Origin of the sequence: Kitasatospora sp. NPDC085464, assembly GCF_044541955.1 — a bacterium.
In the GTDB taxonomy this organism is placed as follows: Bacteria; Actinomycetota; Actinomycetes; order Streptomycetales; family Streptomycetaceae; genus Kitasatospora.
The window spans coordinates 57672-139398 of sequence record NZ_JBITTM010000027.1 but is presented as its reverse complement, the minus strand read 5'-3'; the positions used below and the strand labels follow the sequence as shown (position 1 = coordinate 139398).

At 72.8% G+C, this 81727-nt stretch carries 83 protein-coding genes, 2 tRNA genes, 1 pseudogene and 1 riboswitch (1 of these 87 running past the window's edge); of the genes and pseudogenes, 30 read left to right on the top strand and 56 right to left on the bottom strand.

Translation table 11 applies throughout. The features are described 5' to 3' along the window. The first annotated feature begins 98 nt into the window (after positions 1-98). From ACIGG8_RS24235 to ACIGG8_RS24225, 3 genes are all read left to right on the top strand, one after another. Positions 99-641, top strand: a complete 543-nt coding sequence (locus ACIGG8_RS24235; RefSeq protein WP_396550619.1) for a hypothetical protein — start codon at positions 99-101, stop codon at positions 639-641. A 92-nt stretch (positions 642-733) separates the two neighbouring features. Continuing rightward, positions 734-1027: a DUF6412 domain-containing protein gene (locus tag ACIGG8_RS24230; RefSeq protein ID WP_350521860.1), complete on the top strand. Its 294-nt coding sequence runs from the start codon at positions 734-736 to the stop codon at positions 1025-1027. Between the two features lie 80 nt (positions 1028-1107). Beyond that, on the top strand, positions 1108-1809 hold the full coding sequence (locus ACIGG8_RS24225) for a YidC/Oxa1 family membrane protein insertase (RefSeq protein ID WP_396550618.1): 702 nt from the start codon (positions 1108-1110) through the stop codon (positions 1807-1809). Between the two features lie 73 nt (positions 1810-1882). Here the strand turns inward: ACIGG8_RS24225 and ACIGG8_RS24220 are convergent, their stop codons facing one another. Together ACIGG8_RS24220 and ACIGG8_RS24215 are read right to left on the bottom strand one after the other, a co-directional pair. Continuing rightward, positions 1883-2566 (bottom strand): HAD family hydrolase, encoded by a 684-nt coding sequence (locus tag ACIGG8_RS24220; protein ID WP_396550617.1) that lies wholly within the window; start codon positions 2564-2566, stop codon positions 1883-1885. Positions 2567-2671: 105 nt separating this feature from the next. Next, positions 2672-3247 (bottom strand): NUDIX hydrolase, encoded by a 576-nt coding sequence (locus ACIGG8_RS24215; RefSeq protein WP_396550616.1) that lies wholly within the window; start codon positions 3245-3247, stop codon positions 2672-2674. 428 nt (positions 3248-3675) lie between these two features. Between ACIGG8_RS24215 and ACIGG8_RS24210 the strand changes: the two genes are divergently transcribed. Together ACIGG8_RS24210 and ACIGG8_RS24205 are read left to right on the top strand one after the other, a co-directional pair. Continuing rightward, positions 3676-4443, top strand: a complete 768-nt coding sequence (locus ACIGG8_RS24210) for a CDP-alcohol phosphatidyltransferase family protein (RefSeq protein ID WP_396550615.1) — start codon at positions 3676-3678, stop codon at positions 4441-4443. Positions 4444-4606: 163 nt separating this feature from the next. Further along, on the top strand, positions 4607-5176 hold the full coding sequence (locus ACIGG8_RS24205) for a hypothetical protein (protein WP_396550614.1): 570 nt from the start codon (positions 4607-4609) through the stop codon (positions 5174-5176). A gap of 50 nt (positions 5177-5226) precedes the next feature. On the opposite strand, the gene ACIGG8_RS24200 is transcribed toward ACIGG8_RS24205, so the two are convergent. After that, a complete protein-coding gene (locus tag ACIGG8_RS24200) occupies positions 5227-5604 on the bottom strand; it encodes an ArsR/SmtB family transcription factor (protein WP_396550612.1) in 378 nt (125 codons plus the stop codon). Positions 5605-5713: 109 nt separating this feature from the next. Between ACIGG8_RS24200 and ACIGG8_RS24195 the strand changes: the two genes are divergently transcribed. Both ACIGG8_RS24195 and ACIGG8_RS24190 read left to right on the top strand, forming a co-directional pair. Continuing rightward, the gene (locus ACIGG8_RS24195; protein ID WP_396550611.1) at positions 5714-6700 is read left to right on the top strand and encodes a zinc-binding alcohol dehydrogenase family protein; all 987 of its coding nucleotides are present in this window, start codon (positions 5714-5716) and stop codon (positions 6698-6700) included. A gap of 209 nt (positions 6701-6909) precedes the next feature. Next, positions 6910-7746: an NmrA family NAD(P)-binding protein gene (locus ACIGG8_RS24190; protein WP_396550610.1), complete on the top strand. Its 837-nt coding sequence runs from the start codon at positions 6910-6912 to the stop codon at positions 7744-7746. A 64-nt stretch (positions 7747-7810) separates the two neighbouring features. Here the strand turns inward: ACIGG8_RS24190 and ACIGG8_RS24185 are convergent, their stop codons facing one another. Then, positions 7811-8431: a TetR/AcrR family transcriptional regulator gene (locus ACIGG8_RS24185; RefSeq protein ID WP_396550608.1), complete on the bottom strand. Its 621-nt coding sequence runs from the start codon at positions 8429-8431 to the stop codon at positions 7811-7813. A gap of 84 nt (positions 8432-8515) precedes the next feature. On the opposite strand from ACIGG8_RS24185, the gene ACIGG8_RS24180 reads away from it, so the two are divergent. Beyond that, on the top strand, positions 8516-9361 hold the full coding sequence (locus ACIGG8_RS24180) for an SDR family oxidoreductase (RefSeq protein WP_396550607.1): 846 nt from the start codon (positions 8516-8518) through the stop codon (positions 9359-9361). A gap of 5 nt (positions 9362-9366) precedes the next feature. On the opposite strand, the gene ACIGG8_RS24175 is transcribed toward ACIGG8_RS24180, so the two are convergent. Both ACIGG8_RS24175 and ACIGG8_RS24170 read right to left on the bottom strand, forming a co-directional pair. Next, a complete protein-coding gene (locus ACIGG8_RS24175) occupies positions 9367-9621 on the bottom strand; it encodes a hypothetical protein (protein WP_396550606.1) in 255 nt (84 codons plus the stop codon). Next, a complete protein-coding gene (locus ACIGG8_RS24170) occupies positions 9618-9986 on the bottom strand; it encodes an ATP-binding protein (protein ID WP_396550604.1) in 369 nt (122 codons plus the stop codon). Before ACIGG8_RS24170 ends, ACIGG8_RS24175 begins: the two co-directional genes overlap by 4 nt. A gap of 186 nt (positions 9987-10172) precedes the next feature. On the opposite strand from ACIGG8_RS24170, the gene ACIGG8_RS24165 reads away from it, so the two are divergent. Together ACIGG8_RS24165 and ACIGG8_RS24160 are read left to right on the top strand one after the other, a co-directional pair. Continuing rightward, positions 10173-11069 carry a helix-turn-helix domain-containing protein gene (locus ACIGG8_RS24165; RefSeq protein WP_396550603.1) on the top strand — a complete coding sequence of 299 codons (897 nt, stop codon included), beginning with the start codon at positions 10173-10175 and terminating at the stop codon, positions 11067-11069. After that, complete coding sequence (locus tag ACIGG8_RS24160) at positions 11035-11259, top strand: DUF397 domain-containing protein (RefSeq protein WP_396550602.1); 225 nt, start codon at positions 11035-11037, stop codon at positions 11257-11259. Before ACIGG8_RS24165 ends, ACIGG8_RS24160 begins: the two co-directional genes overlap by 35 nt. Positions 11260-11393: 134 nt before the next feature. On the opposite strand, the gene ACIGG8_RS24155 is transcribed toward ACIGG8_RS24160, so the two are convergent. The 11 genes from ACIGG8_RS24155 to ACIGG8_RS24105 all read right to left on the bottom strand — a co-directional run bounded on the left by ACIGG8_RS24155 (position 11394) and on the right by ACIGG8_RS24105 (position 21185). After that, positions 11394-11675 (bottom strand): hypothetical protein, encoded by a 282-nt coding sequence (locus tag ACIGG8_RS24155; RefSeq protein WP_396550601.1) that lies wholly within the window; start codon positions 11673-11675, stop codon positions 11394-11396. Positions 11676-11820: 145 nt separating this feature from the next. Continuing rightward, on the bottom strand, positions 11821-12408 hold the full coding sequence (locus tag ACIGG8_RS24150) for a hypothetical protein (protein WP_396550600.1): 588 nt from the start codon (positions 12406-12408) through the stop codon (positions 11821-11823). Between the two features lie 106 nt (positions 12409-12514). Further along, positions 12515-13285 carry an ABC transporter permease gene (locus ACIGG8_RS24145; protein ID WP_396550599.1) on the bottom strand — a complete coding sequence of 257 codons (771 nt, stop codon included), beginning with the start codon at positions 13283-13285 and terminating at the stop codon, positions 12515-12517. Continuing rightward, positions 13282-14208: an ATP-binding cassette domain-containing protein gene (locus tag ACIGG8_RS24140; RefSeq protein ID WP_396550598.1), complete on the bottom strand. Its 927-nt coding sequence runs from the start codon at positions 14206-14208 to the stop codon at positions 13282-13284. Before ACIGG8_RS24140 ends, ACIGG8_RS24145 begins: the two co-directional genes overlap by 4 nt. Continuing rightward, entirely contained in the window at positions 14208-15047 is an 840-nt protein-coding gene (locus ACIGG8_RS24135; protein WP_396550597.1) for a DUF4097 family beta strand repeat-containing protein, read from the bottom strand. The genes ACIGG8_RS24140 and ACIGG8_RS24135 overlap by 1 nt, the downstream gene beginning before the upstream one ends. Before the next feature lie 92 nt (positions 15048-15139). Continuing rightward, a complete protein-coding gene (locus ACIGG8_RS24130) occupies positions 15140-15706 on the bottom strand; it encodes a YlcI/YnfO family protein (RefSeq protein ID WP_396550596.1) in 567 nt (188 codons plus the stop codon). 173 nt (positions 15707-15879) lie between these two features. Continuing rightward, positions 15880-17019: an adenosine deaminase gene (locus ACIGG8_RS24125; RefSeq protein WP_396550595.1), complete on the bottom strand. Its 1140-nt coding sequence runs from the start codon at positions 17017-17019 to the stop codon at positions 15880-15882. 15 nt (positions 17020-17034) lie between these two features. Then, a complete protein-coding gene (locus ACIGG8_RS24120) occupies positions 17035-18330 on the bottom strand; it encodes a DUF445 domain-containing protein (protein WP_396550594.1) in 1296 nt (431 codons plus the stop codon). A gap of 121 nt (positions 18331-18451) precedes the next feature. Further along, positions 18452-19411, bottom strand: a complete 960-nt coding sequence (locus ACIGG8_RS24115; RefSeq protein ID WP_396550593.1) for an ATP-binding cassette domain-containing protein — start codon at positions 19409-19411, stop codon at positions 18452-18454. 27 nt (positions 19412-19438) lie between these two features. Next, positions 19439-20329: an ABC transporter permease gene (locus tag ACIGG8_RS24110; protein WP_396550592.1), complete on the bottom strand. Its 891-nt coding sequence runs from the start codon at positions 20327-20329 to the stop codon at positions 19439-19441. Next, positions 20322-21185 carry an ABC transporter permease gene (locus tag ACIGG8_RS24105; RefSeq protein ID WP_396550591.1) on the bottom strand — a complete coding sequence of 288 codons (864 nt, stop codon included), beginning with the start codon at positions 21183-21185 and terminating at the stop codon, positions 20322-20324. Before ACIGG8_RS24105 ends, ACIGG8_RS24110 begins: the two co-directional genes overlap by 8 nt. Before the next feature lie 336 nt (positions 21186-21521). Here ACIGG8_RS24105 and ACIGG8_RS24100 point away from each other — a divergent pair, with 336 nt between their 5' ends. Then, on the top strand, positions 21522-23861 hold the full coding sequence (locus ACIGG8_RS24100) for a transglycosylase domain-containing protein (RefSeq protein WP_396550589.1): 2340 nt from the start codon (positions 21522-21524) through the stop codon (positions 23859-23861). A 10-nt stretch (positions 23862-23871) separates the two neighbouring features. On the opposite strand, the gene ACIGG8_RS24095 is transcribed toward ACIGG8_RS24100, so the two are convergent. The 3 genes from ACIGG8_RS24095 to ACIGG8_RS24085 all read right to left on the bottom strand — a co-directional run bounded on the left by ACIGG8_RS24095 (position 23872) and on the right by ACIGG8_RS24085 (position 26141). Next, a complete protein-coding gene (locus tag ACIGG8_RS24095; RefSeq protein WP_396550588.1) occupies positions 23872-25053 on the bottom strand; it encodes a winged helix DNA-binding domain-containing protein in 1182 nt (393 codons plus the stop codon). Positions 25054-25307: 254 nt separating this feature from the next. Beyond that, a complete protein-coding gene (locus tag ACIGG8_RS24090; protein ID WP_396550623.1) occupies positions 25308-25610 on the bottom strand; it encodes a GroES family chaperonin in 303 nt (100 codons plus the stop codon). A 189-nt stretch (positions 25611-25799) separates the two neighbouring features. Further along, positions 25800-26141, bottom strand: coding sequence for a DUF3618 domain-containing protein (locus ACIGG8_RS24085; protein WP_350521820.1), 342 nt, complete (start codon positions 26139-26141; stop codon positions 25800-25802). Between the two features lie 173 nt (positions 26142-26314). On the opposite strand from ACIGG8_RS24085, the gene bcp reads away from it, so the two are divergent. Beyond that, positions 26315-26788: a thioredoxin-dependent thiol peroxidase gene (gene bcp, locus ACIGG8_RS24080; RefSeq protein ID WP_350521819.1), complete on the top strand. Its 474-nt coding sequence runs from the start codon at positions 26315-26317 to the stop codon at positions 26786-26788. Positions 26789-26898: 110 nt separating this feature from the next. Here the strand turns inward: bcp and ACIGG8_RS24075 are convergent, their stop codons facing one another. Further along, positions 26899-29367, bottom strand: a complete 2469-nt coding sequence (locus tag ACIGG8_RS24075) for a chitinase C-terminal domain-containing protein (RefSeq protein ID WP_396550586.1) — start codon at positions 29365-29367, stop codon at positions 26899-26901. A 264-nt stretch (positions 29368-29631) separates the two neighbouring features. Between ACIGG8_RS24075 and ACIGG8_RS24070 the strand changes: the two genes are divergently transcribed. After that, positions 29632-30279 carry a hypothetical protein gene (locus tag ACIGG8_RS24070; RefSeq protein ID WP_396550584.1) on the top strand — a complete coding sequence of 216 codons (648 nt, stop codon included), beginning with the start codon at positions 29632-29634 and terminating at the stop codon, positions 30277-30279. 12 nt (positions 30280-30291) lie between these two features. Further along, positions 30292-30375: transfer RNA gene (locus tag ACIGG8_RS24065), tRNA-Leu, on the top strand. Positions 30376-30455: 80 nt separating this feature from the next. Here the strand turns inward: ACIGG8_RS24065 and rdgB are convergent. The 4 genes from rdgB to ACIGG8_RS24045 all read right to left on the bottom strand — a co-directional run bounded on the left by rdgB (position 30456) and on the right by ACIGG8_RS24045 (position 32866). Further along, positions 30456-31061 (bottom strand): RdgB/HAM1 family non-canonical purine NTP pyrophosphatase, encoded by a 606-nt coding sequence (gene rdgB, locus ACIGG8_RS24060; protein ID WP_350521817.1) that lies wholly within the window; start codon positions 31059-31061, stop codon positions 30456-30458. Positions 31062-31092: 31 nt separating this feature from the next. Then, the gene (locus ACIGG8_RS24055; protein WP_350521816.1) at positions 31093-31482 is read right to left on the bottom strand and encodes a hypothetical protein; all 390 of its coding nucleotides are present in this window, start codon (positions 31480-31482) and stop codon (positions 31093-31095) included. Positions 31483-31739: 257 nt separating this feature from the next. Continuing rightward, the gene (gene rph / locus ACIGG8_RS24050; RefSeq protein ID WP_350521815.1) at positions 31740-32465 is read right to left on the bottom strand and encodes a ribonuclease PH; all 726 of its coding nucleotides are present in this window, start codon (positions 32463-32465) and stop codon (positions 31740-31742) included. 167 nt (positions 32466-32632) lie between these two features. Next, on the bottom strand, positions 32633-32866 hold the full coding sequence (locus tag ACIGG8_RS24045) for a glucose PTS transporter subunit EIIB (protein WP_030060521.1): 234 nt from the start codon (positions 32864-32866) through the stop codon (positions 32633-32635). Between the two features lie 405 nt (positions 32867-33271). On the opposite strand from ACIGG8_RS24045, the gene ACIGG8_RS24040 reads away from it, so the two are divergent. From ACIGG8_RS24040 to ACIGG8_RS24030, 3 genes and pseudogenes are all read left to right on the top strand, one after another. Continuing rightward, complete coding sequence (locus ACIGG8_RS24040) at positions 33272-34561, top strand: PTS transporter subunit EIIC (RefSeq protein WP_396550582.1); 1290 nt, start codon at positions 33272-33274, stop codon at positions 34559-34561. Positions 34562-35095: 534 nt separating this feature from the next. Further along, positions 35096-36373 (top strand): PTS transporter subunit EIIC, encoded by a 1278-nt coding sequence (locus ACIGG8_RS24035; RefSeq protein WP_350521813.1) that lies wholly within the window; start codon positions 35096-35098, stop codon positions 36371-36373. Between the two features lie 386 nt (positions 36374-36759). After that, positions 36760-37877, top strand: a pseudogene (locus tag ACIGG8_RS24030) (LLM class flavin-dependent oxidoreductase); the annotation flags it as partial. A 28-nt stretch (positions 37878-37905) separates the two neighbouring features. Here the strand turns inward: ACIGG8_RS24030 and ACIGG8_RS24025 are convergent. Together ACIGG8_RS24025 and ACIGG8_RS24020 are read right to left on the bottom strand one after the other, a co-directional pair. After that, positions 37906-38652 (bottom strand): MBL fold metallo-hydrolase, encoded by a 747-nt coding sequence (locus ACIGG8_RS24025; RefSeq protein ID WP_396550581.1) that lies wholly within the window; start codon positions 38650-38652, stop codon positions 37906-37908. Between the two features lie 208 nt (positions 38653-38860). Further along, on the bottom strand, positions 38861-39052 hold the full coding sequence (locus ACIGG8_RS24020; protein WP_350521811.1) for a MerR family transcriptional regulator: 192 nt from the start codon (positions 39050-39052) through the stop codon (positions 38861-38863). Positions 39053-39312: 260 nt separating this feature from the next. On the opposite strand from ACIGG8_RS24020, the gene ACIGG8_RS24015 reads away from it, so the two are divergent. Beyond that, complete coding sequence (locus tag ACIGG8_RS24015) at positions 39313-39774, top strand: type II toxin-antitoxin system PemK/MazF family toxin (RefSeq protein ID WP_396550580.1); 462 nt, start codon at positions 39313-39315, stop codon at positions 39772-39774. 25 nt (positions 39775-39799) lie between these two features. Here the strand turns inward: ACIGG8_RS24015 and ACIGG8_RS24010 are convergent, their stop codons facing one another. The 7 genes from ACIGG8_RS24010 to clpS all read right to left on the bottom strand — a co-directional run bounded on the left by ACIGG8_RS24010 (position 39800) and on the right by clpS (position 44816). Continuing rightward, the gene (locus tag ACIGG8_RS24010; protein WP_189919141.1) at positions 39800-40768 is read right to left on the bottom strand and encodes a PLP-dependent cysteine synthase family protein; all 969 of its coding nucleotides are present in this window, start codon (positions 40766-40768) and stop codon (positions 39800-39802) included. Between the two features lie 88 nt (positions 40769-40856). Continuing rightward, a complete protein-coding gene (locus ACIGG8_RS24005) occupies positions 40857-41135 on the bottom strand; it encodes a MoaD/ThiS family protein (RefSeq protein ID WP_030242903.1) in 279 nt (92 codons plus the stop codon). A 120-nt stretch (positions 41136-41255) separates the two neighbouring features. Next, positions 41256-41375 carry a putative leader peptide gene (locus ACIGG8_RS24000; RefSeq protein ID WP_317621128.1) on the bottom strand — a complete coding sequence of 40 codons (120 nt, stop codon included), beginning with the start codon at positions 41373-41375 and terminating at the stop codon, positions 41256-41258. Positions 41376-41513: 138 nt separating this feature from the next. Next, the gene (locus ACIGG8_RS23995; RefSeq protein WP_396550578.1) at positions 41514-41945 is read right to left on the bottom strand and encodes a Mov34/MPN/PAD-1 family protein; all 432 of its coding nucleotides are present in this window, start codon (positions 41943-41945) and stop codon (positions 41514-41516) included. 159 nt (positions 41946-42104) lie between these two features. Then, entirely contained in the window at positions 42105-43559 is a 1455-nt protein-coding gene (locus ACIGG8_RS23990) for an amino acid permease (RefSeq protein WP_396550577.1), read from the bottom strand. A gap of 299 nt (positions 43560-43858) precedes the next feature. Next, on the bottom strand, positions 43859-44431 hold the full coding sequence (locus tag ACIGG8_RS23985) for a DUF2017 domain-containing protein (protein ID WP_396550575.1): 573 nt from the start codon (positions 44429-44431) through the stop codon (positions 43859-43861). A 91-nt stretch (positions 44432-44522) separates the two neighbouring features. Further along, entirely contained in the window at positions 44523-44816 is a 294-nt protein-coding gene (gene clpS, locus ACIGG8_RS23980) for an ATP-dependent Clp protease adapter ClpS (protein WP_350521807.1), read from the bottom strand. Positions 44817-44956: 140 nt separating this feature from the next. On the opposite strand from clpS, the gene ACIGG8_RS23975 reads away from it, so the two are divergent. Both ACIGG8_RS23975 and ACIGG8_RS23970 read left to right on the top strand, forming a co-directional pair. Next, on the top strand, positions 44957-46291 hold the full coding sequence (locus ACIGG8_RS23975) for a nicotinate phosphoribosyltransferase (protein WP_350521806.1): 1335 nt from the start codon (positions 44957-44959) through the stop codon (positions 46289-46291). 430 nt (positions 46292-46721) lie between these two features. Beyond that, entirely contained in the window at positions 46722-47312 is a 591-nt protein-coding gene (locus tag ACIGG8_RS23970) for an isochorismatase family protein (RefSeq protein WP_350521805.1), read from the top strand. Positions 47313-47340: 28 nt separating this feature from the next. Here ACIGG8_RS23970 and ACIGG8_RS23965 read toward each other — a convergent pair whose 3' ends face one another. Continuing rightward, on the bottom strand, positions 47341-48345 hold the full coding sequence (locus tag ACIGG8_RS23965) for a hypothetical protein (protein ID WP_396550572.1): 1005 nt from the start codon (positions 48343-48345) through the stop codon (positions 47341-47343). Between the two features lie 256 nt (positions 48346-48601). On the opposite strand from ACIGG8_RS23965, the gene ACIGG8_RS23960 reads away from it, so the two are divergent. Both ACIGG8_RS23960 and ACIGG8_RS23955 read left to right on the top strand, forming a co-directional pair. Further along, on the top strand, positions 48602-49270 hold the full coding sequence (locus ACIGG8_RS23960) for a hypothetical protein (RefSeq protein WP_396550571.1): 669 nt from the start codon (positions 48602-48604) through the stop codon (positions 49268-49270). A gap of 695 nt (positions 49271-49965) precedes the next feature. After that, complete coding sequence (locus tag ACIGG8_RS23955; RefSeq protein WP_396550569.1) at positions 49966-50406, top strand: RNA polymerase sigma factor; 441 nt, start codon at positions 49966-49968, stop codon at positions 50404-50406. Positions 50407-50474: 68 nt separating this feature from the next. Here the strand turns inward: ACIGG8_RS23955 and ACIGG8_RS23950 are convergent, their stop codons facing one another. Then, positions 50475-51089, bottom strand: coding sequence for a DinB family protein (locus ACIGG8_RS23950; RefSeq protein WP_396550567.1), 615 nt, complete (start codon positions 51087-51089; stop codon positions 50475-50477). Positions 51090-51295: 206 nt separating this feature from the next. Between ACIGG8_RS23950 and ACIGG8_RS23945 the strand changes: the two genes are divergently transcribed. After that, the gene (locus tag ACIGG8_RS23945; RefSeq protein ID WP_396550565.1) at positions 51296-51868 is read left to right on the top strand and encodes a GNAT family N-acetyltransferase; all 573 of its coding nucleotides are present in this window, start codon (positions 51296-51298) and stop codon (positions 51866-51868) included. Here the strand turns inward: ACIGG8_RS23945 and ACIGG8_RS23940 are convergent. From ACIGG8_RS23940 to ACIGG8_RS23925, 4 genes are all read right to left on the bottom strand, one after another. Next, a complete protein-coding gene (locus tag ACIGG8_RS23940) occupies positions 51862-53076 on the bottom strand; it encodes a S8 family serine peptidase (protein WP_396550563.1) in 1215 nt (404 codons plus the stop codon). The genes ACIGG8_RS23945 and ACIGG8_RS23940 overlap by 7 nt on opposite strands. Positions 53077-53210: 134 nt before the next feature. Further along, the gene (locus ACIGG8_RS23935) at positions 53211-54629 is read right to left on the bottom strand and encodes a hypothetical protein (protein ID WP_396550561.1); all 1419 of its coding nucleotides are present in this window, start codon (positions 54627-54629) and stop codon (positions 53211-53213) included. Between the two features lie 38 nt (positions 54630-54667). Next, positions 54668-55120 (bottom strand): hypothetical protein, encoded by a 453-nt coding sequence (locus tag ACIGG8_RS23930; protein WP_396550559.1) that lies wholly within the window; start codon positions 55118-55120, stop codon positions 54668-54670. Between the two features lie 97 nt (positions 55121-55217). After that, entirely contained in the window at positions 55218-55919 is a 702-nt protein-coding gene (locus ACIGG8_RS23925) for an endonuclease V (RefSeq protein WP_350521796.1), read from the bottom strand. Positions 55920-56165: 246 nt separating this feature from the next. Here ACIGG8_RS23925 and ACIGG8_RS23920 point away from each other — a divergent pair, with 246 nt between their 5' ends. After that, positions 56166-56459 carry a hypothetical protein gene (locus ACIGG8_RS23920; protein WP_396550558.1) on the top strand — a complete coding sequence of 98 codons (294 nt, stop codon included), beginning with the start codon at positions 56166-56168 and terminating at the stop codon, positions 56457-56459. Positions 56460-56495: 36 nt separating this feature from the next. On the opposite strand, the gene ACIGG8_RS23915 is transcribed toward ACIGG8_RS23920, so the two are convergent. After that, entirely contained in the window at positions 56496-57248 is a 753-nt protein-coding gene (locus ACIGG8_RS23915; RefSeq protein ID WP_396550556.1) for an RDD family protein, read from the bottom strand. A gap of 91 nt (positions 57249-57339) precedes the next feature. Beyond that, the gene (locus ACIGG8_RS23910) at positions 57340-58992 is read right to left on the bottom strand and encodes an RDD family protein (RefSeq protein WP_396550554.1); all 1653 of its coding nucleotides are present in this window, start codon (positions 58990-58992) and stop codon (positions 57340-57342) included. Between the two features lie 513 nt (positions 58993-59505). Between ACIGG8_RS23910 and ACIGG8_RS23905 the strand changes: the two genes are divergently transcribed. Beyond that, positions 59506-59922: an SsgA family sporulation/cell division regulator gene (locus ACIGG8_RS23905; protein WP_350521792.1), complete on the top strand. Its 417-nt coding sequence runs from the start codon at positions 59506-59508 to the stop codon at positions 59920-59922. A 74-nt stretch (positions 59923-59996) separates the two neighbouring features. On the opposite strand, the gene ACIGG8_RS23900 is transcribed toward ACIGG8_RS23905, so the two are convergent. From ACIGG8_RS23900 to ACIGG8_RS23885, 4 genes are all read right to left on the bottom strand, one after another. After that, positions 59997-61388, bottom strand: coding sequence for a glycosyltransferase 87 family protein (locus ACIGG8_RS23900; protein WP_396550552.1), 1392 nt, complete (start codon positions 61386-61388; stop codon positions 59997-59999). Positions 61389-61604: 216 nt separating this feature from the next. Then, on the bottom strand, positions 61605-63191 hold the full coding sequence (locus tag ACIGG8_RS23895; protein ID WP_396550551.1) for a cellulose binding domain-containing protein: 1587 nt from the start codon (positions 63189-63191) through the stop codon (positions 61605-61607). Between the two features lie 305 nt (positions 63192-63496). Continuing rightward, positions 63497-64942: a HAMP domain-containing sensor histidine kinase gene (locus ACIGG8_RS23890; protein ID WP_350521789.1), complete on the bottom strand. Its 1446-nt coding sequence runs from the start codon at positions 64940-64942 to the stop codon at positions 63497-63499. Then, positions 64939-65643, bottom strand: coding sequence for a response regulator transcription factor (locus tag ACIGG8_RS23885; protein WP_396550550.1), 705 nt, complete (start codon positions 65641-65643; stop codon positions 64939-64941). Before ACIGG8_RS23885 ends, ACIGG8_RS23890 begins: the two co-directional genes overlap by 4 nt. Before the next feature lie 134 nt (positions 65644-65777). Here ACIGG8_RS23885 and ACIGG8_RS23880 point away from each other — a divergent pair, with 134 nt between their 5' ends. Beyond that, on the top strand, positions 65778-66320 hold the full coding sequence (locus ACIGG8_RS23880; protein WP_396550549.1) for a hypothetical protein: 543 nt from the start codon (positions 65778-65780) through the stop codon (positions 66318-66320). Between the two features lie 49 nt (positions 66321-66369). On the opposite strand, the gene ACIGG8_RS23875 is transcribed toward ACIGG8_RS23880, so the two are convergent. Next, a complete protein-coding gene (locus tag ACIGG8_RS23875) occupies positions 66370-66912 on the bottom strand; it encodes a VOC family protein (protein WP_350521786.1) in 543 nt (180 codons plus the stop codon). A gap of 270 nt (positions 66913-67182) precedes the next feature. On the opposite strand from ACIGG8_RS23875, the gene ACIGG8_RS23870 reads away from it, so the two are divergent. Next, entirely contained in the window at positions 67183-67665 is a 483-nt protein-coding gene (locus tag ACIGG8_RS23870; protein ID WP_350521785.1) for an Lrp/AsnC family transcriptional regulator, read from the top strand. 89 nt (positions 67666-67754) lie between these two features. On the opposite strand, the gene ACIGG8_RS23865 is transcribed toward ACIGG8_RS23870, so the two are convergent. The 3 genes from ACIGG8_RS23865 to ACIGG8_RS23855 all read right to left on the bottom strand — a co-directional run bounded on the left by ACIGG8_RS23865 (position 67755) and on the right by ACIGG8_RS23855 (position 71474). Further along, positions 67755-68561, bottom strand: a complete 807-nt coding sequence (locus tag ACIGG8_RS23865; RefSeq protein WP_396550547.1) for a S16 family serine protease — start codon at positions 68559-68561, stop codon at positions 67755-67757. A 37-nt stretch (positions 68562-68598) separates the two neighbouring features. Continuing rightward, entirely contained in the window at positions 68599-69249 is a 651-nt protein-coding gene (locus tag ACIGG8_RS23860; protein WP_350521783.1) for a helix-turn-helix domain-containing protein, read from the bottom strand. A gap of 392 nt (positions 69250-69641) precedes the next feature. Beyond that, positions 69642-71474, bottom strand: a complete 1833-nt coding sequence (locus ACIGG8_RS23855) for a DEAD/DEAH box helicase (RefSeq protein WP_396550622.1) — start codon at positions 71472-71474, stop codon at positions 69642-69644. 309 nt (positions 71475-71783) lie between these two features. Between ACIGG8_RS23855 and ACIGG8_RS23850 the strand changes: the two genes are divergently transcribed. Continuing rightward, a complete protein-coding gene (locus ACIGG8_RS23850) occupies positions 71784-72209 on the top strand; it encodes an SsgA family sporulation/cell division regulator (protein ID WP_396550544.1) in 426 nt (141 codons plus the stop codon). A gap of 197 nt (positions 72210-72406) precedes the next feature. Here ACIGG8_RS23850 and ACIGG8_RS23845 read toward each other — a convergent pair whose 3' ends face one another. From ACIGG8_RS23845 to ACIGG8_RS23835, 3 genes are read right to left on the bottom strand one after another with little or no spacing between them, the layout of a single operon-like run. Beyond that, entirely contained in the window at positions 72407-74986 is a 2580-nt protein-coding gene (locus tag ACIGG8_RS23845) for a bifunctional lysylphosphatidylglycerol flippase/synthetase MprF (protein WP_396550543.1), read from the bottom strand. After that, complete coding sequence (locus ACIGG8_RS23840) at positions 74983-76305, bottom strand: alpha/beta hydrolase (RefSeq protein WP_396550541.1); 1323 nt, start codon at positions 76303-76305, stop codon at positions 74983-74985. The genes ACIGG8_RS23845 and ACIGG8_RS23840 overlap by 4 nt, the downstream gene beginning before the upstream one ends. Continuing rightward, positions 76302-76946 (bottom strand): class F sortase, encoded by a 645-nt coding sequence (locus ACIGG8_RS23835; RefSeq protein ID WP_350521779.1) that lies wholly within the window; start codon positions 76944-76946, stop codon positions 76302-76304. Before ACIGG8_RS23835 ends, ACIGG8_RS23840 begins: the two co-directional genes overlap by 4 nt. A gap of 403 nt (positions 76947-77349) precedes the next feature. On the opposite strand from ACIGG8_RS23835, the gene ACIGG8_RS23830 reads away from it, so the two are divergent. Beyond that, positions 77350-78699: a hypothetical protein gene (locus ACIGG8_RS23830; RefSeq protein WP_396550539.1), complete on the top strand. Its 1350-nt coding sequence runs from the start codon at positions 77350-77352 to the stop codon at positions 78697-78699. Between the two features lie 3 nt (positions 78700-78702). Here ACIGG8_RS23830 and ACIGG8_RS23825 read toward each other — a convergent pair whose 3' ends face one another. Then, positions 78703-80142: an MFS transporter gene (locus tag ACIGG8_RS23825; protein ID WP_350521777.1), complete on the bottom strand. Its 1440-nt coding sequence runs from the start codon at positions 80140-80142 to the stop codon at positions 78703-78705. Between the two features lie 91 nt (positions 80143-80233). Further along, on the bottom strand, positions 80234-80548 hold the full coding sequence (locus tag ACIGG8_RS23820) for an SMR family transporter (protein ID WP_350521776.1): 315 nt from the start codon (positions 80546-80548) through the stop codon (positions 80234-80236). Between the two features lie 44 nt (positions 80549-80592). After that, a riboswitch (guanidine-III (ykkC-III) riboswitch) is annotated at positions 80593-80658 on the bottom strand. Between the two features lie 84 nt (positions 80659-80742). Here ACIGG8_RS23820 and ACIGG8_RS23815 point away from each other — a divergent pair. Next, positions 80743-80817 (top strand) — tRNA-Cys (locus tag ACIGG8_RS23815). Between the two features lie 62 nt (positions 80818-80879). Here the strand turns inward: ACIGG8_RS23815 and ACIGG8_RS23810 are convergent. Next, positions 80880-81727: the end of a xanthine dehydrogenase family protein molybdopterin-binding subunit gene (locus tag ACIGG8_RS23810; protein ID WP_350521775.1), read on the bottom strand. It continues 1480 nt past the right edge of the window; only the last 848 of its 2328 coding nucleotides appear in the window; the start codon falls outside the window, past its right edge — the gene reads right to left on this strand; it ends in the stop codon at positions 80880-80882.

Genomic DNA, 81727 nt, shown 5'->3' with positions numbered 1-81727 from the left:
CCGACCCGTCAGGAACCGACCCGATCTGGTGATCCGTCAGCGAGCTCATCAGCGTCTCCCTTGATCAGGGTGTCCACCTGATTCATGACACTCCCGCCATGACACGGAAGCGGCGATGGGTACTGCTGCTGGCCCTGGCCCTGGTGCTGCCGCTGGCGCTGGTGGGGGCTGCCGTGGGCGGGCTCTTCTGGGTGCGGGACCGGGTGGAGCACCCGGCGGACAACAGCGGGCGGCCCGGGTCGTGGATGACGGTCCCGTCGGAGTACGTCGTGGAGTTCTCGCGGGTACGGCCGCCCGCGTCGGCCACCGACGTGCGGTGGTCGTACCTGAAGGGCTTCCAGGACGACTTGGCGTTCATCGCGTTCCGGCTGCCACCGGGTGAGGAGCAGGGTTTCCTCAACGGACTGGGGGTCGTCGCGGAGCCGGATTCCGGCGCGTCCCTCGGTGGGTGGTCGGTGGAGGGGTTCCAGAGGGCGGGGGCGGGGGATCCGAGGACTGCCGGGCCGCTGCGGGAGGGGAAGTTCCTCGCCGAACCGCTGCCCGGGCACAGCAAGCGGCTCGCGGCCACCGTCTGGCTGGCGGCGGAGGCGGAGGCGGGCGGGGGCACGCGTGTGTTTGTGGACGCCCGGGATGTGCCGTGACGGGATTCCGTACGCCGCGGGAACCCGGTGGGTCGTAGGATCGTCGTGCTGTACGTCCGGGAGCCGGCGAGACACTGAGGAGGGCACGGGCCGTGGCTGTTGTCGCGATGTTGCTCGGGCTGCTCCGGGTGCTGACCGGGAACCTGGTGAGCGAGAGCGGGTCGCTGGCGTCCGTTGCCGCCGTTGCTGCCGTGGCGCTGGTGGCCGGGGCGGTTGCCGGGGCGTTGGCCGGGGCCCGGCTCCTGGGGCCGCGGGCGCCGGCGGCGGTGCGCAGCGGGGTGCTGCGGCGCCGGGCGTTCCGTACGGCTTTCCTTCCGCAGCGTGATCCGGACGCCCGGGGCAGGCGACGCCCCAGGGCGCCGGGTGCGGCCCTGGCGGCCGCGTAAGCCCCGGTAGTTCCGTTCGTCTTCGCGGCCGTCCTCCGCCGACCACTCGTGTTCCGAGACCCCGGAGGGCTCGCTCCACCATGTCCGTACTCGCTGTTCTCGACCCGGCCGTCGCCGCCGCGCACGCCGTCGTCGCCGCCATCGCCCACGTCATGCCGACCGCGCTGGCGATCGTGCTGTTCACCGTTGCCGTCCGGCTCGCGCTGCACCCGTTGGCCCGGGCGGCGTCGCGCGGGGAGAAGGCCAGGACGCGGCTGGCGCCGCAGGTCGCCGCGCTGAGGAAGAAGCACGAGAAGCGCCCGGAGAAGTTGCAGGAGGCGCTGGCCGAGATGTACCGCAAGGAGCAGGTGTCGCCGTTCGCGGGGTGCCTGCCGATGCTGGTGCAGATCCCGTTCTTCTCGGTGATGTACCGGCTGTTCACCACTCCGAACGACCTGCTCGACCACACCCTGTTCGGCGTGCCGCTGGGCCTGCACGTCGGCGGTGCGCACGGCGCCGGGCAGCTGGCGGTGTTCGGGCTGCTGTACGCGGGGCTGGCGGCGGTCGGGGTCGTCAACTTCCGCCGGGCCCGGCGTGCGACGGCCGCAGCCGCGGCGCAGCCCACCCCCCAGCCGGGGGCGGGGCTGCTGCCGTACCTGTCGTTCGGGTCGGTGCTGTTCGCGACGCTGGTGCCGGTGGCCGCCGCGCTCTACCTGCTGACGACGAGCGTGTGGTCGGCCGCCGAGCGGGCGTGGCTGTACCGGGACGGGGCGCAGGCCCCGGTGACGGCGCTCACCATCTAGCTCGGCCCGGCTCGGCTCGGCCCGGCTCGGCTCGGCTCGGCTCGGCCCGGTCCGGCTCGGCCCGCTGTCCGGATCAGAAGTGGCGCAGCAGCTCGGGGAAGGCCCCGAGCCGGAGCGTCGCCGCGTCCGGGCCGAGCTCCTCGTGCTCCAGCACCCAGGTGTGCTCGTGCGGGATGTAGACGGTGCGCAGGCCGGCCCGGCGGGCGGGGGCGATGTCGGACTTGGGCGAGTTTCCGATCATCCAGGTGCGGTCCGGGTCGAGGTCGAGGTCCGCGGTGAGCTGCCGGTAGGTGTCGACCGACTTCTCCGCCACGATGTGGATGCCCCGGAAGTGGTGGTCGATGGTGGACGCCGTCACCTTGCCCTGCTGCTCGTCCTGGTCGCCCTTGGTGAGCAGCAGCAGGTGGTGGCGGTCGGCGAGGGCGGTGAGGGTGTCGGCGACGCCGGGGATCAGCTCGACCTTCCGGCTGTTCAGCGGGGTGAGGAGTTCGTCGATGCGGGCGAGCTCCTCCGCGGAGGGGGTGCGGCCGCTCAGTTGCTGCAGGCAGTCGGCGAGGCTCTGCCGGAAGACGGTGGCGCCGTAGCCGAGGGTGGCCGAGTTGGCGGCTTCGATGCCGTCCAGGAGGGAGCGGGTGCGGTCCCGGTCGGCCGGGGTGGCGACCCAGTCCAGGAAGCCGTCGATGACCCGCTCGAAGAGGACGTTGTTCTCCCAGAGGGTGTCGTCGGCGTCGAAGATGAGGATCTGGTCGGTGTGCATCCGGTGGTCTCCAGGGCGAGGGTCGTCAGGTGGACGGGAGCGGGCGAGAGCGGGCGGCGGGCGGCCGTCGGACGCACGAGGGGCGTCAGACGGGCGCGGGGGCCGTCAGGCGGGCGGGAGCAGGCGGGCGACGCGGGCGAGGGTCTCGCGGAGGTTGTCCTCGGTGGTCCGCTGCACGGCCTCCTCGACGGTGAGCCATTCCAGCGGAGAGGCCGGGTTCTCCGGCCGGGCCCGGTCCGGGGTCCCGGTCGCCAGGAGGAACCGCAGGTCGGCGTGCTCGTGGGCGGGCTCGACGGGTGAGGCCGGGACGGGGACCACGACGAGGTGGGCCAGGGCGGCGTCGGGCCACGGGGTGAGGTCGGCGAGGCCGGTCTCCTCCCGGCCCTCGCGCAGGGCGATGTCCAGCGGTCGGGTCTCCCCCGGGTCGCCGTGGCCGCCGACCTGCAGCCAGGCCTGCTGGCGGACGTGCCAGCGCAGCAGCACGCGGCGGGTCGGCGGGTGGACGATCAGCGCGGAGGCGGTGAAGTGGAGGGGGAAGGTGCTGCGGTTCCAGGGGTCGGCGGCGCCGAGGAGGCTGCGGGCGCGCTCGTGGTCGGCCGTCTCCTTCGGGCCCTGCGGTCGGTGGTCGTCCAGCAGTCGGGCCAGGTCGGGGCCGTGCGACGGGCTGCCCGTGGTCACCATGGATCTGTACTCCTCGTTCTGCTGCGGGCCCGGTCCTGGCTGTCGCCGCCGCCGTCCCGGATCCGGCCGGACGGCTCCGAGGCGGGTCGGAACGGCCCTGGCCTGGTGACGTCGACGGGCCTGATGGCGTCGACGGGCCCGGTGACGTCGTCGGGCTTGATGACGTCAACGGGCTTGCGGGGAACGGGTGGTCGGGCCCGGGGCTTCCGGTTCCGGCGAACCCGCGAAGCCTAGCCCGGGGCTCGTCGGGGGCCCACCGGTTTTCGCCCGACCGCACCGGCCATGCCGGCCGGTCCAGGGAGGTCGCGCCGACCCGATCCACGGGCGTCCTGCCGGCCGGCCCGCAGGTGCCGTACCGGCTGGTCGGGGCGTTACCGGGAGGCCGTAGCCTGTGCTGATCGTCACGGGACAGGTGGAGGGATGTCGTCATGGTGGCTGCTCCGGCACTCGCCGAGCTGCGCGAGGTGTGCCAGCCGCAGGCCAAGCTGCAGAGCCGCAACGGTGAGCACTGGGCGGGTCGGCTGTACATGCGGGCGATCTCGCTGCGGACCACCCGGCAGCTGGTCCGCACCTCGGTCTCGCCGAACACCCTGACCTGGGTGATGGTGGTGTGCGGGGTCGGCGGCGGCGCGGCCCTGCTGATCCCGGGCCTGACCGGCGCGGCGCTGGCGGCCGTGCTGTTCCAGCTGTTCCTGCTCTTCGACTGCGTGGACGGCGAAGTGGCGCGCTGGAAGCGCCAGTTCAGCATGGCCGGGGTGTACGTGGACCGGCTCGGCGCCTATCTGGCGGACGCCGCGCTGATGATCGGCGCGGGTGTCCGGGCGGCACGCGGCGGCTCGGAGCTGTGGGTGTCGGCGGGTCTGGCGGCCGCGCTGGGCGTGGTGCTGCTCAAGGCCTCGACGGACCTGGTGGACGTGGCCCGCGCCCGCAGCGGTCAGCCGCCGGCGGACGAGGAGTCGACGCAGCCGCGTTCGCAGGGCATGGCGACGGCCCGTCGGCTCGCTTCGGTGTTCAAGATCCACCGGGTGACCAACGGCATCGAGGCCTCGCTGGTGCTGCTGGCGGCGGCCGTGGTGGATTCCGGGCTCGGCAACCTGGACGCGACGCGGGCGACGCTCGCGGGGATCACGGTGATCACCTGGGGCATGGTGGTCGCGCACCTGGCATCGATCCTGTCGTCCTCGCGGCTGCGCTGAGCACACCGCCCCGCGGCGGCACGGCCGGGCACCCTCCCGGCACCACAGGTGAGGCACCCCGGTAGTCGGGGCGAGGCGCCCTCCCCCGCCCGGGGGAGGAGCGCCGGCGAAGCCCGTCGCCGGGTGGACGCGGCGTGCCGGGGCCCGGCGGGAGGGTAGGGGCATGACGACGCCCCAGCCCTCCGCCTACACCCGGCCCTCCGCCGCCGCTCGCGCCCTCGCCGTCGTGCCCGCACCGCCCCGGTGGGCCGTGCGCGCCGCCCACGTCGCAGCCGTCACCGCGCTGCCGGCCGGGCTGTGGCGGCTCGGGCTGGTCACGGGCTGGCACGGCGGGTACACCGACGCGGGGTACCGGGCGATGGGTTTCAGCGGGTGGGGCGCGGTGTGGCCGGTCTTCCTGAGCCTGTTCACGGAGGCGCTGGCCCTGCTCACCATCGGACTGGTCCGCCCCTGGGGCACGGTGCCGCCGCGCTGGGTCCCGTTCGTCGGCGGGCGCCCGGTCGATCCTCGTGCGGTGGTCCTCGCGGCCTCACTCGGCGCCGCCGGGCTGGCCGTGCTCTGGACGCCGTTCGCCGGGTGGTGGGCCATGCCGGGCACGGACATGACCCGGCTGGGCCACTTCCTGGTCGGCTTCCTCTACCTGCCCACTGTCGCCTGGGCCCCGCTGCTGGCCACCGTGACGGTGTCGTACCACCGCCGCCACCGGGCGACGGCGCTCTCCCGCACGGCCTGAGGCGCGGCGGTGACCGGGCGCGGCCTCAACGCCCTGGCTCGGGCTCGACCTCAGAGCCCGGCCTCGGACTCGGGCGCGGCCTGAAGCCCGAGCCCCGGCGCGGTGCGGCCGTGGGCGGCGAGGACGGTGTCGAGCAGGCCGGGGAAGCGCCGCTCCAGGTCGACCGTGCGCAGTGCGGAGAAGCGCCGGTTGGCCTCCTCGCGCTGGCTGATCAGGCCGGATTCGCGCAGCACCTTGAAGTGGTGACTGAGGGTCGAGGGCGCGACGTCCACCGGGAAGGTGCCGCAGGCCCGTTCGGGTTCGGCGCGCAGGACCCGGACGATGGTCATCCGGGTGGGGTCGGAGAGGGCGTGCAGGACGTCGAAGAGGTCGATCTCCTCGGTCGCGGGGTGGGCGAGCGCTGGTCGGCGGCGGGTGCTGCGAGGCATGGTCAGACCTCCCTGATCTGCGATGTTCGACATCCATAGAAACGGCGTGGTACCACTGTGCCGCGTCAATTTCGTAGTTCGTCGAACATCGTATCGGAGGGGGACCGACATGCGTGCACTGGTGATGACCGCGCCCGGCGGAGGCGAGAACTCGCAGATCCGGGAGGTCGAGGCACCGCGCCCCGGACCGGGGCAGGTGGCGATCGACGTCGCCTACGCCGGACTGAACTTCGTGGACGTGATGACCCGCCGCGGCGATGCCGCGTACGCCACAGAGTGGCCGCACCGACCGGGCAAGGAAGTGGCCGGAACGGTCCGGGAGGTCGGCGCGGGAGTCACCGACCTGGCCGCGGGCGACCGGGTCGTGGCCGCTCCGGTCGGCGCCGGGCTCGCGGAGGTGGTCGTCGCGGAGGCCGCGCTCACCGTGCCGCTCCCGGACGGCGTGACACTGCGCGAGGCCGCCGCCGTACCGCTCGGCCTGGCCACCTCGGTGCTGCTGCTGACCGACGCCGGCCGCTTCGACGCCGGTGACACCGTCCTGGTGCACTCGGCAGGCGGCGGGATCGGCCACGCCGTCGCCCAACTCGTCCCGCTGCTCGGCGGCGGCCGGTTGATCGGCACCGTCGGCCGGCCGGAGAAGGCCGCCGCCGCGATCGCCTCCGGCTACGACCACGCCTTCGCCCGCGACGAGGCACTGCCCGAAGCGATCCGGACCGCCACCGGCGGCCGGGGCGTCGACCTCGTCCTCGACCCGCTGGGCACCGAGGCCCTGGAGCTCGACCTCGCCGTGGCCGCCCCCGGCGCCCGGATCGTCCTGTTCGGCAACGCGGGCGGCGGAGCCGTCGCCGACCTGCCGCCGCTCGGGCGGCTGATGGCGGGCAACCTGACCGTCACCGGCTTCAGTCACCGCTTCCTGGCCGCCACCGCGCCGGAGCGCCTGGCCCGGGCCATCCGCCGGGCCGTCGACCTGATGGCCGACGGCGGCCTGAAGCTGCCGGTCACCGAACTGCCCGACCTGGCCGCCGTCCCGGCCGCCCACGATGCGATGGCGGACGGGCGGGCGACCGGGAAGTACGTGGTGCGGGTGGGCGGTTGAGCCCACCGGGCACCGCGAGCCCGGGCACCGCGAGCCCGGGCACCGCGCAACTCTGACCGGCGCGCCGGGAACACCCGCAGGGCCTTGCACGGGAAGTCGGTCTGGCCGACTTCCCGTGCAAGGCCCTCGGCGTCGGATGCCGGGGGCCAGGGGTGCCGGGCCCGGGGCCGGGGGGCATACGTTCCGCCCGGCCCGCGTTGGGGGCGGGCATGACCAAGATTCTGGTGATCGGCGCAAACGGCAGTGTGGGCAGGCACGTTGTGGCTTCACTGGCCGAAGGCGGCCACGAGGTGCGGGCGTTGGTGCGGGACCCCGCAAAGGCCGTGCTGCCCACGGGAGTCGAGCCCGTACGGGGCGATCTGACCGCGCCGGAGAGCCTGGAGCCGGCACTGGCCGACGGGGTGGAGGCGGTCTACCTGATGTGGCCCGGGCTGCCCGTGGAGCCCCGGGTCGTCGAGCTGATCGCCCGGCACGCCGAGCGCGTCGTCTACCTGTCGGCGGACGTCGCCGACCTCGCGGACGACGAGCCGGCCGCCATCTTCCACCAGGAGATCGAGCGGCTGATCCGCCGGTCGGGCCTGGGCTGGACCTTCGTACGGGCGATCGACTTCGCGGGCAACCTGCTCGCCTGGGCCGACCAGGTGCGGGAGGGTGTGATCCGCTGGCCGTACGGGCAGGCGCGCCGTTCGCTGGTGCACGAGCGGGACATCGCGGACGTCGCGGTGCGGGCGCTCACCGAGGACGGGCACGACGGCGGCGCGTACGTGGTCACCGGGCCGCAGTCGCTCTCGCACGCCGAGCTGGCGCGGATCATCGGCGAGGAGCTGGGCACCGAGGTGCGGTGGGAGGAGCTGGCGCCGGAGACGGCCCGCGAGCGGCTGACGGCGGTCTGGGGGAACGCGGCGTTCGTGGACTCCCGACTGCGGGCCTGGGAGTCGTTCACGCGCGAGCCGGAGCGGGTGACCGACACCGTGGAGCGGGTGCTGGGACGGCCGCCGCGCGACTTCCGCAGCTGGGTGCGGGACCACGCGGCGGACTTCCGCTAGGCGCCCGCCGCGCAGGTCGGGCCCGACCGCCTCAGGGCCGGACCCAGCGCCTCGCGAGCCAGGCTCACCGACTCGCCTCCGGCATCTCCGGCGCCTTCGGCACTTCCAGCGCGTCGAGCCAGCGCAGCAGGCGGGCGCCCTCGCGGGTCATCACGCCCGGATCGCGCAGGGCGTTGGCCAGCAGCGACATGCCCTGGTAGCCGGCGACCAGGGTGAGCGCCAGGTCGTCCGGATCGGGCAGGCCCAGCAGCCGGAACTGGCTCCCGACCCAGTCGAGCAGGCGCCGGATCACGGCGCCGGCCTCCGCGTCGAGGACCCCGTCGGCCCGCTTGTCGAGTTCGGCGGCGAGGGTGCCGGTCGGGCAGCCGAACCGGGCGGCGACGTCACGCTGGTCGATCCAGGCCCGGACCAGCGCCTTGAGGCGCTCCCGCGGGTCCTCCGACCGCTCCAGCGCGTCGGCCAGTTCGTCCAGGTGTGCGCCGTGCTCGGACAGTGCGGCGCGGACCAGCTCGTCCTTGGTCTTGAAGTAGTAGTAGACGTTCCCGACCGGGACGTCCGCCTCGCGCGCGATGTCGGCGAGGGTCGTGCGCTCGACGCCCTGCTCATGGAGGACGCGGGCCGCGGCCGCGGCGAGTCGCCGGCGCTTCTGCGACGCCCGGACACGTCGATTCACTGAGTCAGTCACCCAACTGACTATAGACAGCCGCCGGTGGCCGCGTGCTACGGTCTTTCCAAGTCAGCCAACTAACTCACTTGGGAGGGGATCTCGATGATCACAGTGACGGGAGCCACCGGAAACATCGGGCGGACGCTGGTGGAGCTGCTGGCGGAGGCGGACGAAGAGGTGGTGGCCGTGTCGCGGCAGCCGCAGCCCGCCCCTGCACAGGCCGGTGTCCGATGGGCCCAGGGCGGCGTCGGTGACGCCGCGAGCATGCGACCCGCCCTCGAAGGAGCCCGTGCGCTCTTCCTGCTGCTGGGCGGCGAGCTCAACAGTCGGGGCGAGGGCCCGAACGTCCTGCTGGACGCCGCCGCGGACGCCGGGGTCGAACGGATCGTCCTGGTCTCCTCGCAGGTCAGCGCCACCCGACCGGACGCGCCGTCGCACGCCCGCCTGCGGGAGTTCGAGGCCGCCGTGCGCGGCTCCGGACTCGACTTCACCGTCCTGCGCCCCAGCGGGTTCGCCTCCAACGCCTTCGCCTGGGCCGAGACGGTCCGCACCGGGCGCACGGTCCACGCCCCGTTCGGCGACGTGGCCCTGCCCGTCGTCGACCCGGCGGACATCGCGGCGGTCGCGGCGGTCGCGCTGCGCGAGGACGGGCACGCGGGCCGCACGTACGAGCTGACCGGCCCCGAACTCATCAGCCCGCGACGGCAGGCCGCAGCCCTCTCCGAGACCCTGGGCGAGGAGGTGGCCTTCGTCGAGCTGTCCCGCGAGGAGGCCCACGCCCACCTGGCGCGGTTCATGCCGGAGCAGGTCATCCCCGGCACCCTGGACGTCCTCGGCGTCCCGCTCCCGGCCGAACTGACGGTCAGTCCGGATGTGACGGCGGTACTGGGACGCCCGGCCGCGCCGTTCCGCGCGTGGGTCGAGCGCAACCTGCCGGCGTTCCGGTAGGCGGATCAGGGGCGGGCGTCCCGGCCGCGCCGGTACTCGCGGAGGAGCGCGAGGAGGTTGATCAAGGTGCTGGCCGGGACGTTGCCGATCGAGACGAGGCGGCGCCCCTGGAGGTTGGTCTCACCCGGGCCGGCCGAGGGCCAGAGGAGGCCGAACTCACGTCCCTCGGAACGGAGTTCCACGATGAGTCCGGTGAGCTCACGGTCGGTGAGGTGACGCAGGGCCGGGTCGGCGGGGTGGAGGGGGTGATGGGCGTTCACGCGGCGCCGTCCAACTGCAGCTCGAACCAGACGCTCTTGCCGAGCTTCTGCGGGTCGACGCCCCAACGGTGGGTGAGGCCGGAGACGAGCTGGAGGCCCCGGCCGGACTCGGCGAGGACGGAGAGGGGCTGCTGCTCCGGGAGGCAGGGGCTGCGGTCGGAGACGGTGACGCGGAGAGTGTCGGAGAGGAAGAGGATGAGGACGACCGGGGAGGTCGTCTCACCGTGGCGCCAGGCGTTGACGATGAGTTCGACCATGGCGAGCTCGGCGTCGGCGATGGAGGAGGGCGGCCAGCCGGCCCGGGTCATCCCGTCGCGGAGGGTGTCGCGCGAGAGGGTGAGGGAGGGGGAGTTGAGGTTGCGCACAGGGTCTCCCAAAGGGGAATGAAGGGATGAGCCGAGCGAGCTGTCGCCGTGAGCAAGTCCGGGCATGGGTGCTCTGCGGTGCGAGGCAGCGTTACTGACGCTCACATCGGCGATCGGTGCATCACCGACTGTAGGCCACCGGTGGTACATGTTGGGGTACTTCTACCCCTCAGCTTCACTCGATCGATGGATTGCTGGACCCTTCGAGGGATCGCGATGGATGCTTGGGGCATGCCACCACGAACTACCCCGTCAGCAAGGCAGGAACGAGTCGGCACTGAGCTGCGGAAGATGCGCAACTGCGCCGGCCGCACAACCGCCGACGCGGCCGCGCTGTTCGGGTTCGCTCGAACGAAGATCACTCAGATCGAGAAGGGGCAGTACCCGATCAGCGCCGAACGGGTACGCATGCTGGCCTCCGACTTCCAGGAGAGCGATGCCGCCTTCGTGGAAGCACTCGCCGACATGGCCGAAGAACGTCACCGAGGTTGGTGGGAGGAGTTCCGAGGCTCCGTGCCGGTCGGGTTCCTCGACATTGCCGAGCTGGAGTACTTCTCCAGGAGCATGCGCACCTACCAGATTTCGCACGTTCCTGGTGCCATGCAAACCGAGGAGTACGGACGCGCCATCTTCCAGGACCTCCATCCTCCGCTGCCGCCGCGCCTCCTGGAAGCCCGTGTGGAACACAGAGTCCGCCGCTCGGCCTTCCTCATGCGGGAAGAGGGAGAGCCGTACTCCGCGTTGGTCCACGAAGCGGCTCTGCGGATGCTTTTCGGCGGACGCGATGCGGCAAAGCGGCAAATGGACAAGCTACTTGAGTACTCGGAACTGCCTCATGTGAGCCTTCGAGTAGTTACCTTCAGCACCAACGGGTTCATGGGCGCAGGCCAAGGCGTCGTCTACGCGAACGGGCCGGTGCCCCGGCTGGACACCGTCCAACTCGACGCCGTCGGCGGTCCCGCGTTCCTGCACGAGCAGAAGCACATGGAGAACTATCGCCACATGATCGACAGGATGACCGATCGGGCCCTCTCCGAGAGCCAGTCTCGTGACGCAATCACGCTCATCAAGAAAGAGATCTAGAGCCTTGGAACTACTCCACTGGAAGCGTCCGGCAGCTTGCCCCGATGGCTCAAGCTGCCCCGAGGTGGCCATAGGCCCCGACGCCGTCTACGTCCGCAGCAGCCTCCTGCCCGACGCCATCGCCCGACTCACCCCCGACGAATGGCGTGACCTCGTCTCCGCCATCCGCGACGGCGAGTTCGACGTCTGACCCTCCCCACCGAGCGCCCCGCCACGGTCACGCCGGGCGGGGCGCTTCCATCTCTCCCCCGGCGCGGCGGTCCAGGCGGCGCTGCTGTCCCGCTCGGCCGCCCGACTGCGCGCCCCGCCGCCTGAGCGGGGCCCTCACCGGCCCCGGCGCCGCCGCAACTCGGCCAGCCACCCCCGCACCTGCGCGTCGTCGTGCAGGTACGGACCCCCGGGCCCGACCGGGAGGTCGATGCCGTACAGCAGCCCCAGCGCCCAGAGGGACAGCTCGTCCCAGCGCAGTTCGTCGTCGAGGAACCAGCGCCCCGCCCAGCGGTCGGCCTCGTCCCGACTGACCCGGCCGTCCGCCACGGCGGCGACCCAGCGCTCGATCTCGTCCAGGCCGGGCTGCTCGGCGCTCCCCTCGGCGTCATCACCCACAGTGCCATCGGGCCCGGCGTCGGGACCGAGGCCGGCAACGAGGTCGGGGCAACGCTCGGGTTCCATCCCGCCAGTATGGCGTCGCCACCCCCGCAGCCCCACCCACAACCCACAACCCACAGCCCGCACGGCAACTCCGGGGCACCTAGCGGGGCGTGACCTCCGGCTCGCCCAGTCGGCCGTCCCGCTTCACCGGGTACTCCCTGATCTCGGTCCTCGTGATCACCGTGATCCGGTTCGACCCGGACCACTCGGCCCGCAGGAAGCCGTCGCCGTCGTCCCAGGTGCCCAGGTTCCAGTGGCGGGCCGTCCATCCGCTGCCGGTCAGCAGCTCCACGCGGTAGACCGGGTCGATGGAGAAGGCCATGTCGGTGATGGTCAGGACGTGCTCGGGGTTGCCCGGATCGGGCTTGCGCTCCATCAACCGGCCGTCGCCGCCGAGGAAGTAGGTGACGGCACCGATCGCCACCGAGACCATGATGAGCGGGGACAGGATGGCGGCGCAGCCGAGCTGCGCCCACCGCTCTCGGAACTCGAACTGGACCAGCATCGACACCATGAGCATCACCGCTGCCGCCCCGAGCAGCAGCACCGGGTGGTTCAGCCAGCGCTCGACCTCCACCAGCCCGCCCGAGCGGGAGGCTTGGTGGCCCGACAGGTAGGCCAGGAACGCGACCAGCGCCGCCCCCCTGAACCACCACTCGATCCGTCTGTGCCACGCGACCGCTGCCATGTGCTCCCCCTGGGTGAACTTTGCCCGGACTTTACTACGGGCACACCCTGCGGCCCGGGCGACGGTGGTTCCGTCACCCGGGCCGCGGCCGCCGGCCGTACCCCCGTCACCGCCGGTGGAAGACGCTCCGCGACCAGAAGTAGCCGAGCAGCGTCAGTCCGGTGCACCAGGCGAGGGCGCTCCACCCGCTGGTGCCGATCCCGGTGCCCGTCAGCAGGCCGCGCAGGGTCTCGATGATCGGCGTGAAGGGCTGGTACTCGGCGAACCAGCGCAGCACCGTCGGCATGGAGTCGGGCGGGACGATCGCGCTGCCGATGAAGGGCAGGAAGGTCAGCGGCAGCGGCGTGTTGCTCGCGCTCTCCGGGGTCTTGGACACCAGCCCGATGCCAGCCGATATCCAGGTCAGCGCCAGCGTGACGAACATCAGCAGGCCTGCGGCCGCCAGCCACTCCAGCGGCCCGGCACTCGACCGGAACCCCATCGCGAAGGCCGCGCCGATCACCAGCAGCAGCGCGATCATCGTCTGGACCACGCTGCCGACCACGTGTCCGGCGAGGAACGCCGACCGCGAGATCGACATCGTCCGGAAGCGGTTGACGATGCCCTCCGTCATGTCGACGCAGACGCCGACCGCCGTGGCGACCGAGCCCGCCGTCGCCGTCATCAGGACGATCCCCGGCGTCACGTAGTCGATGTAGCTGCCGCCCCCGATCCCCGCTCCCAGCGCGCCCCCGAAGGCGTAGTTGAAGAGCGCCAGCATCATCACCGGCATCACCACGACCGAGAAGGTCATCGCCGGGTACCGCTGCGCACGCTTCAGGTTGCGGCGCAGCATGGTCAGCGAGTCGCTGACCGCGTAGCTCGTCGTCGCGCTCATCGCGCGCCCTCCCCGGTGAGCGTGAGGAACACGTCGTCCAGATCGGCCGTCTCCACGACCAGCGACTCGGCCCATACGGAGGCGTTGTCGAGGGCGTCCAGCACGGCCTTCACCGTGAGGACGGAGTTGTCCCCCGGGATGTCCAGCCGCAGTGCCTCGGTGTCGGCGGCGGCGTAGTCGAACAGTGCGGTGGCGGCGGCCAGTTGGCGGGCGTCGGCGAACTGGAGCCGGATCCGCCCGCCGGGGACGATCCGCTTGAGCTCCTCGGCGGTGCCCTCGGCGACGATCCGCCCGCCGTCCAGGACGGCTATCCGGTCGGCGAGCTGGTCGGCCTCGTCCAGGTACTGGGTGGTGAGGAGGATCGTCACCCCGTGGTCGGCGACCAGTCCGCGGATGATCTCCCACATCGTGCGCCGGCTGCGCGGGTCCAGCCCGGTGGTCGGCTCGTCGAGGAAGATCACCTCCGGGTCGCCGACCAGAGTCATCGCCAGGTCGAGCTTGCGCCGCATGCCGCCGGAGAAGGTGGCGACGGGCTTGCGCGCCGCGTCGGTGAGTTCGAACGCCCGCAGCAGGTCCTCGGCCCGCCTCCGCCCCTCCCGACGGCGGAGGTGATTGAGGTCGGCCATCAGCATCAGGTTCTCCTCGGCGGTGAGGAGGTTGTCCACGGCCGAGAACTGGCCGGTCACCCCGATCGCCTTCCGCACCCCGTCGGCCTGCCGGGCCACGTCGTGTCCGGCCACCCGGGCGGAGCCGCCGTCGGCGGGGACCAGGGTGGAGAGGATCTGCACGGTGGTGGTCTTGCCGGCGCCGTTGGGCCCGAGCAGCGCGAACACGCTGCCCGCCGGGATGTCCAGGTCGATGCCCTTGAGGACGGCCTTGTCCCCGTAGGACTTGGTCAGCCCGACGGCGGAGATCGCCGCCATCAGGCCCTCCGGATGGTGATGCTGCCGACCTGGGTCTGGCCGCGGACCTCGACGGTCTCCCGGGCCTCGCCCGGGCCCTCGGCCGCACCGAGGGTGTTGCGGACGGCGCCGAACTTGCTGTGCACGTCGAGCCAGGCCGCCGTGCCCTCCGCGATGCCGACCTCCACGTCCCCGACGCCGGACTGCACGGTGACCTTGCCCCGGACCACCCGGCCGATCCGGATGTGGCCGTTCGCCGTCCTGGCGTCCACTCCCGCCCCGGCGTCACCGACGTGGATCCGGCCGTTGGAGGCGTTGGCCGCCAGCTCGCCGTGCACCTCGTCGATCTCGGTGTCGCCGTTGCTGTTCTTCACCGTGAGCCGGCCCTCGACGGTCCCGACCTCGATCCGGCCGGCCCCGAACACCTCTGCGTCGCCGGTGGCCGCGCCGAGCCGGATGTCCCCGTGGTCGGTCTTGAGCCGCACGTTCTCGGCCCGGTCGACCTGGATCCGGCCCATGGAGGCCTTGACCCGGCAGTCGCCGAGCGGGCCCTCGGTGACGAAGTCCGCCATCGGGGACTCGGCGTGCACCTCGGAGCCGGCCGGCAGTTCGACGACGACCTCGATCGAGCCCTTCTTGTTGGAGAACACGGTGCGCTGCTTGGGGCCCTTGATGGTGAGCCGACCGCCGGAGAAGTCGACCTGGGTCAGCCCGGCGGCCTTGATGTCGGCGTCCCTGGCCGCGTTGGCGGGGCGGATCTCGACCGCGGTGTCGGTGCGCTTGCTCGCGCGGATCCACACCGAGCCGATCTCGAACTCCAGGGTCGCGGAGATCGGTCCGTCGGTCTCGTACGTAGGCATGGCTGTCCCGTCCTCTTGGCTCGTGTAGGTGTTCCCGCTGGTCGGAGCGGGGGTGACGTCGAAGGTGCAGGGGTGTGGGTGGTGCGCGGGCGTCAGTGGACCCAGCCGGTGAAGCCCTGGCCGCCGACGCCGCGCGGAGCTCGGGCGCCGGGGTCGGCGACCGGGCGGGCCGGCTGGCGGCCGCCCTCCAGTGCGCCGGCGACGGCCCGGACCAGCCAGGCGTTGAGGGAGACGCCCTCCTGCCCGGCGGCCTCCTCCGCCCGGGCCTTGAGGTTGGCGGGCAGGCGCAGATTGATCCGGGCGGTGCCGCTCTCGTCCGACTCCGGCACCGCCGGCGCCACCGGTGGCGCCACGGGCGGCACCGGTGGCACCGGTGGCACCGCCGTCGGCGCGTCGCCGTGGAAGCTGTCGGAGCCGGGCGGTGCGGTCACCACGAACTCCGGGTCGAGCCCGCGCAGGCGCACGTCCACCGAGCCCGGCGCGAGGTCGCGGGTGACCTCGCCCATGGCCGCCGAGAGCGCGTTGAGCAGGGTGAGCCGTACGGCCGACTCCAGCGGGAGCGTCAGCCGGTCGGCCAGCGCGCGGGCTTCGTCCCCGCCGGCGGCAGCGGCCACCGCGAGCTCGTTCCGGAGGTTTTCGACGTACGGCGTGAGGTCCATGGCTCAAGCATGGCACAGCAGTGATGCCATGTCGAGTCCTTTGTGGCACCACTTTGGCACCACCGATCGGAGGGGTGTGGCACCGAACGGGAACCACCCCGCCGAAACGGAACCGCCCCGCCGACCGAGGTCGACGGGGCGGTTCACGACGGGGCGTCGGCCCCGCGGGAGGGTCAGCGCTGCCAGCCCGCCAGGTAGGCGTCGATCTCGCCGACCAGCCGGGCCTTGCCGGTCGTGTCCAGGAAGGAGGCCTCGACCGCGTTGCGGGCCAGACCCGCCACCCCGGCCTCGTCCAGGCCCAGCAGCCGCGCCGCCACCGCGTACTCGGTGTTGAGGTCGGTGCCGAACATCGGCGGGTCGTCGCTGTTGACCGTCACCAGCAGGCCCGAGTCCACCATCTGCTTGATCGGGTGCTCCTCGATCCGCTCCACGGCCCGGGTGGCGATGTTGGAGGTCGGGCAGACCTCCAGCGGGATCCGGTGCTCGCCCAGGTAGTCGAGCAGCGCCGGGTCCTTGACCGCCTGGGTGCCGTGCCCGATGCGCTCGGCACCGAGCTCCCGGATGGCGTCCCAGACCGTCTGCGGCCCGGTGGTCTCGCCCGCGTGCGGGACGCTGCGCAGGCCGGACGCCCGCGCCCGGTCGAAGTACGGCTTGAACTGCGGGCGCGGCACGCCGATCTCCGGGCCGCCCAGGCCGAAGCTGACCAGGCCCTCGGGGGCCAGCTCGGTGGCCAGCCGGGCGGTCACCTCGGCCGACTCCAGACCGGCCTCGCCCGGGATGTCGAAGCACCAGCGCAGCACGACGCCGAGTTCCTTCTCGGCGCGCAGCCGGGCGTCCTCGATCGCCTCCATGAAGGCGACGTCGGGGATGCCGCGCTTGACCGAGGAGTACGGGGTGATGGTCAGCTCGGCGTACCGGATGTTCTGGCGCGCCATGTCCTCGGCCACGCCGTAGGTCAGCGCCCGGACGTCCTCGGCGTCGCGGACCAGGTCCACCACGCTCAGGTACACGTCGATGAAGTGCGCGAAGTCGGTGAAGGTGAAGTACTCGGCGAGCGCCGCCGGGTCGGTCGGCACCTTGGACTGGCCGGCGTGCCGGGCGGCCAGTTCGGCGACGACGCGCGGCGAGGCCGAGCCGACGTGGTGGACGTGCAGTTCCGCCTTGGGCATCCCGGCGATGAACGCCTCGATTCCGCTGCTGCTACCGGTGTTCCCGGTGGGGTTTCCGATCCGACTTCCGTCCGGCTGGACCACGGCGGTGCCCTTCTTCCTTCTCCGCGCCTCTACGCGCGTTCCGACTGTGCTGGCAAGCATAGGCCGACTCCCGGCTCATCCTCCGAGCGCGACCGCCACGGTATGGATCAGCAGCCCGGCCAGGGCGCCGACCACGGTGCCGTTGATCCGGATGAACTGCAGGTCGCGGCCGACGTTGGCCTCGATCTTGCGGGAGGCCTCGTCGGCGTCCCAGCCCGCCACCGTCTCCGAGATCAGCGAGGTGATCTCGGCCCGGTAGGTGTCGACCAGGTACTGCGCGGCGTCCTGCACCCAGCCGTCCACCTTGGCCTGCAGCTTGGGCTCGGTGGCCAGGCGCTCGCCGAAGCGGCGCACACCCTCGCGGATGCGCCGGCGCAGCTCGCTGTCCTCGTCCTCGGCCGCGCCCATCACCAGGCCGCGCACGGCCGCCCAGGTGGAGTTGATCAGCTCCTGCACCTCGGGGCGGGCCAGCAGCTCGCCCTTGGCCCGCTCGACCCGGGCGATGGTCTCCGGGTCGGTCTGCAACTCGGCCGCGAAGTCGACGAGGAAGTTGTCGATCGCGCCGCGGGCCGGGTGGTCGGGGTCGTCCCGGATGTCGGTGACGAAGCGCAGCAGCTCCTTGTAGACCCGCTCGCCGACCTGGTGGTCGATGAACCTGGGCGTCCAGCCCGGCGTCTTCTGGGTGACCTTCTGCACCACTTCCTCGTGGTTGGCGGTGAGCCAGCCGTGCGCCCGGACCGCCACCAGGTCCACCACGCCGTGGTGCCCGCCGTCGGCGACCACCTTGCCGAGCATCCGGCCCATCGGCTCGGCCACCGAGGTCGCGGCCGCCCGCCGGGTCACCGCCTCGGCGACGACCGCCCGCACGTCGTCGTCGCGGAGCACCGCGAGCAGGCCGCGCAGCGCCGCCGAGGCCTCCTTGGTGACCCGCTCGGCACTGCCCGGCGCGGCCAGCCACTCCCCCAGCCGGCGGCCGATGCCGAGCGCCGCGAGGCGCCCGCGCACCACCTGGCCCGAGAGGAAGTTCTCGCCGACGAAGTCGCCCAGCGAGCGGCCGAAGGCGTCCTTCTTGGTCGGGATGATCGCGGTGTGCGGGATCGGCAGGCCGAAGGGGCGGCGGAACAGCGCGGTCACCGCGAACCAGTCGGCCAGCGCGCCCACCATGCCCGCCTCCGCGGCGGCCGCCACGTAGCCGGCCCAGGAACCGGCACCGGCCGCATCGGCCCAGGTGGAGAGGGCGAAGACCAGGGTCGCGAAGGCCAGCAGGCCGGTCGCGATGGTCTTCATCCGGCGGACGCCGCGTCTCTTCTGCTCGTCGGCCGCGGTGAACCGGAACCCGGGGCCGGTCCCGCGGAAGGCATCGTCACTCACCCCGCCAGTCTGCCCGGTACCCGGCGCGTACGGGGGCTTCCCCCGCGATCACGCGCCCCGGGACCGCTCCCGGCCGCCGTGCGGGCGGCACGGCGGCCGGGAGGCGCGGGCGGCGCGCCGCTCAGCCGATCGCCACCTCGGCGTACATCCGGGCGATCACGTCCTCGATGGCCGGCTCACGCACCGACAGGTCCACCAGCGGGTACCGCTCCGCGACCGCCGCCACGATCGGCGCGGCGCTCTGCTGCGCCGGGAAGGCCAGCCACTGGCGGGGCCCCTCGACCTTGACCACCCGCGCCCCGGCCACCTCGATCGGGGCCCGGGACTCGGCGAGGTCCACCACCAGCGTCCGCTCGCTGCGCCCGGTGGTGTGCAGGCCCTCCAGCCCGCCGTCGTACACCACCCGGCCGTGGTCGATCACCATGACCCGGCCGCAGAGCTGCTCGATGTCGGTCAGGTCGTGGGTGGTGAGCAGCACGGTGGTGCCCCGGTCGCGGTTGACCTCGCGCAGGAACTCGCGCACCTTGCCCTTGCTGACCACGTCCAGGCCGATGGTCGGCTCGTCCAGGTAGAGCACCTGCGGGTCGTGCAGCAGCGCGGCCGCGAGGTCGCCGCGCATCCGCTGGCCGAGCGAGAGCTGGCGCACGGGGGTGTCCAGCAGGCCCGCCAGGTCGAGCAGTTCGACGCAGCGGTCGAGGTTCTCGCGGTACCGCGTGTCGGGGATGCGGTAGATCCGGCGGGCGAGTTCGAAGGAGTCGCGCAGCGGGAGGTCCCACCAGAGGGTGGTGCGCTGCCCGAAGACGACGCCGATCCGACGGGCCAGCGCGACGCGTTCGCGGGCCGGGTCGACCCCGGCCACGCGCAGCCGCCCCGAGCTGGGGACGAGGATGCCGGTGAGCATCTTGATGGTGGTGGACTTGCCGGCCCCGTTGGGCCCGATGTAGCCGACGCACTCGCCGGCGTCGACGGTGAAGCTGAGCCCGTCCACCGCGCGCACCTCGCGCTTGGTGCGGCTGAACCGGCCGGCGCGGGCCCGTACGGTGAAGCTGCGCCGGACGTCCTGGAGTTCGATCAGTGCCATGGGAGCTCCTCGAAGGCGACGGGGGTTTCAGCTGCCGGTGCCGCGGTAGGCGCGCAGCCCGGCGCGCCAGGCGAGCCCAGCGGCGGCGACGCAGAGCGCGGCGGCGACCGGGGAGGCGTACTGGAAGGCGGTGGGCAGGCCGAGCGGATCGGGTCGGCCGAGGATGCGCAGGGCCGGCAGCCAGTTGACGAAGGCCAGCGGGACGCCGAAGACCACTCCGGCGACCAGTTCCTTGGCGAAGATGGTCGGCGGGTAGTGGAGCAGTGTCGCCCCGCCGTAGGTGAAGGAGTTCTGGATCTCCTTGGACTCGCCCCACCAGAACTGGACGGTGGCGCCGCCGATGTAGATCGCGCCGAAGATGACGCTGCCGCAGACCAGCAGGACGGGCACCAGCAGCACCCGGTCCCAGGTCCAGTGCACGTCCAGGGCGGCCAGCGACCAGACGAGCACCGCCGCGGCCTGCAGCGGCCGGCCGAGCCGGCGCAGCGAGAAGCGTTCGGCGCACAGCTGGGAGAGCGCGGGCGCGGGGCGGATCAGCATGGTGTCCAGCGTGCCGTTGACGATCCGTACGCCGAGGCCGTCGGCCGAGCCGACCAGCAGGTTGGCGACGCCGAGGGAGAAGGTCGCGGTGGCGTAGAGGAAGGCGATCTCCGGCAGGGTCCAGCCGCCGAGCCGGTCGGTGTGCCGGAACATGATCACCAGCACGACGAAGTCGAGGGAGTGGGTGACCAGGCTCGCCAGCAGGTTCAGTGCGAACGAGGCCCGGTAGGCCATCATCGAGCGCATCCACATCCGCGCGCAGAGCCACCAGGAACGGACCGCCCAGGCGGTGCGGGGGACGAGGCGCTCCCGTACGGGCGGCGGCCCGGCCGCGCGGTGTCCGTCCGGGCGGGGCCCGGCCACGAGGTGCTCAGCCACCCTGCACCACCACCCGGCGGGTCGCGAGCCACTGTGCGCCCCGCCCGGCGGCGAGCAGCGCGGCCGCCCAGGCGAGCTGGAAGCCGAACGCGCCGAGCAGCCCGCCGCCGCTCGCGCGTTCCAGGAAGACGTCCGTCGGCACCTTGATCAGCGCCGCCCAGGGCAGCGCCGCGCCGAGGTCGCCGAGCAGGCCGGGGAACAGCGCGATGGGCAGCAGCATCCCGGAGAAGAACATCGAGACCACCAGCATCACCGCGCGCACGCCCTCGGAGTCGTGCAGCCAGAAACCGGTGATCGAGACCAGGAAGCGCAGCCCGAAGCTGACCACCACCGCGAGCAGCACCGAGAGCAGGAAGAACACCCAGGTCAGCGGGTGTTCGGGCATCCGGGTGCGGAACACCAGGGCGCCCACGAGCAGCGGCACGGTGCCGCGGACCAGCAGCTGGAAGGCGGCCCGGCCGAGGTCGCCGGCCAGCCACCAGCCCTGGAAGTCGACGGGGCGGTAGAGGTCGACGGCGATGTCCCCGCTGCGGAAGCGGTCCTGGAGGTCGTCCTGGAAGCCGCCGCCCCACACGGCGACGGTGACCAGCAGACCCTGGCTGACCCAGATGTAGGTGACGGCCTGGCTCTGGTCGTAGCCGCCGAGGTGGGGGCGGGCCTGCCAGAGGGCGAGGAAGGAGGAGGCGAGGATGATGCCGAAGACGGTGTTGGTGAAGGTGCCGGCCAGGGTGGCGGCCCGGTAGGTGGAGTAGCGGCGGAAGGCGCCGCGGGCGACGGCCGCGTACAGCCCGAGGGAGGCGGCGAGGGCCGCCCCGGGATCGGGGGGCCGCGCCTCGGCGGGGGCAGCGTTCAGCATATTGTCTCCTTGTCGACAAATACGGGCACAGGAGTGCCCGCACACGTCCGCACACACCCCAGCGGCTCCGACCGGCCGAACCCGGGGGTACCGGGCCGGACAAGCGGAGCTGACGAAGTGGGCGCGCTATGAAGTTCGCATCTTTCACCGTACCTCCGGGCACCCACGCCCGCACCCGGTTTTCCGCCACTCGCAACGGCACTCACAACGGCACCCGCAACAGCCCACGCAACAGCCCCGCACCCCGGCGCCAGAAGCAGCAGCCGAAGCACACAACAGCGCACGTCAGCCGCCCACACACCGCTGATCCGACGTCAAATAGCACATAATCACGGCATGACCTTGAGCACCCGACGCCAGGCCAAACGGGCCGCCCGCCGCGAGGCCCGCCGCGCCCTCCCGCTCTGGCGCCGGCTCCTGCCCACCTGGCGCATCACCCTCGGCACGCTCACCGCACTGTTCCTGCTCGCCGTCGGCAGCTTCGCCGTGCTCTACGTCATCGTCCCCGTACCCGACCCCAACGCCCACGCCGTCGCCCAGAACAACATCTACCTCTACGCCGACGGCACCACCGAGATCGCCCGCACCGGCGCCGTCAACCGCACCGACGTCACCATCGACCAGATCCCGCTGCACACCCAGCAGGCCGCCGTCTCCGCCGAGGACCGGACCTTCTACCAGAACCGCGGCATCGACCTGAAAGGCATGATCCGGGCCGGCTGGAACACCCTGACCGGCAAGGGCACGCAAGGCGGCTCCACCATCACCCAGCAGTACGTCAAGAACTACTACCTGACCCAGAACCAGACCATCGAACGCAAGGGCCGCGAACTCCTCATCGCCCTCAAGGTCGACCAACAGCGCGACAAGAAGGACATCCTCGCCGGATACCTCAACAGCAGCTACTACGGCCGCGGCGCCTACGGCATCCAGAGCGCCGCCCACGCCTACTACGGCGTCGACGTCTCCGGCCTCACCCTCACCCAGAGCGCCTACCTCGCCTCCCTCCTCCAGGCCCCCAGCCTCTACGACGTCAAGACCGCCACCCCCGCCAACCGCGAAAAAGCCGTCGCCCGCTGGAACTACACCCTCGACGGCATGGTCCAACTCGGCTTCCTCACCACCGCCGACCGCACCGCCGCCACCTTCCCCGACCCGATCGACCCCCAACCCACCACCGGACTCTCCGGCCAGGCCGGCTACCTGGTCGGCGTCGCCGACGACTACCTGATCTCCTCCGGCACCATCGACGCCGCCACCCTCAAGGCCGGCGGCTGGCGCATCACCACCACCTTCGACAAACCCCGACAGGACGCCTTCACCAAAGCCGTCCAGGACGAACTCGCCGGCGACCTCGACCCCAGATCCCGCCCCACCACCGACACCGACGTCCGCGTCTCCGGCGCCTCCGTCGAACCCGCCACCGGCCGCGTCGTCGCCGTCTACGGCGGCCCCGACTACGCCAAACAGCCCTACAACGACGCCCTCCGCCAGGACAACCAGATCGGCTCCACCTTCAAACCGATCGACCTCGCCGCCGGCCTCCTCGCCCAACACACCCTCGACGGACGCCCCATCACCACCGAGTCCCACTACGACGGCACCAGCGAACGCCCCGTCACCGGCGGCCCCACCCCCTACGCACCGCCCAACGAGGACGACACCGACTACGGCAACATCACCCTGCGCTACGCCATGGTGAAGTCCGTCAACTCCGTGTACGCGCAGGAAGGCGTCGACGCCGGACTCGCCCGCGTCCGGGACACCGCCGTCAGACTCGGCATCCCCGACAGCGTCCGCGGCATGGACCCGGCCAACACCTCGATGACCCTCGGCACCGCCACCCCCAGCGCCCTCGACCTGGCCGGCGCCTACGCCACCCTCGCCAACCACGGCCAAGCACACACCCCGTGGTCCGTCCTCAAACTCGAACGCGTCGCCCCCGGCGGCGCCATCGACGTCCCCAAGATGCCCGAACACAACCCCACCGACGCCGTCGAACGCACCGTCGCCGACTCCGTCACCGACGTCCTGCGCGACGTCGTCAGCCCCCGCGGCACCGGCGCCGCCGCCCTCGACCTCGGCCGCCCCGCCGCCGGCAAGACCGGCACCACCGACTCCAACCTCTCCGCCTGGTTCGCCGGCTACACCCCCGAACTCACCACCACCGTCGGCCTGTTCCGCGAGAACCCGAAAACCCACGCCAAGGAACCACTCGCCGGCACCGCCGGACTCACCCGGATCAACGGCGGCACCATCCCCACCAAGATCTGGACCGCCTACATGACCGCCGCCCTCGACGGCACCCCCACCCAACAGTTCGACCTACAAAGCGGACACGACACCCCCGGCACCGACACCTGGCCCACCACCACCGGCAGCACACCCCCGAACACCGGCGCCACCCCGCACCCCGGCCCCGCAGCACCCAGCGCCACCATCCCCGGACTCATCACCACCGTCCCCACCCACGCCCCCAGCGCACCCCCCGCCGCCACCGGCAACCCCGCACCCGGCCCGACCGCGCCCAGCCCACCGGCCCCCCAGCCCACCACCACCCACGAACAACCCAGCCCCACCACCAGGCCCACCCAGACCCCACCGCCCAAGCCCACCGACCCACCCACCGCCACCGGCGGACCCGCCACCCACCCCGCGGCGACACCCACCCCGTGAACCCGGCGGACTACCGCCCCGCCACCAACTCCCGCTCCACCGGCGTCCGGAACCGCGGCGTCACCCGCACCTCCCCCAACCAGCCCGCCAACCGCTCCGCCTCCGCCGCGACCGCCCGCTCCGCCTCAACCCCGACATCCCGGAACAACCGCCACACCAGCTCACCGTCCGCCCGCTGCGCCCAGCCGCCCACCACCTCGCCGCACCACCACACCGTCGGCCCGGCGTTCCCCGCCCGGTCGAACAGCGACGGCACGTCCTCCGGCCGCAGGTACCAGTCCCGCCCCCGCCAACCCATCACCGCCGGGTCCAGCGCGGGCAACAGCGCCGCCCACGGCTCCGGCTCCGTCACCGGGGCGTCATCGCCCGGCAGCACCAGCCCGGCCGCACCGCCCGCCAGCTCCACGTCCCGCGCACCGACGTCCGCCAGCGCCTTGCGGACGTCCCCCAACGTCCAGCCCGTCCACCACTTCACGTCCTCGACCGTCGCCGGACCGTACGCCGCCAGCCAGCGGCGCACCACCTCCGCCTTCGCCTCCCGCACCGCCACGTCCGGCCACTGCGGCACCAGCGCCCACGGATAGCTGCTGCTCAACCAGGAACCGCGCGGGCGGCAGCGGCGCACGTGCCCGTCCGAGGCCAGCAACCGCAGCAGCCGGCTGCCCACGCTCTGCTTCGCCTCGTACGCCTTGCCCGCCGACATCAGCATCGTCTCGCGCAACTGCGGCACGTCCTCGCCGAGTTCCTTCGTCGTCGCCTCACCCCGCGCCGCGAGCGCGGCCAGCACCTCGCGCTCCGTCACCGCCAGCCGCGCCTCGTCCCAGCCCTCCGCGTGGTCCCGCAGGTGCTTCAGCAGCGTCGCCCGCTCCTTCGCCGCGATCGCCCGCGCCGCCGCCGAACTCACGTACGGGGCGAAGCCCTCCGTCACCGCGAAGATCGTCCGCCGCATCGACAGCAGCTTCACCAGCGAGACGTCCTCGTACAGCGCCCGGTCCACCTCCGCCGCCGAAGGCTCGACCAACCGCGCGCACGCCGACAGGTACACCGTGGCCGCGTCCGTCGCGTGCAACCCGACCACCGCGTCGGCCACGTCCTCCACCCGCGCCACCCGCACCGAGGGCGCCAACAACTGCCGCCGGCCCAACCGGGCCCGACGCTCCCCGTCACCCATCACCGGCACACGCGTCGTCATGCCGGGACCCTAACGCCTACCACCGACACAACCGGTCCGGCGCTCCCGGCCGCCGCCTCCGCCGCCGGCCCCGCGAACCCCGCGAGCAACGGCGCCGTCCGCCCCTGCCGCCCACGCCGGACAGACCCGGTGAGTCACGGCCGGTCGGCCGAAGCCCCTCGCACCGGGACGGCGGGCGCCCAGCGGGCCGGCCGGAACCGGTCCCGCAGCCGCCGACCGATCACAGGTGGAGACCGATCACAGGTACCGCCCGATCACAGGTACAGCCCGGTCGAACCCTCGGCGTCACCGAACCGCGCGGCCGCGACCGCGTGCAGGTCGCGCTCGCGCAGCAGCACGTAGGTGGCGCCGCGGACCTCGACCTCCAGCTTGTCCTCCGGGTCGTACAGCACCCGGTCACCCGGCTCCACCGCGCGCACGCTCTGGCCCACCGCGACCGCCTCGGCCCAGGTGCAGCGCTTGGACAGCTCCGCCGTCGCCGGGATCAGGATGCCGCCGGTCGAGCGGCGCTCGCCCTCGGCTCCCTCGATGCGCACCAGCACGCGGTCGTGCAGCATCCGGATCGGCAGCTTCTCGCCCAGCCGGTCGTGCCGGGCGGCCTCGTGCCGGTGGTCGGAGTGGGTCTCGTCGTTCGTGCTCACGATCCCGAAGGTACCGCCCCCGGGCGCGGAGCGTGACGCCGGCCCGGCACACGGAAGGCCGGGCGCGCACCGCGCCCGGCCTCCACCCGCGTTCCGCGGTCCGCGTCAGCCCTTGCGGCGCTTGCGCGACGAGGCGACCAGCAGCACCAGGCCCACCCCGACCAGCGCCGCCGGAACGATCCGCTCCCGGCGCGGCTGCCCCTTCTCGTCCACGAACTGCGCCTTGACCTTGTCCACCATGCCGCTGGCGGCCACGTACGCCCGGCCGGCCCGCTCCTCGACGGCGGCCGCCGCCTTGGCCTTGACCTGCGCGGAGATCGTGCTCGGGTGAACGCGCACGGCCAGCTCGTCCAGGGTCGTCGCCAGCCGGTCGCGGGCGCTCGCGATGTCCGCCTCGATCTGGGCGGTCGTCCGCGCCGACTTGTCCTGCGTGCTCGCCTCGCCCACTCGGGCCACCCCATTCACTTGCCGATGTCGATCCGTGCGATCGGTTGCGCTCTGTGCGACTGACCCAGTGTGTCAGCTGCCGCGCACGGTCGCGCGGCCCCACCCACCATCGGGGGTAAGTTTGCCGTGGTACGACCGCCCGCCCCAGCAGCACGCACCAGGAGAGTCCACCCATGACTGAGCGTCTCCAGCCCGGCGACACCGCGCCCGCCTTCAGCCTGTCCGACGCCGACGGCAACCAGGTCTCCCTCGCCGACCACGCGGGCCGCAAGGTCGTCGTCTACTTCTACCCCAAGGCGCTCACGCCGGGATGCACCAAGCAGGCCTGCGACTTCACCGACAACCTGGAGGTCTTCGCGGGCGCCGGCTACGACGTCATCGGCATCTCGCCGGACCAGCCGGAGAAGCTCGGCAAGTTCCGCGAGACCGAGAACCTCAAGGTCACCCTGCTCTCCGACCCGGACAACAAGGTCCTGGAGGCGTACGGCGCCTACGGCGAGAAGCAGAACTACGGCCGCACCTACCAGGGCGTGATCCGCTCCACGGTCATCGTCGACGAGCAGGGCAAGGTCGAGCGCGCGCTCTACAACGTCAAGGCCACCGGCCACGTCGCCAAGCTGCTGCGCGACCTCAAGATCGAGGCCTGAACCGGGCCGGCCGGGAACGCCCGGCAGGCCCGGAACGCAGCGGTGGCGGCACACCCCCCGACCGGGTGCACCGCCACCGCCGTCCCTCACCTCGGCGGACCGCTGTCGGCTCAGCAGGTCCCGAGGTCGCTCCAGACTCCCCACGCACCGCTCGCCGCGGGGTCGTCGCCCTTGGTCCACCACTTGTTCTGGTAGTAGTGGCCCTTCCAGGACACCTTGGTGGGCGTCGCGTAGGTGGTGCCCGCGTCCCAGCCCGGCGCACCCGCGCAACCGGCCGGCGGCGTCGTCGGCGGGGTGGTGGGCGGGGTGGTCGGCGGGGTCGTGGGAGGCGTCGTCGGCGGGGTCGTGGGAGGCGTCGTCGGCGGGGTCGTGGGAGGCGTCGTCGGCGGGGTCGTGCCGCCGTCCGTCGCACCGCGGGTCAGGTCACCCTTGATCCCGTACAGCGTGCCGCCCACGTTGACCGTCCAGTTCGACGGCGTGGACACCGGCAGGTAGTAGACGACGTCCATGTCCACCGACGCGCCCGGCGCGAGCGACTGCCAGCCCGGCAGCTTGACCGACACCCGGTTGTAGGTGCCCTTCAGCCCGCCCACGTTGCCCGGGCCCGGGTTGTCCTGCCTGATCACCTGCAGCCCGAAGCCGGACTGGTCCTTGGCGTTGCCCGGGGCCGAGTTGGCGTAGTCGAACTGGAACTCGGTGCCGCCCGGCAGGGTCAGCGTCGAGTTGTTGACGATGTGCAGCTTCGGGTTGATCGGGTAGTTCGAGTCGCCCAGCGCGAAGTTGGTGAACGACACGTCGACCGGCAGGGTCTGCTGCGGCAGCGCGACCGTCGAACGGGTCGCACCGTACGGGGCCGCCGACTTGAACTTGTCGTACATCAGCGAGGTCAGCGTCGAACCGGGCACGTACTCGCCCTTGCCGCCGTTCGCGGTGGCGTCCCACCGGTAGTCGCCCGCGAGCTCCCAGATCATCGCGCCGCCCGCGCCCTGGTTGACGATGTAGTCCGCCTTGGCGCCCACCGACTGCTCGTCCTCGGTGGAGAGGAACACCTTCTTGGTGTCGTTCCACAGCCACGGCGCCACCAGCGAGGAGCTGTAGTTGCGGGCGTAGGTGCCCTGCAGCGCGGTGTCCGTCACGCCGTACTTGGCGAGGTAGTCGGGCAGGATGCCCTTCTCCAGGTTCTTGGCGTGCCACATCGGGTTCGACCCGGCCGGGGACTCCTTGCCCGCGTCGTCCTTGTCGTTCCAGATGTTGTCGATGCCGACCGCGCCGTCACCGCACGTGGTCAGACCGGAGCCGACCGGGCAGGTGGTCGCGGACGCCGTGCCCCAGAGGCCGTTGGTGCCGCCCTGGACGTTCTTGAAACCGCGGGTGTAGTACGGCAGGCCGACGTTGATCCGCCCGCCGGGCATCGCCCCGCGGAAGTAGTGGTACGACCAGTCGGCGTTCAGGTAGCCGATCCCGCCGTACTGCCCGGTGCCGTAGACGTTGGCCGCCGCCAGCTCGCCGTCCTTGCCGTCGTCGAACAGCGAGGCGTTCGGCCCGACGTACTTGTTCCAGGCGCCGTGCAGGTCGTACGACATGATGTTGACGTAGTCCAGGTACTGCGCCACCTGGAAGGTCTCCATGCCGCGCAGCAGGTAGCCGGACGACGGCGCCGCGACCGACAGCAGGTAGTGCTTCCCGTCGGCGGCACCGGCCTTGTCCAGGCTCTCCCGCAGCGTCTTCATCAGCGCCGCGTAGCCCTTGGCGAGCGAACCGCGCTTGGAGTTGGCGAGCTGCCAGTCCAGCGGGTTGCCGGCGTCCTTCATCGAGGTCGGGTACTCGTAGTCGACGTCGACGCCGTTGAAGCCGTACTTGCGGATGAAGTCGACGGACGACGCGGCGAAGGTGTCGATGCCCGCCTGGTTGACGCTGCCGTCCGGGTTGACGGTCATCGAGTAGAAGCCGCCGGAGTCCACCCGCTTGCCGTCGTCCCCGAAGTAGCCGCCCGTCTCGGTCCAACCGCCCACCGAGATCAGGGTCTTGACGTTCGGGTACTGCTTCTTGAACTTCGTCAGCAGGTTGAAGTGGCCCTTGTACGGCAGCGTCGGGTCCAGCTCGGCACCGGGCACGCCCGGGAAGGAGATCCCGGTGGCCTCGTTCGTCGGGCCGTCCGCGCCGACCGACAGCCTGTTGTCGCCGCCGACGTGCCCGAAGGCGTAGTTGAGGTGGGTGACCTTGTCCCAGGGGACGTCGCTCACCAGGTACGGCTGGTCGCCGTTCTTGCCGGTGCGCCAACCGGTGAAGTACCCGATGATGCGGCGCTGGTGGTCCGCACCCATCTTCTCGCGCCCGCCGGTGTCGTAGACGGAGCAGTACGGGACGTCCACCCCGGGGGTCCGGTACAGCCCGTCCGGACGACAGGCCGCGTTGTCGACGGCCGCCGACGCCTGCGAGGGCGCCGCACCCAGCGTCGCCATCAGCAGCCCGACCAGGGACGCCGCGGCCAACGAGGCCACGCCCGCCCGGCGCACCGGACTCTTGTGACGGCGGGTGGCGGCGGTGGGACGCCGCTCCGCCGTGCTTCGGATCAACACTCGGTCCTCCAGGAGAGAGTGTCGGCGCGTGCCTGTGGGGGAGCACGCACGTGGGGGATTGCAATTGGCGCAGAAGCTATGTGGTCTGAACCACATAGGTCAATAGGTCTGTACCAATTGGTAATCAGCAGTCAAACATCACAGGTCGGAGCGCCCGACAACCGGTCAGCCGATGGCCGAAACCCGCCCCACCCGTAACCGAACCGCCCGCCGCTCGTTCACACACACGGGAAGAAGGGGTCCACCAGCTCGAAGGGGACTCCCATGTCGGTCAAGTACACCCGCGAACTGCTCGCCTCGCTCGCCGCGGAGTCCAGCAGCGTCAACGAGATGATGCGCAGACTCGGCGTGCCGATGGCGGGCGGCACGCACAGCTACCTGAGCAGGCGGTTCCGCGACTGCGGCATCGACACCTCGCACTTCACCGAAGGCTGTCGCGCTTACAGGCAGCGTCCGTACTCGAAGGAACTGCTGGCCGAGGCCGCAGCCGCCGCGACCACGCTCGACGAGATGCTGATCGCCCTCGATCGGAAGCCGAACGAGTACAACCGAAAGTACCTGCGGCAGCGGATCAAGGCGTACGGCATCGATACCACGCACTTCCCTGCGCCAGGGACCGTCTACACGAAGGAGTTGCTCCAGGAGGCCGTCGCCGCGTGCCACAGCGTGGCGGGAGTTGTGCGCCACCTCCACAAACGCCAGGCAGGCGGCACCCAGGCCCACATCGGCCGCCGGATCAAGGCGCTCGGAATCGACACCTCTCACTTCACCGGGCAGGCTCACCGGCCGGACAATCTCCGCCTGCTCTGCCCGAACTGTCACGCCGTCACCGACACGTATTGCGGACGAAACAAGAACAAGCGCTCGGCACCGCCTGAAATCGCGGTGTTCCCACCGGAAGCGAGGCCCTAGACTAGAGGCCACGCGGCCTTGGCGGAGCTGGCAGTCGCGCCGGACTTAGGATCCGGTGGGGGAAACCCCGTGAGGGTTCGAGTCCCTCAGGCCGCACTAGCCTTTCACCTAAGATTCGACGGCCCGTCCCCGAGAGTGATCTCGGGGACGGGCCCTTGTCGTTTTCACATCTGCCGTCAGCCGACGAGGTCCTTCACCACCGGTGCCAGGGCCCTGAAGGCCTGGCCGCGGTGGCTGATGGCGTTCTTCTCGTCCGCGGTGAGCTCCGCGCAGGTGCGGGTCTCGCCGAGGGGCTGGAGGATCGGGTCGTAGCCGAAGCCGCCGTCGCCGGCCGGGGTGGTGCGGAGGGTGCCGAGGAGGCGGCCCTCGACGACGCGCTCGGTGCCGTCGGGGAGGGCGAGGGCGGCGGCGCAGAAGAAGTGGGCGCCGCGGTTCGGCTCGGCGATGTCGGAGAGCTGGGCGAGCAGCAGGTCGAGGTTGGCGCGGTCGTCGCCGTGCTTGCCGGCCCAGCGGGCGGAGAAGATGCCGGGTGCGCCGTTCAGCACGTCGACGCAGAGGCCGGAGTCGTCGGCGACGGCGGGCAGGCCGGTGGCGCGGGCCAGGGCGTGGGCCTTGAGCAGGGCGTTCTCGGCGAAGGTGACGCCGGTTTCGGGGACGTCCGGGATCTCGGGGTAGGCGTCGGCGCCGACGAGTTCGACGTCGAGGCCGGCGTCGCCGAGGATGGCGCGCAGCTCGGCGACCTTGTGCTGGTTGCGGGTGGCGAGGATCAGACGGGTGGACATATCGCCCACCCTACCGAGCGGCGGTGGTCCGTCAGCCGGTGCACGCCTTGGTGAGGTTGCCGGCGGCGTCGCCGAGCGGCTTGAGGTCGGGGACCTGGTTCTTGTCGGCAGCCTGCTGCACGTTGTCGACCTGCTTCTGCAGGTCCGTCACGGCCTTGGCGACGTCGGTGTTCTTGGAGTTCTTGCCGACCTGGTCGAGGTCGGTCTTGAGCTTCTGCAGCGCCTTCCCGGCGGCGGCCGAGTCGTTGCTGGCGTTGTCGTAGGCCTTGGTGACGTCGGCGATGTCACCGGTGATCCGTACGGCGGTGCTGCCGCAGTCGATCGCCTTCTGTGCGGCGGAGCAGCTCACCATGGAGAGCGGGAGGATCGCGATGAGTCCGGCCACGGCGAGGGCGGCGGGGCGGGCGATGCTGGACGGCATCCGGTCCTCCTGTGGGGCGCGGGTTCCGTGGTGGGGACGCGCGCCGGGGGGTGCGCGGTTCCCGCAGCGGGGGTGCTGCGGGAACCGTACGGGCTCGGGGCCCGGCCTGTACAGCAGGCTGTCCGGTGGGCCGTGTGGCGGGGTGTCGGTCCCGGGTCGCGGTTGTGGGGCCGCGCCGGTTCGGTCGGCCGACAGCCCCTCAGCCCGCCGGTGCCCGCTCCGCCCGGTCCGCCTGCCCCGGCGCGTGTCAGCGCGTGTCAGCCGCCGAGGGCCTTGCGCTGGATCTCGTCGAGCTCCGCGCAGCCGAGGCTGCCGAGGTCGAGGAGGCGGTCGAGCAGCTCGCGGTCGAAGGGTGCGCCTTCGGCGGTGCCCTGGACCTCGACGAAGCGACCGTCGGAGGTGCAGACGATGTTCATGTCGGTCTCGGCGCGCACGTCCTCCTCGTACTGGAGGTCGAGCATCGGGACGCCGTCGATGATGCCGACGCTGACGGCGCTGACGCCGCCGGTGATGGGCTGGCCCTTGGCACGCAGGAGCTTCTTGTCGCGGGCCCAGGCGACGGCGTCGACGAGGGCGACGTAGGCGCCGGTGATGGCGGCGGTGCGGGTGCCGCCGTCGGCCTGGAGGACGTCGCAGTCGAGGACGATGGTGTTCTCGGCGAGGGCGCGGTGGTCGACGACGGCGCGCAGCGAGCGGCCGATGAGGCGGCTGATCTCGTGGGTGCGGCCGCCGATGCGGCCCTTGACGGCTTCGCGGTCGCCGCGGGTGTTGGTGGCGCGGGGGAGCATGGAGTACTCGGCGGTGACCCAGCCTTCGCCGCTGCCCTTGCGCCAGCGGGGGACGCCTTCGGTGACGCTGGCGGTGCACAGCACCTTGGTGTCGCCGTAGGAGATGAGGACGGAGCCTTCGGCGTGCTTGCTCCAGCCCCGTTCGATGGTGATCGGGCGGAGCTGTTCGGGGGTGCGGCCGTCGATGCGTGACATAGGCACTGAGCGTAGTGGCTCGGGGTGGTGGTTCGGATGCGGCTCGGCCCGGTCGCGGGGGGGGGCTCGCGGGGTGTGTCTGGCGGGGTGTTCTCCCGGTAGCCCGCGGCCCGCCGTTCCCCTGGGCGGGGCGGCGGGCCGGGGCGGGTGAGCGCGGGTGGCTCAGCTCACATCATGTCCTCGATGTCGGCGGCGATCGGGTCGGCGTCGGTGCCGATGACGACCTGGATCGCGGTGCCCATCTTGACGACGCCGTGGGCGCCGGCGGCCTTGAGGGCGGCCTCGTCGACCAGGGAGGCGTCCTTGACCTCGGTGCGGAGTCGGGTGATGCAGCCCTCGACCTCTTCGATGTTGTCGATGCCGCCCAGACCCGCGACGATCTTCTCAGCCTTGCTGGCCATCTGCTCTCTCCCTCTGTCTCGGCTCGCCGGCGGCTCTGCCGGGTGCCGTCGTGCGTTGTGCTGTGGGGGTCGTTCCTCGGCCGGGTGCGGCGAGGTCCGTGCCGGCGGCTGACGCGGGGTCAGTCGTGGCCGTGCTGCCGGGCAGCGCGACCAGCATCACCCGTGCAGGTCCGGTTTGCCACGTTAGTCCACATTCGGCCCATTCCGGCGGGCAGGCCCCCGGCCGTCGCCCGAGGATGACGATCAGCGGGGCCGGCGTCCCGGAGTGCGGCCTGCGTCCCAAAGTGGTCTACACCAATATATGTGTACTCCGATGAACGCAGAACGGACCCCGGGTGTTCCCGGGCCCCACCCGAGGGTCCCGCAGGGGCCACCGGCCGGCAACTGCTTCCCGGAGGGCGAAGGATGAGTTCGGCAGGCGCCACCGCCCCGCAGACGACGTGGTGGCACACCGTCTACGGCGGCCTCCAGAAGATGGGCCGCTCACTGCAGCTGCCGGTGGCCGTGCTCCCCGCGGCGGGCATCCTCAACCGGCTCGGCCAGCCGGACGTGTTCGGCAAGGACGGCCTGGGCTGGGACAAGGTCGCCAAGGTCTTCGCCGCGGCCGGCGGCGCGCTGCTCGACTCCTCGCTCGGCCTGCCGATGCTGTTCTGCATCGGCGTGGCGATCGGCATGGCCAAGAAGGCGGACGGCTCGACGGCCCTGGCGGCCGTGGTCGGGTTCCTCGTCTACTACCAGGTCCTGCGGGCCTTCCCGGAGAAGTGCGCACCGCCGACCGTCCTGGTCAGCGACCAGTGCGTGGACTACACCTCGGCGAAGGCGGCCGCCGCGACCTACCAGAACCCGGGGGTGCTCGGCGGCATCCTGCTCGGCCTGATGTCGGCCTGGCTGTGGGTGCGGTTCCACCGCACCAGGCTGGTCGACTGGCTGGGCTTCTTCAACGGCCGCCGCCTGGTCCCGATGATCACCGCCCTGGTCGGCATGCTGCTCGCCGTCGTCGCGCTCTGGGTCTGGCCGCCGATCGGCCGCGGCCTGAACGACTTCTCGCAGGATCTGGCCGATCTCGGTGCGGGTGGTGCCGGCATCTTCGGCGTGGCGAACCGCGCGCTGCTGCTGATCGGCATGCACCAGTTGCTGAACACCTTCGTCTGGTTCCAGTTCGGTGAGTTCACCAAGCCCGACGGCATGATGGTGCACGGCGACATCCCGCGTTTCCTGGCGGGCGACCCGACGGCCGGCCAGTTCCTGTCCGGATTCTTCCCGATCATGATGTTCGCACTGCCCGCCGCCGCGCTCGCGATCGCGCACTCCGCCAAGCCGCACCGCCGCAAGGAGATCTACGGGCTGATGCTCTCGGTCGGCCTGACCTCCTTCGTCACCGGCGTCACCGAGCCGATCGAGTACTCCTTCGCCTACATCGCCCCGGCCCTGTTCGCCGTGCACGCCCTGCTGACCGGCGCCTCGATGGCGGTGACCTGGGGACTGGGGGTGCACGACGGGTTCAGCTTCTCGGCCGGCCTGATCGACTACGTGCTCAACTGGGGCCTGGCCACCAAGCCGTGGCTGATCATCCCGATCGGCCTGGCCTTCGCCGCCGTCTACTACGCCCTCTTCCGGTTCATCATCGTGAAATTCAACCTGAAAACCCCGGGCCGGGAGGACGAGGACCAAGTCGAGGACGTCACCAAGGCCTGATTCCCGCACCCTCCGGACATCTCCTGCGAAGGCCCTCGGACCGTACGGCCCGGGGGTCTTCGGCATTTCGGGAAAGGGTCGAATTCCCGGCCGGATAGCCGCCGGAAAGGCAATTCGGTCGCGGTCCGGCCGTGCCGGGCTCGCTTCGTACGGGGGTCCACCGCGCGCGGGGGTGCCACATCGTGCACGTCCGCGACGTCGCGGTCACTCTCAGCAGTCTCCGGGCGGGCCCCGGAGCGGCGGGATCGCCCCGGGACCGCCCCGGGCGTCCGCCTCGGCCGGGCCGCCGCAGGGGCGCGGCTCTTTTTGTTGCGCAAATAGCCAAAATCGCAATCCTGCCGCTAATCATGATCGTCGTTCCGCGACTAGGTTTCGATTTCATAGCGCTTCCCGGCGGCGGCGCTTTCCGGGGTTCCTTGCCTTGTCCGCCCGTGCTACAAAACTGGTCTACACCACCCGTGGTGTAGACCAGTTCGCGGTTCGGCCCCTGTGCCTTCCCCCGACCGACCGCCATGCCGTTAGGAACCCACCCCCATGAGTCAGTCTGCGCAGGCACCGGCGCCCGCCGCGGCTCCGGCCACGCCAAGCCCCGCCAAGAAGTTCGGCCAGAACCTCCTCCAGGGTCTGCAGAAGATCGGCCGCAGCCTCCAGCTGCCCATCGCGGTGCTCCCCGCCGCCGGCCTGCTGCTGCGACTCGGCCAGGACGACGTGTTCGGCAAGGACGGCCTCGGCTGGGACAAGGTCGCCTCGGTCTTCGCCACCGCCGGCAGCGGCGTCTTCGACAACCTGCCGCTGCTCTTCGCGGTGGGCATCGCGATCGGCTTCGCGAAGAAGGCGGACGGCTCCACCGCCCTCGCCGCGCTCGTCGGCTTCCTGGTGTACAAGAACGTGCTCACCGCGTTCCCGATCACCGAGGGCCACATCGCCGACGGCAAGTGGGTCGCCCCGACCTACCAGAACCCCGGGGTGCTCGGCGGCATCGTGATCGGCCTGCTGGCCGCCGTGCTGTGGCAGAAGTACCACCGCACCAGGCTGGTCGACTGGCTCGGCTTCTTCAACGGCCGCCGCCTGGTCCCGATCCTGATGGCCTTCGTCGGCACCGCCGTCGGTGTGCTGTTCGCCCTGACCTGGGGCCCGATCGGCGACGCCATCAAGAGCCTGAACGACTCCCTGATCGGCGCCGGCGCATTCGGTGCGGGCGCCTTCGGCCTGGTCAACCGCGGTCTGCTGCCGGTCGGCATGCACCAGTTCGTGAACTCCTTCGCCTGGTTCCAGACCGGTGACTTCACCAAGGCCGATGGCACCGTCGTGCACGGCGACCTGACCCGCTTCTTCGCCGGCGACCCGACCGCCGGACAGTTCATGTCGGGCTTCTACCCGATCATGATGTTCGCGCTGCCCGCCGCCGCGCTGGCCATCGCCCACTCCGCCAAGCCGCACCGCCGCAAGGCCATCACCGGCATGATGGTCTCGCTGGCCCTGACCTCCTTCGTCACCGGTGTCACCGAGCCGATCGAGTTCGCCTTCGTCTTCATCGCCCCGGCCCTGTACGTCATCCACGCGCTGCTCACCGCTGTCTCGATGGCCGTCACCTGGGCGCTCGGCGTGCACGACGGCTTCACCTTCTCCGGCGGCCTGATCGACTACCTGCTGGCCTGGAACAAGGCCACCGACCCGTGGATGATCATCCCGCTCGGCCTGGTCTTCGCCGCGCTGTACTACTTCCTCTTCCGCTTCGCGATCACCAAGTTCGACCTCAAGACCCCCGGTCGCGAGGACGACGACGAGATCGAGGACGTCACCAAGGCCTGACGCCCGCACCGCTCCGCCCGAAGGCCCCGCCCCGCCGCTGCTCCCCCAGCCGCGGGGCGGGGCCTTCGGCGTGCCTTGTCCGCTGCCCTCGACAGCCCCGGCTGCTTCGACGCCGGGCACTACGCCGCCCTCGCCGGCCTCGCCGAGCGGGCCGCCCTGGACTTCGTCACCCTCGACGACTCCTTCGCCGCCGAGCCGGGCCGACCCGACGCGCTCGCCGCACTCGCCCGGATCGCCCCGCTGACCGGCCGGATCGGACTGGTGCCGACCGTCACCACCACCCACACCGAGCCCTTCCACACCTCGATCTCGGTCAACACCCTCGACTGGGTGAGCCGCGGCCGGGCCGGCTGGCTGGTCGGCGTCTCCGCGACCGAGGCCGAGGCGAGGGCCTGCGACTGCGCGAGTCAAGGGCCGCATCCACGACCTGGACGTGGTCGGCCGCCCCGAGTCGATCACCGTGCTGAACGCGCTGGCCGCCGTCACCGAGCGGCTCGGGCTCGCCGCCACCGTCAACGCGACCTTCAACGAACCGTACGAACTGGCCCGCCGCTTCGCCTCGTTGGACCACCTCTCCGGCGGCCGCGCGGCCTGGAACGTGGTCACCTCCTCGGACGCCTTCACCGGCGAGAACTTCCGCCGCGGCGGCTACCTGGACCACGCCGACCGCTACACCCGGGCCGCCGAATTCGTCCGGCTGGCAAAGGAGTTCTGGGACGCCGAGGAGGAGGGCGTCCGGCACCGTGGCCCGCAGTTCGAGGTCGAGGGCCGGCTCTCGCTGCCGCGCCCGCCGCAGGGCCACCCGGTGGTGATCCAGGCCGGGGACTCCGAGGAGGGCCGGGAGTTCGCCGCCGCCACCGCCGACGTGGTCTTCACCAGGCACTCCACCCTCGCGGCCGGACAGGCCTTCCACGCGGACGTCAAGCGCCGGCTCGCCGCGTACGGGCGCGGGCCGGACGAGCTGAAGATCATGCCCGGGGCCACCTTCGTCCTGGGCGACACCGACGCCGACGCCGACGAACGCGCCGCCGAGGTCCGCCGGGTGCAGGTCGGCCCGCAGACCGCGATCGCCTTCCTGGAGCAGGTCTGGGGCGTGGACCTCTCCGACCACGACCCGGACGGACCGCTGCCGGACGTCGGCCCCGAGCCGGACAGCACGCTCGTCCAGGGCCGGGTCCGGTTCGGCGAGCCGAGGGCCGTCGCCGAACGGTGGCGGGCCGTCGCCGCGGAGAAGGGACTGACCACCCGCGAACTGGTCATCGAGGTGACCGACCGGCAGTCCTTCGTGGGCTCCCCCGCGACCGTCGCCGCGCAGATCGACCACTTCGTGCAGAACGACGCCGCCGACGGCTTCATCCTCGTCCCGCACCTCACCCCGGGCGGCCTGGACGAGTTCGTCGACCGGGTGGTGCCGCTGCTCCAGGAACGCGGGGTGTTCCGCGCCGACTACACCGGCCCGACCCTGCGGGACCACCTCGGGCTGCCTGTCCCCCGGCGGCCCTGAGGCCCGTCGTCGAGCCCCCGCCGGCCGGTCAGACCTCGTACACCGCGCCGGCGCGGGCGATCTCGACCGGGCCGGCGTAGGCGGCGGCCGCGTCGCGGCGGTTGTGCTCGGCGTCGGTCCACGGGGGGATGTGGGTGAGGACGAGCCGGCGGGCGCCGGCGGCGGTGGCGTGCTCGCCGGCTTCGCGGCCGTTGAGGTGGACGGCCCGGTAGGTGTCCCGACCGTCGATGTAGGCGGCCTCGCAGAGGAAGAGGTCGGTGTCGCGGGCCAGTTCGACGAGTTCGGTGCTCTCGCCGGTGTCACCGCTGTAGACGATCGAGCGGCCGCCGTGTCCGAGGCGGAAGGCGAAGGCGTCGACGGGGTGGTTGACCTGGGCGACGTCCACCCGGAACGGGCCCAGGTCGAAGCTGCCCGGCGTGAGGGTGCGGAACTCGAAGACCTCCTTCATGCCGGGGTTCTCCGGCATGTCGTAGGCGCGGGCGAGTCGCTCGGCGGTGCCGGCCGGGCCGTACACCGGGAGCGGGTCGGGGCAGCCCTCGGCGCGGTAGTTGCGGGCCACCCAGTACGCGCACAGGTCGATGCAGTGGTCGGCGTGCAGGTGGCTGAGCAGGACGGCGTCGACGTCGTAGAGGCCGGTGTACTTCTGCAGGGCGCCGAGGGCTCCGTTGCCGAGGTCGAGGACGACGCGGTAGCCCTCGGCCTCGACCAGGTAGCTGGAGCAGGGCGAGTCGGCGGACGGGAAGCTCCCCGAGCACCCCACCACGGTCAGTTTCATCCGAGCCCCTCCGCCCCGACACGTCCTGGCTGCTGCTGGAAAACGGCATGGAAAACGGCAGGCCGGGCCGGTGGACCGGCCGGTAGCACTGCATTGGTGTGTCGAGGGTAAGGGTGGAGCGGCACTTTGCCCCCGTCCCCGTGCCGGGCTGTGGCTGGAATCACCAGAACGCCGGGGACGGCGGCGGGAGGCGGGGGCGCGGGTGGGATCAGCGGTGCCGGGGGCGGTTGCGCGCCCAGGCGCGGATGGTGTCGGGGTACCAGCGCGGGTGGCCGCTGCCGTCGGTCGCGTCCGGGTCGGGCAGCAGTCCGTGCCTCCGGTAGCTGCGGACGGTGTCGGGCCGGACGCCGATGTGCCGGGCGATCTCGGCGTAGGACCACGGTTCGTCGTCGCGGCTCACGCGCGCCCCCCGACCGTTCTCCGGTCGGCCGTTCGCTCGTCGACCGTTCGCTCGGTTCGTTGACGTCGCTCACTCACGAGGCACCTCCGGGGCGGGGCGGGCGTTCGTGACGCAGCCTCCCCGGAGCGGGGCGGGCGTTCGGCGCAGAACGGGCACCGTGGCGGTTCCGTGACGAACCGGGAGCAACGCGGGGACAAATACTCAACTGTCACGGTCGGCACGGTGGTGGCGTCCGCCGTCGGCCCGGTACGGTTCGCCGCATGAACGGCATGACTGGTACCTGGGTCGTCCTGGCGCTGGCCGGCATCGCGCTGGTGGCGGCCGTCGCGGCGGTGCTGGCGCGGCGCACCCGCCCGGCCGCGCGCCCGGCGGGGCCGACCGGCCCGCGACCGCGCCCGAGCACCCGGGCGGCCCGCCCGGAGCCGCAGGAGATCTGGTGGGCGGAGGTGCCGTTCGAGGACGGCCCCGGCTCCAAGGACCGCCCGTGCCTGGTGCTGCGGGTGCACGGCCGGACGGCCACCATCGCGAAGATCACCAGCAAGCACCACGCCGAGCGACCGGGAGTACTGCCGCTGCCGCCCGGTTCGGTCGGCGACCGCCAGGGCCGGGCCAGCTGGCTGGAGACCGACGAGCTGCGCGAGGTGCCGCTGTCGGCGTTCCGCCGCCGGGCGGGCACGGTGGACCGGCAGGTGTGGGCCCGGGCGCAGAAGGTGCTGAACTAGCCTGAGCCGGAGCCGGGGCCGGGCCTCAGGCCCAGAGCTGGCCCTGCAGCGCCTCGACCGCCGCCTCGGTGGACTCGGCGGTGTAGATGCCGGTGGACAGGTACTTCCAGCCGCCGTCGGCGACCACGAAGACGATGTCCGCGCGCTCCCCCGCGGCGGCCGCCTTGCGGCCGACGCCGATCGCCGCGTGCAGGATGGCGCCGGTGGAGACGCCCGCGAAGATGCCCTCCTGCTGCAGGAGTTCACGCGTGCGGCGGACGGCGTCCGCGGAGCCGACGGAGAAGCGGGTGGTGAGCACCTCGGCGTCGTACAGCTCGGGGACGAACCCCTCGTCGAGGTTGCGCAGCCCGTACACCAGGTCGTCGTAGCGCGGTTCGGCGGCGACGATCTTCACGCCGGGGACCTTCTCGCGCAGGTAGCGGCCGACGCCCATCAGGGTGCCGGTGGTGCCGAGGCCGGCCACGAAGTGGGTGACGGTCGGCAGGTCGGCGAGGATCTCGGGGCCGGTGCCGGTGTAGTGGGCTCCCGCGTTGTCGGGGTTGCCGTACTGGTAGAGCATGACCCAGTCGGGGTGCTCGGCGGCGATCTCCTTGGCGATCCGGACGGCGGTGTTGGAGCCGCCGGCGGCCGGGGAGGGGATGATCTCGGCGCCCCACATGCGGAGCAGCTCGCGCCGTTCCTCGCTGGTGTTCTCGGGCATGACGCAGACCATCCGGTAGCCCTTGAGCTTGGCGGCCATGGCGAGCGAGATGCCGGTGTTGCCGCTGGTGGGCTCCAGGATGGTGCAGCCCGGGGTGAGCCGGCCGTCGGCCTCGGCGCGCTCGATCATGTGCAGCGCCGGGCGGTCCTTGATCGAGCCGGTCGGGTTGCGGTCCTCCAGCTTCGCCCAGAGGCTGACCAGGCCCTCGGTGTTGCCGGGAACGGCGGCGGACAGCCGCGGCAGGCGGACCAGCGGGGTGTTGCCGACGGCTTCGAGCGGACTGTCGTAACGCAAGGGAGGCCTCCGGCCACGGCGGTGAGGGTCACACGGCGGTGAGGGTCACGAGGGTGGTTCCCCCGCCGGCGGCGGGGGAACCGGGAGGTCAGCGGGCGCCGCCGGCCACGGCGGGCAGGATCGTGACGCTGTCACCGTCGGCGAGGGCGGTGGAGATGCCCTCCAGGAACCGCACGTCCTCGTCGTTCAGGTAGACGTTGACGAAGCGGCGCAGCTCGCCGCCCTCGACCAGGCGGGCGGCGATGCCCGGGTGCCGGGCGTCGAGGTCGGTGAAGAGTTCCCCGAGGTTGCTGCCGTTGCCCTCGACGGCCTTGGCGCCGTCGGTGTAGGTGCGGAGGATGGTCGGGATGCGGACCTCGATGGCCATGGGTGCGCTCCTGTGCGAGTCGTGGAGTGGGTGGGCCGCAGCGGGCGCGGCAGGGCGGACGGGTGCCCGGGGCTCGGCGCCGCCGCAGGGGTGGCGGGCCCGGGTGGGGTGCGGCGGCTCTCAGCGCGAGCGCGCGGGCGTGCCTGGACAGATCGCGCCGGCGTGCCGGCACAGGTCGATGTGCAGGCGCGCCACGAGGCGGGTGCCCGGGGCCTGGTTGCTCACATCGACGGAACGCATGGGCTCATCGTATAGATTCCCGGGCCCGCTTAGACATGCCCGTCTCGGGATCCGGATGTTCCCGTCCCCGGTGCTGAGACGGCGCGGGCCGCCGGCCGCTCGCCGGCGGTCGGCGGCCCGCGTCCGGGCTGGTGCCGGTCAGGCCTGGTACGTCTCGACGACCTGGACGTCTTCCTCTGTGATCTCGCCGTCCACGATGCGGAACGACCGGAACTGGTAGGGGTCGCCCTCCCCGTTGCCGTCCGCGGTGGAGACCAGGACGTAGTGGGCGAACGGCTCGGAGGCGTAACTCACGTCGGTGCGCGAGGGGTAGGCCTCGGTCGCGGTGTGCGAGTGGTAGACGATCACCGGCTCCTCGTCGCGGTCGTCCATCTCGCGGTAGAGCTTGAGCAGGTCGCCCGAGTCGAACTCGTAGAAGGTGGGCGAGCGGGCGGCGTTGAGCATCGGGATGAACCGCTCGGGCCGTCCGCTGCCGGCCGGTCCGGCGACCACGCCGCAGGCCTCGTCCGGGTGGTCGGCGCGGGCGTGGGCCACGATCCGGTCGCGGAGTTCTCGGGTGATGGTCAGCATGCGGTCAGGATAGCCACGCCCCGGCGGCCCCGAACGGGTGACCGGTCGCCGGGGCGTCCGAGGCGCGGTCGGCGGGCGTCCGCGGGGTGGCGACGGACACCGGGCCCACCCGGCGGGGGCGTCCGCGGGGTGGGCCCGGTGTCCGTACGAGGCGCGGGATCAGCCGCCGTTGGCGACCTGCGCGTGGTCGCGGCCGGCCTCCTGGGCGGGGCCGTCGACGGCCTGCGGGTCGCGGCGCCGCAGGAAGCGGTAGCCGACCACCAGCACCAGGGCCCAGCCCGGGAACACGTAGAGCGAGATCCGGTTGTCCTCGTCCAGGCCGATCAGGACCACGACCAGGGCGAGGAAGGCGAGCGCGGTCCAGCTGACCCAGGCGCCGCCGGGGGCCTTGAAGCTGGGCGCCGGCAGGCTGCCGGCCTGCCAGGCCCGGCGGTAGCGGATCTGGGAGATCAGGATCATCGCCCAGGTCCACAGGCCGCAGACCGTGGCGACCGAGGTGATGTACTCGAACGCCCGCGCCGGGACGAGGTAGTTGAGCACCACGCCGAGGCCCATCAGAAGGCTGGAGACGGTGATCGCGAAGGCCGGGGTGCGGCGGGAGTTGAGCTTGGTGAGCTGTCCCGGGGCCTGGCCGCGCAGGGCGAGGTCGCGCAGCATGCGGCCGGTGGAGTACATCCCGGAGTTGCAGGAGGAGAGCGCGGCGGTGAGCACCACGAAGTTGATGATGCCGGCCGCGGCCGGGATGCCGATCTTGCCGAAGGCGGCGACGAACGGGCTGACGCCGGGCTGGAACTCGGTCCACGGCACGAGCGAGAGGATGACGACCAGTGCGCCGATGTAGAACAGCGCGATGCGCCAGGGCAGGGTGTTGATGGCGCGCGGCAGGGTCTTCTCGGGGTTCTCGCTCTCGCCCGCGGTGACGCCGACGAGTTCGACGCCCAGGTAGGCGAACATGACGATCTGAAGGGTCATCACGGTGGCGCCGATGCCCTTGGGGAAGAAGCCGCCGTCCTGCCACAGGTGGGTGATCGACGCGGTGTCACCGGCCTTGCTGAAGCCGAGGGTGAGCACCCCGATGCCGATCAGGATCATGCCGATGATGGCGGTGACCTTGACCATGGAGAACCAGAACTCGATCTCGCCGAACAGCTTCACCGAGATCAGGTTGGCCGCGTAGAGGACGACCAGGAAGGTCAGCGCGCTGGCCCACTGGGGTATGCCGGGCGCCCAGAACTTCACGTACACGGCGGCGGCGGTGGTCTCCGCCATGCCCGTGACGACCCAGAACAGCCAGTACGTCCAGCCGGTCACGTAGCCGGCGAAGGGGCCGAGGAACTCCCGCGCGTACTCGGCGAAGCTGCCGGAGACCGGGCGGTAGGTGAGGAGTTCACCGAGGGCGCGCATGATCACGAAGATCACCACGCCGGCGACGGCGTAGGAGAGGATCAGGCTCGGGCCGGACTTGGAGATCGCGGTGCCGGCGCCGAGGAAGAGCCCGGTGCCGATCGCTCCGCCGATCGCGATCATCTGGATCTGGCGGCTGCCGAGTCCCCGCTCGTAGCCCTCCTCGTCCGGTTTGGTGTCGACCACGTGGTCGTACGGCTTCTCGGCCATGGTGCACCGTCCTGCTCGGTCTCGGGGGTGGAGAAGTCGTACCACGCACGATCCGGATAACGGTGTCCATCTGAGCGATATTTGAGCATGCCCTGGCAGGGTTTGCCCGATTTTGAAGGGAAAAGCCACGGCTGATCGTCCACATGCTGGACCGAACCTCCGGGGCCTGCCCGAAAGCGGGCAGGATCATCCCGGAAGTGCGAACGGGAGAGAGCCGCGACGCCCCGCGTACACGCGGGAACTCCCTTGGGTTCAGGCCCCGTTCACCCGACCGGGGCCGTCCGCCCGACCGGCGCCGCTCAGTCGGCCATCGCCTCCAGCAGCGACTCCTGCAGCGCGCCCAGCCACAGGTACGCCATCACCAGCGGCTTGCGCTCGTCGCCGTCCGGCAGCGCGTAGAGGCCCTCCTCGTCGTCCTCGGTGACCTCCAGCCGCACGCCGAGGGCCAGCCGCAGGTCGTTCAGCGCACCCAGCCAGCGCAGGACGTCGGGAGCGCCCAGCTTGAGCACCCCGGCGCCGCCGAGGCCGTCCAGCGCCCGGACGACGAACAGCGCGTCGTCCCGCTTGCGGGCCCGCAGGTCCAGCTCGGTGAAGCGGCGGAACTCCCCGGACGCGGCCCGGGCCTCCTCGTCGTCCGGCTTCTCCGGGTCCCGGTAGGCGTCCGGGAAGAAGCGGTTCAGCACCGGGTCGGCGGGTGCCTCGGTCGGGCCCTCGGCGAACAGCGCGGCCAACGGGTCGCCGCCCTCCCCGCCCGGGCCGGGGCCGATCAGCTCCAGCAACTGCACTTCCAACGAGCGGAGGATGGAGGCCTCCCACTCGTCCAGCGCGATCGCCGCGCCGCCACCGCCGGTGCCCTCGAACAACCCAGCCATCTCTATCGGTCAGCCCGTCTTCGTCGTCTTCGTGTCGTGCGGTCGGCGTTCGGCCGGTCGGCGCGCGGCCGCCCGGCCCGTCGGCCCGGCGTCAGTCGTGCTGCAGCGTCGCCCAGAGGCCGTAGCCGTGCATCGCCTGGACGTCGCGCTCCATCTCCTCGCGGGAACCACTGGAGACCACCGCCCGCCCCTTGGTGTGGACGTCCATCATCAGCTTCCTGGCCTTGTCCTTCGGGTAGCCGAAGTAGGCCTGGAACACGTACTGGACGTAGCTCATCAGGTTGACCGCGTCGTTGTGCACGATGGTCACCCAGGGCGTGTCCGGCTCTGTCACCGGCAGCCCCTCGACCTCAGGGCGCTCGATCTCTGCGGGCGCGACACTCACGCCGGGTCCTCCTCGCTGCACACTCGTCCGTTGGTCCTCAAGCCCCATGCTGCCATCCGGGGGACACCCGGGCGATTCCGACCCGGCTCACTCGGCGAGAAATCGTCACTCTGACGCTAAGTGGTAGTAGCATCATCCTCATGGACGCCACTTCAGTGCGCGCGGCCGGCTCGACCGCGCTGCTCACCGACCGCTACGAGCTCACCATGCTGCAGGCCGCCCTGCGCAGCGGGGCCGCGCACCGCCGCTCCGTCTTCGAGGTGTTCACCCGCCGCCTGCCGAACGGCCGCCGCTACGGCGTCATGGCCGGCACCGGCCGGGTACTCGACGCCGTCGAGAACTTCCGCTTCTCCAGCGCCCAGCTCGACTGGCTGTCCGGACAGGACGTGGTCGACGAGGACACCCTGCGCTTCCTCGCCGACTACCGCTTCCGCGGCGACATCCAGGGCTACCCCGAGGGTGAGGTCTACTTCCCCGGCTCGCCGCTGCTCACCGTCGAGGGCAGCTTCGCCGAGGCGGTGATCCTGGAGACGGTGATCCTGTCGATCCTCAACCACGACTCGGCGATCGCGGCCGCCGCCTCCCGGATGACCGCCGCCGCCGGCGGCCGCCCGGTGATCGAGATGGGTGCCCGCCGGGCCCACGAACACGCCGCCGTCGCCGCCGCCCGGGCCGCCTACGTGGCCGGGTTCGCCGCCACCTCCGACCTGGAGGCCGGCTTCACCCACGGCATCCCCACCACCGGCACCGCCGCGCACGCCTTCACCCTGGTGCACGACAGCGAGCGGGACGCCTTCCGCGCCCAGATCGCCTCGATGGGCAAGGGCACCACGCTGCTGGTCGACACCTTCGACCTGCACGAGGCCGTGCGCACCGCCGTCGAGGTCGCGGGCCCCGAGCTGGGCGCCGTCCGGATCGACTCCGGCGACCTCACCCTGCTGGCCCACCGGGTCCGCCGACAGCTGGACGAGCTGGGCGCCGGGAACACCCGGATCATCGTGACCTCGGACCTGGACGAGTACGCGATCGCCGCCCTGGCCGCCGCGCCGGTGGACGGCTACGGCGTCGGGACCAGCCTGGTCACCGGCAGCGGGCACCCGACCTGCGCGATGGTCTACAAGCTGGTCGCCCGCGCCGGGACGGACGGCGGTCCGCTCGTGCCGGTGGCCAAGCGCGCGGCCGGCGGCAAGACCAGCATCGGCGGCCGCAAGTGGGCCGCCCGTCGGCCCGACGCCGACGGCGTGGCCGAGGCCGAGGTGGTCGGCACCGGGCCCGTCCCGGACGAGCTGCGGCCGCACCTCGTGCAGGTGCCGCTGGTGCGGGCCGGCGAGACGGTCGGCCGGGAGCCGCTGAGCGCCGCGCGCGAGCGCCACGTCCGCGCCCGGGCCGCGCTGCCGCTGTCGGCCACCCAGCTCTCCAAGGGCGACCCGGTGCTGCCGACCGAGCTGCTCCTGCCGGCCGACGTGGTGCTCTGACGGGGCGCGGCCCCGACCGACGCACCCGTCCGACGCACCCGTCCGACGCACCCCGTCCGACGCCCCCCGTCCGACGCCCCCGTCCGACGCCCCCCGTCCGACGCCCCCGTCCGACGCCCCCCGTCCGACGCCCCCTCCGGCGACCGGACGTACCTCGTCCGGACGGACGGCCCGCCTGAGGACGGACGCGGACGCCCGCACGGGCGCCCGCACGGAGGCACCGGTCCGACCACCGGACCCGCCTCCGGTCCGGCCACCGGACGGGCCCCGGGGCTTCCGCCCCCGCGCGGCACTCCCTAGAGTCAGCCGTAGAGTTCCCCGGAGCTCCCCGAGAACCCCCCGAGCCCGCACCGCCGGGCCGAGTACTCCCGAGGGCTCCCCCACCGGGGCGCCGCCTCCCGCGGGCCCCCGACTTCCGAGGATGCGAGCCATGCACCGGGCACTGATCGTCGTCGACGTTCAGAACGACTTCTGCGAGGGCGGCAGCCTGGCCGTCGCCGGCGGCGCCGAGGTGGCCGCCGCCATCACCGACCTGATCGCCGAGTCCTCCCCCGGCTACCAGCACATCCTCGCCACCCGCGACCACCACATCGACCCGGGTGCGCACTTCTCCGCCGAGCCGGACTACGTCGACAGCTGGCCGCCGCACTGCGTGGCCGGCACCGAGGGCGTGGGCTTCCACCCCAACTTCGCGCCCTCCGTGATCTCCGGCGCGGTCGAGGCGGTCTTCGACAAGGGCGCCCACTCGGCGGCGTACAGCGGCTTCGAGGGGCTGGACGAGAACAACCGCGGTCCGGTGGAGTGGCTGCGCGAGCGGCAGGTCGACGCGGTCGACGTGGTGGGCATCGCCACCGACCACTGCGTCCGTGCGACGGCGCTGGACGCCGCCCGGGCGGGCTTCGCCACCCGCGTCCTGCTGGACCTCACCGCCGGGGTGGCTCCGGAGACCACCGCCGCCGCGCTGGAGGAGCTGCGGGCGGCCGGGGTCGAGCTGGTCGGCGCGCCGGTGGTCCGTTCCTGACGCACCCGGCGCCCGCGGCACCTCCGGTTCAGACCACCAGCAGCTCCACCACGTCCGTGCCGCCGGCCCGGTGGGCCTCGCGCAGCTCGCCGCCGACCGCGTCCGGGTCGGCGGCGAGCCGGGCGCCGGAGACGTACACCACCCGGATGCCCAGGTACTCCATCCGGTGCTGGCCGCCGCGCACCCAGGCGGCCTCGCCCTCGCTGACGCAGCGCAGGTCCGAGTCCACCTCCACCGCGACGCCGCGCTCGGGCCAGTAGAGGTCCGGGACGGCGATGTACGTACCGCCGCGCATCCGCAGCTCGGGGGCGTTCAGCGGGACCGGCAGCAGCCACTCGTCCACCAGGTGGCCGAGCCGCTCCAGCACCGAGTCCCGCTCGGCCGCGAGGAGTTCGTCCAGCGCGGCACGCACCCGGGGCTCGTCGGTCAGCCCGGACTCGATCAGCTCCACGGCCAACTCCCGCACCGTGCAGCCGTTCTCGCGACGGGAGACGGCCTCGCGCAGCACCTCGCGCACCGGCGCCGGGGCTCCCGGGACCGCCGTCCACTCGCCGAGCGCGTCGGCGACCGCCCGAGCCACCGGCGCGCAGGCCAGGCCGTGCACCGAGTGGGCCACCAACTCCCGCTCGGTGCGCCGGATCCGCACCTCGCCGACGTCCTTCAGCCGGCGCTGACGGGGGACCAGGACGTCCACCCCGGTCACCGCCGGCAGCCGCGGCACGGCCGCGAAGCCGTACAGCGCCAGCGCGGCCGCACCGGTGATGACCGCCCCCTCGCGACGACCCTCCTCACGGCCGTTCTGCGCGGCGTACAGCAGCGCGGCCCAGATCCGCTGCTCCGGGGTCGGCCCGTCGGACTGCAGCAGGTAGACCCGCGGCAGCATCCGCTGCCAGGGGCCGCCCCGACGGCAGTGCTCGGTGATGACGCGGGCCGGCACGCCCCGGGCGCGCAGCTGACTCGCGGTGACGACGTTCTGCTGACGCTTCGCCAGCTCCTCCAGCGACGGCGGAGGCGAGGGAATCCGGTAGCTCATGCCGACACCATCCCCAACCACCCCGACCCGCGACCGGGAGCCTGACGCACTGTTACGCAACCGTCGCTAAACCGGGATCAGCCCGCACTAAAGTCCTCATACCCTCACTCATTTGGAGTAATTGACGCCCAGCCGGTTGCCATATCTGATCGATAACGATCACCGACCTGGTCGCCTGACCCAGAGTGACCAAAGGCATACGGCGAGGGACCCTCCAGACGTCAATCCCGCCCCGGGGATTGCCTAGGCTTACGTCATGTCACGTGACGAGACCGCCGGCCTCCGCGCGGCCCAGCTCCGCCTCGGCCGCCTGCCCGGATACGTCCGCCGCCCGGACCCCGCCCGCCGCAGCGGCGAGAAGGGCCATACGTACAAGAAGGGCTGGGAGGTCCGCTTCACCGCCCGCAGCGAGGCCGAGATAGCAGAGATCCGCGACCTGGTCGTCGCCGCCGGGTTCGCCCCGGCCAGACCGTTCTTCAAGGGCCACCAGCTCATCCAGCCGGTCTACGGCATGGCGGCGGTGCAGGCCTACCTGGCCGCTAGACAGGCGGCCGAGGAACACGCCGCCCGGGCCGCGGTCGGCGGCCGGCGACGGACGTCGGGGCGGGGCTCCGGCGGGCACGCACCGACGGTTCACGCGGGCGGGGCGCATCCGGGCGGGGCGCACGGCCCCGGTACACACACCACCGGGGCGCACACCGGCGGGCCACACGCCGGCGGGACGCACACCGGCGGGGCGGCGCACCGCTGCGAGCGCGAGGAAGCGGCCGCCCAGGCAGCCGTGGCGGCTGCGGCCGCGGCAGCCACAACCGCACAGGCCGCACAGGCCGCCCGGCGGCGGGCCGTCGAGTCCTTCCCCGCCCAGATCGAGCGGGACACCGCCGCCGACCGGATCTCCCCGTCGGAGGCCCGCACGACCACCTGACGACCGCCCCGACGGACGCCCCCCGACGGACGACCGCACCGTCCGTCCGCACCGCCCCGGCCGCCGAGGCCAGTTCCGGCCGCCGGGGCACGATCGACGGACGTCGACGGACGTCGACGGACACCGACGGACACCGGAGGACACCGGAGGACACCCCGTGCACCGACGGAAACCCCCGCACGCCGCCGCCCGCGGTGGCGCACAGCCCGCACCCACTCCGCGAGCACGGCCCCGGATAGGGCCATGCGTGTGGTCGTGGTGACGCCCGTACCCGCATCCGCGTCCCTCGTCACGGTGATCGCCGCTGTGGTCGTGAGTGCGGTTGTGCGGGTGGTTGTGCGGGCGCGGGTTCGCGCCGTGGGCGTGGACGCCAGCCTCCGGAGGGCCTACGGTGGCACATCAACTGCCTTGCAGCCACAGCCGTTCCACACCCTCTGACCAGCCGCGACGCACTCGCACCTACGCTTCCCACGTCACTGCGCAGCACCACCCCGCCGGACCGGCGCCGGCCCCCCGCCGGCCCCGCCCGACCGCTCCACCGCCCCTTCACACCCCGGTCGCCACCGGAACCGGCCGGGCGGCAGCGGGTTCCGGGCATTCCATCGGATTGGTCACCCAGCGCACCGAGGGCCTACCGTAGAGTGAGCACAGATGATCGACCGTCAGAAACCCATCTCCCTTTCCGAGAAGACGAGATGACCAACCGTCACGCGACTTCAGCCGAGCCACCCCCGGGGCCCGGCGAGCCGGAGGACGTACCGCTGGAGTTCACGGCCTTCTGTGAGCTCCACCGCCCCCGGTACCTCAGCTACGCCAGGGTGTGGCTGACCGAGCACGGCGACGCGGCCATCGCCGTCCAGCAGGCGTTCGCCGAAATCGCGGTGAACTGGCGCGAGTTGATGGGAAGCTCCAATCCGACCGCGCACGCCTGGGAGATCCTGCGCGGCACCGTCGCCGAGCGCACCCGCCGGGAGCCGCCGGACCCGGACCGCCACCCGGCCGACGACGACCTGGCGATCCTGCACTACGTCGTCGGTCTCGCCGCCCCCGAGATCGCCGACGTCATCGGCACCGACGCCGCCAGCGTGGCCGGACGGCTGCGCCGCACCATGCTGCGCGAGGCCTCCGGCTGGTGACCTCGGGCGCCACGCGGCCCACGCGCTCCCCACGCCCCCGTGCGGCCCCACGCGCCCTCCGGACGGCCTCAGACCCGCTCGCCCGTCACGTCGACCAGGTGGTGCACCGGGTCGTGGATCAGGTACCGGGAGAACGACTCGACGGTGAACCGCGCCCCGTCGCTCCGGTTCCCGGTCCGCCGCCACTGCTCGCCGGTCACCCGCTCGAAGCCCGCGGCCAGCGTCTCCGCCGCCTCCGCCAACTCCCCGGCCACCACCCGCGGCAGCTGCTCCCCGTAGCGCTCGGCGACGGCCGTCTCGTCCTGGTCCCAGTTCGAGAACAGCGGGTCGTCCTGGTCGAGCATCAGGTTCAGCCGGACGTGGAACAGCCGGAAGACGTCCCGGACGTGGCACGCGTACTCCAGGTCCGACCAGACCCCCGGCTCCGGCCGGCGACGCAGCCCCTCCTCGTCCCCGGCCAGCACCGCCAGCCAGCCCTCCGCGTTCGCCCGGATCATCCCGGCGACGTCCTCGCGCACCACCCGCGGCGTGTCCAACCCGCAGTCGGGGCAGGGGCGTTCGAGCACCCAGGTCCAGTCCTTGGTGTCGGGGACGATCTCCCCGGCGGCGGCGTTCACCGGAGTCCCGGCGGTCTCGGAAATCCCGGCGGTCTCGGAGGTCCCCGCGTTCTCAGAAGTGCTCATGGGCCCAGCATGGCCGCCACCGCGGACACCCCACCAGCGGCAGGAACGCCAGCGGCCGCCGAAATCCTGCCAGTCCGCCCCCGGAGCCCCGGTCCCCGCATCGCCCAAGCCGACCTCGCCGTCGCCGAATGACCACCCGGGCCGACCGGACCGACCGGACGAAAATGCGTGGACGAACCGGAAACCGGCCGACCATCCTGAACCGCATGACCGCCGACCCCGCCGACCTGGCCGCACTCGCCGTGAAACCCACCCTGCACGGGCCCACCGTCCGCCTGGTCCCCCTCGACGGACGCCACACCGACCCGATGTGGGAACTCTGCTCCGACGAGACGACCAACCGGCTCACCGGCACCCGCACCCGCTTCACCCGCGACCGGATCCACCAGTGGTGCACCACCCGCGCCGACCGACCCGACCGCCTCGACCTCGCCGTCGAGGACACCGCCACCGGCCGCTTCCTCGGCGAGACCGCCCTCACCGACGTCGACCCCGACAACGCCTCCGCCGAGTACCGGATCGCCCTCACCCCGGACAGCACCGGCCGCGGCATCGGCACCGAGACCACCCTCCTGGTCCTGCGCCACGCCTTCGAGACCGTCCGGCTCCACCGCGTCCGGCTCGAAGTCTTCGAGTACAACGAACGCGCCGCCCGCACCTACCGCAAGTCCGGCTTCACCCTGGAAGGCCGCGCCCGCCAGGCCCACCACTGGGACGGCCGCTACTGGGACGTCCTCCACATGGCCGCCCTACGGGAGGAATGGCTGAGCACTCACTGATACGTCCCGTCGTACGGGGGCTGCTGGTACGGCGGCCGGGCTCCCCCGGCCGCCGCCCGCCTCCGCCGCCGCGCCTGGACCACCGCCACCACCGACAACCCCAGGACCACCGCACCGGCCGCCACCGCACCGATCACGAGCCCGGTGTCGCCCCCGCTCCCACCACCGGCGGCCGCGGGCACCGGGGGCTCCGCGGACGGCTGGTCCGTGTCGTCACTCGCGTCGTCGCCGGGCGGCGTCCCCTTGGTCTCCGGCCGCTTCGCCAACGGATTCTCCCGAGGCCCGCCGTCCACGGCCGGATTCGCCTCCAGCGCCTTCGCGGGCGCGAGGATCCCGTAGCCGTAGTGGCTGTTGGGCACGACCGTCCCGTTGGCGGGAGGGGTGGCCGACTTGATCATCCGATTGATGACCTGCCCGGCCGACAAGTCCGGGTACTTGGACCGGATGAGCGCGGCAGTGGCGGAGACGTAGGCGGTCGAGTCGGAGGTGCCGTTCGCAACCCCGTAGCTCGTCGACGACTTCGCCGTGGCCCGGTAGATCCCCACTCCCGGAGCGATGAGCGTGGTCTCGGAGCCCGATGTGGAGTCGTCCCAGACGACGCCCTTGGAATCCGAAGCTCCTACTGCCACCACCCCGGGGTAGGCGGCCGGGTACTGGACGCCCCTGTCGGAGCCGTCATTGCCCGAACCGGCCACCAGCACGACGTCCTTCGACACCGCGTACGCAATCGCCTTTCGTGTCTGCGAGTCGAATCGCGAACCGCCGGCGAGGGAGATGTTGATGACCTTCGCGCGGTTCTCCACTGCGAAGCGGATCGCTGCCGCCAGGTCATTCTGCTCGGGAATGGGGCCGCCGTCGCTCGTCCGCACCTTCACGGGGAGGATCTTCGCCTTCGGGGCAAGACCCATCACGCCGGTCTGCGCACCGTGCCCGTGTCCTGCGATCAGGCTCGCCATGCCGGTGCCGTGGCCGTCGGTGTCGATGCGGCCGTCCGATTGGGTGCCGGAGAAATCAGCCCCCGGAAGAACCTGACCGGTCAGGTCCTGATGCTCCGAGTTCACCCCGGTGTCGACCACCGCGACGATGACGCCCTCGCCCTGGCTGACCGGCCAGACCTTGGCATCGGCCTCGAAGGACTTCAGCGCCCACTGCTGATCCCTGATCTGGTCGGCCGATGCCGCCGGTGCGACGACGCCCCAGATCAACATCCCGGCGGCAAGGGCCGCTGTGCCACGCGCCAACCGACGGCTCGCCAAACCTGGTCACCCCACTCAACGAGGCATCCCGCAGATCACCGACCTGCGGGATGCGATCAGATCACCCGTCCGTCCACGGACCGGCCTCATTCCACCACGTTCGGGTTGGTCGGCTTGTCCGACGCCCAGGTCTCCTCGTCCTCGACGAGGTAGTCCGGCCGCTTGCCGTCCTTCTCCCGGTCCTTCCGGCGTCCTTGTGCCCCGCTCAGCGGAACGCCGGGAGACATGCCGTTCGCGCTCGCGGCACTCGGCTCGGCCCTTAGCCGGTTTCGCGCGCCCAGCCCGGACCCGCCTTCCGTGAATGCCTGCTTGCCGCGCGCTCCGGCGTCGGACGGAGCCTGTCGGACGGGGACCCCAGGGCCTGCCGGGGCCCCGGCGACCTGCTTGGCGCCGGATGCCCCGCGGCCCCCGACTCCGATACCTGGATGAATCTCGCCACCACCGGTGCCGGCGGCTCGACCCCCGCGGGGACCGGCACCTTCCACGGGTGTCTCACGGCTGCCGGCGAATCCGGGCAGGCCCGACGGATTCTGCCGGGTCGGCCCCGCAGGGCTGACGATCGTCTGCCCGCCTCCACCCGAGACCGGTCCGTCCGCGGGGCCTGCAGTAGGTACCCCGGTCAAGCCGGAGGTCTGGGTACCGGAAGTCGGGGTGCTCGGCACGCTACCGCTCGGACGTGACACGGGAGTACCGGAGATGCCCTCATCGGAGCCACGGCTCGTCGTGTTCGACGGCTTCGGCGAAGCCTGTGCCCTGCCCCCCTTGATCCCGGAGTCGCTCGGAACGGCCGAGTTCCTGGACGTGGAACCTGTCGTCGTCGAAGGTCGGGAGGCCTCAGCCCGTCGCGGCGCGGCAACGGCCGTCGGCCTAGCCGACGTTCCCCCGACTCCCAGTGAGGTGCCCGACATCATCGCCGCAGCTGCTGCAGCGGCTGCGCCCGCGTTGCCAGGATCCTCCCGTGATACCGAATCACCGGGTTTGTCGACCTTCCCCAAATTCGGGAGCGGCGGAGCCTTCAGCGCCGGGGTCGCGATGCGGTAGTGCATGGCGAGGGTCTGCATGACGGTGGCGGCTTCGGCCTTCTTGCGGTCGGCGATGGGGATGTGTTCGTCGTCGCCGCCGCCGAACACGGAGGCGAGGCCGTCGCCGACGTGGTCCTTGAAGGTGTCCCAGTTGCCCGGCTCCTCGGGCATCTCGCGTTTGGCCTTGGCCATGGCCTCGGAGACGCTGTGGAGGATGTTGGCCGCGTCGTTGGCGTAGGCGGCGGCGTTGTTGATGCCGGCGGCCAGGTTGAGCATGCGGGTGTGGAAGGCGTCGCTGGTGGTGCCTTCCCAGGTGGTGGCGGCTTCCGTGCTGGCTTTGGTGAGGGTGAGGCGGATCTGCTTGAGGGTGTCGGCGGCCGCGCGCCAGGGATCGCCGGCGGCCATGACAGCGCCGGGGTCGAGGGCCTGTGCCATGGTGCGGAGTTGGGCGTGGCTGTACTTGGTGAAGTCTGTGTAGACCACGGGCGGTTCGCCTCCGTTCGGGTCCGGGCGGGCGGCCGCTAGATGGTGGCGTTGCCGCGGTTGGACGGGGTGAGGTTCTTCTCGTGCGCGGCCTGGCTGGTGGCGGAGGGCTGTGCGACGGACCAGCCGTCACCGTTGAGCTTGAGCTTGAGCTTCTGCGCGGTGTGCTGGTCCTGTTCCTCGTAGTTGGTGGCGGTGAGGTCGGCGTTCAGCTGGGCCTCGTTCACCGCCTCCTGGAGCTGGTTGAGGACGTCGCGCAGCGCGTCCCGCATGGTGCTGTAGCGGCCGTGGATCTCGGCGGCTTCGGCGAACTCGCCGAAGGCGTTCTTGCCGACGCCGCTGCGCCCGTGGGTGTCGGTGCCGTCGGCGTGTTTCTGGAAGTCGGCGAGCAGGAGCCGCACTTGGCCGGCGAAGGCGCGGAGTTGTTCGATCTCTACGCGGTAGCCCTGGCCGGCTCCGCCGGTCGAACCGGTACCCGTGCCTGATCCCATGTCGGCGCCTCCCCCGTGCGTCCGTCCCTGGCGGTCGGGGCCGGGCCCCGGTGCCTCATGTCTAACACACCGGTCCCGAATCCTGCCCCGGGCTTGGTCAGTTCGCGGTCGTCCCGTCGCGCAGGGCTTCGGCGAGGGCGCGGCGGCACAGGGAGTCGGCGTGCCGGGTGGTCTCGGGGAGGCGGTAGCGGCGGGCGAGGTCGAGGGTGGTGCGGACGGCGGTGTCGAGGCCGATCCGGTGGCCGACGGAGACGAAGACGGGTTTGACGCCGGGTCGGGTGCGGACGGCGCGGCCGACTTCTTCGCCGGTGGCGGGGTCGGTGAGCGGGGTCCAGGAGCCGCGGGGCGCGTCGGGTTCGTGGTGGTCGAAGGTGAAGGGGGTCTTGGCGACGCCGAGGGTGCGCAGGCCGGTGACGACGCCGAGGTGGCTGGCGAGGCCGAGGCGGCGGGGGTGGGCGAGGCCGTAGCCGTCGCAGACGACGGTGTCGGGGGTGCGGGTGAGGGCGGCCAGTGCGTCGAGTACGGCGGGGAGTTCGCGGAAGGCGAGGAGTCCTGGGAGGTAGGGGAAGGCGATCCGGCCGACGGCGGTGGCCTGTTCGACGACGTCCAGGGTGTCCCGGTCGAGCAGGACGGCCGCTGCGACGACGAGGTCGCGGTCGTCGTCGTAGGCGACGTCCACGCCGGCGATCAGGTCACCGGGGGCGTCCTCGTCGTCGTGGGCCCGGACGAGCGGGCGCAGCCGCTGCTGTTCGGCGAGTGCTGCGGCCTCGGTGGTGGGCCAGTCGGCGGGCACGGGCACGGTCGGTTCCCCCGGGGAGTGGTGGTGCTGCGCGGTGGGCGCGGCGTTGGCGTGGTGGTGCGTGTCGTCGACGCGCTGCGGTTCACCGTACAGACCGGGGCGGACGACCCCGGGGTGAGCCCGTGCGCCCCCTGTGCTCCCGGGCGGGGGGACTAGCCTGGACGTATCGAACTGCCTTGCCGGGTAGGACTCCTGGAACCGGCACCACTCCCGCCCGTTTCCCCCGACGTGCGAAGGACCCCCGCCATGCCGCGTCCCTCCGCTGCCCAGGCCTGCCTCGGCTCGTTCACCGTCGTCGCCGCCACGGTGGCACTGCTGGCCGTTTCGGGCGCCTCGGGCGTCCTGGCGGTCGCGGTCGTGGTGGTCTTCGCGTTGGCACTCGGCACCGTGGTGACGGTGCTGTCACTCTCCCGCTCGGCGGCGACCGCCACCACGGCCACCACCGCGGCCTCCACCATCGAGCCGGGCCCGGCCGAGACGCCCCGCGCCACCCCGGCGGGCCCGACCGCCCCCGAGCGCGCGTACGCCCGGCAGCGCTGATCCGCCGCCGGGCGCAGGAGCGTTCCGCGCCGCCGCTCAGACTTCCGTGGTGACCACCACGGTCTTCGCGGCCTTGTCGTGGATGCACTGCCGGTACGGCTTGTCGAAGACGCCGAAGAGCAGGTCGATGACCCACCAGAGCGCGGCGCAGCAGAGCAGGGCCGGGAGGATGAAGACCGCCGAGCGGGTCCAGGCGGCGGACTGGGTCGGGATGTTGCCGTCGATGAGCATGGCGACGCGGACCTTCGTCGCCTTCTTGCCGAGGGTCTGGCCGTCCCGGCTGAGCATCAGGGCGTCGTAGACGAGGTAGATGAGGCAGGCGAGCCAGAAGGCCTCGGCGGAGCCGCTGCGCGCACCGAGGTCGACGAAGGGGCCCACCACGATCAGGGCGACGGCCTGCACGAGGAGGTAGTCGATCAGCCGGGCGAGGATCCGCTTGGGCCAGGTGCCGAGCGGCGGCATGCCGGGGACGGGTCCGCCGCCGGGCGTCCCGTACGCGCCGGGGCCGTAGCCGGTGCCGTAGCCGGGCGGGGGCTGGTCGTACGGATTGTGGTCGTACGGGGTCCGGCCGCGGGCGGGTCCGCTCTGCGCGCTCCCGCCGTACGTGCCCTGGTAGGCGCCGGGGCCGCCGGGCTCACCGCCGGGCGGGCCTTGCGGCGGCTCTTCGGGCGGGGTCGGGCCCGACGGCTCGCCTTCCGGCGCACCGCCGCCCGGCTGGGGGGACTGCTTGTCGAAGGAGGGCTTGCCGCCCCCCTCCGGCTGGGGGCCTGAGGGGTCGTGGGTGCTCATGCCCCGAGTAGAACATCACACATTCTCAGGGTTCGGGATATTTCGCCCGTTTTGCCGTCGCCGCCGCGGAAGGGCCGAGGGGCTCGGCGTCTCAGACCCGCACCACCCGGGTGCGGGCCGCGCGGTCCTGCCAGCCGCGCCTCGCCGGACGGTCGAACACCGGCCAGACCAGGCCGAGCAGCAGCACCGCGCCCACCTGTCGTACGGTCCACCGGAGCAGTGACCGGCCGAGGCTCAGCCGGGTGCGGGCGGGGGCCGCGGCGTCCACCACGCGGATCCGGGCCAGCCGCTTGCCGAAGGTCTGGCCGGTGCGGGCGATCGGCAGCACCTCGTAGAGCAGGCCGGCGAGGAGCAGGATGCCGATCAGCACGGCGATCTTGCCCAGCACCACGTCGTCCACCAGCCAGACCTGGACCTGACGGCGGGTGAGGGCGCTGGCCATCCGGGCCTGGTCGAGCTTCTGCTGGAGGTGGTCGGAGACCGAGCGTCCCAGCGGGATGGCGGCGGCGACGGCGACCACCAGCAGCACGACGGTGTCCACTGCCCGGGCCGCGAGCCGGCGCCCCAGCCCGGCCGGCACCGCGGCGGGGGCGGCGGAGCGACGACGGGCGGCGGCCTTCCGGGCCGACCCCACGGCGGGCAGCGGAGCGGTGGGGGTGACGGCGGCGGGTGCACCGCGCCTCGCGGACCCGGCGGACCCGGCGGACCCGGCGGACCCGGCGGACCCGGTGGACCCGGCAGACCCGGTGGACCCGGCGGACTTGGTGGACGCGGCGAACTTGGCAGACCCGGCGGACTTGGCAGGCGCAGCGCCCGTGGCGGACCCACCGGGGCCCGTCCCCTCGGCCGGCACCTCCTCCACCACCGGCACCGCACCCGAGGCCTCGACGGGCGGGACCTCGACGGGCGGGACCTCGGCGGGCGCGGATTCAACGGGCGCGGATTCGACGGACGGAGCCGGGGCCTTCCGCAGGGCCACTGCCGCGGCGGGTGCGACGGCGGCAGCCGGCGCCACGGCTGCCGGAGCGCGCTCCGGTTCCGCACGCCCGTCCTCCTCGTCGGGCGCCCCCGGAAGCACCCCCCAGGAGACCCAGCGCGGCGCGCCGCCGGTCTCCATCAGCCCACGTTGCGCCCCCGGATCGGCCTGCCATCCCGACTCCCCCGGGGCTGCCTCGGACAGCGGCACCGGCGCCGGCGCGGGCAGCGCGGCAACCCCCGGCTCCGCGAAGCCCCCAGCGAACGCCGCGCCCGCCAGGCCCCCCTCCCCGGACGACGGGTCCGACATCACGGAGCCCCCGGAGCCCCCGGCGGCCGCGCCTGCGGCCGACGACGCCGGCCCGACCGTCCGGAACACCGGACCGCCGATCACCTCCGCCACTCGCGGCCCGATCACGAAGGACGCCCCGCCCGTGGTCTGGTCGAAGTACACCGGCCCGGTGTCGCCCCCGCCCGCCGGCGGCCGCCCCTCCGGCACCGGCGTGGGCGCAGGCGCCGGCACGACGGCCGCCGGAACCACCGGTGGCGGCACCGCCCGCGCCGGCGGTCGGCCCGGGGCGGGCCGCCGGGCCGCGTACCGGGGCGGCTCCAGCAGCTCGCCCTCGGCGGGCGCGGGCCGGCTGGTGCCGGGCACCCAGGCCGAGCCGCCCCAGTACCGGACGAAGCCGGGGATGGAGGGGTCGGGGTAGTAGCCCGGCTGGGGCGCGACGGCCGGGTCGCCTCCGTCGGCGAAGGAGCGGTCCGTCATGGGGGTCTTCTTTCCTGGCAGGTCCTGACGAGGGCAAGGAGAAGGACGGTGGCGGGCGGCGAGGGCCGCGGGAGAGCCGGATGCGGCCGCCCGGGACCGACGAAACCAGTGGAGCGGTGGAGCCGGTGGAACCGACGAAGCCGGTGGAGCCGGTGGAACCGTGAGTCGACATGCGCCGCGTCCGCCCGCGCGCACGACCCGGCGCACCCGGCGCTCGGCGCGCGTGGGGGCACCACCGATGGGCGGAAAGTCGCCGGGCAGTCACAAAGGGTAGTACCTCGCCGGAGCCCTGACGTGAAGTTCGCGAATCCCCGGACAGCGCCGGGCCGCTCGCGATAAAGAACCAGGCGCGCGGCGAACGCTCGCACGCCGCGCGACCGCCCCCTTCACCACCCCCCGTCGAACTTCCCGAAGAAATCCCGGAAACGTGTGTAAGAGCCGGTGCGGACCGCCCTCTCAAAGGTCACAGGGCCCGGAACCGGGCACGCCCCGCAGGCAGAGAGGAAGACGATCATGGAACGCCACGTCAGCGTCGTCGAGCACGAGCTGGAGCTCAACCTGGTGCTCTCGCCCGAGCACAGCGTCCCCGTCCCGGCGCGGCTGTCCTACGGCAGCCACGACCCGTACGCGGTCTACATCACCTTCCACCTGGACACCGGCTCCCCGGTGACCTGGGTGTTCGCCCGCGAGCTGCTGGTCGAGGGCACCTTCCGCCCGTGCGGCCAGGGCGACGTGCGGATCTGGCCGACGCGGTCGGGCCGGCGCAGCGTGCTCTGTCTGGCGCTGAGCTCGCCCGCCGGCGACGCGCTGCTGGAGGCGCCGCTGCCGGCCGTCGCGGCCTGGCTGGAGCGGGCGCACCGCCTGGTGCCGCCGGGCAGCGAGCTGGCCGCGCTGGACATGGACGGCTCGCTCGCCGAGCTGCTCGCGTAGGCGTGCGCCTCAGCATGCAGCGCAGGCAGCACCACGCACCGGAGCGAGGAAGCAGGAGCGGCGCCCCCGTCGGCTCAGCGGGCCGCGGGGGCCTGCTGACGACCGCGGGCGGCGTCGGGGCCGCCGGCGTCGCGCTGTCCGGGCAGCCGGACCGCCGGCACGCCGGCGGAGCGTCGCCGCGCCCCTATCCGGATCGCGGCGGCGAGCAGGAAGCAGAGGCCGACCCAGGGGTAGACCGAGGTCGGCAGCTGGCGCCACGGTGACATGTGGAGGACGGCCACGCCGACCGGCTTCGCCGCCCACATCGCGAAGGAGAGGAAGGCGACCAGCGTGGCCCAGAAGACCGCCCGCCAACGCAGTCGCCGGACGCCGGCCGGGCGGGCGTGCTCGACGGAGGCCTCGGCGGCGAGCAGGACGAGCAGCGGCACGCACCAGACCCAGTGGTGGGTCCAGCTGATCGGGGAGATCAGCACGGCGGTGACGGCCGCGCAGCAGACGCCCCAGGCCTCGGCCCGGGGCAGCCAGCGGGCGCTGCGGGCGGCCCAGGCGGCGACGGCGAGGCCGGCCACCGCGACCAGGCCGGCCCCGAGGGTGGCGACGGTGCCGGGGTCGGCGCTGTGCAGCAGGCGGGCGAAGGCGCCGCGCAGCGACTGGTTGTCGACGATCCAGGTCTTGCCGACCCGGGAGGAGTCGTAGAGGTACTTGGTCCAGAAGCCCCAGGTGGCGTCGGGCAGCACCAGGGCGCCGAGCAGGAAGGTGCCGAGGAAGGTGAGGCCGGCCACGAAGGCGGCCCGGATCCGGCCGGTGACCAGCAGGTAGACGGCGAACAGGCCGGGGGTGAGCTTGACGCCGGCGGCGATGCCGATCGCCACGCCCTTGCTGCGGCGCCCGTCCGGGCGGGTGAGGTCCCAGAGGACCAGGCAGGCGAGCGCGAGGTTGATCTGGCCGTAGCGGAGCGTGGTGAAGACGGGCTCCAGCCAGACCCCGAGGCCGGTCACCAGGATCACGCCGATCGGCCGCAGCTCGCGGCGCGGCCAGCCGACCAGCTTGAACGACAGGTGGGTCAGCAGGGCGAGCAGCCCGACGTTGCCGAGAGTGATCACGATCCGGAGGAGGGGGACCGGGAACCAGGTGGTCGGGACGAACAGCATCGCCGCGAACGGGGGGTACGTCGCGGGCAGGTTCCACTCGGTGACGCGCAGCCCGTACAGGTCGGAGCCGTCGGCGACGGCGGCGCCCTCGGCCCGGTAGACGATCATGTCCACCATCGAGGTGTGGACGAAGTGGCGCACCACTGCGTACACGACCAGGGAGAACAGGGCCAGCGCGGAGGCGGCCAGCAGCGGACGGCGGGGAGCCTCGCGCAGGGCCCGGACGGGAGCGCCGAGCACGCGGCGCAGCTGGTCCGACAGGGGCTCGGGCGAGGGGTCGGGTGCGGTCCGCACCGGGCTTCGCTCGTCTTGCACCGCTGTCACTGTTCACTCCGTCCACCGCTCGGCCAACCAGCGACGATACCGGATGCCACCCGAACGGCACGGGACTCGTTCGACTACGGAACGTGACAAAGGTGCCCCGACCGGCCGCGCAGTGGCTCGGGGTGGAGCTCGGAGCGCGGACGGCCGGGGCCGGGAGGGCCACCAGGGACCGGAAGGGGCCGGGAAGGCCGGGGGCCCGGCGGGCGGTCAGCCCGTGTACGCCCCCAGGGCCCGGGTGAAGTCCAGCGGCTGCTGGACGATGCTGCTGCAGGTGGCGTCGGCGTAGCCCTTGGCGCCGCCGTCGCAGGCCTTGTCGCGGGTGCCGGACCACATGGCCAGCCAGGCGAGGTGCTTGGCCTTGGCGAAGTCGGCGAGCTGCTTGGCGTCGGCCACGGTGAAGACCTCGCTGGCCACGTCGTTGACGCCGATCATCGGGGTGACCGCGACCCTGCGCCAGGCGGCCGCGTCGTCCAGCCCCAGCACGCTCTTGACCTGGGCCTGCGTGGCGGTGGCCGCGGCGATCGCGTACTTGCCCATCTGGCCCTGCGGGTTGGGGGCGACGCCGTCGCCGAAGTCCATCGCCATGATGTTGACGGCGCCGATCGCGACGCCGTTGGCCTTGGCGTCGGCGACGAGGTCGACGCCGTCCTGGGTCAGGCCGGAGGGCAGCGCGGGCAGGGTGTAGGAGACGTCGAGGGCCTTGCCCTTGGCGGCGGCGTTCTTCTGCAGCTGGGCGACGGCCTGGGCGCGCCGGGTGTTGGCGGCGGCGTTGGCGATCGCGCCGCCCTCGACGTCGAAGTCCAGCTTGGTGGCGCCGTACGCGTCCACGACCTTCTGGTACGCGGCCGTGAGGTCGGCGGTGGAGGAGCAGGCGAGGGCCAGTTCGCTGCCGTTGGCGCCGCCGAAGGAGATCCGGACGTCGCCGCCGATCGCCCGCAGCGCGCCGATCTGGGCGGCCACCGCGTCAGACGACAGGTCGCTGACGCCGCCCCACTTGGGCACGCAGCCGCCGCCGGACACCACGAAGGCGAGGTTGACGTTCTTCACACCGCTCGCCTTGGCGGTGGCGACCAGGTCGTACGGCGGGTACAGCGAGGTGTCCACGTACGGGGCGAAGCCGGCCCCGGCGCCGACCGGAGGAACGGGCACACCGGTCGCCGTGGGGGTGACGGTCGGGGTGGGGGTCGGCGCCGGGGTGGTCGGCTTCGCCGTGGCGGTGGGGCTGGGCTTGGCGGTGGCGGTCGGGGTGGTACTCGCCGTCGCGGTGGGGGAAGCGGTCGGGGAGGCCGTGGCCGTGACGGTGGCGGTCGGACGCCCGGAGGGGGTGGGCGGCGTCCCGTCGCCCGCCTTGCAGGAGACGTTGTTGATCAGGCAGTTCCCCGGCTCGGCCTGCGCCGCGCCCGCGCCCTGCGCGACGAAGCCGACCACCACGCTCTTGCCGGGCTCCAGCCGCTTGCTCCAGGACTCCGGCTTGACCGTGACGTGCTGCCCCTGGGTGGTGAAGGCGGCGTTCCAGAGCGAGTCGATCTTCGCGCCGGCCGGCAGGTCGAAGCTGAGCGTCCAGTCCTCGATCGGGCGGCTGTCCGGATTGGTGACCAGGTACTGGCCGGTGTAGCCGGCGTCCCAGGTGCTGGTGCGGCTGTAGACGGCGCCGAGCGAGGCGGCGCTGGCCGAGGAGGCGAGGACGACCGTCCCGCCCGCGACCAGGGCGGCGGCGACCGCGGCGGCCCCGACGATCGCGCCCTTGCGGCTGCGCCTGCGACGGCCGGAGCGGCGGGTGGACTGGGTGGTCATGGCGCGTTACCTCCGCGGGTGACGTCGGTCGGCCGCCGTCCGGGGCACGGGGTGCCTGCGGACGTCCGGGCGGCCGGCCCGGCTCGGTCGGGTGACCGGCGCGACCGACGCTAGCGGCGGCCCGGGGGCCGCAACGGCTTGCTGAGCGAGGGGTAGAACTCCCTTAGGCCGCAGTTAAGGAAGACCCCTCCACTGACCCGCCGCCACCACCGGAACCACCGTCAGCACCGGAGGCCGCCGGAGCCCGCCGGAGCCCGCCATCGACCGCCGGGACCGCGAGCGCCGGAACCGCGACCGTCGGCCCGTCACCGCTGGAAGAGCGCTCCCCGGCTCCGCCGCCGTCCGGTCCGCGCGCCCGCCGCCTCCTGCGGCCGGGTGCGCAGCCGCAGCCTGGTCTCGGCGCCGCCGAGGACGGCGGAGCGGCCGAGCGCGAGGTCCCCGCCGGTGGTCTCGGCGAGCTTGCGGACGATGTCCAGGCCGAGGCCGGTCGAGCCCTCGCCGCCGTGGCCCTCGCCGCGCTTGAGGGCGGCGGCCGGGTCGCTGTACCCGGGGCCGGCGTCGCCGACCAGCACGATCACCGAGGAGTCGGTGGCCAGCACGTCCACCGAGAAGGCGGTGCCGATGGCGGTGTGCCGGAAGACGTTGCCGAGCAGCGCGTCGACGACGGCCGCCAGGTCGCCGCGCTGGACGGGTACGGGTGCCGGGCGCTCGGCACCCGCGAGCTGCCAGCGGCGCCCCTCGTCCTCGGCCAGTGCCGACCAGAAGCCGACCCGCTCGCGGATCACCTCGGCGGCGTCGCAGCCGACCGTGACGGCGGGCGCGTCCTCGGGGGCGCGGCGGGCCGAGCGGATGATCTGGTCGACCTCGCGCTCCAGTTGGGCGACCGCGTGCCGGGTGGCGTCGGCCGCGTCGCCGTCGCCGAGCGAGGCGGCGTTGAGCCGAAGCACGGTCAGCGGGGTGCGCAGCCGGTGGGACAGGTCGGCGGCCAGTTCCCTTTCGGCGGCGAGGAGTTGGACCACCCGGTCGGCCATGGTGTTGAACGCGTGGCCGGCCTCGCGCAGTTCCTCGGGGCTGCCGTCGACCTGCTTGCCCGTCACCGGGACCCGGACCGCGAGGTTGCCGGCGCCCAGGGAGCGGGCGGCGCCGGCGAGCCGCCGGGCGGAGGCGACGATCCGGTTGCCCATCCGGTCGGCGACCAGCACGGAGATGGCGACCAGGGCGAGCGCGACGGCGGAGAGCACCAGCCAGGCGGTGGAGACGCCCCGGGTGAGGTCGCTCTCGGCCACGAACACCTCGACGACGGCCGTCCGCCCGGTGTCCACCGCGACCGGCTGGAGCAGGGCGTAGCCGCCGGGCACCTGCACGGTGAAGGAGCGGCCCTGCCCGCCGGCGGTGGCCACGTCGCCGGCGGCGGCCCGGCCCTCCCCCAGCGTCGGGCCGCCGGGCCCGCCCGTCCCGGGGGTCTCGGGGGTCTCGGGCCGGCCCGCGGCCGGCAGGTGGACCGCCATCCGGCCCTGCCCGCCCGCGTCCGTACTGGCCAGGGCCCGGGTGACGGCGTCCTGCTCGGTGGTGATCGCGAGGGCCGGGCCGAGCGCCGCGGCCTGGCGTTCGGCGGCGGTGAACGCGCGGTCCCGGGCGGTCTGCTGGACCATCAGGCCGAGCGGGATGAGGAAGGCCAGCGCGACCATGGTGGTCCCGGCGACGGCGGCCTTGATCAGGGCCCAGCGCAGCGAGTGCCCGAACCTCCTCATGTCCGGTGCCCCGCCGGGCCCCCGACGGGTTCCAGCCGCACCCCGACGCCCCGGACGGTGTGCAGGTAACGGGGGTTGGAGGCGGTCTCGCCGAGCTTGCGGCGCAGCCAGGAGAGGTGGACGTCGATGGTCTGGTCACCGCCGTAGGTCTGCTGCCAGACCTCGGCGAGGATCTCCTTGCGCGGCACGACCACGCCGGGGCGGGCGGCGAGGAAGGCCAGCAGGTCGAACTCACGGCGGGTCAGGTCGAGCAGCCGGTCGTCCAGGGAGGCCTCGCGCCGCTGGAGGTCGATGGCCAGTCCGCCGACCCGGAGCACCTGGGCGACGGGTGCGGCGCCGCTGCCGAGCCGGCGCAGCACGGCGGCCATCCGGGCACTGAGGTGCTCTCCGGAGAAAGGTTTCACCAAGTAGTCGTCGGCACCGTCGTTGAGCAGCCGGACGATCTCGGCCTCGTCGTCCCGGGCGGTGGAGATGATCACCGGCACGTTGGTCAGGCCCCGGATCATCTTGAGCGCCTCGCTGCCGTCCAGGTCCGGCAGGCCGAGGTCGAGGATCACCAGGTCGCAGCCGACCTGGGCCACCTCCCGCAGCGCCTCCAGCGCGGTGCCCACGCTGCGGACCGCGTGACCCGTGTCGGTCAGGTGGCGGATGAGGGCGGAACGTACGAAGGGGTCGTCCTCGACCACGAGCACTGTTGCCATGGGCCTGCACGGTACGCCATCGGGGGGCAGTGGTCTGTACCTCGGGGCCACGTCCGGACATTGTGCAACTGCCCTGAGGAATGGCAGGGGTGCCGGTCTCGGGCGGGGCGGAAGTACGGCAGGATGTGCGCACGATGCGGAACGGACTGGTACAGCTCGGCGCCTGGGCGGCGGCCACCGGGGCGGCGGTGGCGCTGTCCTGGCTCGGCGTGCACGCGGTGCTGACCGGCGCCGCGTTCGAGCAGCCCACGGCGCTGCCGCTGCCCTCGCCGAAGACCGACGGAACGCCGTACTCCCCCACCGCCGCCCCCGAGCAGCCGCGGCCGGCCGAGCAGTCGGCGCCCCCGACGCCGACCCAGCCGACGTCCCCGCCCGCCACCGCGACGCACGGCACGACCCCCGCCGCGACCGCCCCGCCGCCCACCCGGCGGCCCACGCCGACGCCCACGCCGACGTCCACGGTCAAGAGCTACCCGATCCCGGGCGGCAAGGTCGCACTGGACCTGATGCCCGACCGGGCCTCGCTGGTCTCCGCCACCCCGGACCCGGGCTGGCAGATGCAGGTGTGGAACGGCCCGCAGTGGATGCGGATCGACTTCACCAGGGACGACCAGGCCAACTCGGTCTTCGTCTACTGGAACGGGCACCCGCCGATCGTGGAGACGGCCGTCCGCTGACGGCCCGGGCGCCGATCGTCCCCGGGCCTCCCCGCCCGGCGGCGCTCCGTCAGAACCCGTCGTGCGGCACGTAGCCCGGCAGGTACGGCCCCGCGTACCCGGCCCGGTCGACCAGCGTGTGCCTCGTCCCGCCGGGCACTCCGATGGTGGCCAGCACCACCGTGCCGTACGCGTCCCGTGCCCGGTACGGCTCGGCCAGCGACAGCGCGCCGCGGTCGACCGCGTAGTCGTAGGCGTAGTAGACGTCCGGCACGCTCACCGCGACGTCCAGCACCCCGTCCCCGTACCGCTCCAGGTACGCGGCCAGCTCCCGGCCCCGCGGGCCGATCGCCTGCACCAGCGAGGTCAGCACGATCCGCGTCCCCGGCGCGGCGAGCACGTACGAGGTGGTCTCCGGCTCGCCGGTCTCCGGCCCGGCGTACGCGGTGCACCGCAGCCCGAGCGCGGCGCAGTAGCGACGGGCCGCCCGTTCGGCGTCGCCGACCGCGAAGACCACCGCGTCGGCGCGGCCCGCCGGCAGCGGCCCCGGTTCGCCCGCGTCCGGCGTGACGCCTGCCCGGAGCAGGACGGGTTCGGCGGCGGTGTCGGTCATGACGGCCCTCCCGGTGGGCGTACGGACGACGCTGGGGCCCCGGCGCCGGGGTGGGGGCCCGGGGCAGGGGGTGGTGGCTGGAGGGTGGCGCCGAGCCGACCTGCGCGCAACTGTTCCGTTTCCTCCTGGTCAAGCTGTGCCCCGGAGCGGGAGAATCGGCCGCGCAGCTGTACAGAATGCCCACCGGAGGACGGTGCCGCGATGCCCCCCGCCCACTCCCCGAGCCCCCACGACTCGCCCAACACCGCCGCCCCGCAAGGTACTTCGATCGTGGGCAGCACGAACGACACCATCGACGCCCTGGACGGCCGGCTGATCCGGCTGCTCGCCGAGGAGCCCCGGATCGGGGTGCTGGAGTGCTCGCGCCGGCTGCAGGTCGCCCGGGGCACCGTGCAGGCCCGTCTGGACCGGCTCCAGGCCAAGGGGGTGATCGGCGGCTTCGGCCCGGAGGTGGACCCGGCGGCGATCGGCTACCCGGTGACGGCCTTCGCGACCCTGGAGATCTCCCAGGGCCAGGGCACGGACGTGCGCGCCCACCTGGCGAGCGTGCCGGAGGTGCTGGAGCTGCACACCATCACCGGGATCGGGGACATGATGGTGCGGATCGTGGCCCGGTCCAACGCCGATCTGCAGCGGGTGATCGACCGGGTGGTCGGCTTCGACGGGATCGTCCGCTCGTCCACCGCGATCGTGCTGGAGAACCCGGTGCCGTACCGGATCCTGCCCCTGGTGGACCAGGCCGCCGCCGAGTAGTCGCCGAAGCGCCACGCGCCGACACGCCACGCTCCGAGGCGGCTCGCGCCGGAGCGTCCCGGACCGGACCCGGACCCGGCGCGCCCGGATCAGCAGGAGGGGACGCTGCCGCCGCTCTTGAGCGCCTTCAGCGCCGAGACCGCCTCGTCGAGCGTGCCGACCGGCACCAGCCGCAGCGACTTCGGCGTGTTCACCTTGGCGTCCGTGCACTCGTCCCTGGGCAGCAGGAACACCGTCGCGCCGTCCCGGGCGGCCGCCTGCGTCTTCAGCGGGACGCCGCCCACCGGGCCGACGGTGCCGTCCCTGTCGATGGTGCCGGTGCCCGCGATGGTGAGCCCGCCGGTGAGGTCGCCGCCCATGCCGTCCCCGGCCAGCTTGTCGACGATGCCCAGCGCCAGCATCTGGCCGGCGCTGGGGCCGCCGATGTCCCCCAGGTCGACCTTGACCTTCACCTGGTCCGGCGACAGGTGGAGGTAGCTCAGCGCGGCCGCGGTCGCGCTGTCCTGCGACTCGGCCATCTGCTGGGCGGTGACCTCCTCGGCCTTGGCCGGGTCGCCCTGCGGGTACACGGTCTCGGTCGGGCGGACCGCCTCCTTCGGGTCGAACCAGGACTGCATCGACCGCAGGAAGGTGTTGCGCTGGTCCGGGTTGGTCGCCGTGATGGTGACCATCCGCAGCTGCCCGTCGGTGGTGCGCAGCGGGGCTCCGGTGATGGTGAGCACCGGCTTGTCCTGGTAGGTGCCCAGGGTGTCCGCGGTCAGGCCCGGCCAGGTGAGGGTGTACGGCAGCGGGACGAAGGCGGCCACGCCGAACAGCGCAGCGACCAGCGCCCCGCACAGCGCGAGCGCGCGGGTCCGCGGGGAGGTGAGGGCCTTGGAGAGCTTGGTGTCGGACACAAGGGAATCCAAACACACCCGGCGCCCCGCGCGGGCGCTACCTCAGGGCGTCCGCCACCTCGGTCGCCGCCTCCACGACCCGGGGTCCGACCCGCTCGGGCACCATGCCGTTGAGCATCACCACGCCGACGCTGCCCTCGATGCCGCTCAGCCCGAGCAGCGCGGCGGCCGCCCCGCACGCCCCGGACTGCTCCTCCGCACGGGTGATGACGAAGCCCTGTTCGGGACGCCGCTGGCTGGGGAAGGCGCGCGCGTCCAGGATCGCCCGGCCGGCCGCGCTCTCGGTGAGCGGGTGGCGCAGGCCGGTCCGGTAGGCGACGTGGAAGTCGGTCCAGCTCGGCTCGACCACGGCGACGGCCAGCGCCTCGTTGCCGTCCACGAGGGTGAGGTGGGCGGTGGCGCCGAGGTCCTCGGCGAGGCTGCGCAGGGCGGGCAGCGCGGCCTCGCGCAGCAGCGGGTGCACCCGGTGCGCGAGCCGCAGCACGCCGAGTCCCACCCGGGCGCGGCCGCCGATGTCCCGGCGGACCAGGCCGTGCTGCTCCAGGGTGGCCAGCAGCCGGTAGACGACGGTGCGGTTGACGGCCAGCCGGGCCGCCAGTTCGGTGACGGTCAGCCCCCGCTCGGAGTCGGCAAGGAGCTTGAGGACCCGGACGCCGCGGTCCAGGGTCTGGGAGGTCTCGGCTGTCACGACGGGCAATCCTTTCCGCGGCGCTCGCGGGGCGGGCGGCGCCGGTCCAAGGTCGGTGTCGCGCGCAGGTGGGGGTGGCCGCGCTCGGGCCGTGCGCGACGTCGTCCTTGACGCCGGGTACGGCCCTGCGGCGCCGTCCCGCGGGGGTTTGCCCGACGGAAGAGCGTGGGGGAAAGGTAGTGAAGGAAATGTCGCGGCGGAAGTGGTTGTCCAAAATTCGGGCGTGATCGACTTCAACAGCGTCGCGAAATCCGGACGAAGCCCCCCAAAGCGCCGGGCCGGTCAGCGCACGGGTTCGATCCGGGTCCGATGTCCGGACACCTCGGGCCGCGAGCCCCCGCCCGGGGCCGGGCGGGGCGGGGGAGGCCGGCCCGGGAGGGCCCGTCGGGGTGTTACTTCGCCCACTCCCGGATCCGGGCGATCCGCGCCTTGAGCTGGTTGGCCGTGGCCTGCGCGGTGAGCGGCCCGCCGCACTGGCGGCGCAGCTCGTTGTGGATGGTGCCGTGCGGCTGGCTGGTGCGGTGGTGCCAGGCGGCCACCAGCGCGTTCAGCTCCTTGCGCAGCTCCCGCAGCTCCTGGTGGGTGACGACCGGCCGCTCCTCGGCGGGCAGCTCCAGCAGGTCGGCCTCCTCGGCCGGCTTGGCCTTGGAGCGCTGGATCTGGCGGTGCTGGCGCTTCTGCAGCAGCATCTGGACCTGGTCCGGCTCCAGCAGGCCCGGGATGCCGAGGTAGTCCTCCTCCTCCTCGCTCCCCGGGTGGGCCTGCATGCCGAACTCCATGGCGTTGTACAGCACCCGGTCGAAGACCGCGTCGGAGCCCAGCGCCTCGTAGGAGAACTCCTCGCCGCCCGCGCCGTCCGGCCCGTCGTTGGCCCGTTCGGCCTCGGCGAGCAGCCGGTCCTCCTCGTCGAAGAGGCCGTCGCCCTCCTTCTTCGGCCGGTCCAGCACGTGGTCGCGCTGGACCTCCATCTCGTTGGCGAAGCTCAGCAGCATCGGGATGGTCGGCAGGAACACCGAGGCGGTCTCGCCCCGCTTGCGGGCGCGCACGAAGCGGCCGACGGCCTGGGCGAAGAAGAGCGGGGTGGAGATCGAGGTCGCGTACACCCCGACGGCCAGCCGGGGCACGTCGACGCCTTCGGACACCATGCGGACCGCGACCATCCAGCGGGAGGTCCCGGCGGAGTAGTCGGAGATCCGCTTGGAGGCCTCGGCCTCGTCGGAGAGCACCAGGGTGACCTTCTCGCCGCTGATCTCGCGCAGCATCTTGGCGTAGGAGCGGGCCACGGTCTGGTCGGTGGCGATGACCAGCCCGCCGGCGTCCGGGATGGCCTTGCGGACCTCGGTCAGGCGCCGGTCGGCGGCCTGCAGCACGGCCGGGATCCACTCGCCCTGCGGGGACAGCGCGGTGCGCCAGGCCTGGGCGATCAGGTCCTTGGTCATCGGCTCGCCGAGCCGGGCCTCCAGCTCGTCGCCGGCCTTGGTGCGCCAGCGCATGTTGCCGCTGTAGCTGAGGAAGATCACCGGGCGGACGACGTGGTCGGCGAGCGCGTTGCCGTAGCCGTAGGTGTAGTCGGCCACGGACTTGCGGATGCCGTCGCTGCCCGCCTCGTACTGGACGAACGGGATCGGGTTGGTGTCCGAGCGGAACGGCGTACCGGTCAGCGCCAGTCGGCGGGTGGCCGGCTCGAAGGCCTCGAAGCAGGCCTCGCCCCAGGACTTCGAGTCACCGGCGTGGTGGATCTCGTCCATGATCACGAGGGTCTTGCGGGCCTCGGTCCGGTTGCGGTGCAGCATCGGGTTGACCCCGACGCCCGCGTAGGTGATCGCGATGCCGTGGTACTCCCGGGACAGCGGCCCGGAGGAGTACCCCGGGTCCAGCTTGATGCCTATCCGGGCGGCGGCCTCGGCCCACTGCTTCTTCAGGTGCTCGGTCGGCGCGATCACGGTCACCTGCTGCACCAGGTGGTTGTGCAGCAGGTACGAGGCCAGGGTGAGCGCGAAGGTGGTCTTCCCTGCGCCCGGGGTGGCGACCGCGAGGAAGTCGCGTGGCTGCGTCTCGATGTACTTGTCCAGCGCACCCTGCTGCCAGGCCCGCAGCTTGCCCGCGGTGCCCCAGGGGGCGCGGCCGGGGAAGGCCGGGGAGAGGTGGTGCGAACCGGCGGTCGCGGCGTGGCCGGCGGACCGGGCGGGCGCCTGGGTCTCCGAGGCGTCGGAGAACAGCGGCATCGAGGAGGCGGCGGCAGTACTCACGGTCTCCGAGGGGGGATCATCGCAGGTCAGAGGCGGTTTAGCGGCCCCGTCCCGCGGTCGGGCGGCGATCGGACAACCCGCCCAGCCTACCGGCCCGGCGCCGTTCGGGCCTCCAGGCGAGCCCCTTCGGCGGGCCCGCACGGCCGGATTTCGATGTGACGCGGATCACGCCGGATCGCTCGCGGAACCGGGTAATCACGACCGTCGGGACGACTCTCACCGGGGTGAGGCCGCACCGACCACCCCTGCCGAAGCGCGGCCCGCACCCGACCGAAGGGACCGCCCGTGCGCACCGTCGAAGAGACCGTCCAGGCCCGCCTGATCCTCTCCCCCCACCGCTCCGTCCGGCTGCGGGTCGTCCTGACCTACCTGCCCGAGGACCCGCTGGCCGTCCGGATGACCTTCCCCGCCGAGTTCTCGCTCGACGACGACACGGAGGACGGGGCCGCCGAGGACATCGTCTGGATCTTCGCGCGCCAGCTGCTCTCCTCCGGCATCGAGGTGCCGGCCGGCGTCGGCGACGTCCTCGTCCGGCCGTCTCCCGCCCGGCGCACCACGGTCGAGCTGCGGGCCCCGGAGGGCACCGCGCTGCTCCGGTTCGACACCGCCGACCTGCGCCGCTTCCTGTGGCGCAGCCGGCTGCTCGTCCCCGAGGGCGACGAGCACCTGCACCTGGACGCCGACCGGGCCCTCGCCCAGCTGCTCGGCTGAGCGGCGGCACGGCAGGAACGGGCGGCACGGCCGGCGCGGCAGGAACGGGCAGCACGGCCGGCGCGGCAGGAACGGGCAGCACGGCAGGAACGGGCGGCACGGCCGGCGCGGCAGGAACGGGCAGCAGGGCGGGGCGGCAGGAACGGGCGGCGGGGCGGACACGGCACGCGCCCCGCCCGCCCCGCCCCCGTCCGCCCTCAGCCCGACAGCTTGCGCATCAGCCGGACGCCCTGCGCGGCCGTCAGGTGCGGCAGGTACGCCTTGCCGATCGCCCGGGTGATGCCGGGCAGCGCGGCCGGGTCGGGGTAGGCCATGTACATCGGCCGGTACTCCGGCTGGAACTTCGCCTTGAACGCGAGCAGCGAGCGGAAGCCGTACACCGGCTCCAGCACCTTGCCCATCCAGTCCAGCATCCGCTGCAGCCCGGTGGGCTCCTCGTCCTGCCCGGTGCGGGCCAGCGGCGCACCCGACAGCGACAGGAAGCGGGCGCCCTCCTCCTTGAAGCCGAGCGCGGCCGAGGCGATCAGGAACTCGTTGACGCCGCGGAAGCCGTCCGAACGGCGGCGCATGAAGTCCAGCGTCCAGCCGACCGGCACGCCGTCCTCGTACACCGGCATCCAGCTGGTCAGGCCGTGCACGACCCGCTGCTCGTCCACCGCGACCAGCACCCGGACGTCCGGGTCGTCCAGCTCCTCCAGCCCGCCGAGCGTGAAGCCCATCTCCGGCAGGCCCTTCTCGGAGACCCACTCCTCGGAGATCGCCCGGATCTGGTCCCGCAGCGCGAGCGGCGCCTCGGGGTACGCCCACCACTCCGCGCTGATGCCCTGCTTGCCGGCCTTGTTGAGGGCGGTGCGGATGTCCTGCCACTTGCGGCCGGTGAAGGCCAGCTCGGGCAGCGGGACCACGGTGTCCTCGGCGACCTGCACCGAGCGCCAGCCGAGCTGCGCGGCGGCCTCCCTGGTCTGCCCGCAGACGCTGTAGAAGCAGGGCGTCCAGCCGCGCGCGTCGCAGAACCGGGCGAAGCCCGCCACCGCCCGCGCCCGGTCCTCCGGGGCGCCGAAGGGGTCGCCGGTGGTCAGCGCGACGGTGCCGATCACCCGGTAGGCGACACCCGCCCGGCCCTGCTCGTCGAACCAGTAGTGGTTGCCGTCCCAGGTGGTGATGAACGACAGCGTCCCGCCGCCGTGCTCGGTGAGCAGCGCCCTGGCCCGGGCGGCCGCCGCCGCGTCGGTGTGCAGCACCGGCCGGCGGAAGGCGGTCAGCAGCGCGACCAGCGCCACCACCCAGAACGCCAGCCCGCAGTAGGTCTCAAGGAAGCGCGCCAGCGGGCCGACCGCGATCGGGTAGTCCGGCGTCAGGTCGTTGTACGCGGGCGGCAGGAACTGCGCCGGCAGCCCGTGCAGCAGCCGGCGGACGTTCGCCCCGGGCTCGAACTGGTCGGCCACCAGCCGCCCGAGGCCGACGTACGCCGCCGAGGAGACCAGCGCGGCGCCGCCGAGCACCAGGGCGAGCCGGCGCACCGCGGGGCCGGACAGGCGCAGCCGGAACCGCTTGCGGGTGGCCAGCAGCAGGCCGGTGGTCAGCAGCGGCAGCAGCATCGCCTCGACGAAGTACTGCACCACGTCCCGGCTGACCGGCCCGGCGTCCAGGTACAGCCAGCCCAGCAGTGCCGTCCAGAGCAGCTCGGTGGCGATGGTGACCAGCCAGGCGAACCGCAGCCCCCGGCGCAGCCCCTCGGCGAGCACCAGCAGCAGGGCCGGGAACAGCGCGGCCATCAGCCGGCCGGGAGTGTCGAAGATCCGGACGACGGCGTGCGCGCGGGCGCAGTCGTGCGCCGACTGTGCGCAGAGGTCGGCGACCTCGTCCGGGCTCAGCCGGTGCGAGAAGTACAGCTCGGAGAAGGTGTTGAACGGGCCGCTGGCGTTGTCGTACAGCGAGGCGATCAGCGGCCCGAAGGCGGCGGCGACCAGGCAGAGCGCGACCAGCACCCGGGTCTCGGAGTGCGAGGAGCGGTGCGAGCGCAGGTACGGGCGGCCGTGGCTGAGCAGCGCGCCCGCGCCGACTCCGACCAGGGCGGCGGCGCACCGCTGGACGCTCTGCAGGTGGCCCACGTACAGCGTCATGACCAGCGGGACGAGCAGCACCAGCAGGTGCAGCCGGCGGCGCCAGAGCACGGTGAGCCGGTACCCGAGCACCCCGGCCAGGGCGAAGAGTCCGACGCCGGGGCCGACCGAGATCTGGTCGGCCACCGAGGCCGTCCACTGCTCGCCGGCCGAGGAGCCGAAGGCGACCAGCCCGACGCCCAGCAGGGTGCCGACGACCTGCCCGCCGACCAGCACCGCGAGGGTGCGCAGCCGGCCGAGCCGGTGCTCGGCGGCCGGGCCGACCAGGAGCAGCAACAGGCTGCTGAACACGTACGAGCCGATGCCGGAGCACCAGGCCGTCGAGGTGACCGGCGACCACCAGTGGCCCTCGGCGAGCGTGGGCAGGCCGACCCCGGCCCGGTCCAGCAGCCGCTCGGACGGTCCGTGGCGCAGGCTGCCGGTGGCCGCGCCGACCAGCCAGAGCCCGGCCAGCAGGGTGAGTGTCAGCGGCGCCGCGCGCAGCCGGGTGCCCAGCACGCGGGCCGCCCGTCGGACCCGCTGCGGGCGCGGCTCCTGGGTCCGGGCGACGGGCGCCCGGTCCGTGCCCCGGTCGGAGCCGCGCTGCGCGACGACCCGCTCGGACTTCTGATCGTTCTCGCCGACGGCGACGACCGCGGTCCCCGCCCCGCTCACCGGGTCAGACCGGTCTGCTGGGCGAGCCACGGGATCTGCTGGACGATGCCGGGGCGGAAGACGACCCACCCGTGGCCGCCCGGCATCAGTTCGAACTTCGCCTTCATCCCGGCCCCCTGAACCGCGCGGTAGATCTTCTCCATCTGAGGCTTGAACTCGTCGTCGGTCGCGCCGACGAGGAGCGCGACGTTGGTGTCCGTGAACTTCTTGCGGCCCATCACCTGCACCGGATCGACCGCGTCGAACTTCTTGCCGTCCCCGCCGAAGGCGGCCTTGACGGTCTGCTCCCGGGTGCCGAGGGTCGGCTCCTCCTGGCCGGACATGTCCAGGACGGTGCCGTACACGTCGGGCGCGTTGACGCCGAGCTGGAGCGCGCAGGTGCCGCCCATCGAGGCGCCGCCGATCGCCCAGGACTGCCGGCCGGTGGCGGTCTGCAGGTTCTGGTGGATCCAGTAGGGGACGTCCGACGCCAGGTAGGTCTGCGTCTTGGCGATCTTCGAGTCCATGCAGAGCGAGTTGCCCCAGGTCGAGCCGTTGTGGTCGGGCATCACCACGATCGGCGCGAGTCCGCCGTGCTTGGCGGCGAACGCGTCGAGCACCTCGTTGATCTGCCCGGAGAGCACCCAGTCCCCCGGCTGTCCGGGCTGGCCGGTGAGCATGACGACCACGGGCAGCAGCGGCCGCGGGGTGGCCTGGTAGGCGGGCGGGAGGTAGACGTACGCGTCGCGGGCCTTGAAGCCCGACCGCAGGCCGGGGATCGGCACCACGGAGACGGTTCCCTTGGCGGGCAGGTCCGCCGGGGGCTGCCAGACCTCGTCGAGCACCTTGTCCGGCGGGGCGGCCACGGTCTGATCGGCCTTGGGGACGAGCCCGTCGGTCTTGGTCAGCCACGGCGCCAGCATCACGCGCCCGCTGGGGAACTGCCCGAAGCCGATGTTGACCTCGGAGGCGGCCATCAGCAGCACCAGCCCGCTCAGGCCGAGCGCGATGCCGCGCCGGCGCCAGGTGAGCCGGCCGAACCGGTAGCCGACCAGGCAGAAGCCCAGCAGGGCGACGGCTATCCACCAGGTGACGTACTCCGGTGTGCCCTCGGGGAAGGGGTGCCACCAGCCGTCGACGACGGCTTCGAGCAGCAGGCTGAGCGCGGCCGCGGTGAACAGCGCGGCGGGCAGGCGCACCCGCCACCAGGTGCGGCGGCGGCCGACGGCGAGCGCGAACAGCGCGAGCCAGCCGGCTGCGAGGACGGCGTGCGGGATCGGGCCCTCGGTGAGCGGCCAGTCGATCGGGTTCCAGCGGGTGGCGAGCGTGAGCGTGGTCATGCGGCTTTGCCCGGATGGGTGGTGTCGGCCAGGAACCCGTAGGCCACGACGTTGCCGTCGTAACCGTGCTCCTCGCTGTAGGCGCCGCCACAGGTGATCACCCGTAGTTGCGCGTCGGCGGCCTGACGGTAGACCCGATCGTCCGGGAAGTCCTTTCGGTCGTGCACTTCGATGGCGTACAGCTGGTAGACGGCGGTGGCCCCGTCCGCCCGGGCGATCTCGATCCGGTCTCCTCTTCGGAGCGCGCCCAGATGATAGAAGACGGCCGGACCCGCCTTGTTGTCGACGTGCCCCGCAAGGATCGCGGTACCGCGCTGACCGGGGCTGGCCCCGCCGCGGTACCAGCCCGCCAGGTTCCGGTCCGCCTCGGGCGGGGCCTGGAGGTGGCCCTCGGCGTCCAGCCCGAGCGCGGTGACCGGGGCGTCCAGGCGGACGGCCGGAATGCGGATCCGGGTGGGCGCCGACGGCCCCAGCGGCGGGACGACGGAGACCGGCGCGATGCCGGCCTGGGCCTGGCCGACGCCCGGGGCGGGCGGCAGCACGGGCGAGCCGCCGTCGTGCAGCAGCCAGGCACCGAGCACCAGCGCGGAACCCGCCGCCAGGGTGCCCGGCCACGGGCTCCTGCTCTGCTGGACGCCCACGGGCGCTCCCCTCTGCCGACGGAATCCCGCTTCCTGGGAGTTTCCTGGGAACAATTCAACCGGATCGGACTGTAAGGCACGTCCGTACGACGGTCGTACCGACACCCGCCGATCGGCAGGGCTGCCGGCCGCTTCCCTGCGCCGGGTGCACGTGCGGTCGCGGAGCGCGATGACCGCCCCCCATCGGCGGTCACCGCGGGACCACGTCCCGACACGAGCATCCGACGGTTCTACGGCCGGGATCGGTTGCGGCGTTCGGGCGATCACTTCCGACCGTCCGCTGCGCCTCTTCGACCGAATCCGCCCGCGTGCCATGCTGACGCGGTCACGGGTTCGATCCGCCGGACATCCGATCGGACCCACACTCCCGCACGTTGACGAACGCCCGATGAACGGAGTGATCATGGACGCTCTCTCCCGCCGCACCCTGCTGACGGCCGGCGCCGCCACCGCCGCCACCCTGGCGGCCGGCTGCGGCAGCAACCACGCCGGCGGCGGCGAGCGGGCGACCGGTTCCACCGGCGCGGACACCGAGCAGAGCGCCACCCCCGCCCCGGTCCCGGCCCCGGCCGTGAAGCCGCAGGCCGTCCTGATCGGCGACGGCTCCACCTCCGACACCGGCGCCCAGCCGCACCAGCCCGTCCCCGAGCGGCTGCTCCCCGGGCAGCGCCCGCCGCAGTTCGTGGTCTTCTCCTGGGACGGCGCCGGCGAGCTCGACAACGGCCTCTTCGGCCGCTTCCGCCGGCTGGCCCGGGAGCACGACGCGAAGATGACCTTCTTCCTCAGCGGCCTCTACCTGCTGCCCGAGGCCAAGAAGGACCTCTACCGCCCCCCGCAGCACAACGTCGGCGCCTCCGACATCGGCTACCTGAGCGACCGGCACATCCACGACACCCTGGAGAACCTGCACGCGGCCTGGCTGGAGGGCCACGAGATCGGCACCCACTTCAACGGCCACTTCTGCGGCGCCACCGGCGTCGGGAGGTGGTCCCCGGAGGAGTGGGACAGCGAGATCCAGCAGGCGATGGACTTCGTGACGAACTGGCGCACCAACACCGGCTTCACCGACCTGCCCGCGCTGCCCTTCGACTACCGCAAGGAGCTGATCGGCAGCCGCACCCCCTGCCTGGAGGGCCAGCGCAACCTGCTTCCCACCGCGGTCAAGCGCGGCTGGCGCTACGACAGCAGCGGCAACGGCACCCAGGTGTGGCCGCAGAAGATCCAGGGCGGCGCGCTGTGGGACCTCCCGCTGCAGTCCATCCCCTTCCCCGGGCACACCTTCCAGGTGCTCTCGATGGACTACAACATCATGTACAACCAGTGCGGCACCAACACCAAGGCCGACCCGGCGCTCCACCCGGGCTTCCAGGCCCAGGCCCGCGACGCCTACCTGATGGGCTTCGACCGCACCTACAACGGCAACCGGGCGCCGTACATCATCGGCAACCACTTCGAGGAGTGGAACGGCGGCATCTACATGAACGCCGTCGAGGACGCCCTCAAGGCCATCGCGGGCAAGCCGGAGGTCCGGCTGGTCTCCTTCCGCCAGCTGGTCGACTGGCTGGACGCCCAGGACCCCGCGGTGCTGCGCAAGCTGCAGACCCTGGCCCCGGGCCAGTCCCCGACCGGGGGCTGGGAGGCCTTCCTCGGCACGCCGGCGGCGCCGCCGGTCCCCTCCCCCGACACCGCCGCCGCCACCGCCGCCACCGCTGCCGCCACCGCAGCCGTCACGACCGGCGCCACCGCCGGCTGACCGTCACGACCGGGTGCGGACCCGGCCGGCGAGCAGCGCTCCCAGCAGCGCCACCCCGGCCATCACCAGCAGGATCACCGCGAAGGCGCCGGGCGAGCCGGCGCCTTCGGCCTGTTCGTGGCCGGCCGCCAGTGCGCCGCCGCCCAGCGCCGCGAACAGCACCCCGGCGAGGCCCGTGAGCAGCACGTTGCCCAGCGCGTCGCTCATCTGCAGCGCGGCCGAGTTGGCGCCGGCGTCCTCCGGGGCGGAGAGCTTCATCATCAGCACGCTGACGCTCGCGATGGCCAGGCCCATCCCGACACCGCCGATCCCCCAGGCCACCGAGGCCACCCAGGCCGGCACCGCCGGGACGAGCACCAGCGCGGCGCCCGCGATCGCCAGCGCGGTCAGCAGGAAGCCGCCCCGGATCATCGCCCCGCGGTAGCGCTCGGCCCCCGGCCGGCCCTGCAGCCAGGAGCCCAGCGCCCAGGAGAGCCCGCCACTGGTCAGGGTGAGCCCGGCCAGCGTCGGCGACAGGCCGCGCTGGGTGGTCATCATCAGCGGAATGAAGGCCTCGGCCGCGAAGAACGCCCCCGCCGCCACGCCGCGCAGCAGGATCACCGTCGGCAGCCCGCGCCCGGCCCGCAGGGTCCGCTTCGGCAGCAGCCCCAGGACGGCCGGCACCAGCAGCGCCGCCCCGGCGATCCCGGGGAGCAGGCCGATCAGGTCGCGGCGCTGGCCCGCGTACTGCAGCAGGCCCGCGCCGAGCGCCGCCATCGCGGCGAGCAGGGTGCGCCGGCGGTCGAAGTCCGCGCCCCTGAGCACCGGGTGGTCCTGCTCGGAGCGGGCCAGCGCCGGGCCCATCACGGCCAGCGGCAGCAGGATCAGCACCGGGACGGCCAGGAACACCCAGCGCCAGCCGAGCTGCTGGGTGACCGCCCCGGCGACCAGCGGGCCCACGATCGAGGGCAGCACCCAGGCCGAGGAGAAGGCCGCGAACACCGACGGCCGCAGCCGCTCCGGATAGGCCCGGCCGACCACCACGTACAGCGCGACGATCACCAGCCCGCCGCCGAGGCCCTGGATCGCCCGCCCGGCCACGAACACCCACATCCCGGGTGCCGTCCCGGCCACCAGCAGGCCGGCGCCGAACACCGCGATGCCGGTGAACAGCGGCTGCAGCGGTCCGCGCCGGTCGCACCACTGGCCGGAGACGACCAGGGCGAACAGCGTGGTGGTGAAGTAGCCGGAGAAGGCGAAGGCGTACAGCCCGAGGCCGTCCAGCTGGCGGGCCGCCGTCGGCATCGCGGTGTTGACGGCCGTCGCCTCGAAGGCGATCACCAGGACCACCGAGACGATCCCCAGCGTCAGTGCGCGGTAGCGACCGCTGAGCACCCCGCCGCCGGGGTCGTCGTCGTGGGGTATCGGTACCGGGTCGACCGAGGTGGGGGAGGCTGTGGTCATACGGAACATCGTAAGAGCCGTCCGCCCCGATGACCCCTGACCGGGGTCGGCGACCGGCTCGGCCGGTGCGACCCCGGCCAGGGGTCATCGCTCAGTGCAGCACCTTGAGACCCACCACGCCGGAGACGATCAGCAGCAGGCAGCCGATCCGGGCCACGGTCACCGCGTCCCCCAGGGCGGCCATGCCGTAGAGCGCGGTGCCGACCGCACCGATGCCGACCCAGACCGCGTAGCCGGTGCCGATCGGAATGGTGCGCATCGCGTACGCCAGGCCGCCCATGCTGAACAGCAGCGCGACGCCGAAGACGAGGGTGGGAACGAGGCGGGAGAAGCCCTTGGACGATTCCAGGGCGACCGCCCAGACGGTCTCCAGGAGACCCGAGACGATCAGAACGAGCCAGGCCATGACGGCGATGCCTCCGCAGTCCACAGCGGCCGGGTTGCCGCTGAACTGCGCCGTCTTGTCGTCACCGGGTACGACGCGCTCGTCCGGGGTGGCGGGAATTCGCCACCGGCCTTCGACCGTAGCACACATTGCCACACAGAATTTACAAAACTTCGTTGACCCCCTTCCCCCGGATCCGCCACCATGAATTCACTGGCCGTGTGCCCGAGTGGCTCAGGGAACCGTCTGCAAAGCGGTTAACGCGGGTTCGATTCCCGCCACGGCCTCCACGAAAAGGAATTGCCGGTCGACCCGGAAAAGTCGACCGGCAATTCCTTTCGCATTTCTCCGCTCAGGCGGTGACGGCGTCCTCCGCCCGGATCGGCAGCCGGCCGACCGGCAGGCCGGTGGCCGCGCGGACGGCCGCGGCGACGGCCGCCGGGGCGACCACCGCGGGGGCGGCGCCGACCGCCTTGGCGCCGAACGGGGCGACCACGTCGCGCTCCTCCAGCAGCGCGGCGATCCGCACCTCGGGAGTGTCCAGCGCGGTCGGCAGCCGGTAGCCGGTGAGCGAGGGGTTCTGCAGCACACCGCCGGCGGTCTGCAGGTCCTCCAGCAGCGCCAGGCCCACGCCCTGGGCCACGCCCGCCTCGATCCGGTCCTCGATCTGCCGCGGGTTCAGCGCCCGGCCGACGTCCTGGGCCACCGTCATCTCGACCACCCGCACGGCGCCCAGCTCGATGTCCACGTCCACCACCGCGCGCATCGCGCAGAACGAGATGGAGACGAAGGCGTCGCCCTGCCCGGCCTCGTCCAGCGGCTCGGTGGGGTGCGGGCGGCACTGGGCGGTGGCCCAGAGCTCCTTGCCCTCCAGCGCCTCGGCGACCGGCATGCCGAGCACCCCGTCGTAGGAGGTGATCTTGCCGTCGGCGATCTGCAACAGCTCCGCCGACATCCCGAAGTTGGCCGCGATCGGCTGCAGCAGCTGGTGGCGGACCATCAGCGCGGCCCGCTCGACGGCACCGCCGGAGACCCAGGTGTGCCGACCGCGGGCGGAGGGCCCGGCGATCGACTGGTCGCTGTCGGCCGGCGCGATGTAGACCTCGCTGACCCCCAGCACGGTCTGCACGATCTGCCGGGCCAGCGTGGCGAAGCCCTGCCCGGAGTCGACGGCCGCGCAGATCACCGTGGCGTGGTCGC

What these genes read in the sequence shown, in the direction of transcription:
- ACIGG8_RS24235 (WP_396550619.1), top strand. Translation starts at nt 99, where the DNA reads ATGACACGGAAGCGGCGATGGGTACTGCTGCTGGCCCTGGCCCTGGTG.
- ACIGG8_RS24225 (WP_396550618.1), top strand. Translation starts at nt 1,108, where the DNA reads ATGTCCGTACTCGCTGTTCTCGACCCGGCCGTCGCCGCCGCGCACGCC.
- ACIGG8_RS24220 (WP_396550617.1), bottom strand. Translation starts at nt 2,566, where the DNA reads ATGCACACCGACCAGATCCTCATCTTCGACGCCGACGACACCCTCTGG.
- ACIGG8_RS24215 (WP_396550616.1), bottom strand. Translation starts at nt 3,247, where the DNA reads ATGGTGACCACGGGCAGCCCGTCGCACGGCCCCGACCTGGCCCGACTG.
- ACIGG8_RS24210 (WP_396550615.1), top strand. Translation starts at nt 3,676, where the DNA reads ATGGTGGCTGCTCCGGCACTCGCCGAGCTGCGCGAGGTGTGCCAGCCG.
- ACIGG8_RS24205 (WP_396550614.1), top strand. Translation starts at nt 4,607, where the DNA reads ATGACGACGCCCCAGCCCTCCGCCTACACCCGGCCCTCCGCCGCCGCT.
- ACIGG8_RS24200 (WP_396550612.1), bottom strand. Translation starts at nt 5,604, where the DNA reads ATGCCTCGCAGCACCCGCCGCCGACCAGCGCTCGCCCACCCCGCGACC.
- ACIGG8_RS24195 (WP_396550611.1), top strand. Translation starts at nt 5,714, where the DNA reads ATGCGTGCACTGGTGATGACCGCGCCCGGCGGAGGCGAGAACTCGCAG.
- ACIGG8_RS24190 (WP_396550610.1), top strand. Translation starts at nt 6,910, where the DNA reads ATGACCAAGATTCTGGTGATCGGCGCAAACGGCAGTGTGGGCAGGCAC.
- ACIGG8_RS24180 (WP_396550607.1), top strand. Translation starts at nt 8,516, where the DNA reads ATGATCACAGTGACGGGAGCCACCGGAAACATCGGGCGGACGCTGGTG.
- ACIGG8_RS24165 (WP_396550603.1), top strand. Translation starts at nt 10,173, where the DNA reads ATGGATTGCTGGACCCTTCGAGGGATCGCGATGGATGCTTGGGGCATG.
- ACIGG8_RS24150 (WP_396550600.1), bottom strand. Translation starts at nt 12,408, where the DNA reads ATGGCAGCGGTCGCGTGGCACAGACGGATCGAGTGGTGGTTCAGGGGG.
- ACIGG8_RS24145 (WP_396550599.1), bottom strand. Translation starts at nt 13,285, where the DNA reads ATGAGCGCGACGACGAGCTACGCGGTCAGCGACTCGCTGACCATGCTG.
- ACIGG8_RS24140 (WP_396550598.1), bottom strand. Translation starts at nt 14,208, where the DNA reads ATGGCGGCGATCTCCGCCGTCGGGCTGACCAAGTCCTACGGGGACAAG.
- ACIGG8_RS24135 (WP_396550597.1), bottom strand. Translation starts at nt 15,047, where the DNA reads ATGCCTACGTACGAGACCGACGGACCGATCTCCGCGACCCTGGAGTTC.
- ACIGG8_RS24130 (WP_396550596.1), bottom strand. Translation starts at nt 15,706, where the DNA reads ATGGACCTCACGCCGTACGTCGAAAACCTCCGGAACGAGCTCGCGGTG.
- ACIGG8_RS24125 (WP_396550595.1), bottom strand. Translation starts at nt 17,019, where the DNA reads ATGCTTGCCAGCACAGTCGGAACGCGCGTAGAGGCGCGGAGAAGGAAG.
- ACIGG8_RS24115 (WP_396550593.1), bottom strand. Translation starts at nt 19,411, where the DNA reads ATGGCACTGATCGAACTCCAGGACGTCCGGCGCAGCTTCACCGTACGG.
- ACIGG8_RS24105 (WP_396550591.1), bottom strand. Translation starts at nt 21,185, where the DNA reads ATGCTGAACGCTGCCCCCGCCGAGGCGCGGCCCCCCGATCCCGGGGCG.
- ACIGG8_RS24100 (WP_396550589.1), top strand. Translation starts at nt 21,522, where the DNA reads ATGACCTTGAGCACCCGACGCCAGGCCAAACGGGCCGCCCGCCGCGAG.
- ACIGG8_RS24095 (WP_396550588.1), bottom strand. Translation starts at nt 25,053, where the DNA reads ATGACGACGCGTGTGCCGGTGATGGGTGACGGGGAGCGTCGGGCCCGG.
- ACIGG8_RS24090 (WP_396550623.1), bottom strand. Translation starts at nt 25,610, where the DNA reads ATGCTGCACGACCGCGTGCTGGTGCGCATCGAGGGAGCCGAGGGCGAG.
- bcp (WP_350521819.1), top strand. Translation starts at nt 26,315, where the DNA reads ATGACTGAGCGTCTCCAGCCCGGCGACACCGCGCCCGCCTTCAGCCTG.
- ACIGG8_RS24070 (WP_396550584.1), top strand. Translation starts at nt 29,632, where the DNA reads ATGTCGGTCAAGTACACCCGCGAACTGCTCGCCTCGCTCGCCGCGGAG.
- rdgB (WP_350521817.1), bottom strand. Translation starts at nt 31,061, where the DNA reads ATGTCCACCCGTCTGATCCTCGCCACCCGCAACCAGCACAAGGTCGCC.
- ACIGG8_RS24055 (WP_350521816.1), bottom strand. Translation starts at nt 31,482, where the DNA reads ATGCCGTCCAGCATCGCCCGCCCCGCCGCCCTCGCCGTGGCCGGACTC.
- rph (WP_350521815.1), bottom strand. Translation starts at nt 32,465, where the DNA reads ATGTCACGCATCGACGGCCGCACCCCCGAACAGCTCCGCCCGATCACC.
- ACIGG8_RS24045 (WP_030060521.1), bottom strand. Translation starts at nt 32,866, where the DNA reads ATGGCCAGCAAGGCTGAGAAGATCGTCGCGGGTCTGGGCGGCATCGAC.
- ACIGG8_RS24040 (WP_396550582.1), top strand. Translation starts at nt 33,272, where the DNA reads ATGAGTTCGGCAGGCGCCACCGCCCCGCAGACGACGTGGTGGCACACC.
- ACIGG8_RS24035 (WP_350521813.1), top strand. Translation starts at nt 35,096, where the DNA reads ATGAGTCAGTCTGCGCAGGCACCGGCGCCCGCCGCGGCTCCGGCCACG.
- ACIGG8_RS24025 (WP_396550581.1), bottom strand. Translation starts at nt 38,652, where the DNA reads ATGAAACTGACCGTGGTGGGGTGCTCGGGGAGCTTCCCGTCCGCCGAC.
- ACIGG8_RS24015 (WP_396550580.1), top strand. Translation starts at nt 39,313, where the DNA reads ATGAACGGCATGACTGGTACCTGGGTCGTCCTGGCGCTGGCCGGCATC.
- ACIGG8_RS24005 (WP_030242903.1), bottom strand. Translation starts at nt 41,135, where the DNA reads ATGGCCATCGAGGTCCGCATCCCGACCATCCTCCGCACCTACACCGAC.
- ACIGG8_RS24000 (WP_317621128.1), bottom strand. Translation starts at nt 41,375, where the DNA reads ATGCGTTCCGTCGATGTGAGCAACCAGGCCCCGGGCACCCGCCTCGTG.
- ACIGG8_RS23995 (WP_396550578.1), bottom strand. Translation starts at nt 41,945, where the DNA reads ATGCTGACCATCACCCGAGAACTCCGCGACCGGATCGTGGCCCACGCC.
- ACIGG8_RS23990 (WP_396550577.1), bottom strand. Translation starts at nt 43,559, where the DNA reads ATGGCCGAGAAGCCGTACGACCACGTGGTCGACACCAAACCGGACGAG.
- ACIGG8_RS23985 (WP_396550575.1), bottom strand. Translation starts at nt 44,431, where the DNA reads ATGGCTGGGTTGTTCGAGGGCACCGGCGGTGGCGGCGCGGCGATCGCG.
- ACIGG8_RS23975 (WP_350521806.1), top strand. Translation starts at nt 44,957, where the DNA reads ATGGACGCCACTTCAGTGCGCGCGGCCGGCTCGACCGCGCTGCTCACC.
- ACIGG8_RS23970 (WP_350521805.1), top strand. Translation starts at nt 46,722, where the DNA reads ATGCACCGGGCACTGATCGTCGTCGACGTTCAGAACGACTTCTGCGAG.
- ACIGG8_RS23965 (WP_396550572.1), bottom strand. Translation starts at nt 48,345, where the DNA reads ATGAGCTACCGGATTCCCTCGCCTCCGCCGTCGCTGGAGGAGCTGGCG.
- ACIGG8_RS23960 (WP_396550571.1), top strand. Translation starts at nt 48,602, where the DNA reads ATGTCACGTGACGAGACCGCCGGCCTCCGCGCGGCCCAGCTCCGCCTC.
- ACIGG8_RS23955 (WP_396550569.1), top strand. Translation starts at nt 49,966, where the DNA reads ATGACCAACCGTCACGCGACTTCAGCCGAGCCACCCCCGGGGCCCGGC.
- ACIGG8_RS23950 (WP_396550567.1), bottom strand. Translation starts at nt 51,089, where the DNA reads ATGAGCACTTCTGAGAACGCGGGGACCTCCGAGACCGCCGGGATTTCC.
- ACIGG8_RS23945 (WP_396550565.1), top strand. Translation starts at nt 51,296, where the DNA reads ATGACCGCCGACCCCGCCGACCTGGCCGCACTCGCCGTGAAACCCACC.
- ACIGG8_RS23940 (WP_396550563.1), bottom strand. Translation starts at nt 53,076, where the DNA reads ATGTTGATCTGGGGCGTCGTCGCACCGGCGGCATCGGCCGACCAGATC.
- ACIGG8_RS23930 (WP_396550559.1), bottom strand. Translation starts at nt 55,120, where the DNA reads ATGGGATCAGGCACGGGTACCGGTTCGACCGGCGGAGCCGGCCAGGGC.
- ACIGG8_RS23920 (WP_396550558.1), top strand. Translation starts at nt 56,166, where the DNA reads ATGCCGCGTCCCTCCGCTGCCCAGGCCTGCCTCGGCTCGTTCACCGTC.
- ACIGG8_RS23915 (WP_396550556.1), bottom strand. Translation starts at nt 57,248, where the DNA reads ATGAGCACCCACGACCCCTCAGGCCCCCAGCCGGAGGGGGGCGGCAAG.
- ACIGG8_RS23910 (WP_396550554.1), bottom strand. Translation starts at nt 58,992, where the DNA reads ATGACGGACCGCTCCTTCGCCGACGGAGGCGACCCGGCCGTCGCGCCC.
- ACIGG8_RS23905 (WP_350521792.1), top strand. Translation starts at nt 59,506, where the DNA reads ATGGAACGCCACGTCAGCGTCGTCGAGCACGAGCTGGAGCTCAACCTG.
- ACIGG8_RS23895 (WP_396550551.1), bottom strand. Translation starts at nt 63,191, where the DNA reads ATGACCACCCAGTCCACCCGCCGCTCCGGCCGTCGCAGGCGCAGCCGC.
- ACIGG8_RS23890 (WP_350521789.1), bottom strand. Translation starts at nt 64,942, where the DNA reads ATGAGGAGGTTCGGGCACTCGCTGCGCTGGGCCCTGATCAAGGCCGCC.
- ACIGG8_RS23885 (WP_396550550.1), bottom strand. Translation starts at nt 65,643, where the DNA reads ATGGCAACAGTGCTCGTGGTCGAGGACGACCCCTTCGTACGTTCCGCC.
- ACIGG8_RS23880 (WP_396550549.1), top strand. Translation starts at nt 65,778, where the DNA reads ATGCGGAACGGACTGGTACAGCTCGGCGCCTGGGCGGCGGCCACCGGG.
- ACIGG8_RS23875 (WP_350521786.1), bottom strand. Translation starts at nt 66,912, where the DNA reads ATGACCGACACCGCCGCCGAACCCGTCCTGCTCCGGGCAGGCGTCACG.
- ACIGG8_RS23855 (WP_396550622.1), bottom strand. Translation starts at nt 71,474, where the DNA reads ATGCCGCTGTTCTCCGACGCCTCGGAGACCCAGGCGCCCGCCCGGTCC.
- ACIGG8_RS23840 (WP_396550541.1), bottom strand. Translation starts at nt 76,305, where the DNA reads ATGACCACGCTCACGCTCGCCACCCGCTGGAACCCGATCGACTGGCCG.
- ACIGG8_RS23830 (WP_396550539.1), top strand. Translation starts at nt 77,350, where the DNA reads ATGGACGCTCTCTCCCGCCGCACCCTGCTGACGGCCGGCGCCGCCACC.
- ACIGG8_RS23825 (WP_350521777.1), bottom strand. Translation starts at nt 80,142, where the DNA reads ATGACCACAGCCTCCCCCACCTCGGTCGACCCGGTACCGATACCCCAC.
- ACIGG8_RS23820 (WP_350521776.1), bottom strand. Translation starts at nt 80,548, where the DNA reads ATGGCCTGGCTCGTTCTGATCGTCTCGGGTCTCCTGGAGACCGTCTGG.